Raw genomic sequence first — 115,343 nt, forward strand, 5'->3', positions numbered from 1 at the left:
TCTATGTTCTGTTGATATACAGCCCCGCCATTGTGTATGGTTAGCAACGTTCCTGAACGGCTGAAATACCCGGAATACCGCTTTTTCGTTCTCATAATGGCCGGAAGAAAGCCACAATGGCCATCGTGAAGATGAAAGACCTCCGGTAACTCACCCAGTGCCATGGCACCTTCCAGAGCTGCATATTGCAGCGTCAGATTCATTTCATTGGCATCGAGATGACCTTTTCCATATTGAAAATCAGCTCTTAAACCTTCTTCCCGCATACTGTAGGTATAAACACGATCTTTTGATAGAAAAACAGCTGCTTTTACCAATAAGACCCGTATTCCTTCGACATAGCAGGGATAGAGACTGATCTGCTCATCACCTTTCCGGCCGCGCAGCGGAAAACTGACAAGAGGATCACAATATGATTTATCCTCGAGAAACCGGTACATGGGAAGCACGACAGTCACTTCATGCCCGAGACTGACAAGAGCGCGGGACAATCCGTAGACAACGTCCTTTATGCCCCCAGCTTCCGCGAGGGGACTCATTTCTCTGGAAACCTGCCAGATATTCACAAACCGCTACCTTCTATCAGCACTCATATGCCGAATTCAGATCTTTTCTGAGATGTACCGCCTCTCCAAGGTAAACGGGAACGGGTCTGTGATCATTTTCACATTGATAAGTAACCAGAACCCTGACAACAGCATGAAGAGCTCCTTCATATTCCGGTTCTTTCGTACAGAATAAAGGTACGAAATGATAAGCGCCGGATTTCCTCAAAGCGGCTGCCGGATTGGCGACATTCAAATCTGCCGTCTGGGAGAAAACAATACTGATTATCTCTTCTTCTTTTAAATCATTTTTTCCACTTATTTCATTCATCAGTTCGATAACCGCTTTTTCCATTGACTTGTGATCATTGGAGTCGACAGAAATCGCACCCCGAACAGCTTTAACCATTAAATAACTCCGAAATTCGTTCCGTTCAAATCAGAACCAGGATTTGAGAAAATTTATAAAAATATAAAAGATAAATGTAAAAGTAAAAATCACTCCGGAAAAAATAATTTTAAAAAGAACACTTTTTTTTCTGTAACGGAAGGACATTATATACACCAGAACGGCAAAAAGAGATGCCATTGAGGATAAAACAACAGCATAACTCATAAAATCCAGCAGAAAGAGTTGTGTTGAATCAGTAAACTTCTGAAAACTACCCAGTACATAGAGAAAAAAGGCAAAGAGAGTATTGTATAGAAAGAAAAGTGATGATTTTCTCAATAATGCAGGCAACCACAGCCTGAAATACCGGACTCCTGCTGAATTTCTTCTGATCATTCACCCATATTATCACGGGGGGAGAAGGCCATCAATCCCGTACGAAAAAGGGATAGACCTGAAAGTCCGCAGAGGCGCTTATTCACCAGGACTTATTTCTTGCAGGGTGATGAAAGGTGAACATACAATAGAGATATGAAGGAAATGAATGATAAGAAAAAGAATCTGCACGAACTGATTCAGAATATGACAGCTCCTCTCTCTCCCTTTCCGACAGAACTGCCGTCAAAACTGAAAAAACTGGATAGCATCAAAGCAGTCCTGCTGGATGTCTATGGCACGATTTTAATTTCCGGAACAGGTGATATCGGCATTGCAGAAGAGAAGAATAATGATTTTCCCATATCAGGTATACTTGAAAATGAGGGTCTTGCGTTACTCTGCGACAGGAACTCCATAGATGACCGGTTCTCCGGACTGATCATAGATTATATTAAGGAAGATCATAAAAAGAGCAAATCCGAAGGCATATTGTATCCCGAAGTGGATATTAGAGATATCTGGAATAGAATTCTGAATACGATGCTCAATGAAAACTACATAGACGGCGATATCGATGAGGGAAAAATCGAAAGAGCTTCTGTGGCCTACGAATGCCTGACCAACCCTGTTTGGCCTATGCCCGGAGCAGATTTACTGATTAATCATCTCTATGATTCCCCCCTGAAAGCGGGGATCGTTTCCAATGCCCAGTTTTATACGGAACCGATTCTGGAAACCCTGCTCGATTTTCGCATAGGCGAGGATTTTTTCCCCGAAAGCCTTCTATTTTATTCTTTCGAACAGAAACAGGCCAAACCGTCGGAAGATTTTTTTTCATCTGCTGTTTTAAAAGTGAAAAAGCTGTACAATATAGATGCCCATGAGATACTCTATGTGGGAAACGATATGCTGAATGATGTTTATACAGCTTCGAAATGCGGATGCCGGACAGCTTTATTCGCCGGGGATAAACGGTCGCTCAGGCTTAGAGCTTCCGATGAAAGATGCCGCGATCTCGAACCTGATTTGACGTTAACCAGTTTAAGTCAACTGATCGAAATACTCTAAAGGACTGCGGTACGTTCATGGCTGATACAACTGTTAAAAAGAAGAAAAAAAGCTCACTGGGACCAATATTGTCTTTTTTACTTTTTTTCGGAGCGGCCGGAACTCTGTTCTGGTTCGGGTGGGTCCAATTCGAACTTCCGGAAAACACTTACGCGGTTCTTTTTTCGAAAACAAGCGGTTATGACAGCAAGGTTCTCGAACCGGGCCGTTTCATATGGAAATGGGAGAGGATTCTTCCGACTAACAGCAAGCTTATCAAATTCCTGGTTGAAACTCGAAGTACTGAACTCGAATACATAGGCGAATTGCCTTCCGGTGATTTATACAAGTCCTTTATTCCTGAAAATCCCGATTTTTCCTATCATATGACTTTTCATATTTCATACCGGCTTATTGAGGAGCGTTTACCGGAACTCCTGCAGAAGGGTGATTTAGACAGCGGGGACATGGAAAGCTTTTACAATGAAGCAGAAGCTGAATATCTGAAGATACTGAAAGAGGGAACAGGTGATTATTTTACGGAAAACCTTTCAATAAACAGCAGCTCCTACGGCGAGCTGGAAATAGCTCTCCTCGAAAAACTCAAATCCCGTTACACCTACCTTGAAATCCGGTCTTTTGTTGTAAAATACATTAATTTCCCTGACCTGGAACTCTATCGAACGGCAAAGGACATGTATGCCCAGATCCTCGAAAGACGGAAAAATGCGGAAATCGCCACAGAAAAATGGGCCATAGAATCCAAAGTGAATCTCGATACAAAAATAGAGATTTTAACCAAATATGGGGAATTGTTGAGTAAATACCCGATTCTTGTTGATTATTTTGCCCTTGATCCCGAATCTCAAGTCCTTGATATCAGCAACCTTAAAGATTTCAATTATGTTTCCGGTGAATAGATGGATTATTTCTTCAGTTTCAATAAAATGAAATATTTCAGAGAAAAGAAACCCGATGGATGTATCCTCTGTCTTATATACGAAGGTTCCAAAGAAGTTGAAGATTTAACGGTCTACCGTTCCGGACTCGTCTCGGTTACTGTTAACCTATACCCCTATAATCCGGGACATCTTCTGGTATTCCCGAACCGCCATATTCAGGACGTCCGGGAGATGAGCGAACAGGAAGAAAGGGAGATGAGCCGGGTTACGAAATTGACTCTTGATGTGCTGGATGATCTTTTCTCGCCCACAGCCTATAATATCGGCTTTAATATGGGTCTTGAAGCCGGCGGCTCAATTGATCATCTCCATCAGCATATCATTCCCCGTTACCCGAGAGAAATAGGTATAGCAGAACTGATCGGCGGAAAGAAAATACTTGTGGAAAGTCCCTACGACACAGCCGTTAAACTGACCGAAGCCTTTAATTCTTTTCCATCTCAAGATTCTGTTTCAAAAGGTTGTTGAGGTTAGAGACATCGCTTAAGAGAAGCTTAATCAATTCCCGGAGGGAACGCTCTCTGTTGACTTGAGGATAAACCGAAGACAGCTGAAGGCGGATCAGATCCGCCGGACTAGAAATAACCCGTTCCAGCCCCTTCTGAATATGATTGAGGATATCAAGCCCCGAGAAAATAATGCGCTCGGCTTCCAGATCCTTCTCTGAAATAAATCCTCTGTATTTTCTTTCCAGAGACGGGCTTTTTTTCAATTCGTTTTTTAATAAGGAAAAAGTCTTTCCGTCTTCATGATCGGGCATAAGGGAACGGTCAAAGGCACTTATCTCGCTACTGACTTTTTCCACATCTTTCTGCAGTTCGAGAATCCGCGATTGAAGCTGAGGGTTTTTAACAAGCACAGTTTTGTAAAGGACTTGAAAAACTTCAAGCACATTTCCCTTATAGTACTGGGCATAGAAATTATAGAGCAGCATGAGCGAAGAGATGTGTTTGAAATAAGGCAGGTTCAGAGTCCTGAAATCAAAATCTTTATACTCGCGGTACCCTTGAAGCTGATAAAGAGTGAAACCCAGAAAAATACGCTCGATCGACGAGTTGATATATTTTCGCTGAACTTCGTGGAAAACGGAAGTCAATGCGGAAAGCACTCTCAACTTGAGAGAAGAACTGTAAAATTCAAAAAAATCCGGCTTGGGAATCTTGAAGACCTGCTCGTAATAACTATCCTTTCTAATATATTTGATGATATCTGCCAAAGGAGTTTTCTTCATGAACTCCTCAACACCGAGCTTTAGAGACTGAATGTCTTTTTTTATTATCTGAAGCCTGTCTTCGGAATTATCTCCTTCGTCACTTCTTTTTATCCTAAGATAGGCTCCGCTTACGGCATTAATATGCTCATCTGTCCAGTCTGTCATGGCAAAAAGATTGAGACAATACAAAAGCTGCTCCAGCCTTGAAATGACAAGAGAGAAATCCGTATTCCTGAAATCGGGCGATCTGAATTCGACGAGGTCCGCCATGGAGCATCCGAATGCGGACAAAAGATTTTTAAAAGGGTATACAACGAGAAACTTACCGAAATAAAAGGGCAGAAAATACTCATTAATATCCTCTATGTTTTTCAGAGGAATGGAATTGAGAAATTCATTCATCCGGCTGATGAGTTTTTTTCTAATCTGATTTCTGTCTCCAGTCGAAGCGAATATGGCATCCATTTCTTCCATTGAAACAAAATCATAAATATCGCTTTTTCCGGAATGGATAGATTCCCTTATAAAAGTGGAATAGAGTATTTCGATAAATTCCGTATCAAGCCAGATTTCTTTGAACATTCTCCGTAGCGGAGCAATGAGAACGTAAAGGGCGTAAATTTCTCTGGCCAGCCGTCCTGTCAGCTTAGTCTCTTCACCGGCAAAGTAGGATCCACCTGAAGTATTGTCCAATTTTTTTTTCAGATGCTTCAAGGATCTTCTGAGATAGAACTCCACAGGACTTCTTCCTGTGAAAAAGGAATAAAGACGGATAATAAAACGCTCGAACCATCCGCTTAAATTGATATCTCTTCTGACCTTTTTTTCAACTTCCTCCTGGGAGAACTCTTTTCTTTTAAAGTCTTCCGAGCTCTCATGAAGCTTCAAACTCTTGCTTATCTTTTTCAGAAGAGACTTTCTTTCCTCCACGGGAAGTTCCGCAGCCAGCTGATCAAAAACAGTATTCATACTTTCCATCAGATTTAATTGTCATCCAGGGGGATAATCATTACCAGTTTTCCACTTTTCATATCAATTTTAACAGTCCTTTCGGAAGAGACATTGCTGATTCCCCCGTCTCCAGGATTCCATTCCAGTTCATCAAGCGGCCACTTGAGTCCCGAGCTGGTCATTGAACATAACTGACCTGTAACAGGAAATAGAGAAATAACAGTATTTATTTTAAGATTAATACAAAAACTCCCTTTAACAAGGAAAATCTTTTCATTATCCGTGATCCAGCGGACAGGAGCCCTTTCCCTGAAAAAAAGAGAATAGATAGCAATCAGATGATCGAGACGTCCACCTCCCCCGCCGATGACGACAACAGATGTGCAGCCTTTTTCGTAGAGATGATTAATTGCCAGTTCCGTGTCCGTATAGTCCTTATCTTCCGGATAGAGCAAAATTTTGCTCCTGTGAAATTTTTCCAGAATCTTCCTATTGCTGATCGAATCCATATCTCCGACGATGAGATCCGGTTCATATCCGTATGACAAAAGAGTATCAAGTCCAGAATCGGCAGCAACAATCATGTCTGCGTCATCCAGTTCGTTTTTAATTATTCCCAGAGAAGGAGCTTGCCCTCCCGTTACAACAATTCCCAGCATAAAAACTATTTTACAGTAAAAAAATTCTTTTTTCTATTAAGCATTTTTTTTATCTGTCGAGAATGAAGAGTGTTGGACAAGGATGTCCATGTAATATCCAAGGAGGATTAAATGATTATTAATCACAACATGAGCGCAATGAATGCTCAGAGAAATCTCGGAATCTCAACCGGCAGTATCAGCAGCAACATGGCTAAACTCTCATCGGGAATGAGAATCAACAAAGCCGGAGATGATGCTTCAGGTCTGGCCGTTTCCGAAAAAATGAGATCCCAGATCCGTGGTCTGAATCAGGCTTCGGATAACGCGGCTAACGGCGTTTCTTTTATCCAGGCAACAGAAGGGAGCCTGCAGGAAACTACGGATATCATCCAGAGAATCAGAGAACTGGCCATCCAGGCTTCCAACGGTATCTATTCTTCGGAAGATAGAATGCAGATCCAGGTTGAAGTGTCCCAGCTTGTAGACGAGGTGGACAGAATTGCTTCTCACGCCCAGTTCAACGGTATGAATATGCTGACTGGACGGTTCGCAAGAGATACTGGTGAAAACACTGTTACCGGGTCTATGTGGTTCCATATCGGTGCCAATATGGACCAGAGAGAAAGAGTTTTTATCCAGACAATGACATCCGGTTCTCTCGGTCTCAGACAGGTGGGATCAGGAAACATCATGTCTATCTCTACAGCTGATCAGGCTAATAGAAACATCGGTGTTCTCGACGGAGCCCTCCGCATGGTCAACAAGCAGAGAGCTGACCTTGGAGCCTACCAGAACAGACTGGAAATGGCGATAAAAGGTATTGATGTAAGTGCTGAAAACATGCAGGCTGCCGAGTCAACCATCAGAGATACTGATATGGCTGCCGAAATGGTAGATTTCACAAAGAACCAGATTCTCAGCCAGGCAGGAAATGCCATGTTAGCACAGGCCAACCAGCAGGGACAGATGGTAATGCAGCTTCTCCAGTAGTTTCAGAGATGAATACGCTGAAAAAATGCAGTCTTCGGGCTGCATTTTTTTTATCCCCGCCTGCCCTTGACTATATATAAATATAGACGTAGTTTTTCACAATATGACAATTCGCGTATCTGAAGATTTAAAAAAAATTGCCTCGATTCTCAATGAAAAAGGGTTCAGCTGTTACCTCGTGGGAGGAGCTGTAAGAAATCAGCTTCTCGGTATAGAAGAGAAAGATTACGACCTGGCTACCGATGCCCTGCCTGACGACATTATCAGAATCTTCCGCAAGGTCATTCCCACAGGAATCAAGCACGGGACGGTAACAGTCTTATTTAAAGGCGAAGCCTATGAAGTTACGACATTCAGAGTTGATGGAAAATACACTGACGGCAGACGGCCGGACTCGATAAGCTATACTTCAGATATCAATGAGGATTTAAAAAGACGGGATTTCACAATCAATTCCATAGCTTATGATATTCTCAACGAAAAGCTCATTGACCCTAACAACGGGCTCTCCGATCTTGATAAAAAAACAATAAGAGCTATAGGGAATCCCGATGAGAGGTTTCAGGAAGACGGTCTACGCCCTCTTCGCGCCTGTCGTTTTGCAGCTCAACTGAATTTTGATTTAGAAAATGAAACTTTCAAAGCAATCGGCAGAAATCTGGACAAATTCCGAATCGTATCAAAAGAACGCATTTATGACGAACTGGTGAAAACCATGAAAGCCCGGAAACCATCTACAACATTCCGTCTATTGCTGGAATCCGGATTACTGGAGATTATTTCGCCGGATCTGACAGCCTGTTCCGGCCTGGAGCAAAGAGAAAAGCACAAACTTGATGTTTTCGAGCACCTGATAACGACATGCGACTATTGTCCGCAAAATGACATTGATCTGAGATTTGCCGGATTGTTCCACGATATCGGAAAAAAAGATGCTCTTGTTTTTAATAGCGAGGGAATTCCCACTTTTCACAATCACGAAATCCATTCAGCCCGCAAAGCTGTAAAAATTATGAAAAATCTGAAATTCCCGAACAAATCCATTCAAAGAATTGAGCACCTGATAAGACATCATATGTTCAACTACGAGTCGATATGGACCGATGCGGGAGTTCGTCGGTTTATTGCCAGAGTCGGCCTTGATCAAATTGACGATCTGCTAACACTCCAGAAAGCCGATATGGCTTCCATGTGGACGTCGGATGAGGATTATGATCTGTTAAAAGAATTAAAAAACCGGATCGACAATCTGACAGAAAAAAATCAGGCTTTTACAATTAAAAGCTTGAATATAAATGGTAACGATTTATTTATGGATGGGGGAATTCCCAGAAGTCCGGTAATGGGACAGATTCTGGAAAGCTTATTAGAGCTTGTATTGGAAAATCCCGATTACAATGACAGAGATTTTCTCCTGGCCAGGGCCAGAGAGATTTACGAAAATTATACGGAATCCGTAGAGGAAAGATAGGCAAAAGCTTCTTCAGCTGCCTGCTGTTCAGCTTCTTTTTTATTCTTGCCTTCCCCGGGACCGAATGTTCTTCCGTTTACCGAAACTTCCATCCAGAATGTTTTGTCATGATCGGGACCGGATTTCTTGACTAAAGTGTATTTGGGATAGATATGATATTTCTTCTGAACGTATTCCTGGAGCATAGTTTTGTAATCTTTTTTATGTCTGTTCTCCAGGACTTTATCGATTTGCGGAACGAGAAAGCGCAGAACGAATTTACTGACTTCCCGGTATCCGGTATCGAGGTAGTAGGCGCCGATGATGGCTTCCATACAATCAGCCAGGATAGCTTTCTTCTGCCGTCCTCCTGAGTTTTCCTCACCTTTTCCGATGAGAAGATATTTATCTACATCTATTGAACGGGCAATGCTGTCAAGACTTTCCTCACTGACGACAAATGACTTTACTTTCGCCAGATAACCTTCCACCCTATCGGGTAGTCTGTTAAACAAATAATCAGCTGTGACCATGCCGAGAACAGAATCACCGAGGAATTCAAGTTTTTCATTATTCTCTATTTTTTGAGAGTATTCGTTCGAATAGGAGCGGTGTATAAAAGCAAGGTTCAAAAGATCAACTCTTTTGAACCTTATGCCTGCCTGTTTTTCAAAAAGACGAAGCTCAGCTCGTCTTTTTGATGACACAATAGGTGTCTTAACAGGAATGTTTTTCTTAATTGGATTCACAAGGTAAATTATTTACTTTTTTCAGCCTTGATAAAATCTAATGCATCAGAAACTTTTTCAAACTCTGTTGCTCTCTCATCAGGAACGGAAACGCCCATTTCTGAATCGATAGCATAAAGAAGCTCATATGTGTCGAGACTGTCGGCACCGAGATCTTCTCTGAATCTGGAATCAAGAGTGATTTTCTCCATGTCCACTTCCAGTTTGTCTGCAATAAGACCTTTCAACTGTTCAAATAATTCGTCCATTCAACAACTCCTTGTAGGATTATTAAGCCATCTCGTCAAGCTCGATAACCTGTTTCCCTCTATAAAAACCACATTTGGGGCATACTCTGTGACGCATAATTTTGTTGCCACAGTTTGTGCACGATACAAGAGTGTCAACACCCATTTTCATGTTGATGGATCTTCTTCTCCTGCTTCTGGCTTTCGATGTTTTATATTTAGGTACTGCCATCTCTTACCTCACTTCGCAGTATATCGGAGACTAAAATAACGCATCGGCTATATTTTGTCAATAACCGCCGGTTTTTCTCTTTAAAAGTTTCTCCACGTGAGCGGGAACCATCCCAGAGATATCAGCGTGAAAATTCAGAAGCTCCTTTATCGATGAAGACCGCAATACAAAATACTTGGGATCTGTGGGTAAAAAAATCGTTTCGATTGATGATTTTAACTGTTTATTCATCATGGAAAGTTCAAATTCATAGCCGAAATCCGCCACATTCCGAATACCTCTGAGGATAACTTTGATGTCGTTTTCCACAGCATAATCGACTATGAGCTTATTACACAACGTTACTTTTACACCTGACAGGTCCTTAACTGATTCACTGAGCAGCTCCATTCGCTCCTCAGGCGTCAGCAGCGGCATTTTATTCGTGTTGACAGCTATAACCACATCCAGCGTATCAAAGAGCGCCGCTCCCCTTTTAATAAGATTGATATGCCCTTTAGTCGGGGGATCGAAAGTTCCGGGAAATACTGCTTTTACCATAAAAAGCACTATATTTAAAAAAAAGGAAAGGGTCAAATTGTTTTGACTTTTAAGCAATGAAATTATAGACTTCTCTATGTATATGAAAAAGATAATTTTACTCACAGTGTTTTTACCGGCTCTTTTTTCCTGCAAAACAACAGAACCTCTTCCCGTTGTACCTGAACCGCAGGAAGTTGTAGTCCAGGAGGATTCCGTACCGGTAGCAGAACCGGCGGCGGAAGAAGCGGAAGTTGTCATACCCGAAGAACAGGTGGCAACTGAAAACGATGTAATGGTTGTTTCCGAAGATCTATACAACAGGACTTTTGACGAGATAGAAAACCTCATCGATGAGCTGACAAAACTCATCAGAAAGAAAAATTTTAACGGTTGGAAGAATTTTCTCTCAGAAAAGTACATAGAAAAGGTAGGAAGTGCCGAATATCTAAGAGAGGTCTCAGAAAGTCCCAGCTTAAAAGATATTGTCGAGCTGAAGTCTTTAAGGGATTATTTTCAGTGGGTTGTCGTTCCGAGCAGAGCAAGCGCCAGACTGGATGAAATCATCTTCAAAGATGAAACCCATGTTACAGCCTATATGTACATTGATGAGAATCCGACGATTCTCTTTCAGTTTGAATTAATTGATGGTGAATGGGCCGTAACTGTTTGGTAGCCAGTGTTTGCTAATATTCCTTCTTGGAATTACAATTAATGCATTAAGTAAAGGGGTATTTTATGAACATCAGAAAAAAGGCAGCTGCTTTAGCCGGTGCTTTCCTGTTCCTGACCGTTTTGGGAGCACAGGATAATTCTTCAGAACAGACGATTGAAGACGTTTACCTGAAGAGCACAGTCAAGGCACAGATCATCAGAAGCCAGGCTGAATCTCCCGATCGCGACATGAAGATTATAGCCATACAGGACATCGAAGAGATGATTCAGAATGGGGAAGTCGATGAGAACAGTATAGAAATAATCGATATTTTAAGCGATCTTTCTTCTGAAGGGATCGACAAAAAAGTCGTTGAGGGCGGAAGAGTCGTCAACAATTTTTCAATGGTCAGAAAAGAAGCTGTGCGGATTCTTGGTGAAATCGGCGGTGATACAGCCCGAGACATGATTCTGAATATTTTTAAAAATGAAAACGAGACAATGGTTCTGACTGAAGCCGTTCTGGCTCTATCAAAAACCGGTTTGGATGAAAATGGAGAAGTTCTGGATCTCATAAGCTGGACTATGCATTCACAAACCGCCGTTACGAAAGACAATACTTTTGCAAATGCATCTTTATCGGCTATTCAGAAATTGGCAAATGACAATAATGGCCTCGAAGATGAAAAGGTATTCAGAGAAATCGCTGCTATTGCCGATCCGAGAAACGGTTATATAACAGTCGTTAGAATGAAAGCTCTTCAATTACTTGATGAACTTCAATCTTATTACTGATACTGTCCCCTTTCACTAATGATTAGGATATAAAAAAGCCCCTTTTTTTAAGGGGCTTTTTCAATCTTTCAGGCTGTTCATTACTTCTCGGGTATATCGAGACGCATGTTCATGCGCCAGTCACTTCTTGTTTCAGGATTCTCTTCATAGGGAATTTTTTTGAGAATTTCAAATTTTCTATTATTCAGGATTCTGACAACACCGAAATTGCCACTTCCGAGATATACAATTTTTTCCTGATTGCCCAGAGTTTCTTTTTCTGAAAGCTGTTTAACAATACAATCAAAATGAACGGGATTCTCACCGGAAGGATCATTCATGGCCGCCGAAATGTCTCTGATAGGATTTCCGCACAGAGCACAATCCGGTCCATTCGCCCTTTCCTGTTGAGGTCTGTTTCGCCTGTTTCTCTTTCTTCGGTCATTCCTACGGCGGGATCTGCTTACATCGTTTTCCGATTTACCGGCAGATTCGTCGGGGTTTTTCATGTCTTCTCCTCATTGAAGTTTACGATCTCATGAGTCAGAGTGGCCGCTATCTGTGAAATGGCCAGAGACAAATACTTGTCATCATCGATTTTCTGCTTCAATTCCTTTAGTCGTTTCGGATCAGACTGTTTTGCAATTCTTATCATTGGAGCTCCATCTCCCTAAAAAGCATTGATCAGATGATGTATTTCCCCCGTCCTCCTTGACAGAAAAACTACATCATAGCGTAGTCTGAAATCGCGATATTGCTGATACTTTACCAGAAAATACCGGGATGTATCTACTATTCTTTTTCTCTTAGTACTATTAATTGCATACTCAAGATCTTCAAAATCGTAATAATCCCAGTACTTCACCTCAACAAATGCGATTTCATCATTAGTTCTACATATAATATCGACTTCTCCGGTACGGGACATAAAGTTTCTTTTCAGAATTTTATAGTCTTTTTTTTCCAGGTAAGAAACAGCCAGATCTTCACCTTCCCGCCCTTTTGCGCGGCTGTCCACTAAACAGTCTTTCCGGCGAGAGTCTTGACATCAAGAGCTTTGAGAATGAAGAGATTCGTTTCCTGAAGGAGATCCAGCACGAGACCTGAACCATCCTTGTACTCGGTTCCGTCCGAATCAATGAGAAGCATGAGCTCCGGTCTTAGAGGTGTGTTGCCATGTATGGAAGTAACACGGCCGATGCTTGAGTCACTGAGAAGAACAATACTGCCTATAGGGTATATTCCCATACTGGAAATGAAGGCTTTTACAACTTTGGGATCGAATCTTCGCGAATTATCGCTCAGGATATTTTTCATAGCAAAATATCCGGTCATTGAGTTCCTGTAAGGCCTTTCAGAAACCATAGCCTCAAAAGCATCAGCAACCGAGACTATCCGGGCTTCCAGACCGATTTCCTGTTCCTTCAGACCTTGAGGATATCCGGTTCCATTCCATCTCTCATGGTGCTGCAGAGCGATCTGGGAAACATCTTCCGGATAATAGAGCTCTTTTGCCATGACCTGATATGAATAAAGTGTATGGGTTCTCAGAACCTTCAGTTCCTTATCATCCAGCTGGGAGTCCTTTTCCCTGATCTTTTTCGAGACACGTAGCATTCCGCAATCATGTAATATTGCCCCTATAACCAGATTCTGCAGCTTTGATTCTTCAATTTTCAGATAATCGCCGATTACCGCAGAAAGAATGGCACAGTTCAAACTGCTTTTAGCATAACCACTGCCCGCGCTTGAACATATAATAAGGCTGATAGTCTCATTTCTCTGTTCCAGAACATACTTGATAATCAACTCAGCAAGCGTATCGATTGATGTTGTATTAAATGTTTCTTTTTTGGAAATGCGATCAAATATATCGGAGAGAAAGGAAACGGCGTTTTTATAGAAATTAACAGAATCGCTATTGGCATCGAGGCCGAAAAATTCAAAATCTGCTTTTACGTCAGAAGGTGTTTTATCAATGGGCTTACCTTCGGTAAGAACTTCCTCTACTCCCCACTGAGTCAGCCTGTGCAGGTCTTTTTCCCGAATGGCAACACCTGCCGGAACAAGTAAAACATCATCTTCGACGTAAACCGATGCATCAAATTCCATTCCAACCTGTAAGTCTTCAACTTTTACTATGTTCATTGCCCCATCCTGAATAGCAGTCAATACTGATAATCAATCTTATTATAACTTAAAGATTCTATCTTGACTATCCTATAATTCTAAGGCATAAAAAAACCGGAATCACGCGATTCCGGTTCAATTTTTACTTCTGATCAGCTTTTTTCTTGATAAGCTCTTTAACCTTGGCGGCTTTTCCGACTCTTTCGCGGATGTAATAGAGTTTGGCTCTTCTTACTTTACCTCTTCTGGTTACTTCGATCTTTTCAATTTTAGGAGAATTGATGGGAAAAATTCTTTCAACGCCGACACCATGTGACATTTTTCTAACTGTAACAGTTCTGTTGATTCCAGCATTGTTGAGAGAAAGCGCCAGACCTTCATAAACCTGAACACGTTCTGTTTTTCCTTCAATGATCTTATAGAAAACTTTAATTGTATCGCCAATCTTAAAGTTTTCAGCATTTTCTTTAATCTGATCAGACTCAATTGATTTAATTATATCCATTAGGTCCTTCCTCCTGAATTACCATTTCATTTAACATTTTTTCAGCTTCATCCGACAGCTGACCGCTTTCCAGCAAATCAGGTCTGTTGGCGAGTGTTTTCTCAAGCTGTTTTTTCAACCGCCATTTTTCAATTTTAGCATGATGCCCCGATAAAAGTATATCGGGAACGCCGCGTCCCTGAAAAACTTCCGGTCTGGTGTAATGAGGATATTCGAGAAGAGCGTTCTGAAAACTTTCCTCTTCTAGCGATTCCTTTGTTATTACACCTTCACAAAGCCGGTATACGCTGTCAACCAGAACGAGAGCTGCAACCTCTCCCGACGATATAACATAGTCACCGATAGAAATCTCGTCATCCACATAGAGATCGATGATACGCTGATCAATACCCTCGTATCGACCGCATATGATGACAATCTCTTTCTCGCCTGACAACTCAAGCGAAAGCTTCTGATCGAGCTTCTTACCCGAAGGCGACATATAAACGGTTCTTGTCTGTCCGGCATTAACCGAATCCAGAGCCGCAGCCAGGGGTTCGGCTTTCATAACCATCCCGGCACCGCCGCCGTAAGGCGCATCATCACAGGTCCTGTGCTTATCGAAAGCAAAGTCCCTGATGTTGACAAAATTATATTCCACCAGATTGTTCTTAACAGCTCTCGACATGATTGAACTGTTAAAAAAACCTTCCAGTATTTCAGGAAACAGAGATAAAATTGTAAATTTCATCCCAGAATCCATTTTTCTTTCAGTTCGATGAGCTTTCCATCGATGGAAATATCTCCGATAAACTCATCGCGAAAGGGTATAAGAACTGATTCTCCGGAGTTTAGTTCCACTTCGAACAGCTCTCCGCCTCCCCCTTCGATAATTGATTTCACACGTCCGATAATCTCTCCGTCATAACGCAAGGAACACTGAACCAAATCAGCGTGATAATACTCTCCCTCATTCAAAGGCGCTGCATTATCACGGGGGACCAGGATTTCCATTCCGGCAAGCGTTTTGGCCTTTTCCGGCGAATCGATCCCGGCGATTTTAAGGATGACAGAATCACCTAGAGGCTTCACCTCTTCGATAACCGACTCACGTTCCTGCCTATCCGATTTCAGGATAATTTTTTCCAGATCATAAAAATGATCCGTCTCTCCCGAAAAACTGACAACTTTGACAAATCCTTTGATTCCATGGGAAGTGCGGATCTTACCGATCGCGATCAAATCCATATCAGTCGAGAATCTCCAGAACGCATCTCTTTCCGTCCCTGGTGCTCGAAGCACTGAGGATAGTCCGGACCGCTTTGGCAATTCTGCCGTGCTTTCCGATGACTTTGCCGATATCATCATCGGATACCCGTAATTCCAGAATTGTCGATTTTTCCCCTTCGATCATATTAACCGTAACTTCATCGGGATAATCGACAAGCGATTTAGCAATGTACTCTACCAGATCTCTTTCCACAATAACCTCAGACCCCCTTATTTAAGGGTGATACCTTTTTTGTTGAGAAGTCTCTTAACGGTATCTGTGGGTCTGGCGCCTTTTGCAAACCAGTCTCTGATTTTTTCTTCTTTAAGAACAACCTGTTTGTCTTCAGCTTCGATGGGGTGATAGTAACCGACTTCATCGATTGCTCTTCCGTCTCTTGCTGTTCTTGAATCCATAACAACGATTCTATAGTAAGGTCTCTTTTTAGCGCCTACTCTCTTAAGTCTGATTTTTACACTCACGTATTTACTCCTAGTCTACATTCCGCCCATTTGTGTCATGAGCTGGTTCTGCAGTTTCTTGTTTTTTGCGATTTTCTTCATCGTCAACCGCATCTTGTCGAATTTTTTAATGAGCCGGCTTACTTCTGAAACAGTAGTGCCGCTCCCCGCAGCTATTCTTTTTCTCCGGGGCGGACCGATTATTCTGTGATTTCTCCTCTCCTGAAGAGTCATTGACAAAATAATGGCTTCCTCCCTTTTAATAGCTTTTTCATCGATGTCCCCATCACCTATCTTCCCGGCCATTCCGGGAATCATGGCGACCAGAGACTGGACGCTGCCCATTTTCCGCATTTGCTGGAACTGCTTCAAGTAGTCTTCCAGCGTAAAAGTGGCGGAAATTATCTTCTTCTGAAGTTCTTCCGCCTCTTCCTGCGTGGCAACTCCCTGAGCCTTCTCCACCAGACTGACAACATCGCCCATCCCGAGAATACGGGAGGCTATCCTGTCAGGATAGAAAGGCTCAAGATCTTCAACTTTCTCACCAACACCAATGAATTTTATTGGTTTCCCTGTGATGCTCTTGAGGGAAAGAGCAGCACCGCCGCGGGCATCGGAGTCGAATTTTGTAAGAATAACACCGCTTATCGTAACTTCTTCATCAAAAGCTTTGGCTATTTCAACTGCATTCTGTCCGGTCATGGCGTCAGCGACCAGTAGTGCCTCGTCAGGGTTCACCGCTTCCCTGACGTCTACGATCTCTTTCATCATGTCCTGATCTATCTGCAACCGGCCGGCCGTATCGATAATCAGCGTATCATATTGTTTTTTCTTCGCAAGTTTCAGCGCGTTTTTCGCAACTTTAACCGCGTTTTTTGTTTCTTCTCTGTAGACTTCTACACCGATCTGTTCTCCCAGAACGGAAAGCTGTTCCACAGCAGCAGGCCTTACCAGGTCACAGGCGGCCAGCATGGGGTTTCTCCCCTCTTTCTTCAATCGGGCGGCAAGCTTGGCGGCAGCCGTAGTCTTACCAGCCCCCTGCAGGCCGAGAAGAAGTATAACAGAGACGGTATCAGGTCCTTTTAATTCAAGATCCTGACGGGAGTCACCCAACAGATCGACCATCTTGTCATAAACGATTTTAATGAACATCTGTCCGGGATCAACCGAACGGAGGACATCTTCTCCCGTCGCGTCCTTGATGGTTCTGTTAACAAAGCGTCTGACAACTCTGAGGTTGACATCGGCATCGAGGAGAGCCACCTTTATTTCGTTGACAGCGTCCTCTATATTCTTTTCTGTTATCCGGTTCTTTCCGGTAAACTGCCTGGTAATGTCAGTCAGTTTATCCGTAATTCGGTCTAGCATTCTTTCTATTTAGCCTTAAAAGTTTTAGCTTTTTTATACCGTTAATCCCAGAGCTGTGTCAAGTATGACAGATCAGTAAATCTTCATGAAATGACGTTCCAGGTAGCTTATACGTTCCTCCGACCGATCACTGTACACACTGAGGGGGAAATGATCCCTTACAAGTTTGAAAAGAGTGACCGCTTTTTCAATATCCTGCCCGGTTCCGGGATTTTCAAGAGACTGAGCGGCACGAAACAGCATTTCCGCACTGCTGTTATCATAGGGATATAGTAAAAAAGCATTTTCCGCCAGTTTAACCAGCAGCTGATCGTACCCCCCCTGCTTATCGAGCAATTCAAAGACATCCATCATCAGATCGGTTCCCGGATCAGCCTCGGGGTCCGTAAGCTGATCTATTGACGCGACGACTCCCGGGACATTCTCCTCCATCACAGCAATGCTTATATCATCATCCGCCAATCCGCTCAACTCCTTTTCAGAGAAATCAGTTGAAAGGGCTTCAATTACCACAGGAAGATGGCTCCCGGAATCTTCTGTTGCGGCCTCAAGCTTGTACGACAGTTTTTCATCCTCACCGGTTTCACTGTTCTGAAGAACAAAATAGAGAACTAAAGTCCCTCCTGTCTCCGAAGTAAAAAGAAAACGCGTCATTCCATCTTCAAATTGTCTATTCTTGAGTACAATCCCCTCACTGGAATCTCCGCGGTCAAATATCCATCCCTCACGATCAAGAGAAATCAGAATATCTTCCCCCGGAGTGAATTCTCTGAAATTGTCCGGCATTCCTCCGTCCGCATTAACTGATTCACGAACATCTGGAGAAATTTCATCGGTTCTACTCAACCCGGGTTCAACTGTTACAACAGTCTCTTCGGGAATAATTATATTCTCCGGAGTAAGAGGAGAATCGGCAGCAGGAGGTTTTTCAGAGGTTTCGACTACAGAATCCAGCGCGACAGGTCTCACACTCTCTGCAATGACTGTCTGTCTTTCCTGTTTTTCGGGTTCAGGAGCGGGCTCTTTTGCAATTTCAGGAATCACATACTCGGGAAGGATTATTTCATTATCTCCGCCGAGATCCTCATCAGGAGCGATGGAAAGATAGGGTGCAGAAACAAAGAGAGAGATTTCAGGCAGCACAACTGAACCTTCGAGCCCCTCTGCATCGGAATTCTCCACGGCCTGATTAAATGCATAATACCGGGCTTCACCTGTCGTTACACATGAGGATAAGATTATCAATAATGAAAAAAATAGAGCTATCTGTCTTTTACACATCAGGGGATATCATCCAGGACATTTTCAATAGATTTGCGGTTTTCTTCGCGGATTTTCTCTATTCCCAACTCTTCAGGAGGAATAATATACCGCTCAACCATGGACTCTGGCCACATTTTCATAGGCTCACGATACAAGGTCAGACCTCTTTCTCCCGACTCGAGGGATTCGGGAATTATGAAATCAGTCAAACCGGGCGATTTGAGAATCGCAGAAATATCCTCTTCTGTATAGAGTTCCGGTTCGGAACTGTCACCGCCCGCGTTTACCGACCTGAAAATTGTAACACCGACGACGACAAGCACCGCCAGCATAAGAATGGAAAAGAGAGAGAAGAGATATATTTTAAAAATGTGAGGCTCTACATAATCTGTAAGCTTGAAATTGACCTTCAGCTTAGGAGTTTTCATTTTCAACCTCATCCTCAAGCCTGATGGAAATAATTTTAGACACACCCGACTCCTGCATTGTAACACCGAGAAGGGTGCTTGCACCAGTAACTGTTTTTTTATTGTGAGTGATAACGATAAACTGAGACGTTCTTCCGAACTCGACGAGAACATTGACAAATCTCTGAATATTAGCCTCATCCAGAGCCGCATCGATTTCATCGAGAATACAAAAAGGCGATGGTTTTATAAGATATGTTGCAAAAAGCAGCCCGACACCTGTCAGCGATTTTTCTCCCCCGGAAAGAAGTGAAATATTTTCCAGTTTTTTACCGGGCGGCTGTGCATAAATCTCGATTCCCGACTCGAGAATATTGTCGGGATCAACAAGTTTCAACTCAGCCCGTCCTCCGCCGAATAAACGACGGAACATTTCGTGAAATTCCTTCCGGATTGCCGTGTAGGCCTGCATGAACAGCTTTTCCGATTCCGTTTTTATCTCGCGGGTCACTTCGATCAGATTATCTCTGGCTGATTTTAAATCTTCAAGCTGCCCGTTGAGAAAATCATACCGGTCCTTGACTTCAGAGAATTCCTCAGGTGCCATAAGATTGACCTGTCCGATAGATCTGAGACGAAGCTTAACGGAATCCAGTTTGTCTTTAATGGCGGACACCGGTTCCTCGATTTTTTCGGATCGGGCAGAATATTCGTCCAGTTCTCTTGAATACTTGTCCCTGAAATTGCTGTAGAGGTTCTGTATTTCCGTTTCAAGCTGGGCCAGATCGATATTGAAGCGGGAAATCTCCTCCTGGATAGCATTGACCCTTGATATTTTTTTCTTCAGCTCAACCTGTTCACCTTGAAGTTTTTTATTCTTATCGTTTATCCCCTTCTCCAGATCTTCCAGAGCTTTTTTGGTTTTAACCTTTTCTTCTTCAAGTTTTCTGCCGTCTTCCTCCAGGTCGGCAATCTTGCCTTCGAGAACTGCTTTCTTTTCTATTTCTTTTTTCAGCTCTTCCGTATTGTCTTTGAGATAAGCCTGCTGTTCTTCCATTTCCCTTTCGAGAACCTTAAGGCTATCATTAACGGCATCAACCTGCGTTTTAATCGTAGCGACAGAAACTTTCTGCTCTTCCAGGCTCTGCTTATAGTCATCAATCTTCTGTAGAAGCGCTTTATTTTCATTCTGCAGGTTTTTTATTCTCTCTCGATTGAGCTTTACTTTTTCCAGAACAGCAGATATGCGGTTATCGATATCCCGTTTCCTGGTAATAATTCCTTCCGGAGCGAGGAACTCATCAAGAAAATCGGGGTTCGTATCGGTATACTCTTTAAAGACTTTTTCGAGTTCGGCAAAACTGTCCCTCGAGTCTCCGAGAAGAGTGACACAACTTTCGAGCATTTTCTTGAGATCTTTCCCTCCGCCTACACGAAGGGCATCATTAATAATCTGTATTCGACCGGCAATCTGCACACGGGAAGTCGCTGAAATCTCCCTGACTCTTTCCTCGAGAGATTCCCGGCGGCTCCGGGAAAAGCCTGTTTCACGCAATCCTTTATCGAGCTGGGAGACGATGTCATCGGTGAGAACTCTTAAATCTTCTCCGAGTTTGTCCCTGTCCGACTCCAGACTGATACTTTCGTTATCAAGACCCGAGATCTCTTCTTCATTTTTTTTAATGCTATTGTCGCAACCGGCAATGGTTTCCTCGAGACGCGAAATATTACGGGTTATTTCCTCCAAACGGTCATTGTAGTCCTTCAGAGTCTCGACTTTCTTTTCCCGGTTTGCCCCTATCTGGCCGATTTTGTCATTAATTGCTTTTTCTTTCGCTTTAAAGGAAGATATGGATGTTTCAACTTCACTTATCTGTTCTTTAAAAAGCCGGATCTGATTCTCATGATTTTCCTTTTCCAGCCCCATTCCATAGAGCTTTTTCTGAAATTCGACGAGTTCCGATTCCATGTGGGTCACCTGACCCTGATTTTCCTGAAGAAACCCGTTTATGCCTTCTATCTCACCGCTCAGTCTGGTATACAGCTCCTTTTTTTCCCGGAGCTTTTCTGTTTTATGTGTTCTCGTCTCATTAAGCGAAGAGAGCCTGAGAAGCTGGAGATCGATCTCCAGTTCAAATATACGGCTTTTACACTCACGGTATTCGAGGGTTTTTTCTGATTGCTTTTTCAGGGTATCGTAGCTGCGCCGGACTTCCCGGAGAATATTCTCGACCTGCACCATGTTCTCTTCTGTGCGGGCAAGCTTCCTGTCCGCTTCGCCACCGCGGACTTTAAATTTGGTGATTCCCGCAGCTTCTTCGAAAAGGTAACGCCTTTCCTCCGGCTTGTTAGAGAGAACCTGGTCGATTTTCCCCTGCTCCATAATTGAATAGGCGGATTTTCCGATCCCCGTATCAAAAAAAAGCTCTCTGAGCTCTTTCAGTTTTACCGGAGTGTTGTTGACAAGATATTCACTCTCCCCGTTGCGGAAAAGACGCCTTTTGATTGAGACTTCCGGCACATCGAGATCGAGGATTCCTTCCTCATTGGCGATTGTCAGCGTAACTTCAGCCACATTAAGAGCTTTTCTCGTTTCCGTACCGTTGAAAATGACATCTTCCATTTTCTCGGCACGCATATTCTTGGTGGATTGTTCTCCCAGAACCCATTTAACCGAGTCTACGACATTGCTTTTTCCGCACCCGTTAGGACCGAGAAGAGCTGAAATTCCTTCGGAAAACTCGATTCTGGTACGGTCGGCAAAAGACTTGAAGCCCATGATCTCAACACTTTTTAAAAACAAACAATCCTCCTGACTGACTTCAGAATATTATATAGAGATTGCTATGTTCCGTAAAGCTGAGTTTATCGGACAATCAGCTTGAATGGATACGGATTTCTACACGTCTGTTGAGGTTCTGCTTGTCGGGATCTCTCGTAATGAGGTCCTGGAGTCCCCGTCCTTCGAGAAGAGGTTTTCTGCTGGGTTCCCACCCTTTGGAAAGAAAATAATTATAGACGTTTTCCGCTCTCTCAACTGATATTTCCTGCCGGCCTTTTTCTGTACCGAAAAAAGCGCAATGTCCGGTTATTTCCACATCGAGATTATCTGTCGTGGTTAGGATTTTAACAATATCATCAAGTACGGCTTTGGCATCGACGGTTAAATCTGTTCTGTTGGGATAGAAGTATACTTTAGCCTGATCATCAATAAGAACCGATTGGGGCTTTTCCATGGCTGTCGCTGGTTCTTCTTCTACGGATTGTGAAGCGACAGAGGTAGTAGATCCTGTAGTAGATCCTGTAGTAGATCCTGTAGTAGATCCTGTAGTAGATCCTGTAGTTGATCCTGTAGTTGATCCTGTAGTTGATCCTGTAGTTGATCCTGTAGTTGATCCTGTAGTTGATCCTGTAGTTGATCCTGTAGTAGATCCTGTAGTAGATCCTGTAGTAGATCCTGTAGTAGATCCTGTAGTTGATCCTGTAGTTGATCCTGTAGTTGATCCTGTAGTTGATCCTGTAGTTGATCCTGTAGTTGATCCTGTAGTTGATCCTGTAATTGATCCTGTAGTTGATCCTGTGGTTGATTCTGTAGAACTAACTGCTGAAGAGCTTATAGAGCTGTTCCTTTCGGAATTGGATGCCAGATGGCTTCCTGATGAGAACATATCTCCGCCTGAAAAAAAGAACTTAACAGTAAGGAATGACAGAGCAGCAACTAAAAGAACCGCCGCAGCGGCAAAACCCCAAGGGGGGATCAACATTTTGCGCTTCCTGAATTGACGCATATCCACGACGCTGTTGTGATTGATATAGCCGTTCAGTCGCAAAACGATTTTATAGTAGCGTTTACCATCAAAATAAACAGAGAGGTGCAGTTCAGGAATCCCAGATTTACCGGGACGGATATTATTTACCTGAACGCTTTTCAGCAACTGCTTTTTTTTGTCTTCATTGACATAGAAGATATTAATATAAGCCAGTTCCTGATCCTGGTAAATGGTTGTGAGATCAAGTTCTTTTTCGCATTTGCTGTCAAGATTGATGAGTTTGACGTATTTGTCATTCTTGATCTCTACACAGGTGAAATCCATACATTTTAATTTTCAAACTATTTTGAATATAAATCAAGAGATTTTCACCTGATGCAGAATCAAAGATTTTATTTGCTTTCTATGAAAGCTACAGATTTTTCGAAATTTTCCAGAAATTTTTCCAGATCTTCAGTGAATACTTTAATCGATTCATTCTGAAATGATCCGGAGTAATTTGACCGGCTTTCTCCGATAATGAGATTGAAATCGCCCCGGCTCGATTTTTTTACATGAAAAGTATAGACCCTTTTACCCGAACCGGTACGAAGTTCCTTCATATATTCGCTATCCATTTCCTTCGCTGCAGTAGCGGCCTTTCGGAAATCTGAAACAAAAAGATCCAGATCTTCTTCAAAAACGATAATGGAATATCGGTCAAACCGGCCGTTATCATTCTTAGAGCTTTCAACGATATTCAGAAAATAATCGCCGAACCTGTTTTCTTTCACATTAAAAAAATATGTTTTAGAGCCGTTTTCAGAAAAGAGCTTCTCTGTGAACAGTTCTCCCCGTTTTCCCATGGAGTTCCTTATCCTTATAGTTATAAGATGAACCACAATATACAAAATTCGAAGTTAACATACAAGAGAAGCTCTTTCCATACAATATAATTAGTGATCCTTATCGTTAAAAATAATGGTCGCGCCGTTGATATTTATGACATCTCCCGCTTCCAGAACCCGTGTTTTTACCGGATTATTATTGACCATAACTTCGCTGTCTGATACGACCGTGTAGGCGGATTTTTTTTCATCAAACACAATTGTGGCTTCACTTTGTGCACCGCCTTCGCTATTTACCACTGTCACATCATTACTTTCGCTGCTGCCGATAATCGTTTTCTGGCTGTCGACGCTGAACATCTGTGTGGCGCCGGAAAAATCCGTAACCTCAAGCTCAGCTTTTTCAGCAGGTGCTGATTGTTTTCTCGTTACCAGATACACAATGACAAATGCGACCAGAACCAGAGAAAGGAAAAAGTACCAGCTGAATTTTTCAGAAGGTTTGCCAAAAAGAGTTCCGCTGAAATAAAATGCCGGCTCTGAGGATGTTCCCGTCCCGGGGATTTCCGCTTTTACGTATTTACGTTCGGCATATTCTGTTCCCGAGCGGTATTCCACAAGGTATTCATTCAGTATTCTCTGACGGATTGTTGCGTAAACGGACTCCAGTTCTTCTCTGGTGCCGGCTTCAAAGAGGTACCCTCCCGAACTGATAACAGCTTTTTCGAGATTGCGGTCCCGTGAGGTTCCGAAATTGATACCGTACAGTGTGGTATTGTTTCTCTTCAGTTCCTGAACCATATCATCAGGAGTGTATAATTCCGATCCGAACTGAGGGCTATCCTCCCCTCTGACCGGTTTGTACGGGTAATTCTCCCCATCGGATAAAACAATAATTATCTTTCTGCCTCTTACTTTTGTGAATTTTCCGGCAGCTGTAATGACTGCTGCATTAAGTTCTGTGAAAGACTCGTCCTTTCCCGGCTCCTCGATCATCTGCATAGCTTCTATTACGCTGTTGCGGTTTGAGCCGACGGGGGCCAATTCCTTATAATAGGTATTAAACAGAGCCAGTCCGGTACTATCCCGGCTGCCCTGCATGGATTGAATAAGGGAATTAATGGCTTTAACAGCCGAACTGATACGAGTCTGCTCATAATCTGATGCAGATTTACCGTCCAGCCGATCGTACATAGAACCGGAATTATCGACAAGAAGCAGGAAGCTGATTCCCTTATCGCCGTTAACTCCTTCGGAAAAACCGACAATATCCACAGGAGTATAATTCTCTCCATCTATGGATTCGGAAATGGCAAGATCCTCCGGACTTATATCGGAGACTGTTTCACCGAGATTATCTGTAATATTTAAATAGAGAGAGACTGTTCCATTAAAAAGCAGCTCGGAAGTGTCCACTCCGGAAATGGAGATCTGTTCTCCCGATGCCGTAAATATGTACAGCATCGAGATTGATATCATAAATAGTAATTTTTTCATTCCGCCTCCAGAAGCATCTTCACCGATCCGGCTTTAATAACATCGCCATACTTTAAAGTTGTTTTTTGTGTTGCCTTGTCATTGACGTACAGTTTGTTATCCATCTTCCCGTCAACAATTGTTATCTGCCCATGATCAACCCGGATCTCCACTTCCTTGTCATCCACATCTTCGTAATCATTGAATATGATTGTTCTGTTTCCACTGCCAAGATCCATTTTTTTCTGGTTGATACGATATCTTTTACCCGCCTGACTGCCGTTGAGAACACGGAGAACCCCGAAAGAATACTTTCTATCAAGCAATGAGTAGAAAATGCCTATCATAAGCCCCATGAGAACCAGACCGCCGAGACGAGGCAGAGAGCTGGCAAATGACCGGGACAGTATTTCCAGAAAAAAACCTCCGGCCGCTCCGCCGACAAATCCCCCCAATGCGCCGACTCCCATTTTTCTCGGAGAAAGCGACCTGATTCCGTCGCTCAATCCGATAAATATCCCGACCAGTCCCCAGGCTATTGTTCGCGCCGCTGTTTCAAGAACGTCCCCGCGACCGGGAAACCAGACGAGAATGCGGCTCAGAAGAATCTGTCCGGCCATTCCTCCAAGAAGTCCACCGACAGTTCCCGAGAGGAGACCGATTAAAGCACCTTTTACTGCACGGCTCCAGTTTTTACTGATGACTCCTTCCGCTGCGCCCAGAAAGAGAGCAATGAACAGACCGGGGAGAATTGTCGCTGCGATAAAAAAGAGGAGATATGAAGCGAATGCTCCCTGCTTCCAGAGTACAAATTCCAGAAATGGCCATGAAGCCAGTCCGCCGGCCAGTCCGAGAAGAGCCGTTATTGTATTCTTACCTATTATTTTCATCGGATAATCCTTCTATTGTAATATTTTTTTCATCTTTGTTGAAAAGAACCGTTAAACTCAATTCCGTTGTTCCGGTTACGGTCACAGAGACAGTCTTTTCGATCCCTTTTCCCTTGAAAGTCAGAGAATAATCACCGGGATAGAGCGAAATGGCTTCTCCGTCTTCTGTCAGAGAGACTGTCTTATCAATCCAGGAAGCGGCTTCTCCGGCAATATCCACCTTAAAACCTGTCTCCACAGAGCTGATTGTAATGTTTCCGCTGTCGGGAACGAGATTAACTGTCAAGTCAAGAACAGATTGATAGGTATCGACCCTCATGCTGAATTCTTTAGGCCCATACTGTTCGGCGGTAAACCGGATTTTATAGACTTTCCCGGAAATCATCGGCTCTTTCAATTTTGAAAGCTCTATCCATTTCCCGCCTTCGTTTATCAGCGTCTGAACTGTTTCGCTGATATCCCTGCCCGTGGAATAATCAAAAACCCGCGTTCTCAAAGACATAGGTACAGGCCGGGGGCTTCCGGCGGTAAATGAAATGAGGTTCGTTTTTGAGCCGCCGGTCAGAAGGGCTGAATCCCGTACTGAGTTGATTCCGAATGACCCCCAGAAGAGTTCGCTTTCGCATTTGATTTTTATTCTGTAGTTTCCCGCTGGTTGATAGATCGTGTTTGATTCAAAAATATAGAAAGAGTCGCTTTCCTCTTTTCTGGCAAATCTGATTTTATACTCAATAGAGGGTATCTCATTATCATCGTCAACAAACAGATAAGCCTTCAAGTAGATGTCTTCCGGATCTTTTCCTGCTTTGGGGACTTTTACCTGAACCCTCAAGGCGCCAAATTCGGAACTGTTGAGGATTTCATGATAATATCCGCTTCTGTAAAGAACATAACCGGCACCGCCCAGAAGAATCAGAGCAAGAAGAACCGCAGCCAGTCTCCTGAATACGGGCCTTTTCAAAGGAGGAATTTCAATTTTTTCCCCGGTTATCTTTGCGATTAAGATATTTCTGGCGTTCTGGCGGTTCTTTTTACGGAAATACTTTTCAAGCGTGCTGATGATCTTCCCGAGATCCTTATAGCGCCTGTCCGCTTTTGATTTCATGCATTTGCTTATTATTTTGCCGATGAGAGGAGATATGGACGGATTATGCTTTTTAGGCGAGAGGTATTTACCCTTCTGGATCTTTGCCAGAGTTTCCGGTGAATAATTACCGGGATAAGGTTTTTTCCCTGTAACCATTTCGTAGAGCATAACCCCCATCGAATATATATCTGCCCTGATATCAACTGATTTCGAATTATTGAACTGTTCGGGAGCCATATAAGAAGGGGTTCCCAGTGTCATGCCGTCACGGGTCAGATTTGTCTCATCGTCATCGGTAATGGAAGCGATTCCGAAATCGACCAGTTTAATTTCTCCGGTCTTGGATAGAAGAATATTACCCGGCTTGATATCCCTGTGAACGACATTTTTGTCATGTGCGTATTTCAAAGCCTTGCAGGCTTCAAGAAAGATAAGAAGAGCTGTATCGTTTGGCAGATACCTCTCTTTTTTCAACAATTGATCAAGAGCTATACCATCGACATATTCCAGTACGATGTAGTAAGATCCCCCGGCTTTGAAATGATCATAAACATCAACTATATTGTCATTTTTAAAGTCCATCATTATCCGCGCTTCGCGTTTGAAACGCTCATTGATATGCTCATCTCCGCTGAGCGTCAACTTTTTAAGAATGACTTCTTTATTAAGAGTGGGATGCACACCTTTATAGACAGCACCCATCCCCCCTTCCGCGATTTTATTCGTAATTTCGTATTTTCCGATTTTCGCAGGTATCTTAGCCATTAATTTTCCCCGGTATTTCTATAATATCCTTTTCCAGATCTATGAGCTTCCCCGGTTTCAGAAAGACGATCTGAAACTTCCAGGGATTATGGATCTGTACAAAATCCCCTTCGGCCCTTAGTCTATATTTTTCAGTGATGATCCGATGTCCTCCGAAATAGAGCGAATTTGCCGCAGCATCATCAGAAAGGTAATGATCCAGCATCTGCCGCACACCGCCCACTTCAGCTTCGCCATTGGCTGTCCATGTCAATCCATGCACGGCCTCTCCGTCATAGGATGTAATTTCTTCGTCATCGAAAAACCGTTGAGGCTCGGCATGGGATATCAGGAAATTATCACCGATGGCCAGCAGAGGGAGGGATTTTTCAAATACAGAATATCTCCTGAGAAAATCCTCACCCATAAACTGGAGAACCCAGTTACGCACCATATCGCCTTCGAAGGCAAATTTTCTGAAGGGGTGATTTCCTCCCCCCTCTTCATTACCGATATTTTCATGATTTCCTTTCAGAAAGTGAAAATTCCGGGGAAATGCACACTTAAGTTCCATAATCATTTCCATGAGGCCGAGACTTTCTCTCATTTCCTCATCCATGTGATGATGTTTCTTAAAACCTTTCTCATATTCATGGAAAGCTTTCTGCCATCTGTCCTTTGCATCGAGCTCCCTGTGGAATCCGTCTCCCACACAGAGAACCTGGAGTTTCTCTTCAGACATAAGCTCGAAGAAATCCCCTTCATCGCTTTGAAGATTAACCAGTGAGCCGATAAAATTCATCCGCGCATGCAGATCGGGCACAATGATGGTCGGTATCCCCTTTAATAGATGGACGATTCCTCCCGGACCGCCGTCGCTGCGCCGGGGTCTGACCGGTTCACTCTCTGATTCAAAAACCTCTATGCACTTCTCCACTTTCTGAAGGTATTCGAGAGGATCGGGAACACTTTGTCTCTGCAGTATTGTTGTAATCTGTTCCTTCATAACGACTTCTATAGAACGATTGTTTTATTGACGTCGATAAACTCTTCGGCAATGATAAGAGTGGCTTCAGATATTTTTTCACTCTGATCTTCTATGGCGACTTTATCGGTTATTCGTGCAATCCTGTAGGCTGGTGAGCTCTGTTTGATCGGTCCTACAGAGAATTCAACCGGCTCTCCTTTCCGTATTGTACTTTTTAAAGCGCTTCCTGTTTTCTCTGCTTTTTCCGGGACATCCTTTCTCATTCCGACGCTGACGTAGAGAACCGTACGTCCTTCTTCTGTCAGCGGTCCAGAACCGATAAGCGATCCGGAATAGGTTAAAACCATAAAACCGCAACTTTCATCGATCGCAATTTCTTCAGTTTCCTCCATGTCCATCCGGGATATCTGTTTTGAGAAAGAGCTTTCTTTCTCTTTCCAGGCGGAAGCAAGTGTTTCAAGAGATGATTCATTCTGCTCCATACCGCTGCTCTGAAGGATCAGCTGTAAATGTTCCTGTATATTCTTTTCCAGTGAATCGTATGTACCGGCCATTGGATACTCCTGTAAATTAATTTCGGATTTCTATCAGTATAATCCATTTCTTCGACTAATACACTCTATCTGTATCTGCGGGAAAATTCTTCCCTTCCAAAGGAAATGGTACCAAACGGCATAGAATTCTCATTTCAAAAAAGAAGTGTACCAGATCCTTTATTTTGCATATAATTCTCTTATATGAAAAACATTCTTATCTCCTTTATCCGCAACGAACATCTTGAAAATCAGAAAGTTGACAATTATGAGGATCTGGATATTTCCCGGGTTACGGAAAGGCACAATATCGACCGGATTTTTCTTTTGACAAATCAGGACAGAGAGCAGTCGATATTCTTTAAAAACTGGATTGCAGAAAAACTGGAGAAAGATGTCAAAGCCGTAACCCTCGAAAAGGGATCGGAAAAATATATTCTCGGTAAAATCGAAAGCATTATAAAATACATCCTTCTGGCCGAAGAGGGTCATGCCTCTTTTGTTTATCTGCCGGGAGCCAATACATTACAGATAAATCTCTGGGAAATCGTCGACAAGACAATCCATAAGGGAAGCATTATATATCCTCATATGATAGATTTCGAACCGGATGTTCAGGCTTCGGAGCCCCATGCGGAAATGGAAAGGGTTAAAGATATCCCGAAAAGAAATACGAAGCCTCTTCCCAAACCAACTCCGATAAAAGAAAAGAAGATTTTCACTGTAAATGCAACAGATATTCCGGAAAAGAAAAACACTTCCTTTAAAGTGAAAGCCGCAATAGAAAAGGGAGCAAATCTTCTTGTCTGGGGAGAAGAAGGAACAGGCAAGACTACTCAGATTAAAGAGGCAGTAAAAAATCTGTCGATTTCCTATCATTCTATCAACTTCCGTTCGGTTAATCCCGCAGCTTTTGAAGAAAAGACTTCAGAAATATCAAAACTGATAAACGAAGGTGATACCAGAACATTTCTCTTTCTCAATATTGAAGTGCTGCCTTTTTATATTCAGGAGCAACTTGCGGAATTCAATGGAATTCAGATCATTGCTACCGCCAACATAAGGGAGAAGAGTGATCTGGAAAAAATCAACCGCCGTTTATATTATCTGATAAGCAAAAGCTTAATACTTCTGGAACCATTGCGGGGCAGGAAAGATGAACTTCCAGAATTGATTGCTGGCATATTGAAAAAAAACGGCAGCAGTTCGGTTTTTTCCGATAAAGCTCTGGCGTATCTGGAAAGACATAACTGGCCCGGAAACTTTAACGAATTGAACTCTCTCATATCCAGAGTTTCGGGTGAATCCGTTCCGGTTATTACTGAAGATCTGGTACGGAATTCCCTGGACAGACAGGAGAGCCGCCTCAATCAGTGGAGAGATATTCCTATGGGCGAAAACTTCAATCTGAATGATGTTCTGGGAGAAGTGGCCATGCACTACATTATGGAAGCCCTGGAAATATGTAAGGGGAAAAAGTCCAAAGCCGCCAAAATGCTCGGCTTTTCAAATTATCAGACTTTAAGCAACTGGATGAACAAGTACGGGAAATAATCAGTTAATTTTCAGGTAAAGGCTTTACGGATGAATTTCATAATCTGATCGACAAGCATCTCATCGTTCTCCCAATCGTCTCCGATATAAATTTTCATGCGGTTTCTATAGTACTCCGATGCATAGGAAAACTGCAGGGTGAGAAACAGATTATCGAGACAGAAGGCGAACATTCCCGGATGGATGGATGGATCTATTGAGCCCTCTGCTACGGCTCTCTTAATCAGATCGCGATAACACCTGGCTGATACAGTTTCCAACTGGTGAGACAATTTGTCGGCCAGAGCGGTATTTCCTTCAGTCGTCAATTCATTGTACAGATTTATGATCTGGGGATTTTCCTTTGAATGCTCCTGTATGATTCTCAAGATCTTCTCAATTTTTTCAAAGAACTCCAATCCGCTGTTCATTACATCATCCAGAGTTGACTCCAGGACTTCAACAGAACGGTTTATGACTGTGAGGAAAATATTTTCTTTTGTTGTAAAATACTTATATAGCGAGCCGACACTGACTTCCAGCTTCTCGGCGATAACGTTTACATTGGTGCCGCTGTAGCCGTAACGGGAAAATTCCTCAGTCGCCACGTTGAGAATACGTTCTTTTTTATCAATTGATATGCGATCGAAAATATCGTTATGAAATTTCATGAATCAATATTACAAGTTTAGATGCTTTTTTTGAAGGGAATAATAAAAAAGGAAATTTAATTTACTGGAGGGGGGATTATGTTATCCAGTTCCTTAGGCGATAAATAATTAAGAGAGGTAGCAATTTGTCCGAACAAGCGGGAATCACCGAATTCCTGTCGTAAAAGAACAACATGTACGTTTTTTTCCGTCAGAAATCCTTTATCAACGAGAGCCTGCCCTATTTTTTTCTGTTTCGAATCGGGATCTTCGAACACTTCCTCTCCCTCACAAGAAAAAGATAATAAATGTTTTATTCCGAGGCAAGCTTTTCTATTTTTTCCAGAACCTGCTGCCTTGTCAGTTTGAAAATAATGCTGTTCAGTTTATTCAGATTTCCCCCTCCCCGTCTCGATGAGAAAACAAGAACGAACATATTGGTATTCTTAAATGTCCGGCGAATGAGAAAATTCCCTTCCAGACTGAAAATCTGTTCGCGTATTATGATTTCAATTGTCGTGCTTTTACCGGAAACATCTATATCATCATGGCGGTCGAATGAGCATGACATTCCGGAAGCGCTGATATCGTGAATCACTCCCGTTCTCCAGTTCTGATGAATTTTCATCCTGAAAACTGCAATGCGGCTGTTATGGCTTCCGAAACGTATATAGCTGCGAAGCCCCCAGATATTCAAGTCATCGACAATGGACTTCATCCTATCTTTATCTTCAGACTCTTTCCTGGTGAGAAAAGAGATCTTCCTGTCAAATGGCGGTACTCGCGATTCAGAATCCACTATAAAAATACGGATCAGATGTTCGCCGCAAATATCAATAATTTCCCGGCAGTAAGGTTCGATTTTATAACAGTCAGGAAAAGTCGAATAATCTATAAGAAGAATGCTTTTGTCCTGCTGAAGCAGAATCTTCTTAACAAGTCCGGGTTCTTCCAGGATAAATGATTCGCAAATTTCACGTTCGACGAGCTGGTTGATCCTTATCCGGTCGCTTTCGCCGGGTAGGAGAAAAAATATGCGGGCGTCAATTGTTCTGGTCATGTTTTTATTATAGATGCTGCGGTGCTATCTTTCCTTTAAAAATTCATTTTGGACTGAATGAGTTCGCGAAAATGTTTTGCTTCAGGATAATCGGGTCTTAAGGATAATGCGGAGCGGCAGTCATTCATTGCCGCAGGGTAATCACCAATATGAAAATATACCTGCGCCCTGCTATAAAACACATATGACTGATAGGGATTGATGGAAAGGCTTTTATTAAAATCATTCAGAGCTTTTGTATAATTCTCATTGATACTGTAAACGATTCCTCTGTAATAGTAGGTCTTATCGTTTTCCGGTTCTCTTTTCAACGCTTCGGAAAAGTCTTTTTCCGCCAGATCATACAGGGATTTTCCGAAAAAGGCCATGCCCCGGTGAACAAAGATAACCGGTTTAACATAATCCTGGGGTTTCATATCCAGGATTTGGGTGTAGATGGATATCGCCTGATCGAAATCCCCTTCATTGTGGGCATAAAGAGCTTCGAGAAGCATATTATCAATGTTTCCAGTTTCGATGGGACTTTGCTTTCTGAATTTATTCTTATCGAGATCAGGATATTTTCTGCGGTTTATTTCATTGTAATCGAGTTGCCCGTTGTAGAGTTCTTCCGCTTCGTGCTCCACTCTTCTGTTAAAAGTAAAACGCCTTTTATTCAATTCCGCATGTAGCTGACGCTGATAATCACGGATTTCCTGGAAAATAATATCGGAAAGGCTCAGGTTGGCATTCAATGCAGCCAGTTTTCTTTTAAGCGGTTCGTCATAAGGAGAAAACTCCGCTTTGTAAACCAGCTCATGCTCTACTTCCGCCCAGGCATCCTGAAGAATTGTCCTGATCTGAACTTCGCAGCAGAAACTGTTGTCAACACTGTACTTTGTTCTCAATTGTTCCGGAATCTCTATAAGAAAGTGAATGGATTCATATCCGAATTCCCGGAAAGAGAGGTTTTCCCCTTTCCGCTCCTCTTCAATGACAGTGCAGTAATTCCTGATGAAAGCTTCGACAGTTTTGACATCTTCCATAAAGGGACAGATTATTCTGAGCCCCATAATGTCTGTCAGTGTAAAAAGTGCTTTGTCAAAATCAATATTTTTGGCAAGGACTTTCATATAGACGCTGTCAAAATCCTTGACTCTGTTTTTTAATGTGACATGGAGTGATATTTTCTTTAATTCACTTCTGAAATCATGCTGAAGATCATATAGGAGATGTTCGAATTTATCACGGTATCGGGTGTACTGCTCTTCCAGCTCCTTCCGATCGGGAATGGATATCAGCTCACTTTCGCTCATAGCTCAATTATAGCATATTCACAATAAAAATCAGAAACAAAAGGGCTGAAAATAAAACTATTTCCAGTCCCTCTGATTTTATAATATACAAACAGCCCCTTTCTGTCTGATTTTCAAAGGCGTAACCGATTTTGTCCCGAAAAAATGCTCCATATAATTTCGGAACCTCTCAAACTTGTCTTTTTCTATATAGACCTGGACAGTACCGGCAAAGCCGCCTCCATGGACTCTTACTGCGCCATGGAATCCATCAAATGCTTCTGTAAGCCCTATGGCAAGAGACACTTTCTGTATGGTGTCATACTTAGATGTGAAGACATTCTGCAAGTACTTGAAAGAAGAATCACCTGATGCTTTTACAGAATCCAGATATCCATCGAGTTCATTGCACTTCAGACTGTCCACCATCCGATCCACACGGTCATTTTCCATGAGGAAATGGAGCACTCTCAATACTGCACGATCTCCCAGCCGGGATGAAAGTTCGGGGATTCTTCTGAAAAAATCTTCCTGATTTATTCCGCGGCAGACGTCCTGGCCGAAAGATTCTGCCACGCTTTTCATTTCCTTCGGAATAGCCGCATAATCATCGGTCAGATCAGCATGATCTCCACCGGTATCTATAACCAGCAGCTTGTATCCTTCTTCCTCAAACGAATAATGAAGGGATTCGATAATCGGCCTTCCGGGGTCAGCAAAGTCGATGGCAACGATTCCCCCATATGCACAGGCCACTTGATCCATCAGACCGCATGGCTTATGAAGAAAATCATTTTCCGCTTTCTGCCCGACAATGGCCAGATCAACGGCATTTACCGAATCGTCATTAAAAAGAACGCCGAGAATTTTCCCCAGAAGAACTTCGATGGAAGCCGAAGAACTCAACCCTGAGCCGATAAGGACATCACTGGTAATAAAAGCATCGAACCCTCCGATTTTAAGCCCTTTGCTTTTAAAAACTGATAAAATTCCCCTGATAAGAGAACTTGTCGCCCTTTCCCCTTTCGGCTCTTCTTCGAGAGCATCGATCTCTACAGAAAATGGTCCGGAAAATCCTTCGGACCAGACTGTCACCGTACCGCTGTGATTGGGAGCGACTACGGCCAGAGAATCGAGCTGTATTGAAGCAGCCAGAACTTTTCCGTGATTATGATCGGTGTGATTCCCACCCAGTTCCGTCCGCCCGGGACTGCTGATGATCCGGATATCGTTATGACCGAACCGGGAGGTAAATTTTTCGACCAGACTCATGTATCTTTTTTTCTGGTAGACATAAGCATCCTCACCGTAAAGTTCGTGCAGGATTTCTTTCAGATTATCTTTTTCAAGCTGGGACAGCACGTCTTTATTTTTCATCAGTTCTTCTCTCTATAGTGAACGGAAGGCAGTTCCCGCAGAATGGATGCGCTTGATTCGGCAGTAATATCGCGCTGAGCCATAGCCATCATTTCATATCCAACCATAAATTTCTTCACCTCTGCACTTCTGAGAAGAGGTGGAAAGTAATGCATGTGAAATGTCGCCCAGGGATGGTCTTTACCATCAGTCGGTTTCTGGTGGAGCCCCATGGAATAAGGGAAATCGGTCTGAAAAAGGTTATCATAACGTATACCCAGAGATTTCATTATCTGAGCCAGATCGGCGACTTGTCCAGCAGACAAATCCGAGACCGATTGAATCTGCTTTTTAGGGAGAATCATTGTCTCATAAGGCCAGACTGCCCAGAAGGGCACAAGAACAGCAAAACTGTCGTTCTCAATAACAAGCCTTTCGCGGGATTCCAGTTCAGCATTGAGGTAGTCAATCAGCATGGGAGTACCGTTTTCATCATAATAGCTCTTCTGATTTTCCAGTTCTTTTGCAGGGAGGTCCGGTATGTGCTCATCAGCCCAGATCTGACCATGAGGATGGGGATTGGAGCATCCCATTGCCGCTCCGTGGTTTTCAAAAATCTGTACATGATTGATGAAATCTTCAGAGCCCAGTTCTTTGTATTCCTTCTGCCACAATTGAATGACCTTCACAATGTCCTTCTCTTCCATGCGGGGAAGTGTCAGATCGTGCCTGGGGGAAAAACAGATTACTTTGCATATTCCTCTTTCGCTTTCAGCTTTGAAAAACCGGGAATCTACTGAATTCTGTTCTGTATTCGGCAGTAGAGCAGCAAAATCATTGATAAATGAATAAGTTTCACTGTAGTCGGGAGTCTGCACTCCTCCTGCCCGACTGTTCCCGGGACAGAGATAACAGTTCTCATCATGGCGGGGCCGCTGTTCTCCTGAGGAATTTTCCCGTTGTCCCTGCCAGGGTCTCTTTGTCCTGTGGGGTGAGACCTTAATCCACTCACCGGTTAAGATGTTATATCTTCTATGCGGTTTATCCTGTAAAAACATATTTCCTCCATCCTCACTAATGTACACGCGTACATATTATGTTTAAATTCTTAACCTGTCAACAAAGAGTCTCTGTCTGAATTGGCTTTTTCTCTTTAGTCAGCTAAAATCAATTTTATGAAAAAGAAAGTGGATCGCGATAAAGTTGCCCGTTTGGCCGGCGTCAGTTCAGCTACAGTTTCTCGCGTGTTCAACCACCCGGAAAAAGTCAGTCGGGAAAAACGGGAAACCGTTCTCGAAGCTGCTGAAAAGTTGAATTACAAACCCAATCTCAATGCTGCCATTCTGGCAAAAGGGATCCACGGCAGGATTCTGCTTCTTGATAACAACAAGCTGCTCAAATACGACAGAAGCAACAGTTATTATTATTCCTGGTTATACGTGGATCTTTTAAATCAGATACGCGATGTATTAAAAAACACCATGTACGAACTGATTATTTCAAATCTGGAAGACTTACGTACTCAGGAATCAAAAGATCTGAAAGATTTTGACGGTATTATCTGCTTCGATATCGATACGATGGAGGACCTTGATCCGGTTATCAAATCCGGAGTTCCCTATGTTTTCGGACACCATGTCAGGGATATGCCTCTGGTCGAAAGGATTTATACAGATAACTACTACGGAGGATATCTTCAAGCCCGTTTTTTAAAGGAAACCGGCCATGAAAGAAGTATCTACATTACAGGACTTATGGATCAGTTGAATGCCCATAAAGAACGTTTTGATGGCTTCCGGGAAGTTTATACAGATAAAAATATTCATGTTATCAATGGAATCATAGGGAAAGACGGCGGTTGCGCTAGTGCTTTATCGGCGTTGGATCTTATCAGATCAGGAGAATACCGATCGATTGCCGTTGTCAATGATCTGACGGCAATAGGCGTATATTTTGAACTGATGAACAAAGGGATCAGAATACCGGAAGATGTTTCACTGATAGGTTATGACAATCTGCCTTTTACGAATTTACTGCCAAGACGCCTGTCTACTATCGATATAAAAATTGGACAACTTTACAGACAGGCAGCGGAACAGCTACTGAACATAATAGAAGGCAAAAGATCCGATTTGAACAGAAGTTACAAACCGGATCTTGTACGAGGGAGAACGGTAGCCGACAGAACCTAGCGCTTTTCAAAAACAAGAATCGGCTTCCCGTTTTCCAGAAGATATAAGAGATCATTCCTGATCTCATAGGCATCGATTCTCGATAGTGACTGAAGGAATCGGTGCTCCTGGTCAGTCTCATCGGGACAGGCCATCATTGTAGTCGCAATCATACCGAATGACAGATTATTACTCTCTAAAGAATAATCACCGAAAAAGTTATTGCATGATGCATTTCCGCCGACCTTCAATGACTCAAAGTCCAGTTCGATAAAAGGGTCTTTATCGTTCAACTGAACAATATCCCTATCACCCTCTATTTCAACAAGATACCATCTTGTATTCTCAATTGAATTTTCGGTTGATGCACAACCCGCTGCAATCAAAAGCAGAACAAAAAATGGCAGTAAGAAACGTTTCAAAATTATCCTCCGTCGCACGATATTAGTGAATTATTTGGAATGTTTCAAGGAGATACAAAATATCTGTTCCTTTTACATTTTTAAATACCTGTAGCTCTTTCAATTTCAATAAAAAATAACTTGTAAGAACTTGACTAAAAATTTCATACACGTATAATACTCATGAAACGGGCGGCTAGCTCAGCTGGTTAGAGTACATGCTCGACACGCATGGGGTCGGCGGTTCGAGTCCGCCGTCGCCCAATTTCAAGGAATCTGTTTTCAGATTCCTTTTTTTTTAATTTTTCCACCACAAAAAAAAAGAGATCCGAAGATCTCTTTTTTCAATTATTAATATTCAGAAATTAATTGAGTACACTGACAACTCTTTCCAGAACTTTTTTTCTATCCAGAGGTTTGACGATATAGTTTTTGGCCCCTGCAAGCAAAGCTTTTTTTACAAGGTCCTGTTTTCCGAGAGCACTGACCATAACGACTTTTGCATCTTTGTCAAACTCAACGATTTGTTCGAGCGCTGTAACTCCATCCATTTTCGGCATTGTGATATCCATTGTCACAAGGTCCACATTGGGATAGAGTTCCTTGTATTTTTCAACACCCTCGACACCGTCTGCGGCTGTACCAATGATCTCAAAACCTTCCGAACTGAGGATCTGGCTAATCTGTTTGGTCACGAACATGGAATCATCGACAATCAGAACTCTGTAAGCCTGTCCTGTGCCGCTGAGTCCATCGGGCGAACGCTCGTTAATTGATGGAAAATCACTCGTAGTTTTCATATATCCCCCCCTTATGACCTTTCTCTAATCGCTACATTGATTTCAACTTTTCCCTGAGGAACTTCAAAAGGAACAATCAGAGCTTCAACGTTCATATCGGTTACTTTCATATTCTGTCCGGTAATAATAGCCGGAGGAGTCAAATCGAAACGGAACCCCAAGTCATGCAGCTTGGTCACGGCCTACGCTGTAATCATATTTGCCAGCTCAGTTATTGTGGCTTTAACCAGATCATCTATTTCAGTCAGTTCTTCCGCATTCATTACAGATGAAATTTCAATAGCAGTTTTTTCGTCCATATCGAAGAGAACACGTCCTTCCACATCTCCAGCCAGACCAACGATAGCGGCCACACCCATAACCGGCTGACTGCTCTTTTTCAAGTAAAGATCGCCACGCGTAACTTCGGTATTCAACACCTCTTTCATGATGCTGTAGGCTGATTCAACAAAAGGGTTAATATATTCAACTCTCATTCAATGACTCCTGTATATTTTTCTGAACAATTATTTTTTTCTGTAGGCACTGATACCATTTGCCGAAATATCCTCCCAACCACTCAGGTTCGGCAATCTTTCATTCTGTCCGAGGATCAGAACTCCATTATCTTTAAGATTATCCAGAATAACCTGAATAACTTTATTCTGCAGTTCCACTTTGAGGAACGACAAGACATCTCTTATTATAACCATATCCAATCTTGAAAAAACTTCAAGGTTTTCCAGGTCTCTGAATTCAAACATGATAAGATCTTTCATGGAATTCTGAAACTGAAGCCCCGAATTGCTCTCGACCATGAACTCCTGATAAAAATCGGGCACAGAATTTTTCTGAAAAAGAAGCCCGGGGGCAGAAGCAACACTGATCAGATCCTTGTCAGATCCGTGAATTTTTATATTAAGATCGGATTTATACTTTTTGAGCATGGACAGCACAGAATATGTTTCATAACCTTTTCCGCACCCGGGATTCCAGACATTGAAATTGACTCCCGATGTCTGGGGAATAAAGGCTGTAACGGCATGAATATACTCTTCACTCCAGAGACTCTCGGTATAAGGGGAATAAAAGGATGTGAGATAAGAGTCCGCATCGTCCACACCGGTAAGCTGGATTGACTTGTTGCTGTTATATCTGTCTTCAAACCACTGGCTGTACCGTCTTCTGATCCAGTCATCATTAACAGGGGAAGCGTAAAACTGTTTGAAGGTGATAAGCGTTTCCTTGATAAATCCCAGCTCTCTTTCAGACTGATCAACAGGTTCAGAAGCTTGCTGTACCGATTGAGACTCTGCAGGTGCAGCAGCGAAACGACCGGAAGAACTCTCCATTGCCGGAACCGTATCATCTTCATCGTTTTTAGTTCCGAAAATAGCTTCAACATCAAGAATGACATAAAGCCTGTTGTTATTTTCAGCAACTCCGCTGATATATTTGATATTAATATCGCCGAACAGAGGATGGGGAGGCTGTACGCTCTCGCTGGAAATACCGACGACTTTATCAATCTCGTCGACGATAATACCGATTACATGATCCTCAAGCCGGACTATGATCATGCTTTCCAGTTCGTTTTCACCGGATTGCTTGGCAGGCTGATTAAAAAAGATTCTTAAATCGATGACGGAAATAATATCTCCCCGGAGATTATAGACTCCACGGACATAAGGTGCGGAATTCGGTACGAAAGTGAATTTTCCGGCTTTGGAAATTTCTTTAACCGTCATTATATCGATTCCGTAATCTTTTCCGGCCAATGAGAATGTTACCATTTTAAAATCTATCGAAGACTCTTTTTTGGCTTCCTGCTGTAAAAGATCTATGTCTGTAATTACATTATCCATTAACGTATCTCCAATAAATTCTCTTAATGCACTATTGTGGCGGCTCTTGCCATTCTGTCAGCCTGTTCTTTTTTAACACCCAGATCCAGCAGCTGTGCGACATCGATTATCAGGGAAACGGTACCGTCACCCAGGATAGTTGCGCCGGCAATACCCGGTGAGTTGGTATATTTGTCGAGAAGCGGTTTGATTACGACATCCTCTTCTCCGATCAACGAGTCCACCATGAGTCCCATTTTCTTGTCTCCGCTACCGACGATGACAATAAACTTATATTCGGCATCGGAAGTGGAAGGAATCCGGAATATATTGCCAAGCCTCATAAGAGAAATGACCTCGTCCCGGACGTTGAAAACTTCATATCCGTCAATCATATTGATACTGGACTGTTTGACTCTGTGAGATTCCGCTACCGAGGTTATTGGTATGGCGTAAACTTCCGGTCCCACGCGAACGAGCAGTCCCTGAATAATGGCCAGAGTTAATGGTAAGCGAATGGTAAAAGTAGTTCCCATACCCTTTTCAGACCATACAGTAACCGTTCCGTTCAGCTTTTCAATCTGTTTACGAACGACATCAAGACCGACTCCCCTGCCGGAAATATCGGTAACTGTTTTCGCAGTGGAAAAACCCGGTTCAAATATGAGATTGTAAGCTTCCATATCCGTAAGATTTTTACTCTGATGGATGACTCCGCGACTTATGGCTTTCTGGCGGACTTTATCAACATCAATTCCGGCTCCATCATCGGTAATTTCAATAACAATGAGGTTACCTTCATTTCTGGCAGATAGTAAAATGCGACCCTCTTCGGGTTTACCGGCTTTTTTTCTCACGTCCGGACTCTCGATACCGTGATCCAGAGAATTTCTGACACAGTGCATCAGAGGATCGAGAAGTTCTTCAATAACAGACTTGTCAAGTTCCGTATCCTCTCCCATGATATCGAGTTGGATCTGCTTGCCCAGCTTTTTCGACATATCCCGGACGAGCCTTGGGAAACGGGAGAAAATCTGATTAATCTGAACCATTCTGATCCGGAGAATTCCCTCGTGGAGGTCTCCTGTATTTCTGGCCAGATTAGCCGCGGTCCCTTTGAACTGATTGACTGCGGATTTTATGGAATCATCAAAATCATCGAACAGAGTTGTCAAATCGCCGAAACGCTTGTTGACATCTTTTTTTACAACTTTGAGATTATCTTCATTGCGGTATTCTTCAATGTATTCTGGAATGGATTCAAAAAGATTTTTGACCTTCTCCTTATATTCAGCTTCAACGGACTGAAGTGTATTCAAACACTCAGTAAACTGATTGCTTATCTGATTAAACGTCGCCTTATTAATTACCGCTTCGCTGACCAGATTAAGCAGGTTATCGATTCTCTTGCTGTCTACGCGGAGAATAGATCCAACCACTTTATCTTTAGTTTTGGCTTTGACTTTGGTTTTCTTTGCCGCTTCGGCAAAAGCTTTAGGGGTTTGGATCTCATCAGTTTCACTGCGGTTTTCAGGCTCTTCCTGAACAGGCTGAGCTGAGACTTTCGCAGGTTCCCTGACAGCTGTAGGTGTTGAGACAGGCTCCGGCTGTTTCACTTTGCGGGCCGGTTCAGCGGAAGCTGCAGGCGCATATCCCGGAGCCGAAGGGTTTTCGACCTGGTTAACAACAATTGATGTAGTCACATCAGAAATGGTTGCCCTTGCAATGATATCATCTTCTTCGAGATCAGTGGTCAGATAATAATCCACAACAGGATGATACCTGTCTTCATAAAGCTCTTCAAAATCGGGAACAGTCTTAAGTATGATCCCGGCTGCTTTAAGTGCTGCGTAAACCTGAATTCCTCCAACGGAATTCATGGGGTTGGATTCATCAAAACTGACAGAGACCCTCAGCACATCATTGCCTTTTCCGGCAGCTTCGAAAAGCTCCAGAGTTTCGTACTCGCTCAATCCTGTTTTCTGAACCGCTACAGAAGCCTGAGCCGGCTGAGACTGTGGAGCTGCCGATGCGACGGGGGCGGCTGCGGGTTCCGGCTGCGCCGGTCTGGTTGCAGGAGTTCCGTTTTTATTCTCCAGGGCCGATTGCAGCTGATTTTTAATATCCGAGATATCATCGCTGAAGACGTCCCCTTCCGATCGGGATTCCAGCATGGCTTTGATTACATCAATGGAAGACAACAGACCATCGACAACATCACCCGATACAGCGACGTTTCCGCTCCGGATCTCATCAAGCAGGTCTTCCACTATGTGGGTGAACTCGGCAAGTTCCGTCATCTGAACTGTGGCGGCTCCGCCTTTTAAAGTGTGAGCTGCTCTGAAAATCTCATCTATCGCATCATGATCAGATGGGTCATTCTCAATCGATAATATATTTTGTTCAAGAATTTCAACCTGTAGGTTTGCTTCGATAAAGAAATCTTTTAAAAGCTCTTCGTTGTTGGGATCAAGGTAATCACTCATATAAAACTAAATTTCATATAAAATAACCATATTGTCAAGTTTCAAAAATAAATTATGTGATATATGGAAGATGATCTATGTTCCGTTTATAATTTGATTTAGATAGTTTTACAGGAAAATATCATGAAACAAATCAAGACTGGGATTCTCATGACTTTCGGGCTTCTGTTACTTTTTCCTCTGGCATCTGCCGACATAACGACAGGCTTTACTTTGAGCAATGGCGGTTTTAATACGGATCCTCAATCTGCCGATCTTTCTCTGGTCTGGGGTTTTTCGACCGGAACCGGTTACGACATCAACGATCTGTTATCCGCGTCGGTGGAAGTGTCCCGCGAAGACCTGACGGGAAATTTTATAAACAGCCGGTTGTCCTACACCGGCACTCATGTTCTTATTTCCGCTGGCCCGTCGTTCGCTTTTCTGAATAACGGCGAAAGCAGGATAAAACCAGCCATAAACAGTTCTGCTGCTGTACGCAAAGAGGGGCTTTTCTGTCTATCGGCGTCATACTTTTCCACCATCGGAGGTCTATCCGACAGAGATTCCGACTACACACAAAGCCAGGTTAATGTATCCTTAAGTTTGAATATTCCCGGTGCAATTTGCACATTTTCGTTCGAAAACAGTCAATTCAGCCGATACGGAGATTATTCGAACTATCTCTCACTGACTAAAGATGGCAGGTCGGTTTACCAAATGGAAGCGGATTTATACAGAAAAAACATACCATTCAATCTGCTTATCTCTCTCGGATACAAATCGAACAGACGGGTATTCCCCTCTGATGATGCAGATAGCCGCGATACGGCTGCCTACGGCCATATTTTCGTTGGAGCGGGGACAATAGTCAGAATAGGGAAAAAGTTCGAACTGAAGGCTCTTATGGACTACAGCCTCTACAGTTTCTCATTAAGCGGCGATCTACCCGCTGATATTATTCCCGATTTCCTTTTTAAAGTGGAAACTGAATTTATCTATAAGTTCTAAACAAGTCCTGTTTATAAATACAAAAAAGACCGCCGCGGCGGTCTTTTCTATATAGTAACTTAAGGAGTTACTCAGCTGCAGGTACAGTCGCAGCTTCGTCTGTCGTTGCAGTCGCAGCGCTGGAATCCATCTTTTTGCCTTCAAGATATCTGAGGACCTGAAGATTTCCAAGTCTTTTCAGCTCGGCGTTTCTTCTGGCTTCTTCTCTGTCGGCGAGAATGTTCCAAACAGCTTCATCATCAACATCTTTATCGATATCATCTCTTACAGCGAGGTCATATACGACTTTGATATCTTTGATGTAGGAGATAAAGTCTCCACCTTCCTGCTGTGCGTCTCTTGTGAACAGAATTCCGTCAAGAGTTACAGAGGGAGTGTTTCTCGGGTAGAGAGGGTATGTTGTTAGTTCTCTGTTTCTTACCTGAGTGATGTAATTGGGGTTGTTCCACTGAAGCTCTCTCCATCCATCGAAGTCGAGATAGCTCATAAAGATAGTCTGAACCTGCTCGTTATCATCTCTGAGAAGTATGGAGAGACCCATGGGAAAATTTCTTCCCAATACGTTAACCTTTACGGATTTGAGAACACCAACGTTCTTTACAACTCCGTATCCGTTGAACTGGTCGCCTCTTTTGGCTTCTTCATCAACTGTGCTGGTAGCATAAGCGGGGATTTCAAAGGGGGGTCTTACAACTGCGTTTGAATTGAAAGTTCCCAGTGGGAAATGAATCCTTACACCCATAATCTGCTCACCGGCGAATTTAGCTGCCTCATCACCTGTAGTGACAGCCAATACATAGGACTTGCTATCATTCAGGACAGTTCGTGAAGAGGAACTGAGTCTGACTTCCCAATTCGGAATGTAGAGAGAAGTCTGCATTGCGGCTTTTTCTTCGTCCGTATAACGCGTACCGGCAACGGAACTGAAATCCATCAGTGTCGCTTTGTTCTGTCCCTGATAATCGTCCACCAGTTCGGCGAAGTCGATAAGAACAGATTCTTCAGCAAATACTGATGAAACAAGAAAGAGTGCAACTCCCATCAATGCGAAGAACCGTTTCATTAAGTGCTCCTTCATACTTTGGTTAAGTATAATACTATTGGTCTCTATAAAAAAATTATACAAACAGAAATTGACTTGTCAACTTTTTGTACAATTATTTTACCATATTTATTTATCTGCGCGGCCGGAATAATAGGCGGAACCTGGATTCTGACCGTCTACTGTAATATTAACGGTACGCACATTCTTAAAATTAAACGTAACTGTTTTTTTTATGAGATTTATTGCATCTTCGAAATGGACAGAGCCCGAGTCGTCCGAAACGGCTATATCAATTGAGAAATCCAGATAGAGTTTTCCCTTGTCGAAAATGAGCGTATTCAATTTGGTATCCCGAGGGACGGCCCGGTCGTACAGAAGGTATTCCGGTCCCAGAAGAAGTTCCCGTACCAGCAGCTCGATATTTTCCACATCGGTGCCGTAAACAGGAAGGTAACGGGATTCTCCTCTGACTTTGCGGGTCATGTCATCGGGGAAAAAGAGCACCCTTTTCGCTTCCTGGTTGCCCGCAAACAGAAAAGCAACAAGCGATATTGTAAAAACAGCTGCCAGAAGCGCAGCGGGAATAAGAATCCCTTTGCCGGTTACCCATTTATTTATTTTCTCAGTCAAATCCTTTTTCCTCATAATAGTCGATAAAGCGATTGATGCCATTATAGAGTCCATTGGTCAGCTTCTTCAAGTAGCTTGTCTGCATCATTCTCAGAGCTTCATCTTTATTTGTGATATATCCCAGTTCGACCAGAACAGCCGCCATTCTGGTATTGCGTACAACGAACCACGATTCCTCTTTCAATCCCCGGTTCGGGACTTCCGGTAGCTGTTCATCAAGTCCTTCGAGCATATTCCTGGCCAATCTGATGCTTTCCAGAGCATACCGTTCCTCAAGTATGGAATTCACAACGGGTATAAGGCTCTCATCCCCTTCATAAACATCGCGGTCCACCACTTCCCTGCGGTAATTTCCCGGAAGATGCCAGATTTCATATCCCTCGGCTTTTCTGTTGAGAGAGGCGTTGACATGAACAGAGATATAGATAATTCCCTCTTTGGGACCGACTTCGATACCGTTCGCCATTTTCACACGATCTTCCAGGGTGGGGTAAGAATCGTCTGTCCTGGTGAGAAGAATTTCTTTTTCCGGATACTTTTCCCTGAGCAATTCCGCCAGACGGAGCGAAACGTCGAGATTGATGTTTTTCTCCTCGACCAGCACGGGGATATTATTGACAGTCACAGTCGAGGAAGTACCGGGATCCCTTCCTCCATGGCCGGGATCTATGAGGATGACTCTGACATCATAGGTATTTTCCTCTTCCACCGATTCACCGAAGAACTTCAGAACGGTCTGGGAGGCATCTTCAGAGAATATTAAAACGCCTTTTTCCTTAAGCACTGCTCCGGAGGGCAATATCTCGGAGTAATTTCCGATCATCCATCTGTTATCCAGTGAAAAGGAGATAGACTTCTCCCCTTTCTCAAGCAAACCGATTCTGTGATAAGGTTCCCATTTTAAATGGGCGCCTGTTTTTTTCAGCAGATCTTCTACAGACATGGATTGAGCCGTTATAAATAACGGCAGAAGGATGAGAATCAGGATTGTGAATAAGGTTCTGTCAATTCGAACAGAACCTGTCGAAAAACCAGAGGCCACCCTGTATGCTCCCTTTTATTACGGCGCGCCAGAAATAAGCCTGCGCTCTCCTATCCTCCGACCGGGAGGTTTCCTCCATTCCGGTGATTGCCAGAATTTCCCGGAAGACTTCCTCAAGCGACCGGCTCTGCCAGTCCCGGGATGTCTCGTATGCCAGATCGCTAAGGGGAACCGGCTGAAATGCGGGAAATTTCACATTTTCGAAAGAAAAGTCTATTTCACCAGTCAGATCTTCGTAAGCTGCGGCGGTGTATGTATTATTCAGAGCAAAAGCATCCTGAGGCCAATCCTTTTCTCCGTAGAGAAAAGCAGCCGTGCTGATGTCATTTTCATCAAGACGGACAATTATCCGGGCGGCAGCCTGTTCAGCCGATTGTACAGCTTTTTTCCGGTCTTCGTGGGAACTGATAAAATTCCCGCATTTTTCAACATTATTGACAGGAAAATTGACTTTGTCCCCTTCATCTATTCTCAAAAACAAATCGTTTACATAATCCGTATTATAGGCCTGTTCAAGTTTATCCAAAGATTTGACTGTCCCCGGAATGGAAAGGAAAGCCCTTTCAGCACAGACCTTCTTATAAGATCCATCGTAAAAATCGGGTTTTTGACCGACGGCAATTTTCAGGGCGCCTTTTGTCGATTCCATTCCGCTGGCTAAAGGAAAAGTCCAACCGGACATATATCCTCCGGAAAGACGGGCCGCGATTTCCCCGACCACAGGTCCGCTTTCAGAATATATAATGTCTCCCTTGGCAGCACCATTATCAATTCCCAATGCGGCCACTCCCTTTTTAAAGGTGTCTTCAATCGCCCGTTTCTTTTTATCATCGAGGACGGCAGGCATGGTGTGCCCCATTTCGATAAAGCAGGGAGGGAAGTAAATATGGCGTTCGGCCAGTCCGTGGATCGTTACAACGCCATCGCTTACCAGAGCGTCTATGGAATATTCAGGACCGGCGACAAATTCCTCGACGATGGCACGGCCTGTTCTGGAAAAGGAGATAGCTTTATTTACAGCGTCTTCCAATTCATCGGCAGTGAAAATCTTCCTCACACCGCGGGCTCCCATGTTATCTACCGGCTTCACGACCAGAGGATAAGGCATTTCCTTTGTTTCATGGGTGTAAACCATCTCCTGAGATAACTCTACAAAACGCGGCGAAGGAACCTTATTTTCCCGGAAACAGTTCCGCATGCGGATTTTATCCGTGGCATTGAGAGCTGTCCGGTATTTAAGTCCCGGAAGGCCCAGCCTTTCAGCAATCCATGCAACTGAAGCGGAAAAATCTGTCCCGGCAGTCATGACCCCGTCGAGTCCCTCAGCCAGCTGAAGATTCCGCGCCGCTTCTTCAAGCCCCTCAAGGTCTTTCAGATCGATATGGAGAAATCTATCCGCATCGGAGGCGGCCGGAGCGTTGCGATTTCCGTCAGCGCAGACAACGGTCCAACCCATCTCTTTGGCTATTCTAATAGCCGGAGCCTGCATGACTCCCGCACCCAGTATCATAATGGTCATAAATCTTTCACCTTTCTCGCGTAAATTTCAAATGTATCTCCCAGACCGGCATAATGACTGTAGAGATTGAGAAGTGACCTCCCCGCTCCGCTTCTCGCCAGGATGGAAGGAAAACGTTCGGGATGATGCCCTGTCACTCGTATTTTTTCAATTCTGAATCCGTACCGTTCCAGAAACGATGCTGAAAGTTCCGGTTCCCAGACTGTGTAGTGATCATCGGGAGATAACTTTAAAAAGTCAAGCCTGTCCTTCAATGAGGAAATGCCGCTTCCGCTTGGTGTGGAAAAAGCAAAGATACCTCCTGTTCTGACAAGACGGTTGACTTTTTTCAGGACGGGCTGAAGATCGGGAAAGTGCTCTATGACATACCACATGGTCAGGACATCAAATTCAACGGCATCCCATTCCTCCGGAACATAAAATGATTCAAAAGGAGCCTGCACGACCTTATAGCCCAGAGTTGATGAGACATATTCAACCGCATCGGGAGAAATATCTGTTCCGAAAGGTTTGTAACCGTACTGTTCCGATTTTTTCAAAAAGGGACCGTAGGCGCAACCGCAGTCGAGCAGTCTCTTTCGCTCTCCCGCTGCCAGGCGGCCGATCATTTTCAAGCGGCTGCCAGCAAGTTCGCAGAGATGATCAAAATCATCAATATAGGTTTTCCCGTATTGCTTTTCGTATTGTTCGAAGAAATACTCTTCTCCATAGGACATTTTTTCCGGAGCATAATTTATCATGAACAACATGGAACAGTTTCTGCAGCGGCAATAGGTTTTCTCTTCGAAACGGGCTTCCACATCAAAATCAGCTGATCCGCAAAGAGGACAGCCCCGTCCCGAAGGGTTGAGCGATTCGATAGTTTCAGAGAAAGCCGGTCCGGAAAAATCTTTCCGCACAATCGGAAAATTCCGGGGATTTTTCAGAAAACGCTCGAGCACACTCTTTTTCTCCGGACCAACACCGGTCGAGGCAAATCCTGAAAGGTCAGACAGTTCTTCATGATAGGCTGAAGGATTGATAAGGAGGACCGGCAGAGAAAGAGAAGCTGCTTCATAAGCTGTCAGCCCGTAAGAGCAGATTACAGCGGAGCTTTCTTTCATAACAGCCCGCAATGAGGGAGGATTTCTCAATATATGGAATGCGCGGTCAGGCTCACTGCCCCTGTATTGCGGCCCCAGAACGACTGTTACATTGTCAATAAGTTCTTCACATTCTTCTTCTATAAAACGGCACAGAGCCGTTGTCAGCCCCGCCGGATCTTCGCCCCCGAATGATATGAGAATTTTCTCTCCGGTGGCGGCCGGTTCCGATCGCTCAGGAAGGTCCAGAAATGACAGAGAGCTTATATTCGGTTTTCCGAATCTTTCCGGCAAAGGCAGAATATCGATAAGATAGGGGATTCTCCGGCGGAGAGGTCCTCCTTCATCGATAGCGATGACATTTCCACCCTGAAGATTCTGTAAAAAAAAATCTTCACTTGTAACGCGGCTGTCTACGACAATACGTCCGTATGTTTCAGGTTTTTCCATGGATGAAACGATAAGAGGCCGGATTTCATCGGGAAATGTCGGCAAGACCCTTTCCAGATGACGGGAATCAATATAAATGGAAACGGCCCCTTTGAGTTTAGAGGCCAGGGAGATCATTCTTTTGATATGTCCCGTACCGTTACCTTCAACAGTAGAAGGAATCAGAATTGTTCTGTTTTTCAGATAATTGACCAGCTCATCGATTTCGGTGGGCCTGTTCCGGTAGAGATCGGAAAAGATTTTTCTTATTTTATCCAGATCCTCAGCCGTATCGACTGAAACCTTGGCCGTAAAATAATATTCCGGTGGAACGCGGTGTATATTGAGATGAAATTTTCCGGGATTATTATAAATCCAGGGAGTGACATGTTCATGATCATAGGGTGCGGAACTCTCAGCCAGAGCCCGCTCCAGGGCCGATGTTTCGACAATTTCTATACCTGTGCCCAGTGGAGCATCGGGCCAGTTGCTGTAATCGGCACCGGTTTTCCTGTGCTCAGCCAGAACTTCGTCTGCCATCCTGGCCGATACCAGAGGATTGTCGCCCGTTGCCCGGATAACTGTCCGGATATCATATTTCCGTGCAGCCTGTACGAAGCGGAGAAGCACATCCTCTTTCGGACCGGCAAAGGGGATAAAGTTCCACTTCTCCGCCAGGGGAGCCAGATCATCAAGACACTCTTCTGTTGTCAGTAGGAGCCTCAAGTCCGCATCCACCATGCCGATTGCCCGCATGGCGTGTTCCACTATAGTGAGATCTTCAATTTTAATAAGAGCTTTACCGGGGAGCCGGGAGGAATCGAGCCTGACCTGCAGGCAGACAGCTGTATTCACTCCTCTCCATCCCACAGTTCCGTTATGCTGAGGGCATCGCTTTTGAAACGGTAACGGTTTTCTCTGATCCATTTTCTGGCATGCCCGTATTCCCGCAAAGCGTAAAAAAGGGTTGATCCGGTGCGGAGCCAGTAGGCAAAGAATCCCATCAGAGGCAGATAACCCGCGTCACCGGTATAGCGGACTGATAGTGTTTTCAAAAAGAATAGTTTATAACTCTGATCGACAGTAGTGTCCTCAAAGGGTATTTCGTTCTGATAATTGATTTTAACCGCTGTATTGGCGACAATTTTCTCTCCCCACATATGGCTGCGGAAACCGAAATCCATCTTCTGCCAGAAGGGATTGATCATTCTGCTATCATATCCTCCGGATAGAAGGAATTTCTCACGATCGTAAATACCGCAGTAATCAAAAGGATATATGGCAGCCAGGTCTTTTCGTACAGCGTTGAGAGGAATCACTTCAATTCCTCCTTTATCGGTAAAGGCCGGGGCAAAACAGGATGGAATGGTCTCGTTCCGGCTGTTCTGAAGGAGCGGTACGGTGCAGAGATTTTCCCTTTCGGCTATTTTCTGAAGAACCCGCGAAGAGATCGATGAAGCTTTTATATGCATATCATTCCATAGAACAAAGACATACTGCCCTACCGCTTCTTTGATACCCACATTGACTCTTTCGCCGGCGGTGACATTTTCCGAAAGAAGGACGAAACGGAGTTCCGCATGCTTCCTTGTCAAAAGTTCCAGATCGTAGGAGACCGACGGCGGTTCGATGGAAATGACTTCCAGAGCGCCCAGAGCTGTCAACTCCTCAAAGAGATCCCTGCGAAAAGGACGCCCTCCTCTGTTGAGAAGAACTATGGACAGGCCGCGCTTTTCCTTTCTTTCACGGTCTGGCTTGGAACCGCCTATAACCGTGTAGCTGCTCGATTCAGACTTAAAAGTTGAATGTATAGTATTCATCACACTTCCTGCACATCGGTGAATATTCACCCTTCAGATGATCTTTGTAAGTTTTTTCACCTTCCGCCCAGATAATCTCAAGATCATCTTTGAAAACATTACCCAGGAGAATGCTTCCACTTAAGTCCTCTCGGCAAAGAGGAACATCTCCATTTATCCGGATAAACATATCCCGCTTGTTATGCCAGCAGGGATCGCGGTTCAGCGGAGAGAGATCGGTTATTTTTTTCTGCTCTCTTGTTCCGCAGAACCAGTCGTACTTCTGAATGATGATGTTTTCCGTTTTTTCTTTCCAGTACCGGAAAAAGTCTTCCAGATTCACTTCGTTCTCTTTCATCCGGACAGCCTGAACCCAGCATTTCCCGGGAAAGAGCTCCATCAGTCTGTGGGCTGTCCGCCAGGCTTCGTCATAACCTTTCCCCCTGAGAGTTTCATAGACACTTTTATCGAGGGCGTCGAGGGAAACAATCCACTCGACCCGGTTTCCGTATTTTGCATTGATGCCGGCAATTTTCTGAAGATCATCGTCGGCCCACCCGAGTCCTGATGTTTCGAGAATAAGCTTTAACGACCCTCTTTTCACTGTCTCTTCTATGATTCCTACGATATTTTCGTGGAGAGACGGCTCTCCCCAGGCGGAGAGGGCAATATAGGCATCATCGCTGAACCGGGCTATCCGGTCCAGAAGAGAACCATATTCCTTCAGATCCATAGAAGCCCCGTTGCCGGGTTCCTTTGCTTCTGCGGCGAAGGGACAATAGGAACAGCGCTGGGGACAGCTGTCGGTGATCTGAATCTGATAATAAGCCGGTAGAGTTCGCAGAGCCTCTTTGCAGCCTTCGATTTTTTCCAGTAGAGAATCTCTGTCCTCGATGCCGCATTCGATAAACCTTTTAAGCTGCAGGGAATTCCTTTTTGTATCACAGCTGAGACTGATTCTGTACATTCTGAGATCAACAGGGGAAATTTCCGTTTCAATGTCAAAGGCATTGATGTCTTTCTGCAGGATTTCAAAAACTGTGTCCCTGGAGATTGGTTTGGATGATCCTCTCGAAAGATTGTAAAGCATCTCGATTTCCGAAGACCGCAGAATTTCAGGAGACAGCCCCCGGGGATATCCGTCGGCGAATGTATATCCGGCATAATATTTAAGATGATTTTTATACATTTTTTCTGCGAGAGTTTTATCAAGAAGAGGATAATCGCCCCAGAAATAAAAAATATGGCCGTAGAGACCGGCTAACTCTCTGAAAACATCGAACAGGATTTCTTCCGTCCAGCTCTCTTTTACGATCTGATCGATTGAACTGTCCAGAACCATCGGCTCTTTGAGGAGCACAACCGTCTTCTCCCGATCCGCAAGAGATCCGGCGAAATCGAGAACTCTGTCAAGAACAGTCTCACCTTTAAAAAAGGAGAAATCGAAATACTCATTTTTATTTGTCAAATTGATGATTGCAACATTGCCCATATTCGTACCATCGTCAGTTTTCCGGCTTTGAATTAATTCTTTTTCTGTATATTCTTTTACCATGTTTGAACTGGAAAATCACGTCTATTCCGTTTCGGAAGTGACTGCTGCTATAAAAATGCTTCTCGAATCGCGATTTCCCCAGATTTTTATGGAGGGGGAAATATCCAATTTCCGGCCCTCCAGCGCCGGCCATTGTTATTTTACGCTGAAAGACCCGGGAGCCATGATTCAGGCTGTTCTCTTCAGAGGAGACGCCGCCAGACTGGCTTTTCGGCCGAAAGACGGCATGAAGGTAAAAGCGACAGGCCGCTTATCCGTCTATGCCCAGCGGGGGAACTACCAGATAATCTGCAGCTCCCTTGAAGAACAGGGCAAGGGAAGCATTCTCGAAATGCTCGAGGAGAGAAAGAGGCGTCTCGCTGCGGAAGGGCTCTTCGACAGTCAGTACAAAAAAGAGATACCGCCCTACCCGGAAACAGTCGCGGTTATAACCTCACCCACAGGTGCGGCTCTGAGAGACATACTTCAGGTAACCAGAAGGCGGAATTCATCGCTCAGAATCCGTATTCTTCCCTGCGCGGTCCAGGGAGCCGAAGCGGCGAATCAGATCGTCAGGATGATAGAAACTGCCAACCGGCAGAATCTGGGAGATTTAATCATCCTCAGCCGGGGAGGCGGTTCATTGGAAGATCTTCTGCCCTTTTCAGAAGAATCAGTCGTGAGGGCTGTTTCATCCTCTTACCTGCCGGTTATAACAGGCATAGGCCATGAAATAGATTTCGCTCTGGCAGATTTCGCCGCTGATCTCAGAGCGCCGACTCCATCGGCCGCGGCAGAGCTGGTCTGCAGCAGTTCAATAGAAATATCCGGTGCTATCGAAAACACCAGAAGGGAAATGATATCGGCCCTGCGCTCGCGAATGGTGCTTTACAGGGAGAAACTCAAAGCTTTTTCGCCGGAGGAAATAACCCTTCACTTCAGAAGGTTTCTCGAGCCGCGCGTGTTGAGAATCGATGACCTGAAAGAATCGATGGCAAATGATATTTATAACATTATGGAAAGAAAAAAACATGAGCTGGCTCTACTAAAGAAAGAACTGGAAGGGAATTCCCCCTTATCCATCCTGGAACGAGGCTATTCCATCGTCACCGATAAAGATGGTATGACCCTTAAGAGTTCCGCCCGGATATCGACAGGAGACACTGTCGGGATCAGATTTGCCGAAGGAAAGGCTTCGGCGACCATAAAGGATATAGAATGAAAGAAAAGAAATTTGAAGAAAAATTATCCGAACTGGAAGAGATAAGCAGAAAAATCAAGTCGGGGGAGCTGCCTCTCGATGAAACTGTGGCAAACTTCGAAAGAGGGATGAAACTGGCAGGAGATCTTGAGAAAGAAATTTCTTCCATAGAAAGAAAAGTGGAAATTCTGGTATCCGACCCGGGCGAACAGGCGGAATTCACCGATTTTCCGGAAGAGTGATCCTGTCCCCCGGGGAAATTCCGTTTCTCTCAAACCATCCCTGATTCATTTCGAGAGCATAGAGAACCGATCGCGTCGATCGTACGGGGCTTTCATCGAGAGGATACATATCATAAATCTCTTTTATCTCTCCGTTTTTGGATATATAGGCAATTGACAGGGGAATAAGCGTGTTCTTCATCCAGAAAGACATTTTTTTCTCTTCCTGGAAGACAAAGAGCATACCGTGATCCTCATCCATGGATTTGCGGTTCATAAGCCCTGTGGCGCGGGATTGATCGTTATCGGCAATTTCAACCCTTATGGTTTTATCCCCGACCTGAATTTCCGCTGTCTCCAGAGATGAGGAATCGCAGGACAGAAAAGCCAGAACCGCGAGAATTGTCAATAGTAGATTTTTCTTCATTCGAAACCTGCTCTTATCAGAATGTATCGAGAAAATCTTCCCTCAGGACTTCCCCGTTCGATTTCCTCTTTTGGGATTCCTCCAGGAAACTGTCGAAAACAGTCAGATCGACATATTTAACCGTCAGGGGATATTCCAGAGAGAGCCTGTATTTGTCATTTTCCCATATCATCCCCGTCGGATCAAGAGAATCTGGATCTCCGTATTTTCCCGTAAGCTGCATCTGAAAGCTATAGAAATCGATTTTTTCTCGATTCATGATCAACGATATCTGGTAGAGTTTCTCCTCGTCGAATAGAAAATATCCCCGTTCAATAAATCCGCTGCCCGCCGTATCGATTATGGATCTGTCCGGTTCGAGCATCATGCTGACGTCAGGGTCCCCCCTGTAAGCGAAATGACTGTCGTATTTAAGCTTTTCCTTTACGATTTCCAGAGAATCTCCGAAAACAAAATCGTGAAATCCCCCGGGGACTTCTTCATAACTATTCTGAGAGAAAACACTGAAAAAGCTGAAAACTATTAGAATGGGCGTCAGAAAACCCCTTTTACTCTTTACCATACATTTTTCTATCGGCTGAAACGGCATTGTCTTTGATTTATTTTCCAATGGAAGTAATATAGATGTATGAGCAAACGAATACTTCTTCCCTCTTTTCTTCTGTTTCTTTTTCTTCTGGGGTCGACAGCTGCATCGCAAAGTCTGACAATCAATTTCTACACCTCTTCCGATTACAGAAGATCTGCTTTGTTTGCCGCCCAGGACAGGATATACGATCGAGAAGTCCAGTACAGCCAGGGTCTGGAACTGATCTGCCGGCAGGATAAGGTCAAAGCTGAGATTCAGGGTTTGGGAACCTATTACACCCCTCTGGATCTGAATGATATCCCCCCCGGTGATTATCGGATTCAATTGAGCAAAACCGGTTTTTACCCCTATCAGTTTACCGTTACGATTAAATCCAATGCCAGGAGCTCTGTGGAAGTTGATCTGAAACCCTATCTGACATCTTTGAACATTGATGGACTACCCTCCCGATCCGTCATTTATATCAATAATAATAAAATCGAAGGGCATAAAGCTGATGTGACTCCGGGAGACGTCTCATTGCGGATTAAAACTTTCGGCTACGAGGATTATTTTCAGGTCATAACTGTCGATGCGCAGGAAGAACAGAGTTTTTCTCCGGTTCTCGTCCCCCGCGATTTCAGCCTTTCGGCGATCGAAGTAAACAGAAATACCATATGGCTGGGAGACAGCCCGTCGCAGAAGATTGTCCGCTTCACTGTCTCAGCTACAGCTCCGGGAACAGCGTCATACCGGATTATTCGGGAAAGCGATAATTCTGTTGTACAGGAAGAGATTCTGGACATAGAAACAGAGAAGACAGAGATCATCTTTGATTTGAGGAAATCCGGACCGGCCGAGGCGGGAGTCTATCACCTTGAGATAAAAGGTGAAGGGCTTGAAGATAAAGATTTACAAAGGATAACCCTTATGGTCTCCGAAGGGGGCAAATCGCGATGGAGAAACAGTTTTTCCGGTACAGCCGGTTTTCTCTACTGCCCCGAAGCCAGAACCCTTCCGCAGGGAGTCAGTCAAATTCAGACCGGTTTTAATCCGGCTTTTACAGGACGATCCCTGGATGATCTGTATATTCCGGCTTTCCTCTCTCTCCGGACGGGGATTACCGACAGAATTGAAGTGACAGCCGGAACAACACTGTTTCTTTCTCCCCAAACCGAACACAGCTCTTTTGATTTTCAGGCATCTGGTAAGTTTATGATTCTGGGCCATGATAAAAACAAAGGCTTTGCTCTTTCCGCCTCCCTTTCGGCCAATTATAACGGAATAGCGGGGAATTATGGTTCCGTTCCACCTTTTGATCCCTATGGTGGGGTTACGGGGCTCTCTCTCAGTCTACCGGTCAGTTTCGGTATTGGCTTGTTTTCAGTTGTCATTGCCCCGGAATTCCGTTTCAGCCCTTCCTATCCTATGACTGAGCCCGGCGGCTTTCAAGAGGGCGAGTTATATATCTGGAATTACTTCAAAGGGGCCATGTCAATCGACGTCGGCTCATTTTCCGCGGCGTTCTCTATGGCCCTTCAAACTCCGTCCTATCTGCATGGAGGAAACGAGTGGCCTCTATATCTGGGTCTGGAATCCTCACTGACACCCGGATCGACTGGCTTTACAATCTCCCTTTTCGGAGGTTTGCGCTATCTCTCGGGAGATGACCTTCTGGGTACGGCCGGACTGAGCGCCGGATTTATCTGGTAAAAATTCAAGTTTTAGATTTTCGTAAACAGATAGATGAGATAGACAAGCACAGCAGAGAGAAAAAAAATCGCTGAATAGGCAAACATTCTGGACATGGAGAGGAAACTGTCCTTTTTTTTCTTCTTATCCTGAGGGGTTTTATCATAGCTATCGGCCAGATAACCACAAACCGGACAGCCTCTGAGAAATTCAGCCCCCTTCCCCGTATAGCCGCAGACTGGGCATTTAACTGCCCGAAAGAAGCGGCCGCATCCGGGACAGCGCTCTTCATCGGGGCTGACAGCTTCTCCGCAATTATCGCAGTGGAAGGATTTGGCCATAGGGCTTATTTTTTCCTGATTGCCAGGACCGTGAGGTCGTCGTACTGGGCATTTTCTTTGAGATGGGTGTAGTAAATATATTCAGGCATTTCGGGATGCTCTACCGGATAGCGGAAATACTCTTTATACTGATCAAAGTGATCTCTCAGGAATTCATCGATTTTCCTGTAGATCATGATCCTGTCGCCGGGTCCCGCATTGGGATCGGGAAAGAGCCTGAAGATTTTTTCAACCGCCAGAAGCCCCATGACACCGTCTTCAATGGAATCGTAACATCCGCTGAAATCGAAAGTGAGCTTATCGTCGGGGAAGGGGTTGTGATGCTTGATCAGCTCGTATTTTTCGCCATTGAGAATGGCGTTGGCAATTTCATCTATCCGTTTCAGCCCCAGTTCTTCGACTGTAGAGCCGATAAGGTGGGTATCTGTATCGCGGTTCTCTTTGGCGTCTTTTTCGCCGGCGAATTCACAGCCCTCGCATTCGATTATCTTCAAATCCGAATTCCTGAAACTTCTCTGGGATTCTTCAATTCCGTCAGTAAAGAGAAATACGATATCTCCTGACCGGAACGTATGTGTCTCCTGCTTGAAACCGCCCTGCATATCAACCAGATCGGTGGAGAACGGCCCGGCAGCAGGCGCTTTGTGAAGGGTGAGAGAATCCATGGCCCGTTTCGAAGAATCGAAGAAGTGAACGATATTGTCACCGGCATTGCTCATCCAGGTTTTACCCGTTCTGATATTGATAAGCGCAACCGTAAAGGCGGCAAACTTACCTTTGAATTCAAGCTGTTCGATCAGGTCGTTAACGTCGGCGACCATTTTATTGAGATGGATTCCGTCGCGTTTGAGATTGAGGTTCTTACAGTAACTGTCGAAAACCGTCGCAACGACGACCATGATAAGAGAAGCCGGAATATCCTTACCGGAGATATCGCATTTTATACAGGCATAGTGCTCGTCATCGATTTTCTTGTAGTTGAAATAGTCCCCCGATACACCTTTCGCCCCGACATAATATCCGTAAAACTCGGCATACTCGTCATCGGTATATCCGGAAGGGAGTTTTCTCTCCTCTCCCGAAGGAACGGGATCGAGGCGGACAAATTTCTTCTGGACTTCCTGCCCCAGCATGAGCTGCTGGTTCGCCACGGCGGCTTTTATAAGACCGGAAGTCATCTGATTGACCGATTCCGCCAGATCGTAGAGCTCATCTTTCGATTTGACAATGATATTCTGCGCTTCCAGTTTCGTAATATCCTCAGCGTCGCGGATTCTCTCTACCCCGGCAACCAGTTTTTTGATGGGGTTGATCATAGTGGAAGCGAGAATAAGGGCTCCTACAATCCCCAGAGCCAGTGCGGCCAGGGAGATAAAAATCGTAATCCGGATCAGGCCGGTTATGTTTTCATCGATCGTGTCGAGAAGCGGAGCAATGGTTATCCCCAGCCTGACGGCTCCCCGGTAATAAGAATCCGTATTGGAATCCTGATAGACAATGGGGCGGTAAAATATATATTCCAGCTGATCGCGATTGAGTTCCGCCGGAACGAACCGGGGGTAGATAAAGGATTGATCAGCGATATTGGTTAGCTTATTGTTCAGATCTTCGGAAAGGGCCTGGATATCGCTCTGAATGAGATTGATTTCCTCCCGGGAACCGCCGGTCGTTGCCAGCTGGATTCCTCTTCTTTGCAATTCTTCCAGTTTAGCCGGAATGTCACCAACAATCTCCCGTCCCTGCTCGTTAATAGTCTGTTCGACATTTTTAAGTTCAGTGGAAATGATATCGAAAATCTGCTTTTCTCCCCCGACAGTGTAAGCTCCGGCAAGCCCGGCTTCGGCGAGAATCTTTTGAAAACTGATTCTGTCTTCATCAGAAATATCTTCATTGAGACTATATCCGTTGTCATTCTTCCCGTACAGTCGATTGAACAGCCGAACCCCGGCTTCATCCAGCCCATCCGTCACCTGCTGTCCTTCATTTTCACTTAATGAATCGGAGAGAGCGAATTTGCTGGTTATGTCCGGGTCGTTGTTAGCCCAGATATAGTTATAAACGGTTCTGTCATTGGAGCCCGTACCGGTAATAGTCGTATAAATGGCCTCATCGAGAGCGTTTGTCTGTCTGGGAATCGCCAGCAGTCCCAGACTTCTGTCCAGTCCCGTTTGCTGAAGGGAGTTTTCCGCACCGGACACAATCGTCGCCAGAAGGAGTTCCGCCCGCTGCTTTACGCTGTCTCCCAGGTTTTCTCTCTGCTGATTGATCATATAAAGTCCCAGGGATACGGCAAGCATAAGGATTACCGAAATAACCAGGGCGAGCAGAGCCATGAGGAATTTCATTCTGAGGCCGACGCCTTTTCGCTTCATAGTTTTCAGTTTCTCCTTTCTTAATTCATCGGTCAGCAAGCCCCCTTCGAAAAGAGCTTTGCTGTCATATGTCAGTTCGCGGATTTCTTTGCCTATCTGAACCATCCTGAAAGCCGACAGGGTAATAATGAGCCCGAGCAGCGACATCACTGTTATGGTGAGAATCAGATTACCGGGAACCGTGCGGATCTTGTAAGGAATGAGATTCCAGACAGATTTGTAATCGGTTGTGAAATCGCCGAACTTGACAACGCCGGTCGAATCGAATTGCATCTGGTTCCGCCAGAAAACGAGATCCCTCTCGGGGTGAATCACTCCGATCCTGTAGATGCCTTCTTCAATATCATCTATTAAGGGACCCGATATGGTTCTGTCATCTAAAACTGCGTAATCTCCCTTATCCAGAAAGTACTGCAGGTCCCAGGGCTCTTTCCCGTCCCGATCTATAATCACAGAACCGATTTCACCCTGCGTTTTGAATCCCCTACCTCTTATAGTCAGTTTCACTCTCAGAAGATCATCAGTTGTAGCGGTAACATTGGTTATATATGTGACAGGAATGTATTTATTGAGGCGGAAGACCTGTATGGACGGCTTGCTCCGGTTACCTGCCGTGTCTTCGGCTACAACTGTAATGCCCCAGTAACCGTTATCGTAGTTATTGATCTGCACACGCCTGTCCAGAGGAACCTCTCTGGTCGGAGTCGCATAGGAGAGTCTGTTGTAATCGGAATAAAAAATATCCGATCCGAGGAAATTGATTCTGTAGAGATACCGCTCGATATCCTCATCAGGCGGATCCTCCCAACGGAGGTCGAAGGTATTGGATAAGGCATAACCAAATGGATTTGTAGCGGGTTCGATAAAAACCACTTCCCCGGGGGGTGTGATATCGTAATAAAATGAAAGCTCTGCCGGATCGGACCAGTTGCCGGCATAGTCCTGGGCGATGACTTTAAGATACCAGAGCCCTTCCCCGGTAGCCTGGAATGACATTCTTCTTCTAAGAGGATCACCGCGGAGATCAAGCTTTTGCGGCGGAACCTCTTCTTGGTCCTGGGTCCAGATATAGCTGTACCCTCTGATATAGGAAGAGTCGACCGGTTCTGTCCAGGTGAAGGAAGGGAATTCCTGGGAGGACCGCCTGTTTCTGATAAAGTTGACCGGAGAGATTCGAGGCTTATCCACGGTCTGGTCGGGACTGAGGATTACCGTCCTGTTTCTCGTACCGGACACATTTTCCCAGGCAATGAGAAGCTCTTCCTCTCCGTCTTCCGCTCTGAACGGTACAAAATAACCGTAAGTGGAATCGCCGTTCATGGTACTGACAATGCTATCATCCCAGAACAGACCGACCTTCTGAGCCATAATGACTCTGTATCCATCGCGGTTGTCAAACCAGAGAAGGATTTCCTCCCCTTTAACCGAAGCGATTCTGGGGAATGCCGAAATCCTGTAATCTTCGGTCACGGCTTCCACATCGGAAATTCTGTTGCCATCGCGGTCAAGCTGCATATAATAAATACGGCTGTTCAACCCGAATTCGTTCCTTTCCCAGACCAGGGAGAGATGATCTTCATATGCAGCGAGAAAAGGCCTCTGATTGGAAAAATCGTCAGGCGACAGCTCCGGTGTCGCAGGATCAATAAAATCGGTCAGCAGTATTTCTTCGCTCCAGCCCCCTGTTTCCGAGTTTCGCTTCTTCATGAACAGCTGAAAGTTGACACTGGAAAGGATGGCCTGGAAGATAACATATTCCTCTCCGTTCCATGAAGCGTAAAAGGGAAGAAAGCTTTGAAGGAGATTGTCGTTTTCAACAAAACGACTCAGCTCCGCCCAATCTCCCTCTGCATCGGTTTCCGTAAAATAAACCGATAGCGTTCCGGGAATCCCTTCAATAAACAGATCGGCTTTCTGAGTGACGAACAATATCAGGCTGTCGTCTTCTTTCAGAAATAAACGGGGAGCGACTATTGTGGATTCCGCTTGCACTGCGCCTTCCTCAGAGAAAGTCAGCCCTTTGTCATCGGAACGATAAAAGGTGATTGTATTTTCATCGAGAGCAAAAGCGACATGGATCACGCCCATCCGGTCCACAACAAATGAAAAGAGAGAAACTTTCTGATCCCAGCTGAAGGGAAGCACGCCGGTGATATTAACTTTGGAAGACCAGTTCAATCCGTCTTGCGAGACAGCGCTGTAAAGAGAAATCGTCCCGCCCGAGTCGCCCTTCCCGGTGTATTCCTGCCAGACAGAGACAATAATCCCGTCGCCCCCTTTCGTCTGGGGGAAAAAGCTGTTTTCCGATAAAATACTGGGATCTTCCCAGAAAAAATCGGCAGCCTGTAGCGAGAATACCGTTCCAAGCAGGAACATGAAGACTGATGCGGCTCTTTTTAATATTTTGATTTTAACCTCTCTTCCAACTTCAATAACGGCGGATAATTACGGGCTCTCGAATCTTTTTTCAGTTCTTCTATAATTTGTAGAACTTCGATGTATCTTTCCTGTTCAAAGAGGATCTGAGCTTCCCGGAAACGGTTTTCCAGAGCGGTCGGGAGAACAAGTGTACTTGTACCTCCCGTATCGACCTGTATGCGATCTTTCAGAGAAATGGCAAGATTGTTTTCCGGATTGGCGGCAATAGCCCTATCGAGATAACCTTCGGCTATGGCATAGGAAGTCCGCTGACCCGTTTCAACGATTTCAAGGGCCTGCCTGTAATATCTGTCGCTCTCGGCGAGTTTGGCCGGGTCGGGAGGCCTTCGGCGGGTTTTCAGAATATCGTATTCCGCTATGGCAATCTTTTCCTTGAGCCCGGGATAATTGGGATCGATCTTGCTCAGGTCCAGAAGTTCGCCATACCCTTCCGACCGGGAAGTGCTGGAATCCGACTGAAGCTTATCCCAGGCGGAGTTGACTCTTTCGGCAAAGCTGGCCCGGAACTGGTTAGGATCGATAAGCTGGGCGATCCTCAGACGGAGGAGGCTGGCATCCTCATTTCTGGGCATATAAATCTCAACATTTTCCAGATTCGACAGGGCTTGGTTGAATGCTTCAATAGCCTCGTCTCTGTTCCCTCTGGCCAGAAGATTCACCCCTTTGTTGAAATTGGAATAAGCGAGATTGAGAAACTGGGTCATTTCATCATAAAGCGGCTCGGTCGGATTGATGCTACGGCCCTGGTCAAATTTAAGAGCGATATCGATCAGCGCCATCCAATACTGGATTTCAGGATGATCTTCCGAGTTCGTAGTCAGCCAGCGGTTCTGAGCCCGTTCCATATAAGCTCGGGCCCGGCTGTACTGTCTGTCGATATAAGCCTGTTTACCCAGATTGATATAGTTACGAACATCGGCTACGACGAGGCGGTTTTCAGCATCTATCAGAGCCTGCTGCAATGAGGCCAGATCGGCATCGACCCTTTTGCGGAGCTCCAGATTTTCCTTAAGAGAGAATGACTGGTAAAAGGAATTATTGGCATCCTTCAGGTTTTCTCTCGCCCTGTCGAAGCTCTCTTTCGACGCACGGGAACTGTTGACGATCGTTTTCACTTCGCCCAGCTGTTTGGTTCCCTGATTTTCGAATCCGTCGGCTCTGAAAATATTGTCCCTGGCCTGAGTTTCCAGATTGTCCGTATCCTCGGCAAGCCCTATTATCCGGGGGACTATTTTTTCTGTTTTATCGATAAACTCGGCGATTTTTCCGCTCTCGTCCTGAAGTGTTTCTTCGCTTTTAAATGTGTCGAGGACATCTTCAGTTTCTCCCAGAAGGACATCCAGATTGTCTCTGAGGCTGATCAGGCCGGGAAGGGCTCTATCGGGGAAGGTCGAAAGAATTTCGCTATTGCCCGTATAGGCGATGACCTCATCATCTTTCACACCATCAATAAGTTCACGGTTATCTGAAAAATCTTCTTCATATCCCGAAAGAGCCGTTTCGATCCGGCTGTATTCGCGGTCGGTCAATCTGGTCAGGATGGCAAGGTTTATCCCCTGCATCTCTTTCCGGAGGGAAGCGAGCTCCCGGTTTACATTACTGTAAACGGACCCGGATTTTTCAGGCAGGGCTCCATAGGGATCAAGCCAGTTGAGAGAGGTTCCGATTGTGGCCCACAGGCTCTCCTCTTCATCGATCCGGGGAAGATCAGCCAGTATGGACCGTCTTAAACCGTAGAGCTCTTCAATGGACCGGTTCTGGGCAAGAGAATAGTCGCTGAAGCTCTCTCTGAGACTAATCATAGTCCTGAAAGAATCGGTTACCCTGGCATAAACTCGGGCATCGACAAGCGAACCATAGTATTTCCCCACAATAAATGAACTGTATTCATCCATCTGCAAATCAGGCTGAACCGATATCCTGTTATACAAAAGCTCATAAAGACTGATCGTGGATATTGCGAAATCGAGCGTATTGTCATAAGCGGTTCTCGCCGCGGTCAGGTCTCCATTGCCGTAGGAAAGAGCCGCATTACCGTAACTGGCGGCCATTCTCGCATTGAGCTCGCTTGAAATCGAATCGAAGAGATCCTGCCAGAAAAAATCAGTGGCGCTGATAATTCCTTCGAAGAAATCAGAATCGCTTCTGCCGAAAAGGAGGATCAGTGAAAAATCGAGGAAAAACCTCTCGGGCGCCCTGTCATCGATACCTATAATTCTTTCCAGGCTCTGATTAATTGCGACGCTGCTGTCGATAAAGGCTTTTCTCTGATCAGACATCGAATCCATTTCATCGAGAAGCTCGCTGAGTCCCGCTGCAATCCTCTGGGGAGTTTGCGTTTTGATCGTTTGGCTGAATAAGGCGATTCGATCCGCCAATGCCTGCTCGTCCCGGACGATAGTTAACGCCCCTTCGTAAATAGACTCCCTGATTCGGGGAAGAGACTCCTGTTCAAGTGTGGAAACGATAAGGTCTTCTGTCGCGACCGGTTCTGTGAAGGTTCTGTAACCGCGGATAAAACCTTCGTGATATTTTAAAAGAGCCCCTTCATAATCCCTGTTATCAAGAAGGAGCTTTGCTTCATCCATTATTTTTCTAATCTCTATTTTATCAACAACCAGCTCAACGGCAATTCGGATTTTTCTTATATCCTTTCTGATTTCCTCATTGGGATTCGGTTCGATTTCTTCCAGTTCCTTGATTAACTCGTCAGCCCTAATCGTATTTTCATTCTCGTACAGCTCCGTAATCAATTCCCTGTATTTCTGATTATAGAGATTTCTGATTTCGAGGATTTTATCCATCAGCTTAACAGCCTGATCGAGACGATCCGGATCGTTATCGAGGATCTCTGTCAAAACCCTGATGGCATTGTCATAATCTTTATCATCATAATATGCCTGGGCCTGTTCCATCAAAGCCCGGATTTCCTTATTTGTCAGGTCCTGGGATGAAAGAGAGAAATTTATCACCAGCATAAAAATGAGGAGAATTATACCTTTAGCCTTAATGAGTCCCCGTTTCACTGTTATTCTCTTTCCCGCTCCTCTTATTATCTATACCCAATGTATACCATTATCGGCATTTTTTTTAAGATCCTAGATAAAACCGGGAAGTGTATATATACTGGTATCAGGAAATGAAATACAAGGCCCTGGCTCTCTCATTATTATTATTCTCAGGAGTTTTACTGTACAGTCAGAATTTTGAAGACTATTACAGTTCCTGGTCATCCATGTTCGGAATCGATCCCAATTCGGGTACCAATTCCTTCCTGATCCTCCTCGTACCCTCGGGAGGCAAGCACGAAGGCATGGCCACGGCCTATACCGCCATTGCCATCGATTCGGGTTTTATCGATTCCAATCCCGCCGCCAGCTCCCTTCTCGATGTGACGGAACTCTCTTTTCTCCACAACAACTGGATTAACGATGTTAATATCGAGAGCGTCATATTCACAACAAGACTGGGAAATCTCGGTCTGGGGTTTGCCGGAAAAATGATGTATCTCCCCTTTACCGGCGTCAATGACTGGGGAGACCGTTACTCCAATGACTATTCCGGCGATTATGCAGCCGGTTATTACTGGGAAACAGTCGGCACCGCCAATGTTTCCTATAATATACTGAAAAATTTCTATTTCGACGGAATCAGTTTCGGCGGCAGTTTTAAAGCGGCTTACCGCAACGTTCCCTTTTCCATAGCGCAGAACCAGTCGGCTGTCGCCATTATGGGCGATGCGGGGATAATGACCCGTTTCAACTTTCTCAAACCTTATTATTCAAGGGACAAGAACTTTTCACTCGGCCTGTCCGTGAAAAATGTCGGTGCAGAATTTATAGAGAATCCCGACCCCCTGCCGACCCGGTTCAGCGCCGGTTTGGCTTACAGTCCCTTCCGACCCCTCACAATGGCTTTTGATTTCAACCTTCCCTTCAATATCGACGGAACAGATGCGGAGGCGCCCTATTTCGCTGTCGGAATGGATCTGACTCTGACCAATTTCCTTTCTCTCCAGAGCGGAGTTCTGCTCAAGTCCGGCCTGCCACGCTTTACCATAGGCACGGCGGTGGAAACAGCGAAGGTCGATTTTGTTATCAACTACACACTGGACCTTACAACGCAATTCAGCCAGCCGGACAGAATAAGTCTGGAATTAAGACTCAATATGGGCGACTACGGGCGGAAGGAAAGAGCCGAACAGGCGGAAATTCTCTATGTAGAGGGTCTGAAGATATATGCCGAAGGGAGATATCAGGAAGCCATCAAGAAATGGGAAGCCTGTCTGGAACTGGACCCTCTGTTCAGCCCGGCCAAAGAAATGATTGATACGGCAATGAGTTCTTTCGAGCTTCAGCAGGAAATTCAGAAAAGACAAAGCGCAGAGTAATAATCAGCTTTCTTTACCTTCAAAAATATCGATTATATCCTGGCTTCCCTGCAGTTTGGCATAGGTTACGGCAGACATACCCAGCAGATCTTTTTTATTCATATCGGCACCGGCTTCGAAAAGAGCCCTGACAATATCCGGTTTGTTATGACCGGAGGCAATGGTCAGAGCTGTCTGTCCGTTTTTACTCTCGACTTCCAGATCGGGATCATACTGGAGCAGAAAGACGACGCATTCATAATCATCTTCCGATGCGGCATCAATAAGGGCCGTACAATTTCTGTCATCGCTGACGGCATTGATATCCGCTCCCGCCTTCATGAGCAGTTTGATCATGGGAAGTTTTCTGTTACGAGCTGCCCAGCAGATCAGGGGGACCCCGTTTCTGTCGCGGTCCGATGCGCTGTAACCCGCTTCGAGATATATGCCGGCAAGCATACAATCACCCTCTTTGACAACTTCTACAAAGGCCGTAAGGGTAATATCCCGGTGCTGATCGATCAGCGTTTTTTTAGCGATCCGGACCGTGGCCTTTTCCAGCCACTTATCGTTGTAGTATTTATAATATTCAATCAGATCATCTATAGACTGGCTTATATTAAAAGATTCCGTCCATCGGGGCCTCTCATCCTGAGCCAGATAGAGATGGCAATTGATTTTTTTCCCTTCGGCATAGCCGATAACATAGGGAAGCCATTTTCCATTAATGGAATGGGAAGAGAGAACGATAAGCATATTTTCTGCCTGCGTCACTTTTTCATGAAAATGGATATCGCTTCCCGGTTCCCAATCAGGTTCTATGGCATAGCTGTCATACTCGATAAAATACTCTTCCGATACGGAAGAAAACTGAAAGAGAAAATCTATATCGTTCTTATGGTAAAATACTGTTAATTTCATCTAAACCTTTTTCTCTTTATCGGTTGAAGGTAGGGATTTTTTTAGCACATCATGTTAAAGTCTACTTGTGGAAGATGAAGCTGACAAATTAAAAAGCTATATTAATGAAATTTCACTGCTGGCGGAGAAAGATCCCTTCAACTATCAAGCCCTGAAAAAGTGTTTCGATTCTTTTGAATTATCCAATTCGCATATAGCGAAATTGAATCAAATAGCCTCAAGCCATATAAAGCGTTCCGAAGAACTCCTGAAAAGCGGTAGGATAGAGGAAGCCCTCATGTCCATGGAACGGGCTGTAGAAATCCATCCTCTTTCCGATGAGTTCCGCAACAGGATAGCGCAACTCTATCTGTTGAAAGCCCGCAGAGAAGGAAGTGAAGGAAAAAACCGGCAGCTGGCTTCGAATCACGCATCCTTTTCAAAGTCGGTAACGGACCGGAATCCCATCGCCGACAACATATTGAAGGATATCCGAAATAAAGAAAAAGCTCTCTCCGGTAAAACTCCCTACAAAAAACTTCTCCTGCCATTTGCGGGATTATTGCTTCTTGTCGCTGCCGCTCTTTTTACACAGAACAGATTCTCATTTTCCTTTCTTCAGCAGAAATCGCCTGAGAGCGAAACGTCCATGGCTGTTCCTTCTGTCAAGAAAACAGAAACCTTTACCGATAGAGAGCTGGAAACCGTCATCACCGGTCAGCTGGAGGACTGCGAGATTGAAATTGATCAATCAAGGCTGAGCCTGACCAACGGTTCCATTTCCTACACACTACAGGGTAAACTTATTAATGAATCCAAAGCTATCAAATCCGCCGGATTGAACGTGGCTTTCAGACAATTTGGCGGAGAAACACTTTTCAGCAAAACAATTCCCCTTGTTGAAGAAGAGCAATGGCTCATGCCCGGAGAGCCGGCCCTTATCGATGAGTTTTTTTATGTTCACTATCTGCCGCCTGAAATAGATGAAGTGAGAATTTCCCTCAGGAATATGGTTACGGCAGATGAAATTCCCGAGCAGGAAGAAGCGCAGCCTATTTCTGTTGAATGGACAGCATACCGGCCTGAAGGGGTGAAAATCGATTTTTCCCAGCTTGAATCCAGTTCATTCCAGGGTTACGGAGAAAACTATATTAATATCAAATTGAAAATGATTAATAGCGGAACAATTCCGGTTGAACGCTTTCAAATTGATCTGAAGTGGCGCAATTTCTCAGGCGATGAATTGTTTTCCCTTTCCAGAGATCTTATACAGAGGGAAAATCCGGTTCTGTCCCCTGAAGAGACAAGGATCTTCAGAATTTTTACGAATCTGCCACCTGATCTGCCCGATGAGGGCTTGGAAATGTATATAAATGTAACAAGGATAAATTCATGATAGAAACACATAATGCAACAGATGTAAAGGACATCGACTGGAACGAATGGACCGCTGATAAATTCGCTGTCATCACATATATTTTTTCAGAAGGCAAAGTCCTGCTCATTAATAAAAAGCGGGGACTCGGAGCCGGAAAGGTCAATGCTCCGGGCGGACATATCGAAGAGGGAGAGACTGCCGTTGAAGCGGCAGTACGCGAAACGGAAGAGGAAGTCGGACTGACACCTCTCGATCCCCTGCAATGCGGAAAGCTCTATTTCCAGTTTACTAACGGATTGAAGATGGAGGGAACGGTTTTTATAGCCCGGGAATACAAAGGTGTTGAAAGGGAAACCGATGAAGCGGATCCTTTCTGGGTAGCGATTGATGATATTCCCTACAGCAGGATGTGGGAAGATGATCTTCTGTGGCTTCCTCATGTCATAAAAGGTAAAAGCATCTCAGGCTGCTTTATTTTCGATGATGATGACATGGTCAGTTATCAGTTGGATATTATCTGAAAGTGAATTTATCAGACCTCCTCAATCTGAAAAATGGAAAAGCTGTCATCTCTATAGCAGGGGGCGGCGGGAAAACAGCGACACTCTTTGAGCTGGGAAGGCGCTTATCCGGCCATTCCGTCCTGTTAACAACGACGACCAAGATAATGAAGCCTTCACCTTCCCCCTTATACAGGGTTTTGGATTCCCGGAAGGGAATGACCATACATTGGGACCTCTTATCCGTCGATAAAGACCTCCCTCTCGTATTCGGCTTCGGTTCCGAATCTTATCCCGGGAAACTGACAGGCGTACCTCTGGAACTCCTTGAAGAAGCGTCCGGGCACTTCGAATACCTTGTTGTGGAAGCTGACGGATCGGCCGGCCGCCCTCTGAAAGCTCCCGCAGAACACGAACCGGTTATCTCTCCCCTGACAACCATCTATATCGGCCTGATCGGACTTGATGTGCTGAACTGCCCCGGAGATGATTCAAAGGTTCACAGACCGGAAATCTTTGAACAGATCCGCGGTAAAAAACAATCCTCACCTGTCACGCCGGACGATCTGATTAAATTGATTAATCATAAACAGGGACTCTTTAAATCCGCTCCGCAGGGGAGCCGGAAGGTTATTCTCCTGAACAAAGCGGATCTGATAGACAGAAAGCAAGGTGAATCCTTATGCAGATACATTAAAGACAGCCTTGAATCGGAAGCCCTCGTAGTATTAAACAGCTATCAGGAAAGCGAACCGGTTCTATTCAGCCTCTAATTCAGAAGAAAAAGGGGATAATCGCTTTTCTCTCTTCGGGATAAGAAGAAAATGTCTCACCGTACCATTTGTGAATTTTCATCGCACGGGGTAGAAGGTTGGCAACGGTAAAGAGAAAGAACGCTGTGCCGGGAAGAGACCAGACCATAAGGGCCCAACCGCCCCACTCAAGAATTTCCCCCAGATAATTGGGAGCGCTGATCCATCGGTACAAACCGCCCTCGGGAATAGAATAGCCTCTGTTGCCTTCCCCTCTGAGACTTCGAAGTAAAGCATCTGAATGTTTATTTATAAGATATCCCCCGGCAAAAATCAGGAATCCCGCAATAAATCTCGTACTGGTAAACCAGGAGAAATCATAATGAGTTGCCATATGGAATATAAAATAGAAATTCACATAACTGTTTATCATGTTGAACAAAAATCCCCATGACATGATCAACAGAGAAAAGGGCTTGCCGGGACTGGATATTCTGAAAGGATAGATGACGGCGCGGTGAAAATAATGACTGAGCCAGATAAGGAGGAAAATCAGCCCTCCCGCATTGGGTGAGCTCCGCAATGCCATAAGCACAGGGAGGACCAGCGAAGGTGATTCCATCAGCATCCAGGCCGTACGGGATGAGAGAACCGGCCCCCAGCCTCTTCTGTCAAAACGGCCGTAGGGGGCAGTAATAAAAAACAGGAGTATAAAAACAACCGGGGCCAGAATCAATTCCGCAGCAAGCAGAACCGGATAATAGGGATTTACCATTAAACCTGATCGAGAAGATTCAGCATTTTCCGGAAAGAGGAGTCCTCTTTCTTCAACTCTCTCGAACCTCTGGTAATTTTACAGAGACTCAGACCGAGATCTCTTGAAATCTGTCTTTGTGTTACGCCCTGGTCTATCAATTTGACAAGAGCCCAGCGCGAAGCCACTTCATACACTTCATTATCAGTCAGAAGACTCCTGAGAAAATCTTCTATCAATTCGCTATCATCACAGCGTGACAAAGCGAGAACAAGCTCATGAAAAGCCTGATCTTCATCTTTTTTTTCCATTTTTCTAATATAGGTAAGGGTCATTCATCTGTCAAGAACTTCCTGATTCTGTTCGCAGATACATCCCGAACCGGCTTTACCCGCCCCCCGATCTCATCCTATACTCAATGTATGTCAGAACAGGATATATACGATCTTCAGATAAAGCTCTCCTATCTGGAAGATTTCATAGAGAATCTCAATAGCGTTATAATTGATCAGAATAAAGAAAACAGCCGGATGCAGAGAGAAATCAAAAGCCTTCAGGACAAGCTGTCCCAACTCGAAGAACGGATCGACAGCAAAGAGCAATTCCGCGCCGACGATCCGCCCCCCCATTATTAATGGTTTTTCATTGATAGAATATCATTAGGTGCATCAATGCCGGAGGAATTCCTCTTCCAGTCCGTAATCATGAATTTTCCGGTGCAGAGTTTTCCGTCCTATTCCGAGAATCTCGGCGGCGCGGCTTTTGTTTCCCTTTTCCTGATTCAGCGTATTGCGGATGATTATTTTCTCCGCTTCTGCCAGGCTGACACCCATCTGGATCTTCATATAATTTCCCTCGGGATCGTCAGCCAGAGCGGGAGGAAGATCCTCTAGGGAGATAATGTGCTTCTTGCAGAGAACGACGGCGCTCTCGATGCAATTTCTCAGCTCTCTCACATTTCCCGGCCAGGTGTAATTATACAAGGCCATGGCGGCTTTGGGATCGATTCCTTCGATGGATTTCCCGTTTTCCTCGGAAAACTCGTTGAGGAAAGAGGCAGTAAGAAGCTGAATGTCTTCCTTCCTCTCACGTAGAGGTGGAATGTGGATATTGACGACATTGAGCCGGTAAAAAAGGTCTTCCCGGAAATTTCCCTTTTCGATTTCCTTTTTCAGATCCCGGTTTGTCGCGGCGACGATCCGGACATCTGTATCAATAGTCCGCTCTCCCCCCACTCTCTCGAAAGCCTTTTCCTGAAGCACCCTGAGTATTTTTATCTGCACAGACTGATTGATTTCCCCGATTTCATCGAGAAAAATCGTTCCTTTGTCGGCCAGCTCGAAACGGCCTTTCTTCATACCCACGGCTCCGGTAAAGGCCCCTTTTTCGTGGCCGAATAGTTCGCTTTCCAGAAGAGATTCGGATAGGGCCGCACAATGGACCTTTATAAATGGATGATCGGAACGTCCGGATAACTGATGCAGAGCATCGGCAACCAGTTCTTTGCCGACGCCGCTTTCGCCGGTTATCAGAACGGAAGCTTTCGACGGAGCGACCTGGGCGAGCAATTCGGAAATACGCTGCATCTGGGCGCTCTTGCCGATTATGTTGGAGTAATTTCTCTTGCGCTCGAGTTTTTCAACTTCCTCTTTCAGAGCGCGGTGCTGCAGAACCAGCTCCCTTGAGGAAAGAGCCCTTTTTACAAGAAGCGACAGTCTATCCAGATTGACCGGCTTGGTCATGAAGTCGTAAGCGCCGTCCCTCATGGCGTTTACGGCATTTTCCACGGTACCATGACCCGTCAGGATTATGACAGGAACAGTAGGATAAGAACTGCTGATCTTTTTCAGAAGCTCCTCTCCCGACATGCCCGGCATCCGCAAGTCGGAAATGACCAGGTCGATGTCGGCCTTGAGCATAACCTTCATGGCTTCGTTGCCGTCTTCTGCCAGAAAAATCGAATAGCCATCCATTTCCAGGGATTTGCCAAGGCCGACCCTGATATTCATTTCATCATCTACAACCAGAATATTAAATGTCACTAGTCTCTCCGTCCCATTCGATCATTTTCTGTTCATGCTGGGGAATGGGGAATATAAAAGTAAAATCAGTGCCTCTTCCCAATACCGAGTCGAGACGGATTTCCGCATTGTGCTCTTTCATGATTTTGTAAACAAGGGTCAGTCCCAGCCCGGATCCGGAAACCTTCGTGGTAAAATAGGGCTCGAATATTTTGTTTTTGATATCTTCCGGGATACCGGGTCCCGTGTCTGATATCGTGACAGCCACCGTATCCTGAACGCGATAGGAGGAAATTTTCAACCTTCCCCCTTCTTCGCCCATAGCCGCCTGGGAATTCTTTATGATATTGAGGAAAGCCTGTTTGATCAGCTTTTCATCAAGTTTGAGTTCCGGCAGGTTCTCGTCAAGAGCCACCTCGACTTCGATGGAGTTCTCCTCAAGCTCAAAATGGATAAACTCCATCAGCTCGCTGATAAGAGAATTGATGCAGCTGCACTTAGTGTCGGTTTCCATGGGACGAACGGCAAAAAGATAATTGACGACTATCTGGTTTAACCGTTCAACTTCTTCGCTCACGACATTGAGGTAATCCTGCAGATCATCCTTACAGACATCCTTACCGGAATTGAGACATTTCTCCATAAGCTGTATATGAATGCTCATGGAACCGAGCGGGTTTTTAATTTCGTGAGCCACCCCTGCGGCCATTGTGGTAAGCGATGCCAGGCTTTCAGCCCGGCGGAGCCGCAGAGCGGCTGCCCGTTTCTCCGTCACATCGTCAATTGTTATGAAACTGCCTTTGATCGTCCCCCGATCAACAAGGGGAAGAATGCTGAAAGAGAGGATGCGGACTTTATCGCCCATTTGTATATTAAAGTCTTCGCCTTCAACGCGATCCTGGGAAAGAAGGGTCTTTTCTATAAACTCCGAGATGTCATTATCGTGTATGGCCTCCCAGATTTTCCGTTCCATAAAATCATTCCCGCTCAGCTTTAAAAAGCGCCGGGCCTGAGTGTTGACGAACTGGAGATCATTATTGATATCGGCAACAAGTATTCCCGACGGCAGTGAAGAAAGAACTGTCTCAAGAACCTGATTGCCTTCCACCAGTTCATTGACTATGGCTCTGATCTGTTCGCCGTTCTGTCTTGGAAGAGCTTTAATAGCTCTTTCCGTCAGTTTTCTCAAGGTTTTACCTCTTCATCTCGTAATAAAGGCTTTCAAGCAGAAGCTCGTGGCTCTGGTTGAGGATTTCAAAATTACCGGCATATTCCCGGATCTTGCTGTTCCACCTGGCAATCCTTGTCAAAACAGCAGTATTGACACCATTGCCCTGGGCATCTTTCATGAAACGATTGAGCGCCAGAGTCAATTCCTCAAGAAAAGGGATAAACATCTCCCTTTCAAATTTGCCCGGAACCACATCCCGGAAAGCTGTATTCTTCTCCCGCGAAGACTTGATAAAAAGCTCCGCCAGTTTTTTCAGTTCGCTGTAATCGATGTCGTGATGGGACAGGAAAAATTCCCGGAGAGAATGATAAGGATTCTCATCGACCCGGAATATCCGCTTGATAACCAATTTGCTCTGCTCTTCAGTTCTGCCGGAAAAGCCATAAGCCCGAACCCGTGATTTTATAGTGGGAAGAATAGCCCCGATCCTCGTGGTCAGCAAAATAAAATGCAGATTGGCCGGCGGCTCCTCAAGGATTTTCAAAAGTGCATTCCGCGCTCCTTCCTGCATATAATCGGCATTTTCCAGGATGACGACTTTGCGTTCTCCCGCCCTATGGGCCCAGGCTGAAATTTTCCTTATATGATTGATAGGCGTGGATGCCGGTACTGCGGCTGCCAGTTTCTTGCAGTCCGCCAGAATATCCTTTAACAGTTTCTCCCGTTTTTTTTCAGAAGGAAGATCTCTATCAGGAAGAAACAACTCAATCTTATCCGTTACAGACGTCAGCTGCGGCTGATTTTTTTTAAGTTTTGATGTATCGCCTTCCCATAAAACATTATCGAAACGCCTCAGAAGCTTCCTGACATTTCGAACAAACATAAAGCGGAAGACCTGATCTTCCCGGTTGGCGAGCGGTTGAGCCGAAGCGGCGATTTCCTCATAGAAATAACGGCCGCCTGTCATAATTATAAAGGGATGCTCTAAAAGACGGTGACTGTTGCAGGAATGGCAGCTGCAGTTCCAGGGCGCGCCTTCGGAATGGCAGGTGAGAGCTCTGGCCAGTTCCAGGGCAGCAGTCATTTTCCCCGAATAATCGGGACCGTGAAAAAGAATCGAAGACGGCAGGCTGCCCGTCTGAAGATCATGAGTCAATCTGGAGATAACTGCCGGCTGTTCCAGCAGGTTTTCAAACATATATCAGAACACCTCTATTTTCGGAAATTACCCATCAGAGCCGAACCGGTCGACTCGAGAAAGGGAAAGATTTTTGCGAGAAATGGCACGAAAAAGCTCCCGCCCAACAGTTTATCTGTGTTGAAAAGAGTCTGCGTATCGAGAAAATAAGTGAGAAGAGAGCAGATAATGATCCCCTCGAGCAGTCCGAGGAGAAGACCGAGCCCCTTGTCGACACTGAAGGCAGCTGTTTCCTCCATCATTTTGAGGATGATGTGCTCCACAAATTTCAAAGCGATAAAAATCAGTATGAAAACGATAAAAAAAGCCAGACCCCGGTTCCAGGTATGATCGCCGAACTGATCGGTAAAAAACATGGCGACCTTGCCGTAAAAAGCCATAGCGGCGATAAGACCGACCAATAGGGCTCCAAAGGAAAAAAGTTCTTTTATAAGACCTTTGAATAACCCCCTGACTGCCATAACTCCGGCAATTATCATAAAAATGATATCAATTGTTGTAAAATCCATCAGATCACCTCTTCGATTATTCGGGAGATCAATGCTGCGCCGTCGCTTTTACCAGCTTCTGCCGCTGCGGCTTTCATCCCCGCCAGTTTTTTTTCATTATCCACTATATTCGCTATAGTATCCAGAAAAGTTTCCCCGTCAATCTTTCCCCTCAGCATAAGGGAGCATTCTTTTTCGACGAACACTTCGGCATTGCGGACCTGCTCTCCCCGGGACCCGGATTCGAGGGGGATGAGAAGCGAAGGCAATCCCGCAGCTGCGAACTCCCATAAGGCGCCGGCACCGGCGCGGCTGACGACAAGATCGCTCAAAGCGAAAATGTGCGCCAGCTCCTCATTGAAAAAAGGTACGCCGTAATAGTTTTCTTTTTCCAAAGCCCGGAAGTTTTTCTCACCCGTTTGATGAATGATAAAATACTTTTCCGTAAGCCTGTCGATATTGTCAAAAATAAGCCTGTTTATCTGCTCTGCCCCGAGACTTCCGCCCATGACAAGAATGACAGGTTTGCCTTCTGGCGCGCCTGTCATTGTACGCGCGGTATCCCTGTCTCCGGAAAAAAGAGACTTTCTGACGGGATTTCCCGTTACAATGATTTTATCTCTCAATCGCAGGGGGAAAAACTTTCCCGACTCTTCGGAGGACAGGAGAATTCTGTGAGCGAACCGGGCATTAATTCTTGTAGCCAGCCCCGGAGCTATATCGGAATCATGGGTGAAGACCGGGATCCTGAGAAAATAAGCCGCCATGACCGGTGGGACGGATACAAAACCTCCCTTGGAAAAAAGGATCTGAGGTTTCAGTTTTCTCAGAAGATAGAAAGATCGGAAAAATCCTGCGGCTATGCGGAAAAGATCAGTAAAATTCTTCAGAGAGACATACCGTCTCAGCTTTCCGCTTGGTATTCCGTAGTAGGGAATGTCCGTTTTTTCGAGAATTCCCCTTTCCATTCCCTCAGTGGAACCGATCCAGGCAATATCCCAGTTTTCTTTATTCATTCTCTCAATAACCGCCAGAGCCGGATAGACGTGGCCACCTGTTCCCCCGCCGGTAAAGAGGATTCTGTTTTTCATTGGATATCCTATGTTTTTTCTTTAAGATACCCTAAGAATCACACTGTGACAATGGAGAGAAAAGTTTTCCTTAATTCGGTTTTTTAGTTGTCTAACTCCACTTCCGGAACTATATTTATAACATAAAGAATAAGGGAGGTCTTGATTGATGATTCCACCTAAAACTTTAATCTCCGCGGTCATTGCGGAGAATCCTGATGGACAAAAGGTAGGTGTCTGACACCTTTATATAAAGTGAGACCAGGTGTTGAAACTTTATGATTAAAGAGATCTGCCTGATCCGAAAAGCCGGCTTGTATGGTCGGCTTATTTTATTTGTGATACATTAAACTATGACTCTAAAAGAAACGACAACATGCTATCTGGTTATAAACCCTACCAGATTCCCTCAATACGTTAACATCCTTAAAAAGATTGTCAAGAAATACTCTATTTTTCAAGTAATTGAATCGAAAGATTACAATCATTTCCTCGAATCGATAGATGAGTACTACTTCAGTAAATCTCCCTACCTGCTGATCTGGGGCGGCGACGGCACGGCCCATTCGGCTATCAACCGGTTGACAGAGCTGAGAATACAACATCCGGAAGATAAAAGCGTAAGATCCATAGGATTTCTCAGAGGTGGATCGGGAAACGGCATCCAGGACTCCTACGAAGTCCCCTCAAGCATATTTAAACAACTGAAAACTTATATAAACAGTATGGAAAAGGGGTATTCCATTGATGTCGACCTTATACAAGTCGAATACGATGATAAAATTGAATATACCCAGCTGGCTGGACTCGGTTTCGATGCGAAAGTACTGAAGCTGAGGGACAGCGAAAAAATAAAAGTGGGCAAACAGAAAGGAAGAATCAAACCGGGACTGGGAAATTATCTATCAGCCATTCTTAGAACAGCCTTTGATGATTATCATGGCGAGACGACTCCCTATAATCTGGAAATGCACTACGGCCGCTACATTTTTCAGGGAACCAGGGTCAATGCGGAAATTAAGTTCGAACACTTTGAAAAAGAATACAACCCCATGATCATTGAAATCGGAAACCGTCCCTACTTTGCCGCTCTGTTCAAGATTTGCCCTCACGTGGTCTGTAACAACGGATCCATGAACATCTATATATACCAGAAAATGAGACGGAGAACTCTCCTGAAGAATCTCAGATATTTCTGGACGGGACAGCACAACCGCATAAATGACAGATTTGCCCAGAAAGGCAAACCGATAATCGAAAACTTCGAAGTGAAAAGCAGTGAGATCAGTTCAAAAAGGCCTTTTCATTTTCATCTAGATGGAGATTTGAAACAGGTGGAAAACGCTGTTAACGGTGTATACAGTCTTAAATTCAATATACTGCCGGAATCGATAAGCTTTCTTGTGCCTGAAGATTTCTACCGGAAACTCCATCCCGATTCATTGCAGAGCCTCACATAAAAAAAATCAGGTAAAATTCCGGTCGATCACTCATAATTCAATAATATGAAGGATCAAAAAGAATATGACCTGAATTCTCCCGTCAACATTACGGACAATATCTGGTGGGTCGGCCGGTATCTGAAGGATGATATCTTTCAGTGTCACACATATCTTATAAAATCCGGCCGGAATTCCGTTCTCATTGATCCGGGATCGAAACTCACGATTGAGGAAACTCTTAAAAAAATCGAGAAAGTGATACCTTTTGACAATATCCGCTACTTTATCGTTCACCACCAGGACCCCGATGTTGCGGGAGCACTCAATATCATTGATGAAAAAGTCGTCAGATCCGATGCCGTGATTCTCAGTCACTGGCGCGCCATATCCCTTCTTAAGCACATGGATCTGAAAATGCCCTTTCAATGTGTGGAAAAAATGGAATGGACTCTCAAAGAAGAGGATCTGGATCTGTCCTTCGTTTTTACACCGTACCTCCACTTTCCCGGTGCCTTCTGTACTCTGGATCATAACAGCGGGACTCTATTCACAAGCGATCTCTTCGGGGCTTTTACCGAAGAGTTCTCACTTTTCGCAAAAGATGAATCCTATCTCGAGCAGATGAGACCATTTCATGAGCACTATATGCCTTCAAGAGAAATTCTGGCTTTTTCAATGGAAAAGATCGGCAAGCTCAGGCTTAACTGGATTATGCCTCAACACGGATCCATCATAGGAAAAGAGCTGATACCCTTTTTAGTCGAGAGTATGAAAAACTTTGATTGCGGTCTGTTTCTCATGTCTTTAAGCGATACCAACATTGATAAACTCTCCAGGCTCAACAGGTTTCTCAATAATTTCCTGGAAACGCTCATTTCTGTCAGAAACTTCGATACGGTTATCAGACAGCTTCTGAAGCACATAGTGAGCATTATACCGGCGGAGACGATTTCCTTTCTCTACAAGGAGGAGGACAGGAACTGGAAATATCTCACCGAATCATCGCGATATCAACATATCAATCTTCCTTCGGAATCCTGGCTCATTCAGGTCTGCTCTTCTTATTTTGAAGATGGCAACGAGGAAGTCCGTCTTTTTTTTGAAGATTTGCACAGACTAGCTCTACCTCTCAAAAACAGTGAGACCGGGAACCTTATCGGTTTTGCTCTTGTCGATCTCTCCCGGGAAATCGAAATAGACAAGGAAACGGAAACGACTCTGATTCAGCTGTCCCATCCTCTCAGCATCGCTCTGGAGAGAGAAATCATGCAGCAGCAGCTCGATCAGGAAAAACAGAAATACTATGAGCAATCGATTAAAGACAGTCTGACCGGTTTTTACAATAGAGCCTATATGAACGAAGCCATGCCGAGGATCTGCGCCCATCATGACCGCGGCCTAGTTGAAGAAATTGCTTTGCTTATTTTTGACCTGGATCATTTTAAAAAGGTCAATGATCAGTTCGGACATCCCGTAGGCGATGAAGTCCTGAGACAAACGACAAATGTGATATCTGAAAATCTGAGAGTCGGCGATATCGCTGTAAGGATCGGGGGGGAGGAGTTTGCCCTGTTCCTGATACTGGAGAACAAGGCTGATGCAAAAATCATTGGCGATAGAATCAGAATAAAAGTCGGAGAGATTGATTTCTCTTCTGTTATGGGAGAGAACAAACAAACCATTAGCGGAGGTCTGGTTTACAGAGACAAACAGGAGACTATGGATTCTCTTGTAGCCAGAGCGGACAATTGTCTATACCGGGCAAAATCGGAAGGAAGGAACAGGATTGTATCTTCTGTTTGATACGGTTCTTATATTAAAAGGGATATATTCGGTCGGCGCTCATTTCCGATCAAGTCCCTCAAGGGCAAAAAAAAGACATAGCTTTTAAGCTATGCCTCGTATCTTTATGGGCGATGAGGGACTTCCCTCCATTCACCGACATCCTGTCGGCTCATTCCCGGGCCGCGTCCATTCGCTGTCGGCGCCGTCGTGGCGCCTTTTCCTCCCTAGTCGGTCGGCGCTCATTTCCGATCAAGTCCCTCAAGGGCAAAAAAAAAGACATAGCTTTTAAGCTATGCCTCGTATCTTTATGGGCGATGAGGGACTTGAACCCCCGACATCCTGCTTGTAAGGCAGGCGCTCTCCCAACTGAGCTAATCGCCCTTGCGTGGAAAGCTTGATCTTTATAGTCCCTGCTCTCCATAGGGACTTGATAACAGGCCTGTTTTTAGCGCCACATTCCCAGTGACAAAAACAGGTGATCATCGATATGGGCGATGAGGGACTTGAACCCCCGACATCCTGCTTGTAAGGCAGGCGCTCTCCCAACTGAGCTAATCGCCCTTGCAACGATGCTGAATATATCATGAGATAAATTTATGGTCAATACTTTCACCTAAAAATTATCACTCTGGTATACAAAGTCGTGGGCGACCCACTTTTCCGCCCTGTAACCCTCCAGAACCAATAGCAGAGGCAGTTCTTCTTCCGGAACGGCGAGGGAAATTTCATCGATTCCCTCACCTTCTATTCCCCGTATTCTCGCCTTATGTCCCGGAATTATCTTTAGAACAAGGTTGATGCCTGAATCGGCAGGGGATATTTCCATTGCCTCGATCAGGGAATCGGAAAAAAGGACCACAGCCACGTACTGATCCCCCTTTTTTTTTAGAGACGAACCGATGCGCAGCCAATCGGGGCTGGAAAGAATCCGTTCATGGGATGAACTGTCAAGCCATGCCTGAAACAGACTGTCCGGATCGGGTGATGTTCCGAGAATCTCTCCCGCTTTATTGGCCGTTCCTCCGGTTTTTCTGTAACGGTTGAAAACCCGATCACCGTTCCCGTCCTCATGGCTCAGGATGCCGGTCTCGACCAACTCTTCACAATAGAGTTCCGCCGTTTTTTCAAGAGCTTCTTCCGGCACAAGAACAGAAAGCCCCCGCGAATCCCGGTACTGATTGACTAAATCAGTCAGCACCGGCTCTCCGATGAGGGCTCTGCTAAAAAAGGATAGAAGCCAGGCTGATAATAAAACTCTATTCATATCAGCCCGGAGGCCAGTTCATCTGCCTTTCTCCGAGGATATGGGCATGAAGGTATTCCACTGTCTGCTGCCCGTTTGAACCGCAGTTCATAACGATTCGATAACCATCGCCGGCCAGTCCGAGTTCCACAGCCACTCTGGAAACGCCCTGCAGAAAAATACCCGTTTCTTCCGCCGGCCTGTCTTTAAGATCGTTGAAGCTGGCTACCTTTTGCTTGGGAATAACCAGTACGTGGACGGGAGCCTGAGGGTTTATATCTCTGAAAGCGAGAATATTGTCATCCTCGTACACCACATCGGCGGGAATCTCTTTGTTTATGATTTTGTCGAAAATCGTCTCTTCCATTTTGAACCTCTATTATTCTGTTACCGAATTATACAACAGATCAGGAACATTTGCTCCATCCGCATTCCTGGCATACGACACATCCGTCCCGGAATACCAGCTTGCCGCCGCATTCATCGCAGTGCTTATCTCCCGTAACCACTTCCTCACCGTCAATTAGGTATTTTTTCAGAACCCGGGATATGCTTCTCTCGCAATCGGCGAAGTTTGTATCTTTGCTGAGCTGATCGATCACGAACTGAAGCGGCGTTCCATGACGGAGCGACATGGAGATAAACCGGGCCAGAGATGCCGTGGGAGAATCAAATGTTTTAGTGAAGTTCTTGAGAGTTGTCTCAATAGGTCCATTCTCCATTATAAGGTCATAGCGGCCTTTTCCGGCTTTTCTGATTACACCTGTGGGGAATTTGGACAGATCGAGAATATCTTCGGGATCGTCGATAACAAAGATCTCATAGAGGCTTCCGTTGTATTTACCGACGATTACAATATATTTTTTGCCTTTGACGCGAATCTGATGAATATCTCCGGGAAGATCTTTCGGTCTGGTCGGCGCGATATTGCGATTGATTGTCTCTTTTGCCGCTTTTTCGCTGTATTCGAGGATTCCCTTCATGCTTCCCTCGGGGTTGAAAGTCGTAAAACCCTTAAGCCCTTTCCTGTAGGCGTACATAAAAAGATTTCTGTATTCCTCAAAACTGGTTCCCGGTGCGAGATTGAGGGTTTTGGAAATACTGTGGTCGATATACTTCTGAACTTCCGCCTGAACATCAATGGCCTTGTATGCATCGATTTTCATCGTCGTTGTGAAATATTCAGGCGCTTTTGCCTCATCTCCGAAAGCTTCCTTATAAAGAAGCCAGGCATAATCGTAAACCGTTTCTGAAATCGTGTTGTCATCGACACCGGTTCTGACTGTCCTGTCATACTGGAGAGCAAAGATAGGTTCGATTCCCGAAGAACAATTCTGTCCTACCGAAAGAGATGTCGTACCGGTGGGAGCTACCGTGTTGAGCTGAATGTTTCTCATTCCGTGCTCGGCGATTTTTTTCTGAAGCTCCGGAGAAAGCGTTTTGATAAACTCGGCTTTCACAAGTTTCTTCTTATCACAGGCGGGGAAAGTCCCTTTTTCGATCGCCAGATCGACAGACGCTTCATAAGAGCCGTCGCGAAGGGCTTTGGCAATCTCACCGGCGAAACGTACGGATTCTTCATCTCCGTATGTTATTTTAAGCATAGCCATGGAGTCTCCGAGACCGGTAAACCCGAGGCCGACCCTTCTCCACTGGAGGGAGAAATCCCTGATCTTATCAAGGGGATAATCAGTCGTACTCAGAACATTGTCGAGAAACCGGATTCCTGTTGCAATAACCTTTCTGTATTCTTCGAAATCAAACTCGGCTTCATCGGTAAAAGGCTTTTTAACAAATTTAGAAAGATTGATGGCAGAGAGGCAGCAGAGGGAATAAGGAGGCATAACCAACTCACCGCAGGGATTGACCCTGTCCATTTTAAAGGCCCAGTATCCGTTGTTGTACTTTGATACGGTGTCACTGTTGAAAATGCCCGGCTCATTATGTGTGTAGGCATTCTTCGCCAGAAGATTGTAGAGATACTCGGCTTTTACCGTTTTATAGACTTTGCCGTCGAACTCGAGATTCCAGTCCTCATTATTCTCAACTGCTTTGACGAATTTATCAGTGATTTTTACAGAGATGTTAAACTGGGTGAGCTCGCCGTTGTGTTCTCCCTGTTTGACTGTAATAAATTCTTCAATGTCGGGATGGGAGATATCGAGGAGAGCGATATGGGCCGACCGCCTGTGTCCCCCGGTCATGATTGTTTTGGCGGACTGATCGAAAATTTTCAGAAACGAGATTACACCTGAAGATTCTCCGCCGCCGGAAAGAGCATCGCCTTTAGGGCGGAGACCGGATATATCAAATCCGACACCACCACCCATTTTCGAAATAAGAGCATCCTCTTTGAGAGACTCGTAAATCCCCTCCATGGAGTCTTCAATATCGATGGTAAAACAGTTATTATAATTCTTCATCTCGCTCTCAGGTCTGGCATTGGCCAGGATTCTGCCGGCGGGAATCAGCTTTCCTTCGGAAAGGACAGAGTAAAACTCCTTTTCGACCTGCTTTCTCTTCTCTTCCGGTTCAGCGGAAGCGATCTCTGTACTTATTTTGCGAAATACTTCTTCGGGACCCTCTTCATTGTTGAGCATATATTTTTTTTGAAAGATTTCTCCACTCAACTTCTGCATCCACTTGTAATCTGACATATTTAAATCTCCTAAAAATTCGACTATACCATATATGGTGTATATTCATAAACAGCACACCATATAATGTGCCATTTTAATCAATATCGATATTTTTGCAAGAGAATTTCAGTGATTGTATTGATTTTTTCATATCAAGCTAATAATTATCATTACTATTTACATTGTATTGATGTAAAACCTATAGTCTTCAACTTTACCGGACATTGAATCTGTGCGCTTTTTTTGCTATATTCTCACTTGATTTACAGGAGAATCGACATGTCACAGAAAAATATGAGAAATATAGGGATTATGGCTCACATCGATGCGGGAAAGACGACAACGACCGAGCGAATCCTCTACTATACAGGTAAAAGCCACCGCATCGGAGAAGTGGATAACGGCAACGCCACCATGGACTGGATGGAGCAGGAACAGAACCGTGGCATTACGATCGTTTCCGCAGCCACGACCTGTTACTGGAAAGACCATCAAATCAATATAATCGATACTCCGGGCCATGTGGATTTTACAGCGGAAGTAGAAAGGTCTCTTCGAGTCCTCGACGGAGCTGTTGCGGTTTTCTGCGCTGTCGGCGGAGTCGAGCCTCAGTCCGAAACAGTGTGGCACCAGGCAGACCGATACGAAGTTCCCAGAATCGCTTATATAAATAAAATGGACAGAACCGGAGCCGACTTCTTTGAAGTGATCAAGGAAATTCGGGAAAAACTGGGAGCCGTTCCGGTTCCTCTGGCACTTCCGATCGGAAAAGAGAACGACTATGAAGGAAACATAGATCTTCTTTTAATGAAAGAGATCAGATGGAATCCCGACAATCAGGGAGAAACCTTCACTATCAGTGATATTGCACCGGAAAGACAGGAGCTTGCCGATGAATGGCGGGAATCCATGATCGATGCCCTGTCGGCTTATTCCGATGAGATGACCGAATTGTTTCTCGAAGGGGAAGATGTTCCTCTGGAGCTGATTCAGAAAGTCATCAGGCAGGAGACGATAAACCGCTCCATCGTGCCGATATTTACCGGTTCATCACTCAAGAACAAAGGCGTTCAGCCTGTGCTCGATGCGGTCATCAATTTTCTGCCGGCTCCCGACGATCTTCCTCCCGTACGCTGTCATCACAGCAAAAAAGATGAGGATATGCTTCTGGAAAGGGATGAGAACGGACCCCTTGCCGGTCTGATTTTTAAAATTCAGCAGGACAAGGAAGCCGGCCCTCTCTGTTTCGTCCGCGTTTATTCGGGCGAGTTGAAATCAGGGACGGCTGTAATGAATATCGATAAAAAGAAGCGGGAAAGGGTCAACAGACTTCTTAGAATGCATTCGAACCATCACGAACAGATCAGTTCCGTTCACGCAGGCGACATTGCCGTTGTCATCGGGATGAAAAATGCCCAGACAGGCGATACCATCGGCTCTGAAGGCTATCCCATCATTCTCGAAAAGATGAACTTTCCCGATCCGGTTATTTCCGTCGCCATAGAGCCGAAAACCATCAGCGATCAGGACAAACTGAAGTCCGCTCTCGAATATCTGAAAATGGAAGATCCCACTTTTACGGCCAAAGAAAACGAAGAGACGGGTCAGCTGATTATTTCCGGAATGGGGGAACTTCACCTGGACGTACTGGTTACGCGCATCAAAGACGAATACAAAGTCGCGGCCAATATCGGTAATCCCCAGGTATCCTACAGAGAATCGATTACCCAGGCTGTGACTCACACAGAACTGTTCAGCAAGGTTCTGGGCGGTAAAGAGCATACGGCCGAAATCACTCTCAAAATCGAACCTCTTGAGAGAGGAAGCGGCAACAGATTCACAAGCGAGGTTAAAAAGACCGTTCTACCGGTTGATTTCCAGGAAGCGGTCGAAAGAGGAATCCGCTCCTCCATGACGTCGGGAACTCTTATGGGATATGAGACAATCGATATCGGAGTGACACTGACGGCTGCCGGGTTCAACGAGCTGACAGCCAGCGAACTGGCTTATCAGTCGGCAGCGTCCCTCGGATTCGACAACGCGCTGCGCAAAGCCGCTCCCGTTCTTCTGGAACCGGTTATGAATGTGGATATCATGTGTCCCGCCGAATATGTGGGAGATGTCATCAGTTCACTGACTCAGCGCGGCGGACTGGTGAGCAGCATCGAATCCCGTCCGGCTTTTGAACTGGTGATCGCCCAGGCTCCCCTGGTAAAAATGTTCGGCTACACGACGACTTTGCGGAGCCAGACGCAGGGCCGGGGAACCTTTGCCATGGAGTTCTCCCACTTCGCGGCAAAAGAAGGCTGATCCCTTTCCCGCCTTATCGATCGGGCCCTGTCTTTATGACAGGTCCTGATCGCGAAGGAAATATACATTTTTTTTCTGATAACTGCCCTCCCGACAGTTCGTTTCAGCTAACTCCTTTACCAGCCATAAATAAAACAAAAGTTGCGGATAATACAATATTGTTCAATCCACTGTCAACTGTCTGAGCATTTTTTTTTGTTTGACCTATAAATAATAGGGGTCTAACATTGTTTAAAGATTACCAAATCATTTTTTGAGGGAGGACTACAGGATGGGACAAACCACCAAAGACATCCGAAACATTGCGATCTGCGGCCATGGAGAAACGGGAAAGACGACTTTCTTTGAACAGATTCTCTATAACACCGGTGCTATTAGCAAAGCAGAATCGGTGGATTCGGGCCGCACAGTCAGCGATTTTACAGATGAAGAGATCGAAAGAAAAATTTCAATCCATTCCGCGCTTGCCAGTGTCGAATGGAAGGATACAAAGATCAATTTTTTTGACACGCCGGGATCTTCTGACTTTGTAGGGGAAGTCGTCTCCTCCTTCCGCGTATCAGAAGCCGCCGTTGTACTTATTGGAGCCCGTTCGGGGATCCAGATTGAAACAGTAAAACTGAGAAGAAGACTCGATGACAGAGATATGCCCCGTATCGTTTTCGTCAATAAGATGGAAAAAGAAAGGGCGGATTTTTATAATGTCGTAAAAGAAATTGAAGATATCGGTAGAACCGCTATTCCTATAACAATACCTATGGGACAGGGAGAGGACTTCAAAGGAGTTATTAATCTCCTGACAATGAAAGCCTATCTGAAGCCCGGTGTGGGCAATAAAGAGGAAGAGGCTGTAGAGATACCTGAAGAATATAAAGAAATAGCCGACGAATACCACCTGAAAATGATCGAAATGGCCGCTGAGGGTGATGATGAGCTGACTGAAAGATATTTTGATGAAGGAACTCTTTCTCTCGAAGATGCCATTAAAGGGTTGAGAGAAGGTCTTTTTGATAACAGATTCACGCCTATGTTCTGCGGAAGCGCCGTGGAAAGTTCGGGAATCCGTCCGCTCCTCAACTTTATCGTTAACGATGCTCCGGCACCGGGCCGGGTCGAAGAACCCTGCGTTACCGGAGAAAAAGCGGTAATGATCGATGAAAAAGCCGAATTCTCAGGTATGATTTTCAAGACATCCATTGATAAGTTTTCGGGAAAAATGTCTTTTGTGAAAGTCATAACCGGATGCCTGAATCAGAATATGGAAATCTTCCATGTCAGGGAAGATAAAAAAGACAGAGTCGGAAAACTCTTTATTGCAAAAGGTAAAGAGCTGAAGGAAGTTCAGGAAATCTGCGCAGGAGATATCGGAATCATTACGAAAAAAGATGCATTCCAGACAAATGATACGCTTTGCATGTCTGATAATATAATCCACTTTCAGCCCTTGATGCTCCCCAATCCTGTGCATCATCTGGCGATAACAGCGGAAAACCAGAAAGACGAAGACAAACTGTCTCAGGTTCTCCACAAAGTAGCGGAAGAAGATCTGACATTTAAAATCGTTTACAACGAAGAAACGAAAGAAACAGTTATTTCCGGAATGGGTGAACAGCACATAACCATCATTCTCGATAAAGTACTGAAAAACTACAAGATCAACGTGAACAGAAAAGTACCGAGAGTCCCCTACCGCGAGACAATAACCAAATCGGCTGAAGCTGAGTATACCCACAAGAAGCAGTCCGGCGGTCATGGTCAGTACGGAAGGGTCTGTATCAAAGTAAGACCTCTTGAAAGAGGAGAATATTTTGTTATGGAGAATGAAATAAAGGGAGGCGCTATCAGCAAAGGTTACCTGCCCGGCATTGAAAAGGGACTTCTCGAAGCTATGGAAGAGGGTTTTCTTGCGGGCTACCCCATGGTAGACGTAGGCGTCACAGTTTTCGATGGTAAAGAGCACGATGTCGACTCTTCTGAAATGGCTTTTAAAATCGCCGGAAAAAACGCATTGAAAACCGCATTTGACAAATGCAAGCCCACACTTCTCGAACCCATTATGAATCTGACAGTCTTTGTCAACGATCAGTATATGGGAGACGTGCTTTCCGACCTTTCAACCAAAAGAGGTAGAGTCACAGATCAGGAAAGCATCGGTGGAAGCATTACGGCTATTAAAGCGCAGGTTCCCCAGGGTGAACTGATGAGATATTCAATCGATCTTCGCTCGATCACATCGGGAACAGGAGCTTTTGAAGTGGAATTCAGTCATTATGATCCCGTATCCGGGAAAATTGCGCAGGATATAATCAACGCGTCTAAAGTCGAAGATTAGATTATTCACTATGTATAAAAAAAGCCCGGTTGAAGCCGGGCTTTTTTATTCTCATCGAACCTGTTTAATGGGGATTGACGCTCGAAGAGACATTATCTCTCGGAAAGTTTAATGTATTGTTTACTGGATGTAACGTTCTTGTAGGCAGGTCTGATGATTCGTCCGCCGCTGACGATTTCTTCGATGCGGTGAGCACACCATCCGGCAATCCTCGATACAGCAAAAATCGGCGTATAGAGTTCTGTGGGAATATCCAGCATGGAATAGACAAAGCCGGAATAGAAGTCGACGTTAGCGCATATTTTTTTACCATTCTTTTTGTATTTATCGAAAATATCCTGACTGAGCCTTTCCACCATACAGTACAGATCGAACTCTTTGCTCCTTCCCGCTTCTTTCGAAAGAAGCTCGGCTCTGTTTTTCAACAGAACGGCTCTGGGATCGGATAAAGTGTATACGGCGTGTCCCATACCATAGATCAAACCTTTTTTATCATACTTTTCTTTTCTCAAAGTGGCTTCCAGATAGGCAATGACTTCCGATTCATCGCTCCAGTCGTTCACCTGCTCCATCAGATCTTCCATCATCCCGCGAACCCGGATAGCGGCCCCGCCATGAAGCGGTCCTTTCAGGGATCCGACTGCAGCGGCAATGGCCGAATATGTATCCGTTCCCGAAGAGGAGACGACATGGGTAGAAAAAGCCGAGTTGTTACCTCCTCCATGTTCAGCATGGAGGACAAGAGCCAGATCCAGCACTTCAGCTTCAAGGGGGGTGAATTTCTTATCGGGCCTTATCATGAGAAGAAAATTTTCAGCTGTACTGAGATTCGAAATGGGTGTGTGAATATAGAGGCTTTTCCCGTTGAAATAGTGCTCCATGGCCTGAAAAGCATAAGCGACGATAGTGGGAAACTGGGAAATAAGCTCCATACTCTGTCTTAAGACATTGGGTATGGAATTGTCTTCAGCTTTTTCATCAAAACTGTAAAGAGCCAGAATGCTTCTTGCCAGCTTGTTCATGATATTGCTGCTGGGAGCCTTCAGAATCATATCTTCGGCAAAAGTGTCGGGCAACTGCCTTCTCGCCCCCAGATCGATATTGAAGTCTTCCAGATCCTGGGGCTTGGGAATATTTCCGAAAAGCAGGAGAAAAGCTGTTTCTTCGTATCCATGGCGTCCGCAAATCTGGAATCCCTTTACCAGATCCTCGACATTGTAGCCTCGATACCGCAGACGCCCGGGAACGGGAATCTTATCACCTTCTTCCATGATATAACCGTGAACATCGCCGATTTCCGTCAGTCCGACCAGAACACCGGTTCCGTCGCTGTTTCTCAGGCCGCGCTTGACATTGTATTTCTGATAAAGATCCAGAGGGATCTTGCTGTTATTATCAATCAGACTCAGGTATTCAGTCATATGCTTGATATCAAGTCGGCTTTTCATGGAATGCTCCTGTATTCAGTTATATTTTTTCGAAGAAAACCTCCCTTATGAGATGGTCTTTCTTCAAACCTTTTCTTTCGAATTTAGTCTGGGACCGCCATTCCTGAGGTTCAGCCCAGCCCTCATATTTGTTTTTCAGGCTCTTTTCCCCTGAAAAAACATCGAGGATCTGCTCAGCGTAATCCTCCCAATCGGAAACAGCGTAGAGGTATCCTCCCCTCTTGAGCTTCGCGGCGAGAAGCGACGTGAGCTCAGGCTGAATCAAGCGCCTTTTATTGTGTTTCTTCTTGTGCCATGGATCGGGAAAAAACACATGTATCCCGCTGAGACTGCCGTCGGGGATCATATTTCTGAGAACTTCAACGGCATCATGCTCTATGGCTTTAAGGTTTTTCAGACCTTTTTTCTCTATTTCCGCCAGGAGTTTTCCAACACCCGGTTTATGGACCTCTATTCCGATGTACCCTTTTTGAGGGTTCTCTTCCGCAATGGCATGGGTTACATCTCCCATCCCGAATCCTATCTCAAGAAAAAAATCGTCTAAGTCGGGGAAGATCCTTTTAAAGTCTATCGGTTTTTCGTCGTAAGGAATGCAGTGAACATCCTTCAACTTATCATATGCGGCTTTCTGACCGGTGCTCATCCGGCCTGCGCGAAGCACGTAACTCTTTATTACACGTTTTTCACTCATTTTGCCAATTTTATTTAAATAACCGATAATTTGCAATATTATAAGATAAAAGAGAAAAAAGGAACTACTTTTTTGATATATTTGAAATTGTTTTCAACATTTTCCGTTAGTTTATATATCTATAAGTAGATATTTACTAAAACATGAGAAGATTATTACCATTTTTTGCACTATTTCTGCCAGCCTTACTGTGGAGTCATGATTTTACCGGTTGGAATAGAATATCAACAGAGCACTATACCTTTATCTTTGAAGAATTTGATGAGGAAACAGCCTCCGAACTGGCCGGTTACAGCGAAGAGATATACACTCTGGTAACTGAATTCTTCGATTACCGCCCCGGCCATATTTCCATTTACCTCAACAGCCGTGTCGATCTGCCCAATGGCAATTTTTATCCCCTTCCCGGCTCTATCGTCCTCTATCCCGCTTATCCTCTCAACTGCGAAAATACAACCGGGAGTTCATCGTGGCTCTATGAATTGCTGCTCCATGAGATGGTTCATTATGTTCAGCTTGAGAAACCGGTAGGGATGTTCGGCGGTCTCAGCCGGGTCTTCGGAAAAGATCTGGCGTCAGCGAACGGAGCTTTTCTGCCTGCCTGGATGGTTGAAGGCATAGCCGTTTATCTGGAAAGCCGCTACACGGGAGGAGGAAGAGGAAACAATCTCTACTTTCAGGCTTATACAAAAGCTGCAGCATGGGAAGATAAATATTTCACTCTTGAGCAGCTCGCCTATTCTTCTGATTTCCCGCCGTACAACAGGATATATTCTGGAGGATACATTCTGACCAGGTACATGATAGAGACCTTCGGGGATGATATCATATCCCGGATATACAACCGTTATGCCCGCTTTCCCCTTTTCGGACCCTTTTATGCGGTAAAAAAAGAGACAGGTAAAAGCTTGACAGCGATATTCGAAGATATGAAAGCCTCCGAAAAAGAGAAATACAATTCTACCTTTATGGAAGCTTCCGCATTCCTTTCATGGCCAATCGGGAAGTCAGGGGACTCAGTGGGGGATTATATACACCCCCTGGCTATCAACAGGGGAACCGTCGCCTACAGAAGAGAACAGAGCTCTCCTACGGCTATCATTTTCTTGGACGAAAATGGCAGAGAGGAAGTTCTTGTTGAAACACCCCTTATAGAGGGAAGTTCTTTTTCTACTGACAATGAGGGTCGGAGCCTTGTTTTCGCTTCTCCGGAATATGAGCTGTATCACAGTTACGGCTATTCTCTCATTTCCGATCTCTATCTTTTTGAAAACGGCAAAATCGACCGGCTTACTGAAAATGAATCTCTTTTTCAACCCGCTCTATCGGCAAGCGGTGATAAAATCATTGCCGTTCAGAGAAATGGATCCTATTCAAGGCTTGTTTCGGTCGACAGGATTTCCGGCCATGTTAAAGTCCTGTTTGAAAAAGAACGGACGAATATAATGAACCCTCAGTTCTCACAGAAGGGAGAAGAGCTGGTTTTCACTCTCAACGAAAAGGGTTATCAGGATATCTGGATTCTCGATCTTTCAGATCCGGCTTCAGCCCGTCCTCTTCTGGGGCAGGACAGGTATATGGAGTATCATCCCCGTTTTACCGATGAAGGCAAAATAACATTCATTTCCGACAGAAGCGGCGAGCTTGCGCTCTATCTTTACGACAGGGTAAACAAATCGATACACCTGATATTCAAAGATCCCGTGGGTGTAGCGGATGCCTATGTGAAAAATGGAACGGTTTTTTATCAGACATACAGAACCAATGGATACACACTTATGAAAGGTGTCCCCGTATTCGGAGATAATCTCCTGGAGGAGTTTGATGCCGGGAAGGAAATCCTCTTCTCCGAAAGTCCTGCAGCCGTCATTGCGGAAAAATCTAAACACCTCGATCTGGCTCTTCCCTATCTCTGGCTTCCCCGGCCTTTTGTTGAAAACAGCCGGTCGGAAGGAATGATCTGGGGCGCAGGAGCAGCGGTATTTGCCGGTTCGGTGAGCCAATCAACAGAATGGTTGTTAAACCTCGGCTTCCTGCCCGGACCGAAACAGCTGACAGGGTCTCTGGATTACAACAGAAAAATGGGAAGAGCCACACTGAACTACAGGATTGCCCAGGATTATAAAGAATATATTTCCAGTGATGAATCTATCTGGAACCAGAAAACCGAGCAAACCCTCCTGATATCCTATCCTTTTTTTGAAACCGGATTTGCCGGAAGAAGACAGGTTATGAGTCATTATGTTTATACAAAACACCTGTTTTCCGCATCAGATGCTGCCCCCTTTTCCTTTATTGATGGATTCGCTCTCAATGGTGAGAATTTTCTCTATGGCGGAACGGGGATCAGTTATGATGTATTCAGAATCAATAACGCCCGTTCGGCTCTCTTCGGAGGTACGGGTTTGCACAATCAATTGGATTTTTCCGTCCTGCTTCCGGTTTTCTCAGCCGGCCGGACTTCCCTGCTGATCAGTGAATCGGGAAACATGTCTCTCAGTTTATCGCAAAGGGGAACAAGATGGAAAACGGCCTGGAAAGCGGCCTGGCATAATGGCGGCTATTCATCAGCAGCCGTTCAATCGCGGGGGTGGACCGCCGGTTACACACCATCGGATATTTCCCTCTATTACTCCACCTCACTCCAGGTTCCCCTTGCCCTACTCGACTGGGGACTCCCTCTGGGTTTCAATATCCGGAATCTGGCCTTCGCCGTGAATCTGGAAGGTATCAGCAATTTTCTTCTGGAAGGTCCGGAAGGTCATGAGTTTTACGGCAGCGTCGAATTAATCGGAACCTACGGATACAATTACGGTTCCATACCCTTCGGAGCCGGTATCAGTTTCCGTTTTTTTAATAACGGTTTTTCATTCGATCCCGCCGCCGACCTGGCTCTGTATATCTTCTTTTCCTTCAACAGCCCCTGACCGGAGAATCCCTCGATCAGAGCAGCGCCGATAATTTTTCTCTCAGGAACTCAGATTTCTCCTTGAGACCGATCTTTCCCGTTTCAATCAGAATTCCCGCCTGGCTGTTCGGGTTGAATTTTATCAGACCGCCGCTTTTGCTTGTCAGCCGCATGACTTTGTCGATGGACAGCCGGGCGATTTTGCCGAACTCGACGGCGACGACTCCGTTTCTTTCTTTCATGGAAGAAATCCACAACTTGCCGCAGATAATTCTGATCTCAGCCAGAGAGAGAAGGCTTTGAACTTCATCGGGGAGAGGTCCGAAACGGTCGTGAAGCTCACCGTGCACCCGGTCGAGATCGTCATCGGAGAGAACAGAAGCTATTTTTTTATAGACTTCCATTTTTTCCGTAGGATCATCAATATAGGTATCGGGGATGAATCCCGTGTAGTCCAGTTCAAGGTAGACTTCCGGCGCTTCCTCTTTTTTATCATCTTCCGTACGGAGAGCGACAGCCTCTTCCAGGAGTCTCAGATACATATCGAAGCCGACGGAGACGATCTCTCCCGACTGTTCCCGCCCCAGAAGGTTACCGGCGCCGCGCACTTCCATATCTTTCATGGCTATCTTGAATCCCGACCCCAGTTCCGTAAAGTCGGAAATGGCCTGCAGGCGCTTCATAGCCAGTTCGGATAAGGCTCTCTGTTCGGGATAGAACATGTAGGCGTAAGCCACTTTGCCGGAACGTCCCACCCTTCCGCGAAGCTGATAGAGCTGGGATATACCGTACATATCCGCCCGGTCGATGATAATGGTGTTAACGTTGGGAATATCGATACCGTTTTCGATTATGGTTGTCGCTACCAGAACCTGAAAAGCACCATGGACAAAGCGGTGCATGACATCTTCCAGTTCGCTGGCTGACATTTTACCGTGGGCCGTTTCAATAAAGACTTCCGGCACGAGCTCCTGGAGAAAAAGCTGAACGCTGTCCAGACTTTCCACGCGGTTATGGAGGAAGAAGACCTGTCCGCCCCGCTCCACTTCGCGCCGTATGGCACCGGCAATCGTGTCGGGATTGTACTCCTGTATGAAGGTCTCTATGGGCTGCCTGTTATAAGGAGGGGTTTTGAGAACCGACATATCGCGGATTTTCAACATGGACATATGGAGAGTTCTCGGAATCGGCGTGGCCGACATGGCCAGGCTGTCGATAGAAGCCTTCAGGTTCTTCAGTTTCTCTTTATCTTTGACGCCGAAACGCTGTTCTTCATCAATTATCATAAGTCCGAGATTCTTGAATTTGACATCTTTAGACAGGATCCGGTGCGTTCCGATGACAATATCGCATGTCCCCTCTTCCAATCCCTGCAGGACCTCTTTCTGATCCTTTTTGGCGACAAACCGCGATAGATGTCCGATCGTAATGGGGAATCGCTTGAATCTCTCGGAAAAATTTTCATAATGCTGTTCAGCCAGAATGGTCGTCGGACAGAGGAGCGCCACCTGCTTGCCGCCCATTATTGCTTTGAAAGCGGCCCTCATGGCGACCTCGGTCTTTCCGTACCCCACATCGCCGCAAAGGAGACGGTCCATCGGGTTGGGAGCTTCCATATCCTTTTTGACTTCATCGATACTGATCAGCTGATCCTCCGTTTCCTGATAGGGAAAGGAGGCTTCAAAAGCCACCTGAAAATCATTATCCACCGGGAAGGCGTATCCGAGGGTTTTCTGGCGCCTGGCGTAGAGCTTGACCAGCATATCAGCCAGATCCTCGACGGACTTCCGGACCTTGTTCTTTTTATTATCCCAGGATTTTCCGCCTATTTTATCGAGACGTGCGCCCCGTCCCTCGCTGCCGATATAGCGCTGAACCAGGTTGACCTGCTCAATGGGAACGAAGATGGAGTCCTCTCCGGCGTATTCAATGGAGATATAATCCCTTTCGTTCCCTGCGGCGGTTATCCTTTCGATCCCTTTAAAGCGCCCGATCCCGTAGTTGACATGAACGACCAGATCTCCGGGGTTCAGCTCTACAAAAGAGTCGATAACAGCGCTCTTGACCCTTTTTACTGATGAGGGGACCCTTTTCCGTCTCCCGAATATCTCATTTTCCTGGATAACGATGATTTTGCTGGCGGGAAGGGCAAAGCCGGCGGAAATGCTCTCGGGAACAATATCCAGCTCGAAACCGGTGAGCATGTATTTAATACGCTCCGCCTGGGATTCCGATTCGGCAAAGACATAACACTTGTAGCCCTCTTTCAAAAGAACTGTCAGCTCCTCTTTCAGGTAACTGATATTCCCGAAGAAAGAACGTCCGGGATCGCATTCCATCTCATAAAAAATCTCTTCGCTGCCCCTCTCTTTTTTCAGGGAGTGAAGATTGATCTGTTTGGCCTGGGTAAAAACATCTGGTTCTCCGAGAATAAACCGGGGAGCCGGAACGGCGTATTTATTTCTGAGAGCTTCGATATACAAATCGCCGTATTCCTTGACCAGGACTTCATAAGATGTATCGAGTCTCTCTTTCTGTACCAGAAACAAAGTGGATTTATCGGTAATATAATCGACCAGGGTTGCCGGTTTTTCAAAAGCCAGGGGAAAGTAGAGCTCTTCTCCCCTGATTTCCCTGCTGATCTTCAGCGTTTCGATGATGGGAGCGTATTCAATCCCCTCGAGCTTGTCGCTGGTAACCTCTTCAAGACGCTTTTCAAGGATATCGATTCTATCATCTGTCCATAGAACCTCTTTTACCGGGTATATGGTTATTTCGTTATTGAGAGATGTGCTGCTCTGGATCATGGGGTCGAAGAGTTTGATTTCCTCAATTTCATCGAAATCGAATACAATTCTCACAGCCTCATCCATGCCGGGCATATATATGTCCAGAACTTCTCCGCGAAGTGCGAACTCGCCGTGAACCGAAACACGGGGAACCCGGGAATAACCGAATTTCTGCAGAAGGCTTTCAAGCTTTACCGGATCGAACTCATCGCCTTTTTTCATGGACAATCTGTTCTCCCGGAGATATTCCGGGGGAGGAAGGAGAGAGAGCGCAGCCCGCTGGGAAGCCAGAACGATGTTTTTTTCCGTTCCGATTTCCATGAGCGCCTTGACCCGGGAACCGAAAACAGAAGCCTGGGCGGAAACCCCTTTATAGAGCATGGTTCCCCACCATGGGAACAGAATCGTTTTATCCGTATAGAGCTGAAGATCCGCCTGAAGTTCTTCCGCTTCCTTCTCTGTCGGCGCAATAACCAGCAGCGAATCTTTCGTATACTTGAACAGATCAGCCAGTACCGCCGCCAGATAGGCTCCTTTCGGTCCCGAAAGATTGAGAGGCTTCCCCGAAGATGTGCAATACTGCTGGATGAGATCCTGCCATTGTCTGTTATTTTTTAAGGAGCTTGAAATTTCATTTAAGAATAATGTAATCATTAATAAGTACCGAAGATTAAATAAGTATTACCATAACCGGCCGGAGAGAAAATGTTTTATAGGAACCTTATAGCCATACTATTCATATTTACAACATTTCACATTTATGCGGCAGATTACAACAAGGTTGACTTCAGCATACGCTATTTTGATAAGAAAATCTATTACCCTGGCGACAGTGTTCAGATCAAAGCTTCGATCATCAACAACTCGCCGGATAAGTTCAGTTTTAATCTGTCGGAGAATAAGATTTTCAATGTGAAACTCAATGTCAAAACCATGAGCAACCAATCCCTGAATCCGAGCGAGAACTATATCATAAACAGCAGCCGCAACAGCAATACTTTCTACCGTGAGATAACACTCGATCCCGGTGAAGAATTCAGCTTCATAGTCGATCTGGATGACTATACGGATATAGGCAGCCCGGGAATGTACATAATCGACGGAATGTTTACCACAGATTTGAATAATCCCGATAATTTCCTGTTGATTTCCAACAGGCTCCCCCTCTCTATCAGACCGGGAAGCTCGGAAAGGGAATTTACCGAATATCTCGATTACAGAACCGGGGAGATCCTGAGAGCCGAGCCGATTCCGCCGGACGAAGCGGTCCGCTATATGCTCGAAGCCAGACAGCAGAGCGTATGGCCGCGTTTCTTTCTCTATATTGATCTTCTCGAGCTGATGCTCAATGACAGTAACAAAAAGCGGCAGTATGAGCGATCCACAGAGGAAGAGCAGCAGGTCATGCTCCGCAATTTCAGGGAAGATATGGAAGGAGAAAGGCTCAGGTCCGATCAGTCCATCGTGATAATCCCCTCGGATTTCGAGATTCTTCATACCTCCTACAACGCCGACAGAGCGACGGTTATTGTCCGTGAAGAGTTTCTTCAGACCGGGTACACCGCCGTGAAGAGCTATACCTATTATCTCCACCGAAAAAACGGTATCTGGAAAATCTATAACTATGAAGTGAAGAATATCGGGACCAAGTAATGAAAATACTTCTGATTGCCGACGATGATACGCTTAAAAAGAAAATATCAGAACATTTCAAACCTAAAGGGCACGGCATAATCAACTACACCAACCCTCTTAAGGGTATGAACAACTTCGAAGAGATCGAACCGGAGTTCGTTCTTTTTAATGCGACGGATTTTCCCAGGCATTGGAAAATAGCCAATTATTTTCTGAAGCAGGACATACCTCATGTCAACCCGGTATTCATACTGATGGTTGACGATGAGTTCCCCATGGAGGAAGTCTGCAAAGCTGTCTACCTGGGCGTCGATGCCATCATTTCCGATGATTACGAAGGCGAGGAATACCTGAAGCACCTGGACCAGCTTTTCGCCCGCTTCTATTCTTCCCAGGTGGAGATACAGCAGCCTTTGCTCCTGGAAACCCCTGAAACCAGGATTGATTTTATGTTTATGAATCCGGAAAACTTCCAACTGGCCACGGGTAAACTGACCCAGCTCTCCACAGAAGGCGCCGGATTCAAGCCCGATAAACCAGAAGCCGTATTTCCCCTTGTCAAAGGTACGATTCTTGAAGGTTGTTCATTGAGAACTGAAGAAGGAATTATTACAATTAAAGCAGAGATTCTTAACAACAGTGGAATTATGGATCTTCGCTTTCTCTCTTTTTCAGACAATGGCGAAGAACTTTTAAAGAATTATATCAGAGACAAGGAGCAGAAATGAGTGATTTAAAGTACCTGACAACAAGACAACTGACAGAAATCATCAAGTACAAAGGCTCCGGGGATTACGAAAAGAATTGCGTGCCTATCTCGGGAAATCCCCGGAAGCATCCCTACGACGCCAACAGGCTTATCCTTATAATAGAAAGCCACGACGATAAAACTGTTTTTCATGATTTCAAGCTGAACGATATAGCCCATATCGAAGAACTGCCTAACTTGACGAAAGATGATGTCAGCCTCAGACAGGTTCAGCTATGGGTCAGAAAAGACAGTTGGATCATCAGATCAGAAGCCTACAGATGTGTTCCCAAACGATAAGACTTCTATATTGACTAAGATAGTAGAGATTAGTGTATAATTAATTGCTTATTTGAAATGGAGGACATCTTGAAAGACAGATTAAATTATAAATTCACATCGGAAAGCGTCGGAGAGGGACATCCCGATAAAGTGTGCGACCTCATTTCCGATGCGGTTCTGGACAAAGCTCTGGAACAGGATCCCGAATCGAGAGTGGCCTGTGAGACTTTTGCCTCTACGGGAATGATTCTCGTCGGAGGAGAGATAACGACCCACGGCTATATCGATATTATCCAGACAGCAAAAGAAACTTTGACAGAAATCGGATATACCGATCCCGACTTCGGAATCGATGCCCATTCCTGTGCCGTCATGTCGGTTATCAAACCCCAGTCTCTTGATATTTCCCAGGGTGTCACAGCCGGTGAGGGACTTCACAAGGAACAGGGCGCCGGAGACCAGGGCATGATGTTCGGATTCGCCTGCCGCGATACGAAAGAGCTTATGCCCGCCCCTATTCAGTTCTCCCACTCCATAATGCGTAAAGCGGCTGAAGTGAGAAAAAACAATGTTCTCGACTTCCTGAGACCCGATGGGAAATGCCAGGTGACTGTGGAATACAAAGATGGCAAGCCCGCTCATGTTTCTACGGTTGTTCTGTCTCACCAGCACAGCCCCGAAGCATCCTACGAGTCCATAAGAGAAGGGCTGATTGAAGAAGTCATTAAGAAAAGCCTTCCTGCGGGAATGCTTACAGGAGATACGGTTTACCATATCAACCCGACCGGCCGGTTTGTCATCGGAGGTCCCGAGGGTGATGCCGGTCTGACCGGTAGAAAGATAATAGTCGACACATACGGCGGTGCTGCGGCACATGGCGGTGGGGCTTTCTCCGGCAAAGACCCCTCTAAAGTAGACCGTTCTGCGGCTTATATGGCCCGGTATATCGCGAAAAATATCGTCGCAGCCGATCTTTGCGACACCTGCGAGGTCGAGCTGGCCTATGCTATCGGCGTAGCGGAACCTGTTTCAATTTTTGTTAATACATACGGGACAAACAAAGTTGATGAAGAACTGATAGAAGCTGCCGTAAGCCGTCATTTCGATCTGACTCCGGTGGGTATTATCAGAACTCTTGATCTGAAAAGACCAATTTACAAACCCACTGCCGCATACGGCCATTTCGGACGTGACATCTTCCCCTGGGAGAAAACAGATGTGGCAGCGGCACTGAAGAGTGATCTGCTTTAAGATTTATTGATAAAAAGAAAACCGGATCTATCGGTCCGGTTTTTTTATTGTTTTTTTCTCTGACCGTTGACAGAAAGAAGTGAAAAAGATACATTAACCAACGTTATTATATTCCCCTGTAGCTCAGTTGGTAGAGCGGGTGACTGTTAATCACTAGGTCAGGAGTTCGAGTCTCTTCGGGGGAGCAATGTAAGGTTCAGCTTTCGAGTTGAACCTTTTTTATTTTTATAATTCTCTGCTCTGTTTCACTGTTCCTTCAAAAAAGGCAAAGGTACTTTAATAAAAGCAGCTTTCTTCTCCCCTTCAATTTCATAGGGAATATAAAACCTGATAACCGAACCTTTCAGTTCATCAAGATCATTGGAATTGGAAATGTACTTCTTGATTTTCTCACCGGAAAACAGGAAGGGTCCATCCAGATCGGTCTTAAAAAAAGTCAGTTGATTGCAATTGTATATGACGTAGGCTTCCGGGGGAATGCTGTCACTGGGGGCTCTGGCATAAAGGCTTCTCGCTTCTCCCTCGGGAGATATGACGACAAGCGAATCCGGATCGATATAGACCAGACGTTCTGTGAGGTTGGTGATCTTCAGATAATAAACTGATGATCCGATGCGGTAATCAACCTCAATGTCGCCATTGGAAAAAATCAGCTGATCCGTATCATAAATGACCGGTCTGTTAAGAGAAGCGCATGAGGACAGCAGAAGTATGCCGATAAAAACCCGGAATCCTTTTTTCTTCATATACATATTATAATTATGTATAATGCTTTTTGTGAAAAGTTTTGAGAAATTAAAAGCTACAGCCCGGCATCTGAAAAGAGAAATCACGGCTCTTTATTATGCTTATGGCAGTGAGGAGCTGGGGTTAGCCCCGAAGATTCTAATCGGTTTGACTATTGGATACGCACTCAGTCCGATTGACCTGATTCCCGATTTCATTCCCCTTCTGGGTTATCTCGATGATCTGATAATTCTTCCCTTGCTTATCTGGCTTTCCATAAAGATGATTCCTTCCCGGATAATGGAAGATGCAAGGGTATCAGCCGATAAAAATCCTTTGACTCTCAAAAAGAATGTGCCGGCAGCAGTTATCATCATTTTAATCTGGATCGGGATTATCTTTCTGATCATTTCCAGATTCCTCAACTGAGGAACTGCATCTCCGGTTTAAAATGCTCCCCAGAAATCGAGAATCTCTCCGGCCGTCTGTTCGGGAGGATTCAGTCCCGTATCGAAAAATCGGATATCCAGATCAGACTGTTCGGCCAGTTCTTTCAGTTCTTCCTGCTGTCTTTCGAAATGGTCGATGATCTTTTCATCGCTGTCGCCGAAGCCTTTGATATAATTCATCCACATGGCATCTCTGCCCGAGAGTATTCTATCGGCCAGCTTGTCCCTTTCCGCTGTCAGGACCACCGCCCGGCAATTCAAATCAAGCAGCTTCCCGTCAATTGGTACGACGTCTTTCCAGCTCATGTGATCGTACTGATAGACATGGGTAAAATGAAACCGTTCAAGGATATAGGGAATACGCATTGCAGTCTGATTTTTCCGGCACCATTCCATGGCATCGAGCCGGGATTTCAACCGGCTGATATTTTCGAGGTGTTCTTCCAGAAGTGAGAGATTGTCCCGAACCGACAATCCACCCTCGCGGTCTTTTTTTTCCAGGACCCTCTGGGTCTGATGCTCCGACATAATGTAGGAAGAGAATCCGCTTCTGCTGCGATAGCGTTCCGACTGAAGAATGGCACGGAGGATTTCCGTTTTCCCCGTTCCGCTGATTCCCTCCAGAATCAGCCCCGAGACGTTCCATGTGTCAAAGCTCATTTCAGGATTTCCCTTGCGGCATTTATATTAGGCTCATTTATATGAACTTTTCCCAGATCGCTGTACATAAAATCAATCCTGTCCTGATAGGTTTCGGTAATTTTATACCTGACCATCTTCATGGTTGAGTTGATCATCTTATTCTGTTCACTGAAGGGCTCTGTGATTAATTGAAAAGTCGATGGAGTCCAGAGTGAGGGAAATCTGCTTGAACCGTCGGCCTGCCAGGCATTGAGCTTTTCCCATATTTTTTCCAGGAGCTCTTCGGGGGACGATACTTTGAGAGAACGGACCGTCATGGGATCGACTGTGAGCAGACAGGTCGTGTAATTGCTGTGATCGCAGTAAAGCATGACCTGGGCTACCAGATCCTGGGTGCTGATGATGGTTTCCTCAATCTCTTCGGGAGAGTATTTCTCTCCGTCCCGGGAAATGAGAAGAGCTTTAGCCCGACCGGTAACCTGAAGGAAATCATCTTCATCCATATAGCCCAGATCTCCCGTATAGAGCCATCCGTTCCGGACCGTTTCCCTTGTGGCTTCCTCATTTTTCAGATAGCCCTTCATGACATTCTCACCGCGGATAACGATCTCCCCTTTCTCTCCGACAGAGGCTTCCTGTCCATCACCTTTAATAATTTTCAACTCGATGTTAGGAAGGACATTACCTGATGAACCGAATTTATGGCGATACGCCGCATTTGTGGAGATGATGGGCGTCGCTTCCGATAATCCATAACCCTGGTACACCGGTGCGCCGATAGCATTAAAAAATTCCTGCTGGTTGACATCGAGCAAAGCTCCGCCGCCAATGGAGAAATGAAAATTCTTACCGAACACAGCTCTTAATTTGGGATAGATAAGGATATTGGACAATCTGTAGGCCCACATCCCTTTGACATGGCGCTTTTTCGGTTCAAATCCGTTGCCGTGGTATTCAATTCCCGCTTTCAATCCTTTTTCGAAAAGCGAGGCGATAAAGCCGCCTTTAGCCATAACGCCTGATTTCATTTTTTTCATGAAATTTCCAGTTATGGCTGGAACTGTGAGGATGAAGTATGGATCGGTTTCCTGAAGATTGGCGGGAATGTTTCTGAGGATAGATGAAGCCCCGCCTCTCGCATCGACAAAATAAAGCGTCAGACCTATCAGATATGCGGCGTACAGAGCAACTGTATGGGCAAAGGAGTGATCAATGGGCAGGATAACAAGAGTTGAAATCCTCTCAGGGAGCCTGGCGACATCCAGACCGCCCTGACAGTTCGCCCAGTAATTCAGATGAGTGAGCATGATCCCTTTGGGATTTCCCGTCGTTCCCGAGGTGTAGCAGATGGTGATGACATCATCCTCTGCGGCATCATCCATCAGTTTCTCCAGAGTCCGGATTGTCTCCTCATCGGCATGGCTCCCCTCTTCAAGGAGATCTCTGTAAGTCACGAGATTTTTCCCCCGTTCCAGTCCCTCGACCTCTTCGAGCCGGGAGATTTTATCATCATCATCGTAGTAGACGAAGAGGAGCTCCCCGTCGAAGCTCTCCCTGGCTTCGAGAACTTTGGATAGGGTAATATGTGAAAAGAAAATAACTTTGCTTTCAGAATGATTGACCCTGAAAGGGATCTCCTCGGTCAGGAGTTTGAGCGACAGCGGGACGGAAACCCCGCCGAGCATGATGACGCTCAGCTCGCTTATGACCCACTCGCTTCTTCCTTCGGAAATAATTGAAAAGGCGTCGCCTTTTTCATAGCCTCGGTTCACTAAAGCGCGGGCGATTTTTACAGCCCTGTCCCTTGTTCCGGCAAAACCGATTTTATCCCATCCCTCATCGGTTTTATTGGCCAGATAGGGATAATCACCGTATTTTTCCACAGCTTCATTCATCATTCTCAGTACTGTCTTCTTCATGTTGTCCTCTTGGAACCATGGTAACATAATTTTAAATATTTGCCCTCTGCGTTTTTCTGGCTTAATCTTTAATTAAATTAAACTTAAACGGGAGCAATTATGTTAAATATCGCATTGTTCGGCCCTCCGGGAGCCGGAAAAGGGACGCAATCTGAATTTCTCATTAAAGAGTACAATCTCTTCTATATTTCCACCGGAGATATTCTGAGAAATGAAATAGTCAATGAAACAAAACTCGGTCTCGAAGCAAAAAGCATAATTGCGGCTGGCGGTCTGGTTTCCGATGAAATTATCGTGCAGATAATCGAAAAGACCATTGTCAACAATCCTTTCTCCAACGGGTTTCTTTTCGACGGTTTCCCCAGAACCTATATTCAGGCCTATATTCTCGAAGGTTTGATGATAAAGCTCAACACTTCGCTCAACTGTCTTATCAGCCTTGAAGTTAATGAAGAAGAATCAGTCGCCAGACTGCTGAACAGGGGAAAAACTTCGGGCCGGATGGATGATAATGAAAAAGTTATCCGGAACCGTTTGAAAGAGTATTATGACAAAACTCTTCCGGTTCTGCAGTTCTATAAAGACAGAGGCATTCTGAAGTCGGTAAATGGCAGCCAGGCTATCGAGGCTGTTACGGAAGACATCCGGAATGTCATTCGCGAAGAGTTGAAAAACAGCCTTTATAATGTCGTTCTATTCGGCTATCCCGGTTCGGGACGAGGTACTCAAGGGAAAGCTCTTGCAGAAAGATTCGGACTTGAATACGTCGCCACGGGGAACATGCTCGACGATGAGATAAAAACGGGATCGGAAATCGGCAAGCGGGTCAAAGAGATATATGACAGCGGCAAGCTGGTACCCGATGAAATCATCGTTCAGCTGATAGAGAAAAAGCTGGAGGAATCGAAGGATGTCAAAGGCTTCATTTTCAAGGGATTCCCCCGGACCCTGGTCCAATCCTATATACTCGACGGCCTGCTGAAAAAACACGGCTCCTTCATTTCCCAGGTTATTGAAATAGAAGTCCCGACTCTTCAGCTCATCAGCCGCCTCGACGCGCGTCGGCAGACCAATGACGCCCGCCCCTACGACAGCAATACCTCAAAGATCGTTCAGAGACTCCAGGATCATCAGGAAAAAACCGTTCCCGTTATCGAAAAATACAATGAACAGCATGGCGTTCTGAAAATAAACGGCGAGGGAACCTTTGATGAGGTCTTCGAGAAGATTTCAACTGAAATAGCAAAAGGGTTGGAGAGCATGGGCTGAAAGCCTGTCAGAGGTTTGCTGTTTTCAAGTTGACAGCAAACCTCTGACCCATTATTTGAGGACGTGTTTTGAATAGACCGCGCTGGCGCAGAGCGTCAGAAATTTCGTCATATCGCTGTCGCTTCTCGAAGTGAGAATAACCGGAACTCTGGCTCCGAGCACGACATTGGCCACATCGGATCCCATGGTCATCGCCCAGGCTTTATAGAGGAAGTTGCCTCCGGAAATATGGGGAACAATAAGGATATCCGCTTTCCCCGCAACCGGAAGATCAGTCATCCCCTTATGTTTAACAGACTCTTCGTAGAGCGCCAGGTCGTAGGAGAGGGGGCCGTAAACTGTTGCGTCCTCCCATTCCATTTCCGATAACTGTCTGGCGAATATGCTTGTCGGTATCTTATCGGAAGGTTTCTCGTTTGCATCGAGAATGGCAACGTTGGGTTTATCAACCCCCATACTCCGGGCCACATCTATAGCATTGAGAATGATATCGCGCGAAGCTTCCACATCGGAAGAAGGAGTCAGCGCCGTATTGATACCGGGGTCGGTCAGGAAAACAAGCCTGTCCACTTCCGGGAGTTCGAAGATGCTCACAAGAGAGAGCCTTCTACCAGTTCCAATACCCTTATCCTTATTGAGAATAGCTTTCATGAAAACGGCCGTGTTGATTTTCCCTTTCATAAGCATGTGTCCGTCGCCGCTGTGAATTAATTCGATTCCCCTCTCGGCGGCTACTTTTTCAAAATCTTCCGCAGAAGGATCGATTTCAACGAACTGATAGTATTCAGGATATTTGAGAAGATCGGAATTATAGCTGGAACTGTCGCCTACAAAGAATGCCGTTTTTACAACTTTTTCCTCAATGGCACGGTTCACCGCTTCGATAGCTGTAGAGTTGGGCATGATAACGACGACATTCATCCCGCCTATGACTTTGGCTCCCTGTATGAGGTTCCCCATAAGCGGGCTTCTGGCAAAATTCATCATGGATTTTTCATTGTAGATGGAAGCGAGAATTTTACAGGGTCCGCCGACGGCATTGAGTGCATGGCGGAAGGAAGAGTCAAAGTAAATTGTATCCCCTTCATTGAGGATATGCTCTTTATCATCGACAACGATTTTCAGCGTACCTTTGATAACATAGTGAAATTCTTCTCCCTCATGAGAACTGAATTCCAGATTCCTGTCATCCTGTTCGAAAACTTCAACGAGAAAGGGCTCCATATGACGCCCGCTGTAATCGGGAGCCAGACTTTCATAATTGTGCCGTTTTCTTCTTTCCACAACCTGACGGGTTTCGGGACGGGTGACAGTAATTCCCGCTTCATGGAATTCCTTTCCGTAAATCAGGGCGGAAATATCCGTTCCCAGCGCTGCTGAAATGCGCATCAGTTCCGATACGGCCGCTTCGACATCTTTTTCTTCCAGTTCATGGAGATAATCAGTGGTAAGCCCGGTCATTTCCGCAAGGTTTTCCAGGGACAGGTTTTTCCCGGTTCGTATGGTTTTAATGTTATTTCCGGTATGCATTAAACACCTCTCTTTTATTTTTACATTAGCAGAGAGAGACGTAATAAAAACAAGGTATGTATAGCGTCTCTCGTGATTAGATACGCTGTATTATACTACATCCACAATTATCTTGCGAGAAAAAACCGAAAAACGTAATACTATTTATTCAGAAGGTTTTTTTTCGATAAATATACGGCCGATGCTCATTTTCAGGCTGTCGGCGTCAATATCGATATATCCCCTCTTTGCGAGTTTTATGGCTTGAATGGTACCGAGGGCGGAAGCATAGAATATGGACTTGTCATACTGATAGCCCATCATGCGGTTGATATTCTCCGGCAGGATTTCGGGATTGTCCTGAAGGATACCGAATATATCACCGGCGATTTTTTCCAGTTTCGGGTAGAGCAGTGGTTCATTAATCAGCAGAGATGCCAAATCAATATTTTCCAGGACCGTATCAAAAAGTATGTTGTAAAAATACTCGAACGATCCTTTGCCCTGTCTGCTTTTAATCCCTTCTTTGATTTCCTCAAAAAACTCTGCCCACCCCTCTTCGATAAGGGATGTGAGAAGCTCTTCCTTGTTGGCGAAATAATTATAAACAGTCCCGACAGAGAGTCCTGAATGGGCTACGATATCCTGAATGGATGTCGCAGCGTATCCTTTGGAACTGAAGAGAAATACTGCTGAATCCATAACAGCTTTTCGCTTATTGTCATCTCTGCTCCTGGCCATTACATCACCTTTTCTTTATTTCCAGGGGAATATGGTATTGCGGAGAGTTCTGGGGCCGATTTTTTCATTGTCATCCAGACACAGAGCTCTCCAGGGGATTTTGCGTCCGGCATCGGGATTTTCTTCCAGATAATCGTACTTGTAAACAAGTAGACGCAGATTGTTGTCAAGCCAGAGTAGAATCCCGGCAGGTCCGGGTATAAGAAAAACAGTTAAAACCGAAAGGAGAATCCCGGGAATAATTCCGATAAAAACCGCTATACTCAGAAAAGGATTATCGAGAAAGATAAGAAAGCTCTTTTTTATCATCTTGATAAAGGTACTGTTAAGGCGATTGACAACGGGGAGATAATAAATGGCTGCCAGATTGACCGTTACGAAAACCCAGAAAAGGAACATCGCTCCGATAAGGCCGATCATATTGCCGAGTCCCGAATAGAACCGCATTCCCATGACAGTCAAAGCCAGAACAAACGAAAAAAGAAGTCCTCCGGAAAGAGACGTCTTCCAGGTTTCTTTAATTCCGGTAAAGAAACTTTTGATTTCGGAAGGTCTGAAATCGCTGATTCCCTTGACATATGCCGCCGCGGCACCCAGCAGGATGATAAAAGCCAGATAGATTACTACGAGGGCAATTGTTGCGCCGGCAAGTGAATACTGCGCCAGAAATGTGGTTCCGTAGAGACCGAGAAAAAGCGCCACGAAAATCAGATTAATGGCGAATATACGCCCCATATTATCCCATAAATCCCAAAAGGATTTTTTAATCAGAAAACCAAACATGGGGCTATTATATATAGTTGATCAATCAGATACAACCTCTTTGCGGTGCCAGTAACTGGCTATGTAAATAAAGGGCGTATCAGCGGCAGCCACCACCCATTTGAGCAGATAAGTCGTCCAGAAAATCTGCCAGAACACATTCCAGGGGAAAAGCCCCGTAAAAGCGATAAAGCAGAACACCGTTGTATCGATCAACTGGCTGATCATGGTACTCCCGTTATTTCTGAGCCAGATGAACCTTTCAGCGGGAAACTTCCTTTTGATCAGGTTATACATCCAGATATCGTGGAACTGCGACAGGAGATAGGCTGTCAGGCTGGCCAGAGCAATGCGCGGCATAATCCCGAAAATCGTCTGAAGACTTTCCTGAGCGAAATCATCGGCAGAAGGTATGAATTTAAGGGCGATGTACATGAGACCGGTCATGGATATGAGAGAGAAAAAACCGATTTTTACCGCTTTCGAAGCCTCTTTCCGTCCGTAGTTTTCACTCAGAATATCCGTTACCAGAAAAGAGGTGGCATAGACGATGTTCCCCAGTGTCGCGGTAATCGAAAAGATATCAACAGTTTTGAGAACCTGAACATTCGCGACGATAGTGGCTATGGGAATCCAGATAAACAGACCCAGTTTTCCGAAAAGCCTGTAGGCGATGAGAATAGCGGAAAAATTCACCATCAGCATGGCCACCCAGAGTAATTCATTCATAAATCAATCCTTCATGGAGAGAGAAATGCGTCGTCTCTGAAGATCCACATCCAGAACGGTAACAGAGACCTTCTGCCCCACTTTTACGATATCGTTGGGATCTCTTATAAAAGTATCAGACAGGCAGCTTATGTGCACAAGCCCGTCCTGATGGACCCCTACATCGACAAAGGCGCCGAAAGCCGTCACGTTCGTCACGATACCCGGCAGACGCATACCCGGAGAAAGATCTTCGGGAACCGAAACCGTATCATCAAAACTGAAAAGCTCGAAACTGTCCCGGGGATCGCGTCCCGGCTGGGCCAGCTCATGCATGATATCTTTCAGAGTCGGCAGCCCGATGTCTCCGGAGACATATCTGTTCAGATCGATTTTTTCTCTGAGATCTTTATCTCTCATCAGATCTTCGACGGAGCAGCCCTGATCTTTTGCCATCTGCTTCACCACGCCATAGCTCTCGGGATGGACGGCGCTTCTGTCCAGAACATTTTTACCGTCACTGATTTTCAGGAATCCGGCGGCCTGTTCGAAGACTTTCGGTCCGAGTCCCTTTACTTTTTTCAGATCCACACGGCTTTTAAACGGCCCGTTTTCATTTCTGTGATCCACGATATTGGAAGCGATCCGGCCGTTGCATCCCGATACATAGGAAAGGAGCTGCGGGCTGGCTGTATTGAGCTCGACGCCTACGGCGTTCACACAGCTGCTAACCGTATCATCGAGCGCCGATTTCAGCATTTTCTGATCCACATCGTGCTGATATTGGCCCACCCCGATTGATTTGGGATCGATTTTTACCAGCTCGGCCAGAGGATCCATAAGCCGTCGTCCGATCGAAACCGCACCGCGGACCGTTATATCATAATCGGGAAACTCCTGCCTGGCGATTTCCGATGCGGAGTAGACTGAAGCACCGCTTTCGTTGACCATAATGACGGGAACGGTTTTACCGAAAGAGATTTTCCGGCAGAAAGCTTCCGCCTCGCGGCCTCCTGTACCATTGCCGACGGCTATGGCTTCAAAGCCGTATTTATCATAGAGTTTTTTCAGTATCCGTTCCGCTTCCCCCTCTTTGTTATAGGGAGCCAGGGGGTAGATCACTGTATGCTCCAGAAGCTTGCCCTGCCGGTTCAGGACGACCACCTTGCTTCCCGTCCTCAGTCCGGGGTCAACCGCCAGAAGGGATTTCTGGCCCAGAGGCGGAGCGAGGAGCAGCTCCTTGAGGTTATCGGCAAAGACGGAGACGGCCTTCTCATCGGCTTTGAGTTTCAGTTCATGGCGCAATTCATTTTCCAGCGATGAAGAGAGCAGTCTTTTATAGGAATCCGATAGAGCCCCTTCAACAATTTCATTGGGACTATCTTTTCTATGGAAAAAGCTTTTGCGGATACGATCGAGAGAATCCTCTTCGTCGGGAAGGAAATGAGCCGTGAGAACTCCTTCGTTGACACCGCGGAGCACAGCGAGAATCCGGTGGGAAGGAGCTTTATTCACATTCTCAGTCCAATCGAAATAATCGTTGTACTTGGCCGCTTCCTTCTCTTTTTTCTTAACCAGACGGCTGGTGAACTGACTGTTTCTTTTAAAATGGATTCTCAGATTTTCCCGGACTTCGCTGTTTTCATTAATTATTTCAGCGATGATATCCGAAGCGCCTTTCAGTGCCTCTTCTGACGAACCGACCCCTTTTTCCCTATCGATAAATGCTTCGGAATCCTTAATGGATCTGTACTTGCCATCGAGAAGCATTCGGGCCAAAGGCTCCAACCCCTTCTCTCTCGCTATGGATGCCCTGGTCTTTCTTTTCGGTTTGTAGGGCAGATAGATATCTTCCAGGGCAGCCATCGTCTGTGCAGCGGCAACAGCTTTTCCCAATTCTTCTGTAAATTGATCGGTTTCCTTCAATGACTTGATTATGGCAGCGGCTCTTTTATCCAGTTCTTTCAGCGATGAAAGGCCGTCGCGGATGGCTATGATCTGGACCTCATCGAGCCCTCCGGTTCTCTCTTTTCTGTACCGGGCGATAAAAGGAACTGTAGCATCCTCATCGAGAAGTTCAATTGTATTGGCAACGCCTTTTAATGGGAGATTAAGTTTGGCTGATAGTATTTTTCCGTAGTCTTTTTCCATAATGACGAGTATACAATTGTTAAGGAGAAAGGTCATCATGAAAATTTTTCTGAGATATGCTTATGTTAAAATGGCCTTAAACCATTATCCATCTATTATGTGCGTCTTTTACTCTCATGGAGCGAGACGAGCCTGGTTGCCAGAATGCGGGAGAGCAGAATCCCGTAATAGGGTTTCTTCTTCATGGCGTTGATGAACTCTTCCTTGGTGATTTTCAGTAATTCTCCGGATTTTACGGCCTTTACGGTGGCGGATCTTTTGTTGTTGAGTAAAAAAGACATTTCACCTAGAAAAAGATCAGCGGGAGTCAGGGTGGAGACGGCAATTCCGTTTGCGATAATCTCATATTTCCCGGATACGATATAATAGAGGTAATTGGATTCGTCCCCCTGTGTAAACACCACTTCACCTTCTTTGAAAGAAACCTCATCCCGTCCGGAAAAGAAAGTCGGATACTCATTGCTCTTATGCTCCAGATGCTCCACATGGAAAGTGACTTCATTACCTTTGTCATTAAACTTAAGGTCTTTTAGATAATGCATGGCCATAAGAATTCCTCTGCCATGCTGTTCATCGAGCCCCGCCTCGCCGGTTGTCGAGCGGTAATTCCGCCAATCGAATCCCTTTCCCTCATCGCGGATGGTAAAGGATGAGCCGTCGGGCGTAATGCGGTAATGGACGACCACTTTTCTGTTGCCGATTTCAGGGTCCTGGTTTTTCTGATTTATCAGATCGAAAATATTGCCCTCTTTTTCCAGATAACGGGATTTCTCCTCAAAGGAAATGGAACAGTTGCCATGTTCAATGGCATTCATAAAAAGTTCCATGATAGCGATATAGAAACCTTCTTTCCCTTCCGCATCGACCAGACCGGAATTATAGAGGAAATTGGCAATGAGGTTGGAATAGGTTATTAGATCGAAGGGATCGTTATTCAGAACGAAGTGCCCGGAAATTGATGAGCTGAGCAGAGAGTGAATCTCTCTCTGAAAAAGAACCCAGCGGTTGTTCCCGATGATTCTGAAAACCCTGGGCAGATTGAACTCTAGTTTTGAAAAGGATATGAGCGTAACGATATTAATCCCTTTGAGGTTCTGAATGATTTCCCTCTCGTCGCTGGTGTTGTAAAGGATAATCGTGCCTCCGAAATGAAGCCAGGGATCTTTCCGGATGGATCTGAGAGCTTTGGAAGACTCCGTATCGGGGTCGTCGATGCAGATAATGTTTATGGAAGGCAGCTCATAATTGAGAAATTGAACGAATTTATTGCAGTCATCGAAAAAGTTGCACTTGAAATCATCCATCCAGGTGCGGCAGTGTTCTTCAATAAGAAAATTGATCCTCTGATTACTGCTCAGTATTGCAATGTTACCCATATTTTCATTTTAAGCTATAGAAGTTGGAACCGCTAATAAAAAAGACCCGGCCGAAACCGGGTCTTCTGAAAGAATATAAAGCCTTTATCGTTTTCCGTGTTCGAAGGGCTCTCCCGCGGCTTTGGGAGCCTGGGAAGATTTGGAGAAAAGAATCAGGGCAATAAGAGTTATGACATAGGGGAATACTTTAAGTATGATTCCCGGAATAACCTTGAATGCCGGAATTACCTGGGAAACGTTGGCAAGGGTACTGGCAAAACCGAAAAAGAAGGTTGCTCCCAGTATGCCCAGAGGCTTCCATTGTCCGAAGATCAGTGCTGCAAGAGCCAGGAATCCGAGACCGGCGACAGAACCGTTAAACTCTCCGGAATAGGTAACGATAATGACAGCTCCGCCGAGACCGGCGAAGGCTCCGGAAAACATGACGCCAATATAGCGGATAAAGTAAACGTTTACACCGGCTGCGTCAGCGGCATGGGGATGCTCGCCGCAGGCTCTCAGTCTCAAACCGAATGCTGTTTTATAGATAAGAAACCACGAGCCCAGAAGAATCAGCAATACCAGCCATGTAGAAGCATATGTCTGGGTAAAGAACAGTTTTCCGATGACGGGAATCTTCGAAAGCAGCGGAACATTGAAACGGGTCAGCCCGCTTGTGATATGGATATTGCCGCTTCCCGTAATGGTTCTTGCGATAAATACTGTCAGCGCGCCGGCAATCATATTTATCGCCGTACCGCTTATAACCTGATTGGCATTGAGATTGATACTCGCAAAAGCATGAAGCAGGGAAAAGATTGCTCCGATGATCATGGCCGCCAGAAGTCCAAGCCATATGGCGCCTTCGGGCATGATGGGCTGCAGAACGGAAATTACGTAAGCGCTTGTAAAGGAGCCGACGACCATTAGCCCTTCGAGACCGATATTGACAACACCGCTCCGCTCGCTGAAAAGGCCGCCGAGAGATGTAATGAGCAAAGGAATTGTAGCGGCGACAGCATATGGAAATATTTTAGCTATGAGTTCCCACATATTAATTGCCCTCCTTTTTAAACTTCTTCCTGATTGAGTCGATTGCCTTTTCAATCAGAACGCTGGTTGCGGCAAAATAGATGATTGTCGCAATAATTGTATCGCCGATTTCCGGCGGTATGGAGGTCATGGCATTCATAAATCCCTTACCGGAGTGCAGTATGCCGAAGAAGATGGCGCTGACCAGAACACCATAAGGAGAGTTCGCTCCGAGAAGAGCAACGGCGATTCCGTCGAAACCGTAAGAGGGAAGAACCCCGATTTTCATGGTGTTGGCATAACCGATATAGAATGTCGCCCCGGCCAGACCGGCTAGTGCGCCGGAGATAACCATGGAGAGCACGATATTCCGGTTAACTTTCATCCCGGCGTATTCGGCTGAGAAACGGTTATAACCAGCCGCTTTCAGCTCGAAACCGAGAACCGTACGGTTCAGAATGACAGCTATCAGCACGACTGCCAGAAGAGCCAGGAACAGCCCCAGATTTATCGACGAATCGTTAAAAAGTTCTGTCAGCCAGGGCGCTCTTAAGGAGGCTGCTTTGGAGATTGCTCTCGACTCGGTATCGTATGCCCCTTTAAAGAAAGAGGGGATGGTGTAGTAGATCGTCCAGTAGGCGATCCAGTTCATCATAATGGTGGAAACGACCTCGTGAACATTGAAACGGGCTTTCAGCAGACCAGGAACCAGGGCCCAGAGACCGCCACCGACAAATGCCGCCGCAATAGCGACAAGAAGCACAACCGCTCTGGGAGCGTCAAGAGACAGCCCCACAGCTGTGGCGCAGAGACCTCCGAAAAGCATTTGACCGGAAGCACCGATATTAAAAAGCCCGGTTCTGAAAGCAAAGGCTACAGAAAGACCTGTTAAAATCAATGTGGTGGCAGTAGACAGAGTATCGCCTATCCTACCCACATTCATCAGTCCGCCGCGGAACAGATATGTAAATCCCATAAATGGATTATTACCGGTAAAAGCCATAAGTATGGCGCCGGCAATAAGTCCGAGCAATACGGAAATTAATCCGATCAGTACTTGTTTGTTTATATGTAATTTCAAGGATTCTCTCCTTTTCCGATACCGGCCATCATAAGACCGACTTCATTTTCATTTGTTTCCGAAGCCTTAACCATTCCGACCAGTTCTCCGTGGTTGATAATGGCTATGCGGTCTGAAAGGTCAAGGATCTCATCGAGTTCGAGGGAAACGAGGAGAACTGCTTTTCCGCTGTCTCTCTGTTCCACGAGTCTTTTATGAATATATTCGATTGAACCAACATCGAGACCTCTGGTGGGCTGAACGGCTATGAGGAGATTGGGATTGTGGTCCACTTCCCTGCCGACGATTGCCTTCTGCTGGTTTCCTCCCGACATCGATCTTGTTATTGATACTGCCCCTTCGCCGGATCTGACATCGAAATCCTTGATAATCTTGTCGGCGTGTTTTCGGATCGCATCAAAATTGAGGAAACCGTTTTTCGAGTACGGAACCTTGTTGTAAATCTCCAGAACCATATTCTCTTCCAGAGAATAATCGAGAACCAGACCGTGCTTATGCCTGTCTTCGGGAATGTGCGCCATTCCCGATTCGATTCTTTCTTTGATGGAACTGGAAGTAATATCCACATTATCCAGCTTGACGCTTCCAG

At 45.2% G+C, this 115,343-nt stretch carries 106 protein-coding genes, 4 tRNA genes and 1 pseudogene (2 of these 111 running past the window's edge); 33 read left to right on the top strand and 78 right to left on the bottom strand.

Annotated elements, in window-relative coordinates; translation table 11 throughout:
• Both HNR50_RS22680 and aroH read right to left on the bottom strand, forming a co-directional pair.
• On the bottom strand, positions 1 to 566 hold the 5' portion of the coding sequence (locus tag HNR50_RS22680; protein WP_184743900.1) for a glycogen/starch synthase. Its footprint begins 949 nt before the window's first position; 566 of the gene's 1,515 nt are visible here — the first part of the coding sequence; it begins with the start codon at positions 564 to 566; its stop codon lies off the left edge, out of view.
• Between the two features lie 16 nt (positions 567 to 582).
• A complete protein-coding gene (aroH, locus tag HNR50_RS03745) occupies positions 583 to 954 on the bottom strand; it encodes a chorismate mutase (protein ID WP_184743903.1) in 372 nt (123 codons plus the stop codon).
• Positions 955 to 1,467: 513 nt separating this feature from the next.
• Here aroH and HNR50_RS03750 point away from each other — a divergent pair.
• From HNR50_RS03750 to HNR50_RS03760, 3 genes are read left to right on the top strand one after another with little or no spacing between them, the layout of a single operon-like run.
• Positions 1,468 to 2,382, top strand: coding sequence for an HAD family hydrolase (locus HNR50_RS03750; RefSeq protein ID WP_184743905.1), 915 nt, complete (start codon positions 1,468 to 1,470; stop codon positions 2,380 to 2,382).
• Between the two features lie 17 nt (positions 2,383 to 2,399).
• Complete coding sequence (locus tag HNR50_RS03755) at positions 2,400 to 3,281, top strand: SPFH domain-containing protein (RefSeq protein WP_184743908.1); 882 nt, start codon at positions 2,400 to 2,402, stop codon at positions 3,279 to 3,281.
• Positions 3,282 to 3,308: 27 nt separating this feature from the next.
• On the top strand, positions 3,309 to 3,791 hold the full coding sequence (locus HNR50_RS03760; RefSeq protein WP_246433755.1) for an HIT family protein: 483 nt from the start codon (positions 3,309 to 3,311) through the stop codon (positions 3,789 to 3,791).
• Here the strand turns inward: HNR50_RS03760 and HNR50_RS03765 are convergent.
• Both HNR50_RS03765 and HNR50_RS03770 read right to left on the bottom strand, forming a co-directional pair.
• Positions 3,748 to 5,514, bottom strand: a complete 1,767-nt coding sequence (locus tag HNR50_RS03765) for a DUF5312 family protein (RefSeq protein WP_184743913.1) — start codon at positions 5,512 to 5,514, stop codon at positions 3,748 to 3,750. The genes HNR50_RS03760 and HNR50_RS03765 overlap by 44 nt on opposite strands.
• 5 nt (positions 5,515 to 5,519) lie before the next feature.
• On the bottom strand, positions 5,520 to 6,146 hold the full coding sequence (locus HNR50_RS03770) for a thiamine diphosphokinase (protein ID WP_184743915.1): 627 nt from the start codon (positions 6,144 to 6,146) through the stop codon (positions 5,520 to 5,522).
• Positions 6,147 to 6,257: 111 nt separating this feature from the next.
• Between HNR50_RS03770 and HNR50_RS03775 the strand changes: the two genes are divergently transcribed.
• The gene (locus HNR50_RS03775; protein ID WP_184743918.1) at positions 6,258 to 7,118 is read left to right on the top strand and encodes a flagellin N-terminal helical domain-containing protein; all 861 of its coding nucleotides are present in this window, start codon (positions 6,258 to 6,260) and stop codon (positions 7,116 to 7,118) included.
• Positions 7,119 to 7,221: 103 nt separating this feature from the next.
• Entirely contained in the window at positions 7,222 to 8,589 is a 1,368-nt protein-coding gene (locus HNR50_RS03780; protein ID WP_184743921.1) for a CCA tRNA nucleotidyltransferase, read from the top strand.
• On the opposite strand, the gene rnc is transcribed toward HNR50_RS03780, so the two are convergent.
• The 4 genes from rnc to coaD are packed head-to-tail and all read right to left on the bottom strand — an operon-like array spanning position 8,562 to position 10,316.
• On the bottom strand, positions 8,562 to 9,317 hold the full coding sequence (gene rnc / locus HNR50_RS03785) for a ribonuclease III (RefSeq protein WP_184743923.1): 756 nt from the start codon (positions 9,315 to 9,317) through the stop codon (positions 8,562 to 8,564). The two genes, HNR50_RS03780 and rnc, sit on opposite strands and share 28 nt — an antisense overlap.
• An 8-nt stretch (positions 9,318 to 9,325) precedes the next feature.
• Positions 9,326 to 9,565 carry an acyl carrier protein gene (acpP, locus tag HNR50_RS03790; RefSeq protein ID WP_184743926.1) on the bottom strand — a complete coding sequence of 80 codons (240 nt, stop codon included), beginning with the start codon at positions 9,563 to 9,565 and terminating at the stop codon, positions 9,326 to 9,328.
• A gap of 22 nt (positions 9,566 to 9,587) precedes the next feature.
• Complete coding sequence (gene rpmF, locus HNR50_RS03795; RefSeq protein WP_184743929.1) at positions 9,588 to 9,776, bottom strand: 50S ribosomal protein L32; 189 nt, start codon at positions 9,774 to 9,776, stop codon at positions 9,588 to 9,590.
• 57 nt (positions 9,777 to 9,833) lie between these two features.
• Positions 9,834 to 10,316 (bottom strand): pantetheine-phosphate adenylyltransferase, encoded by a 483-nt coding sequence (gene coaD, locus HNR50_RS03800; RefSeq protein ID WP_184743931.1) that lies wholly within the window; start codon positions 10,314 to 10,316, stop codon positions 9,834 to 9,836.
• Between the two features lie 82 nt (positions 10,317 to 10,398).
• On the opposite strand from coaD, the gene HNR50_RS03805 reads away from it, so the two are divergent.
• Together HNR50_RS03805 and HNR50_RS03810 are read left to right on the top strand one after the other, a co-directional pair.
• Entirely contained in the window at positions 10,399 to 10,971 is a 573-nt protein-coding gene (locus HNR50_RS03805) for a hypothetical protein (RefSeq protein ID WP_184743934.1), read from the top strand.
• Positions 10,972 to 11,033: 62 nt separating this feature from the next.
• A complete protein-coding gene (locus HNR50_RS03810) occupies positions 11,034 to 11,744 on the top strand; it encodes a HEAT repeat domain-containing protein (RefSeq protein WP_184743937.1) in 711 nt (236 codons plus the stop codon).
• An 80-nt stretch (positions 11,745 to 11,824) separates the two neighbouring features.
• On the opposite strand, the gene HNR50_RS03815 is transcribed toward HNR50_RS03810, so the two are convergent.
• The 14 genes from HNR50_RS03815 to HNR50_RS03880 all read right to left on the bottom strand — a co-directional run bounded on the left by HNR50_RS03815 (position 11,825) and on the right by HNR50_RS03880 (position 22,342).
• Positions 11,825 to 12,232, bottom strand: a complete 408-nt coding sequence (locus HNR50_RS03815; RefSeq protein ID WP_184743940.1) for a hypothetical protein — start codon at positions 12,230 to 12,232, stop codon at positions 11,825 to 11,827.
• Positions 12,229 to 12,378, bottom strand: coding sequence for a hypothetical protein (locus HNR50_RS03820; RefSeq protein WP_184743943.1), 150 nt, complete (start codon positions 12,376 to 12,378; stop codon positions 12,229 to 12,231). Before HNR50_RS03820 ends, HNR50_RS03815 begins: the two co-directional genes overlap by 4 nt.
• A 15-nt stretch (positions 12,379 to 12,393) precedes the next feature.
• Positions 12,394 to 12,741, bottom strand: coding sequence for a YraN family protein (locus tag HNR50_RS03825; RefSeq protein WP_184743946.1), 348 nt, complete (start codon positions 12,739 to 12,741; stop codon positions 12,394 to 12,396).
• Complete coding sequence (locus HNR50_RS03830; protein ID WP_184743949.1) at positions 12,741 to 13,871, bottom strand: HD-GYP domain-containing protein; 1,131 nt, start codon at positions 13,869 to 13,871, stop codon at positions 12,741 to 12,743. Before HNR50_RS03830 ends, HNR50_RS03825 begins: the two co-directional genes overlap by 1 nt.
• A gap of 124 nt (positions 13,872 to 13,995) precedes the next feature.
• Positions 13,996 to 14,358: a 50S ribosomal protein L19 gene (rplS, locus tag HNR50_RS03835; RefSeq protein WP_184743952.1), complete on the bottom strand. Its 363-nt coding sequence runs from the start codon at positions 14,356 to 14,358 to the stop codon at positions 13,996 to 13,998.
• Positions 14,345 to 15,088, bottom strand: a complete 744-nt coding sequence (trmD, locus tag HNR50_RS03840) for a tRNA (guanosine(37)-N1)-methyltransferase TrmD (RefSeq protein WP_184743955.1) — start codon at positions 15,086 to 15,088, stop codon at positions 14,345 to 14,347. Before trmD ends, rplS begins: the two co-directional genes overlap by 14 nt.
• Positions 15,085 to 15,585: a ribosome maturation factor RimM gene (rimM, locus tag HNR50_RS03845; RefSeq protein ID WP_184743958.1), complete on the bottom strand. Its 501-nt coding sequence runs from the start codon at positions 15,583 to 15,585 to the stop codon at positions 15,085 to 15,087. Before rimM ends, trmD begins: the two co-directional genes overlap by 4 nt.
• 1 nt (position 15,586) lies before the next feature.
• Positions 15,587 to 15,820 (bottom strand): KH domain-containing protein, encoded by a 234-nt coding sequence (locus tag HNR50_RS03850; RefSeq protein WP_184743961.1) that lies wholly within the window; start codon positions 15,818 to 15,820, stop codon positions 15,587 to 15,589.
• 17 nt (positions 15,821 to 15,837) lie between these two features.
• A complete protein-coding gene (gene rpsP, locus HNR50_RS03855) occupies positions 15,838 to 16,089 on the bottom strand; it encodes a 30S ribosomal protein S16 (RefSeq protein ID WP_184743964.1) in 252 nt (83 codons plus the stop codon).
• Between the two features lie 15 nt (positions 16,090 to 16,104).
• Entirely contained in the window at positions 16,105 to 17,436 is a 1,332-nt protein-coding gene (gene ffh / locus HNR50_RS03860; protein ID WP_184743967.1) for a signal recognition particle protein, read from the bottom strand.
• Between the two features lie 72 nt (positions 17,437 to 17,508).
• Positions 17,509 to 18,681 (bottom strand): tetratricopeptide repeat protein, encoded by a 1,173-nt coding sequence (locus HNR50_RS03865; protein ID WP_184743970.1) that lies wholly within the window; start codon positions 18,679 to 18,681, stop codon positions 17,509 to 17,511.
• Positions 18,682 to 18,716: 35 nt separating this feature from the next.
• On the bottom strand, positions 18,717 to 19,127 hold the full coding sequence (locus HNR50_RS03870; RefSeq protein ID WP_184743973.1) for a hypothetical protein: 411 nt from the start codon (positions 19,125 to 19,127) through the stop codon (positions 18,717 to 18,719).
• Positions 19,114 to 21,909, bottom strand: coding sequence for a chromosome segregation SMC family protein (locus tag HNR50_RS03875; RefSeq protein ID WP_184743974.1), 2,796 nt, complete (start codon positions 21,907 to 21,909; stop codon positions 19,114 to 19,116). The genes HNR50_RS03870 and HNR50_RS03875 overlap by 14 nt, the downstream gene beginning before the upstream one ends.
• A 73-nt stretch (positions 21,910 to 21,982) precedes the next feature.
• A complete protein-coding gene (locus HNR50_RS03880) occupies positions 21,983 to 22,342 on the bottom strand; it encodes an OmpA family protein (RefSeq protein WP_184743979.1) in 360 nt (119 codons plus the stop codon).
• Here HNR50_RS03880 and HNR50_RS03885 point away from each other — a divergent pair.
• On the top strand, positions 22,341 to 22,889 hold the full coding sequence (locus HNR50_RS03885) for a hypothetical protein (RefSeq protein ID WP_184743982.1): 549 nt from the start codon (positions 22,341 to 22,343) through the stop codon (positions 22,887 to 22,889). The two genes, HNR50_RS03880 and HNR50_RS03885, sit on opposite strands and share 2 nt — an antisense overlap.
• A gap of 20 nt (positions 22,890 to 22,909) precedes the next feature.
• A complete protein-coding gene (locus HNR50_RS03890) occupies positions 22,910 to 23,209 on the top strand; it encodes a hypothetical protein (protein WP_184743985.1) in 300 nt (99 codons plus the stop codon).
• A 59-nt stretch (positions 23,210 to 23,268) separates the two neighbouring features.
• Here HNR50_RS03890 and HNR50_RS22545 read toward each other — a convergent pair whose 3' ends face one another.
• The 6 genes from HNR50_RS22545 to HNR50_RS03920 all read right to left on the bottom strand — a co-directional run bounded on the left by HNR50_RS22545 (position 23,269) and on the right by HNR50_RS03920 (position 29,442).
• A complete protein-coding gene (locus HNR50_RS22545; RefSeq protein WP_184743988.1) occupies positions 23,269 to 23,721 on the bottom strand; it encodes a DUF3276 family protein in 453 nt (150 codons plus the stop codon).
• A 90-nt stretch (positions 23,722 to 23,811) separates the two neighbouring features.
• Entirely contained in the window at positions 23,812 to 25,200 is a 1,389-nt protein-coding gene (locus HNR50_RS03900) for a VWA domain-containing protein (protein ID WP_184743991.1), read from the bottom strand.
• A complete protein-coding gene (locus HNR50_RS03905) occupies positions 25,197 to 26,069 on the bottom strand; it encodes an FHA domain-containing protein (RefSeq protein WP_184743994.1) in 873 nt (290 codons plus the stop codon). The genes HNR50_RS03900 and HNR50_RS03905 overlap by 4 nt, the downstream gene beginning before the upstream one ends.
• Positions 26,053 to 27,921: a serine/threonine-protein kinase gene (locus HNR50_RS03910; protein WP_184743997.1), complete on the bottom strand. Its 1,869-nt coding sequence runs from the start codon at positions 27,919 to 27,921 to the stop codon at positions 26,053 to 26,055. Before HNR50_RS03910 ends, HNR50_RS03905 begins: the two co-directional genes overlap by 17 nt.
• Positions 27,914 to 28,906 carry a metallophosphoesterase family protein gene (locus HNR50_RS03915; protein WP_184744000.1) on the bottom strand — a complete coding sequence of 331 codons (993 nt, stop codon included), beginning with the start codon at positions 28,904 to 28,906 and terminating at the stop codon, positions 27,914 to 27,916. The genes HNR50_RS03910 and HNR50_RS03915 overlap by 8 nt, the downstream gene beginning before the upstream one ends.
• 8 nt (positions 28,907 to 28,914) lie before the next feature.
• Positions 28,915 to 29,442, bottom strand: coding sequence for a hypothetical protein (locus tag HNR50_RS03920; RefSeq protein WP_184744003.1), 528 nt, complete (start codon positions 29,440 to 29,442; stop codon positions 28,915 to 28,917).
• 183 nt (positions 29,443 to 29,625) lie between these two features.
• On the opposite strand from HNR50_RS03920, the gene HNR50_RS03925 reads away from it, so the two are divergent.
• Positions 29,626 to 30,975 (top strand): AAA-type ATPase lid domain-containing protein, encoded by a 1,350-nt coding sequence (locus tag HNR50_RS03925; RefSeq protein ID WP_184744473.1) that lies wholly within the window; start codon positions 29,626 to 29,628, stop codon positions 30,973 to 30,975.
• 11 nt (positions 30,976 to 30,986) lie between these two features.
• On the opposite strand, the gene HNR50_RS03930 is transcribed toward HNR50_RS03925, so the two are convergent.
• The 5 genes from HNR50_RS03930 to HNR50_RS03950 form a co-directional block, all read right to left on the bottom strand.
• On the bottom strand, positions 30,987 to 31,625 hold the full coding sequence (locus tag HNR50_RS03930) for a TetR/AcrR family transcriptional regulator (protein ID WP_184744007.1): 639 nt from the start codon (positions 31,623 to 31,625) through the stop codon (positions 30,987 to 30,989).
• Positions 31,626 to 31,917: 292 nt separating this feature from the next.
• On the bottom strand, positions 31,918 to 32,664 hold the full coding sequence (locus HNR50_RS03935) for a hypothetical protein (RefSeq protein ID WP_184744010.1): 747 nt from the start codon (positions 32,662 to 32,664) through the stop codon (positions 31,918 to 31,920).
• A 35-nt stretch (positions 32,665 to 32,699) separates the two neighbouring features.
• Complete coding sequence (locus HNR50_RS03940) at positions 32,700 to 33,959, bottom strand: RelA/SpoT domain-containing protein (protein WP_184744013.1); 1,260 nt, start codon at positions 33,957 to 33,959, stop codon at positions 32,700 to 32,702.
• A gap of 78 nt (positions 33,960 to 34,037) precedes the next feature.
• Positions 34,038 to 35,315, bottom strand: coding sequence for a galactokinase (locus tag HNR50_RS03945; RefSeq protein ID WP_184744016.1), 1,278 nt, complete (start codon positions 35,313 to 35,315; stop codon positions 34,038 to 34,040).
• Positions 35,315 to 36,352, bottom strand: a complete 1,038-nt coding sequence (locus HNR50_RS03950) for a UDP-glucose--hexose-1-phosphate uridylyltransferase (protein WP_184744019.1) — start codon at positions 36,350 to 36,352, stop codon at positions 35,315 to 35,317. The genes HNR50_RS03945 and HNR50_RS03950 overlap by 1 nt, the downstream gene beginning before the upstream one ends.
• Positions 36,353 to 36,469: 117 nt before the next feature.
• Here HNR50_RS03950 and HNR50_RS03955 point away from each other — a divergent pair, with 117 nt between their 5' ends.
• Entirely contained in the window at positions 36,470 to 37,486 is a 1,017-nt protein-coding gene (locus tag HNR50_RS03955) for a LacI family DNA-binding transcriptional regulator (RefSeq protein ID WP_184744022.1), read from the top strand.
• Here HNR50_RS03955 and HNR50_RS03960 read toward each other — a convergent pair.
• Entirely contained in the window at positions 37,483 to 37,887 is a 405-nt protein-coding gene (locus tag HNR50_RS03960) for an META domain-containing protein (RefSeq protein WP_184744025.1), read from the bottom strand. The genes HNR50_RS03955 and HNR50_RS03960 overlap by 4 nt on opposite strands.
• A 169-nt stretch (positions 37,888 to 38,056) precedes the next feature.
• Here HNR50_RS03960 and HNR50_RS03965 point away from each other — a divergent pair.
• Positions 38,057 to 38,130, top strand: a tRNA-Val gene (locus HNR50_RS03965).
• Positions 38,131 to 38,231: 101 nt separating this feature from the next.
• On the opposite strand, the gene HNR50_RS03970 is transcribed toward HNR50_RS03965, so the two are convergent.
• The 4 genes and pseudogenes from HNR50_RS03970 to HNR50_RS03985 form a co-directional block, all read right to left on the bottom strand.
• Positions 38,232 to 38,666 (bottom strand): response regulator, encoded by a 435-nt coding sequence (locus HNR50_RS03970; RefSeq protein ID WP_184744028.1) that lies wholly within the window; start codon positions 38,664 to 38,666, stop codon positions 38,232 to 38,234.
• A gap of 11 nt (positions 38,667 to 38,677) precedes the next feature.
• Positions 38,678 to 39,142, bottom strand: a pseudogene (locus HNR50_RS03975) (chemotaxis protein CheX).
• A gap of 30 nt (positions 39,143 to 39,172) precedes the next feature.
• Positions 39,173 to 40,510 carry a chemotaxis protein CheW gene (locus HNR50_RS03980; protein ID WP_184744031.1) on the bottom strand — a complete coding sequence of 446 codons (1,338 nt, stop codon included), beginning with the start codon at positions 40,508 to 40,510 and terminating at the stop codon, positions 39,173 to 39,175.
• A 23-nt stretch (positions 40,511 to 40,533) separates the two neighbouring features.
• Positions 40,534 to 42,975 (bottom strand): chemotaxis protein CheA, encoded by a 2,442-nt coding sequence (locus HNR50_RS03985; RefSeq protein ID WP_184744034.1) that lies wholly within the window; start codon positions 42,973 to 42,975, stop codon positions 40,534 to 40,536.
• A 123-nt stretch (positions 42,976 to 43,098) separates the two neighbouring features.
• Here HNR50_RS03985 and HNR50_RS03990 point away from each other — a divergent pair, with 123 nt between their 5' ends.
• Positions 43,099 to 43,965, top strand: a complete 867-nt coding sequence (locus tag HNR50_RS03990) for a hypothetical protein (RefSeq protein ID WP_184744037.1) — start codon at positions 43,099 to 43,101, stop codon at positions 43,963 to 43,965.
• A 67-nt stretch (positions 43,966 to 44,032) separates the two neighbouring features.
• Here HNR50_RS03990 and HNR50_RS03995 read toward each other — a convergent pair whose 3' ends face one another.
• The 7 genes from HNR50_RS03995 to HNR50_RS04025 form a co-directional block, all read right to left on the bottom strand.
• Positions 44,033 to 45,028, bottom strand: a complete 996-nt coding sequence (locus HNR50_RS03995) for a flagellar filament outer layer protein FlaA (RefSeq protein WP_184744039.1) — start codon at positions 45,026 to 45,028, stop codon at positions 44,033 to 44,035.
• 108 nt (positions 45,029 to 45,136) lie between these two features.
• Positions 45,137 to 45,640, bottom strand: a complete 504-nt coding sequence (locus HNR50_RS04000; protein WP_184744043.1) for a GerMN domain-containing protein — start codon at positions 45,638 to 45,640, stop codon at positions 45,137 to 45,139.
• On the bottom strand, positions 45,633 to 46,682 hold the full coding sequence (locus HNR50_RS04005; RefSeq protein ID WP_184744047.1) for an N-acetylmuramoyl-L-alanine amidase: 1,050 nt from the start codon (positions 46,680 to 46,682) through the stop codon (positions 45,633 to 45,635). Before HNR50_RS04005 ends, HNR50_RS04000 begins: the two co-directional genes overlap by 8 nt.
• Complete coding sequence (locus tag HNR50_RS04010) at positions 46,645 to 48,201, bottom strand: ATP-grasp domain-containing protein (RefSeq protein ID WP_246433758.1); 1,557 nt, start codon at positions 48,199 to 48,201, stop codon at positions 46,645 to 46,647. Before HNR50_RS04010 ends, HNR50_RS04005 begins: the two co-directional genes overlap by 38 nt.
• Positions 48,198 to 50,567 carry a cytidylyltransferase domain-containing protein gene (locus tag HNR50_RS04015; protein ID WP_184744049.1) on the bottom strand — a complete coding sequence of 790 codons (2,370 nt, stop codon included), beginning with the start codon at positions 50,565 to 50,567 and terminating at the stop codon, positions 48,198 to 48,200. Before HNR50_RS04015 ends, HNR50_RS04010 begins: the two co-directional genes overlap by 4 nt.
• Complete coding sequence (locus HNR50_RS04020; protein WP_184744052.1) at positions 50,564 to 51,532, bottom strand: hypothetical protein; 969 nt, start codon at positions 51,530 to 51,532, stop codon at positions 50,564 to 50,566. Before HNR50_RS04020 ends, HNR50_RS04015 begins: the two co-directional genes overlap by 4 nt.
• A complete protein-coding gene (locus tag HNR50_RS04025; RefSeq protein ID WP_184744056.1) occupies positions 51,507 to 53,066 on the bottom strand; it encodes a spiro-SPASM protein in 1,560 nt (519 codons plus the stop codon). Before HNR50_RS04025 ends, HNR50_RS04020 begins: the two co-directional genes overlap by 26 nt.
• Here HNR50_RS04025 and xseA point away from each other — a divergent pair.
• Both xseA and xseB read left to right on the top strand, forming a co-directional pair.
• On the top strand, positions 53,065 to 54,267 hold the full coding sequence (gene xseA, locus HNR50_RS04030; RefSeq protein ID WP_184744059.1) for an exodeoxyribonuclease VII large subunit: 1,203 nt from the start codon (positions 53,065 to 53,067) through the stop codon (positions 54,265 to 54,267). The genes HNR50_RS04025 and xseA overlap by 2 nt on opposite strands.
• The gene (xseB, locus tag HNR50_RS04035; RefSeq protein WP_184744061.1) at positions 54,264 to 54,488 is read left to right on the top strand and encodes an exodeoxyribonuclease VII small subunit; all 225 of its coding nucleotides are present in this window, start codon (positions 54,264 to 54,266) and stop codon (positions 54,486 to 54,488) included. The genes xseA and xseB overlap by 4 nt, the downstream gene beginning before the upstream one ends.
• On the opposite strand, the gene HNR50_RS04040 is transcribed toward xseB, so the two are convergent.
• Both HNR50_RS04040 and HNR50_RS04045 read right to left on the bottom strand, forming a co-directional pair.
• Positions 54,466 to 54,894 (bottom strand): DUF192 domain-containing protein, encoded by a 429-nt coding sequence (locus tag HNR50_RS04040; RefSeq protein WP_184744064.1) that lies wholly within the window; start codon positions 54,892 to 54,894, stop codon positions 54,466 to 54,468. The genes xseB and HNR50_RS04040 overlap by 23 nt on opposite strands.
• A gap of 16 nt (positions 54,895 to 54,910) precedes the next feature.
• The gene (locus HNR50_RS04045) at positions 54,911 to 55,456 is read right to left on the bottom strand and encodes a hypothetical protein (RefSeq protein WP_184744067.1); all 546 of its coding nucleotides are present in this window, start codon (positions 55,454 to 55,456) and stop codon (positions 54,911 to 54,913) included.
• Between the two features lie 66 nt (positions 55,457 to 55,522).
• On the opposite strand from HNR50_RS04045, the gene HNR50_RS04050 reads away from it, so the two are divergent.
• On the top strand, positions 55,523 to 57,175 hold the full coding sequence (locus tag HNR50_RS04050; RefSeq protein ID WP_184744070.1) for a PEGA domain-containing protein: 1,653 nt from the start codon (positions 55,523 to 55,525) through the stop codon (positions 57,173 to 57,175).
• Positions 57,176 to 57,186: 11 nt separating this feature from the next.
• Here the strand turns inward: HNR50_RS04050 and HNR50_RS04055 are convergent, their stop codons facing one another.
• Genes HNR50_RS04055 through HNR50_RS04065 form a run of 3 tightly spaced genes read right to left on the bottom strand, consistent with a single transcriptional unit; the run spans position 57,187 to position 65,284 of the window.
• Positions 57,187 to 57,495: a rubredoxin-like domain-containing protein gene (locus tag HNR50_RS04055; protein ID WP_184744073.1), complete on the bottom strand. Its 309-nt coding sequence runs from the start codon at positions 57,493 to 57,495 to the stop codon at positions 57,187 to 57,189.
• 5 nt (positions 57,496 to 57,500) lie between these two features.
• A complete protein-coding gene (locus tag HNR50_RS04060; RefSeq protein ID WP_184744075.1) occupies positions 57,501 to 62,243 on the bottom strand; it encodes a SpoIIE family protein phosphatase in 4,743 nt (1,580 codons plus the stop codon).
• Positions 62,244 to 62,263: 20 nt separating this feature from the next.
• Positions 62,264 to 65,284 (bottom strand): tetratricopeptide repeat protein, encoded by a 3,021-nt coding sequence (locus HNR50_RS04065; RefSeq protein ID WP_184744078.1) that lies wholly within the window; start codon positions 65,282 to 65,284, stop codon positions 62,264 to 62,266.
• A gap of 161 nt (positions 65,285 to 65,445) precedes the next feature.
• Between HNR50_RS04065 and HNR50_RS04070 the strand changes: the two genes are divergently transcribed.
• Positions 65,446 to 66,696: a UPF0164 family protein gene (locus HNR50_RS04070; protein WP_184744081.1), complete on the top strand. Its 1,251-nt coding sequence runs from the start codon at positions 65,446 to 65,448 to the stop codon at positions 66,694 to 66,696.
• Between the two features lie 3 nt (positions 66,697 to 66,699).
• Here HNR50_RS04070 and HNR50_RS04075 read toward each other — a convergent pair whose 3' ends face one another.
• A complete protein-coding gene (locus HNR50_RS04075; RefSeq protein WP_184744084.1) occupies positions 66,700 to 67,596 on the bottom strand; it encodes an ankyrin repeat domain-containing protein in 897 nt (298 codons plus the stop codon).
• 67 nt (positions 67,597 to 67,663) lie between these two features.
• Between HNR50_RS04075 and HNR50_RS04080 the strand changes: the two genes are divergently transcribed.
• From HNR50_RS04080 to yqeC, 3 genes are read left to right on the top strand one after another with little or no spacing between them, the layout of a single operon-like run.
• Complete coding sequence (locus HNR50_RS04080; protein ID WP_184744087.1) at positions 67,664 to 68,971, top strand: tetratricopeptide repeat protein; 1,308 nt, start codon at positions 67,664 to 67,666, stop codon at positions 68,969 to 68,971.
• Positions 68,968 to 69,474 (top strand): 8-oxo-dGTP diphosphatase, encoded by a 507-nt coding sequence (locus HNR50_RS04085; protein WP_184744090.1) that lies wholly within the window; start codon positions 68,968 to 68,970, stop codon positions 69,472 to 69,474. The genes HNR50_RS04080 and HNR50_RS04085 overlap by 4 nt, the downstream gene beginning before the upstream one ends.
• 2 nt (positions 69,475 to 69,476) lie before the next feature.
• The gene (gene yqeC / locus HNR50_RS04090) at positions 69,477 to 70,226 is read left to right on the top strand and encodes a selenium cofactor biosynthesis protein YqeC (protein ID WP_184744093.1); all 750 of its coding nucleotides are present in this window, start codon (positions 69,477 to 69,479) and stop codon (positions 70,224 to 70,226) included.
• Between the two features lies 1 nt (position 70,227).
• Here yqeC and HNR50_RS04095 read toward each other — a convergent pair whose 3' ends face one another.
• Together HNR50_RS04095 and HNR50_RS04100 are read right to left on the bottom strand one after the other, a co-directional pair.
• The gene (locus HNR50_RS04095; RefSeq protein ID WP_184744096.1) at positions 70,228 to 70,980 is read right to left on the bottom strand and encodes a DUF1295 domain-containing protein; all 753 of its coding nucleotides are present in this window, start codon (positions 70,978 to 70,980) and stop codon (positions 70,228 to 70,230) included.
• Entirely contained in the window at positions 70,980 to 71,270 is a 291-nt protein-coding gene (locus tag HNR50_RS04100) for a Trp family transcriptional regulator (protein ID WP_184744099.1), read from the bottom strand. Before HNR50_RS04100 ends, HNR50_RS04095 begins: the two co-directional genes overlap by 1 nt.
• A gap of 111 nt (positions 71,271 to 71,381) precedes the next feature.
• Here HNR50_RS04100 and HNR50_RS04105 point away from each other — a divergent pair, with 111 nt between their 5' ends.
• A complete protein-coding gene (locus HNR50_RS04105; protein WP_184744102.1) occupies positions 71,382 to 71,594 on the top strand; it encodes a SlyX family protein in 213 nt (70 codons plus the stop codon).
• A gap of 33 nt (positions 71,595 to 71,627) precedes the next feature.
• Here the strand turns inward: HNR50_RS04105 and HNR50_RS04110 are convergent, their stop codons facing one another.
• Genes HNR50_RS04110 through murG form a run of 5 tightly spaced genes read right to left on the bottom strand, consistent with a single transcriptional unit; the run spans position 71,628 to position 76,928 of the window.
• Entirely contained in the window at positions 71,628 to 73,001 is a 1,374-nt protein-coding gene (locus tag HNR50_RS04110; protein WP_184744105.1) for a sigma 54-interacting transcriptional regulator, read from the bottom strand.
• Entirely contained in the window at positions 72,991 to 74,169 is a 1,179-nt protein-coding gene (locus HNR50_RS04115) for a two-component system sensor histidine kinase NtrB (RefSeq protein WP_184744107.1), read from the bottom strand. Before HNR50_RS04115 ends, HNR50_RS04110 begins: the two co-directional genes overlap by 11 nt.
• A 4-nt stretch (positions 74,170 to 74,173) precedes the next feature.
• A complete protein-coding gene (locus tag HNR50_RS04120; protein WP_184744110.1) occupies positions 74,174 to 75,349 on the bottom strand; it encodes a hypothetical protein in 1,176 nt (391 codons plus the stop codon).
• A gap of 14 nt (positions 75,350 to 75,363) precedes the next feature.
• Entirely contained in the window at positions 75,364 to 75,858 is a 495-nt protein-coding gene (locus tag HNR50_RS04125) for a CvpA family protein (RefSeq protein ID WP_184744114.1), read from the bottom strand.
• Entirely contained in the window at positions 75,858 to 76,928 is a 1,071-nt protein-coding gene (gene murG, locus HNR50_RS04130) for an undecaprenyldiphospho-muramoylpentapeptide beta-N-acetylglucosaminyltransferase (protein ID WP_184744117.1), read from the bottom strand. The genes HNR50_RS04125 and murG overlap by 1 nt, the downstream gene beginning before the upstream one ends.
• A 332-nt stretch (positions 76,929 to 77,260) precedes the next feature.
• Here murG and HNR50_RS04135 point away from each other — a divergent pair, with 332 nt between their 5' ends.
• A complete protein-coding gene (locus HNR50_RS04135; RefSeq protein WP_184744120.1) occupies positions 77,261 to 78,367 on the top strand; it encodes a diacylglycerol/lipid kinase family protein in 1,107 nt (368 codons plus the stop codon).
• Between the two features lie 45 nt (positions 78,368 to 78,412).
• On the top strand, positions 78,413 to 80,152 hold the full coding sequence (locus tag HNR50_RS04140; protein WP_184744124.1) for an oxygen-binding di-iron domain-containing protein: 1,740 nt from the start codon (positions 78,413 to 78,415) through the stop codon (positions 80,150 to 80,152).
• Between the two features lie 290 nt (positions 80,153 to 80,442).
• On the opposite strand, the gene HNR50_RS04145 is transcribed toward HNR50_RS04140, so the two are convergent.
• The 5 genes from HNR50_RS04145 to HNR50_RS04165 form a co-directional block, all read right to left on the bottom strand.
• Positions 80,443 to 80,515: transfer RNA gene (locus tag HNR50_RS04145), tRNA-Val, on the bottom strand.
• Positions 80,516 to 80,622: 107 nt separating this feature from the next.
• A tRNA-Val gene (locus HNR50_RS04150) sits at positions 80,623 to 80,695 on the bottom strand.
• 52 nt (positions 80,696 to 80,747) lie between these two features.
• Entirely contained in the window at positions 80,748 to 81,332 is a 585-nt protein-coding gene (locus tag HNR50_RS04155) for a CAP domain-containing protein (protein ID WP_184744127.1), read from the bottom strand.
• 67 nt (positions 81,333 to 81,399) lie between these two features.
• Positions 81,400 to 81,744: a histidine triad nucleotide-binding protein gene (locus HNR50_RS04160; RefSeq protein WP_184744130.1), complete on the bottom strand. Its 345-nt coding sequence runs from the start codon at positions 81,742 to 81,744 to the stop codon at positions 81,400 to 81,402.
• A gap of 40 nt (positions 81,745 to 81,784) precedes the next feature.
• On the bottom strand, positions 81,785 to 84,034 hold the full coding sequence (locus HNR50_RS04165; protein WP_184744133.1) for an adenosylcobalamin-dependent ribonucleoside-diphosphate reductase: 2,250 nt from the start codon (positions 84,032 to 84,034) through the stop codon (positions 81,785 to 81,787).
• 261 nt (positions 84,035 to 84,295) lie between these two features.
• Between HNR50_RS04165 and fusA (HNR50_RS04170) the strand changes: the two genes are divergently transcribed.
• Both fusA (HNR50_RS04170) and fusA (HNR50_RS04175) read left to right on the top strand, forming a co-directional pair.
• Positions 84,296 to 86,326, top strand: coding sequence for an elongation factor G (gene fusA / locus HNR50_RS04170; RefSeq protein WP_184744136.1), 2,031 nt, complete (start codon positions 84,296 to 84,298; stop codon positions 86,324 to 86,326).
• Between the two features lie 271 nt (positions 86,327 to 86,597).
• A complete protein-coding gene (gene fusA, locus HNR50_RS04175) occupies positions 86,598 to 88,658 on the top strand; it encodes an elongation factor G (protein WP_184744139.1) in 2,061 nt (686 codons plus the stop codon).
• A gap of 92 nt (positions 88,659 to 88,750) precedes the next feature.
• On the opposite strand, the gene HNR50_RS04180 is transcribed toward fusA (HNR50_RS04175), so the two are convergent.
• Both HNR50_RS04180 and trmB read right to left on the bottom strand, forming a co-directional pair.
• A complete protein-coding gene (locus tag HNR50_RS04180) occupies positions 88,751 to 90,106 on the bottom strand; it encodes a citrate/2-methylcitrate synthase (RefSeq protein ID WP_184744141.1) in 1,356 nt (451 codons plus the stop codon).
• A 19-nt stretch (positions 90,107 to 90,125) separates the two neighbouring features.
• A complete protein-coding gene (gene trmB / locus HNR50_RS04185; RefSeq protein ID WP_184744143.1) occupies positions 90,126 to 90,797 on the bottom strand; it encodes a tRNA (guanosine(46)-N7)-methyltransferase TrmB in 672 nt (223 codons plus the stop codon).
• A 143-nt stretch (positions 90,798 to 90,940) separates the two neighbouring features.
• On the opposite strand from trmB, the gene HNR50_RS04190 reads away from it, so the two are divergent.
• The gene (locus HNR50_RS04190) at positions 90,941 to 93,724 is read left to right on the top strand and encodes a collagenase (RefSeq protein WP_184744145.1); all 2,784 of its coding nucleotides are present in this window, start codon (positions 90,941 to 90,943) and stop codon (positions 93,722 to 93,724) included.
• 16 nt (positions 93,725 to 93,740) lie between these two features.
• Here HNR50_RS04190 and mfd read toward each other — a convergent pair whose 3' ends face one another.
• On the bottom strand, positions 93,741 to 97,148 hold the full coding sequence (gene mfd, locus HNR50_RS04195; protein ID WP_184744147.1) for a transcription-repair coupling factor: 3,408 nt from the start codon (positions 97,146 to 97,148) through the stop codon (positions 93,741 to 93,743).
• A 51-nt stretch (positions 97,149 to 97,199) separates the two neighbouring features.
• Between mfd and HNR50_RS04200 the strand changes: the two genes are divergently transcribed.
• From HNR50_RS04200 to HNR50_RS04220, 5 genes are all read left to right on the top strand, one after another.
• Positions 97,200 to 98,147, top strand: a complete 948-nt coding sequence (locus tag HNR50_RS04200; protein WP_184744148.1) for a hypothetical protein — start codon at positions 97,200 to 97,202, stop codon at positions 98,145 to 98,147.
• The gene (locus HNR50_RS04205; RefSeq protein WP_184744151.1) at positions 98,147 to 98,857 is read left to right on the top strand and encodes a hypothetical protein; all 711 of its coding nucleotides are present in this window, start codon (positions 98,147 to 98,149) and stop codon (positions 98,855 to 98,857) included. The genes HNR50_RS04200 and HNR50_RS04205 overlap by 1 nt, the downstream gene beginning before the upstream one ends.
• Positions 98,854 to 99,177, top strand: a complete 324-nt coding sequence (locus HNR50_RS04210) for a hypothetical protein (protein ID WP_184744153.1) — start codon at positions 98,854 to 98,856, stop codon at positions 99,175 to 99,177. The genes HNR50_RS04205 and HNR50_RS04210 overlap by 4 nt, the downstream gene beginning before the upstream one ends.
• A gap of 69 nt (positions 99,178 to 99,246) precedes the next feature.
• On the top strand, positions 99,247 to 100,410 hold the full coding sequence (gene metK / locus HNR50_RS04215) for a methionine adenosyltransferase (protein ID WP_246433761.1): 1,164 nt from the start codon (positions 99,247 to 99,249) through the stop codon (positions 100,408 to 100,410).
• A 112-nt stretch (positions 100,411 to 100,522) separates the two neighbouring features.
• Positions 100,523 to 100,595, top strand: a tRNA-Asn gene (locus tag HNR50_RS04220).
• 60 nt (positions 100,596 to 100,655) lie between these two features.
• Here the strand turns inward: HNR50_RS04220 and HNR50_RS04225 are convergent.
• On the bottom strand, positions 100,656 to 101,156 hold the full coding sequence (locus HNR50_RS04225; RefSeq protein WP_184744157.1) for a hypothetical protein: 501 nt from the start codon (positions 101,154 to 101,156) through the stop codon (positions 100,656 to 100,658).
• Positions 101,157 to 101,187: 31 nt separating this feature from the next.
• Between HNR50_RS04225 and HNR50_RS04230 the strand changes: the two genes are divergently transcribed.
• Entirely contained in the window at positions 101,188 to 101,565 is a 378-nt protein-coding gene (locus tag HNR50_RS04230; protein WP_343060086.1) for a YkvA family protein, read from the top strand.
• A 17-nt stretch (positions 101,566 to 101,582) separates the two neighbouring features.
• On the opposite strand, the gene HNR50_RS04235 is transcribed toward HNR50_RS04230, so the two are convergent.
• Together HNR50_RS04235 and HNR50_RS04240 are read right to left on the bottom strand one after the other, a co-directional pair.
• Positions 101,583 to 102,245, bottom strand: coding sequence for a hypothetical protein (locus HNR50_RS04235; RefSeq protein WP_184744161.1), 663 nt, complete (start codon positions 102,243 to 102,245; stop codon positions 101,583 to 101,585).
• Entirely contained in the window at positions 102,242 to 104,146 is a 1,905-nt protein-coding gene (locus tag HNR50_RS04240; protein WP_184744162.1) for an AMP-dependent synthetase/ligase, read from the bottom strand. Before HNR50_RS04240 ends, HNR50_RS04235 begins: the two co-directional genes overlap by 4 nt.
• A gap of 99 nt (positions 104,147 to 104,245) precedes the next feature.
• Between HNR50_RS04240 and HNR50_RS04245 the strand changes: the two genes are divergently transcribed.
• On the top strand, positions 104,246 to 105,415 hold the full coding sequence (locus HNR50_RS04245) for an adenylate kinase (RefSeq protein ID WP_184744165.1): 1,170 nt from the start codon (positions 104,246 to 104,248) through the stop codon (positions 105,413 to 105,415).
• 51 nt (positions 105,416 to 105,466) lie between these two features.
• On the opposite strand, the gene HNR50_RS04250 is transcribed toward HNR50_RS04245, so the two are convergent.
• The 9 genes from HNR50_RS04250 to HNR50_RS04290 all read right to left on the bottom strand — a co-directional run.
• Positions 105,467 to 106,945, bottom strand: coding sequence for a phosphate acyltransferase (locus tag HNR50_RS04250; RefSeq protein WP_184744167.1), 1,479 nt, complete (start codon positions 106,943 to 106,945; stop codon positions 105,467 to 105,469).
• Between the two features lie 144 nt (positions 106,946 to 107,089).
• Entirely contained in the window at positions 107,090 to 107,665 is a 576-nt protein-coding gene (locus HNR50_RS04255; protein ID WP_184744169.1) for a TetR/AcrR family transcriptional regulator, read from the bottom strand.
• Positions 107,666 to 107,680: 15 nt separating this feature from the next.
• Positions 107,681 to 108,448, bottom strand: coding sequence for a YesL family protein (locus tag HNR50_RS04260; protein WP_184744171.1), 768 nt, complete (start codon positions 108,446 to 108,448; stop codon positions 107,681 to 107,683).
• A gap of 21 nt (positions 108,449 to 108,469) precedes the next feature.
• Positions 108,470 to 109,156: a queuosine precursor transporter gene (locus HNR50_RS04265; RefSeq protein ID WP_184744173.1), complete on the bottom strand. Its 687-nt coding sequence runs from the start codon at positions 109,154 to 109,156 to the stop codon at positions 108,470 to 108,472.
• Positions 109,157 to 109,159: 3 nt separating this feature from the next.
• Positions 109,160 to 111,286: a Tex family protein gene (locus HNR50_RS04270; RefSeq protein ID WP_184744174.1), complete on the bottom strand. Its 2,127-nt coding sequence runs from the start codon at positions 111,284 to 111,286 to the stop codon at positions 109,160 to 109,162.
• 95 nt (positions 111,287 to 111,381) lie between these two features.
• Positions 111,382 to 112,662: a cyclic nucleotide-binding domain-containing protein gene (locus HNR50_RS04275; RefSeq protein WP_184744175.1), complete on the bottom strand. Its 1,281-nt coding sequence runs from the start codon at positions 112,660 to 112,662 to the stop codon at positions 111,382 to 111,384.
• Between the two features lie 84 nt (positions 112,663 to 112,746).
• Positions 112,747 to 113,694: an ABC transporter permease gene (locus HNR50_RS04280; RefSeq protein WP_184744176.1), complete on the bottom strand. Its 948-nt coding sequence runs from the start codon at positions 113,692 to 113,694 to the stop codon at positions 112,747 to 112,749.
• 1 nt (position 113,695) lies between these two features.
• Positions 113,696 to 114,754 (bottom strand): ABC transporter permease, encoded by a 1,059-nt coding sequence (locus HNR50_RS04285; RefSeq protein ID WP_246433763.1) that lies wholly within the window; start codon positions 114,752 to 114,754, stop codon positions 113,696 to 113,698.
• Positions 114,751 to 115,343 carry the 3' portion of an ABC transporter ATP-binding protein gene (locus tag HNR50_RS04290; RefSeq protein ID WP_221439799.1) on the bottom strand. Its footprint extends 913 nt past the window's final position, so only the last 593 of its 1,506 coding nucleotides appear in the window; its start codon lies beyond the right edge, outside the window; it ends in the stop codon at positions 114,751 to 114,753. Before HNR50_RS04290 ends, HNR50_RS04285 begins: the two co-directional genes overlap by 4 nt.

This window comes from Spirochaeta isovalerica (genome assembly GCF_014207565.1).
Classification (GTDB): domain Bacteria; phylum Spirochaetota; class Spirochaetia; order DSM-2461; family DSM-2461; genus Spirochaeta_F; species Spirochaeta_F isovalerica.

What these genes read in the sequence shown, in the direction of transcription:
- aroH (WP_184743903.1), bottom strand. Translation starts at nt 954, where the DNA reads ATGGTTAAAGCTGTTCGGGGTGCGATTTCTGTCGACTCCAATGATCAC.
- HNR50_RS03750 (WP_184743905.1), top strand. Translation starts at nt 1,468, where the DNA reads ATGAAGGAAATGAATGATAAGAAAAAGAATCTGCACGAACTGATTCAG.
- HNR50_RS03755 (WP_184743908.1), top strand. Translation starts at nt 2,400, where the DNA reads ATGGCTGATACAACTGTTAAAAAGAAGAAAAAAAGCTCACTGGGACCA.
- HNR50_RS03760 (WP_246433755.1), top strand. Translation starts at nt 3,309, where the DNA reads ATGAAATATTTCAGAGAAAAGAAACCCGATGGATGTATCCTCTGTCTT.
- HNR50_RS03765 (WP_184743913.1), bottom strand. Translation starts at nt 5,514, where the DNA reads ATGGAAAGTATGAATACTGTTTTTGATCAGCTGGCTGCGGAACTTCCC.
- HNR50_RS03770 (WP_184743915.1), bottom strand. Translation starts at nt 6,146, where the DNA reads ATGCTGGGAATTGTTGTAACGGGAGGGCAAGCTCCTTCTCTGGGAATA.
- HNR50_RS03775 (WP_184743918.1), top strand. Translation starts at nt 6,258, where the DNA reads ATGATTATTAATCACAACATGAGCGCAATGAATGCTCAGAGAAATCTC.
- HNR50_RS03780 (WP_184743921.1), top strand. Translation starts at nt 7,222, where the DNA reads ATGACAATTCGCGTATCTGAAGATTTAAAAAAAATTGCCTCGATTCTC.
- acpP (WP_184743926.1), bottom strand. Translation starts at nt 9,565, where the DNA reads ATGGACGAATTATTTGAACAGTTGAAAGGTCTTATTGCAGACAAACTG.
- rpmF (WP_184743929.1), bottom strand. Translation starts at nt 9,776, where the DNA reads ATGGCAGTACCTAAATATAAAACATCGAAAGCCAGAAGCAGGAGAAGA.
- coaD (WP_184743931.1), bottom strand. Translation starts at nt 10,316, where the DNA reads ATGGTAAAAGCAGTATTTCCCGGAACTTTCGATCCCCCGACTAAAGGG.
- HNR50_RS03805 (WP_184743934.1), top strand. Translation starts at nt 10,399, where the DNA reads ATGAAAAAGATAATTTTACTCACAGTGTTTTTACCGGCTCTTTTTTCC.
- HNR50_RS03810 (WP_184743937.1), top strand. Translation starts at nt 11,034, where the DNA reads ATGAACATCAGAAAAAAGGCAGCTGCTTTAGCCGGTGCTTTCCTGTTC.
- HNR50_RS03815 (WP_184743940.1), bottom strand. Translation starts at nt 12,232, where the DNA reads ATGAAAAACCCCGACGAATCTGCCGGTAAATCGGAAAACGATGTAAGC.
- HNR50_RS03820 (WP_184743943.1), bottom strand. Translation starts at nt 12,378, where the DNA reads ATGATAAGAATTGCAAAACAGTCTGATCCGAAACGACTAAAGGAATTG.
- HNR50_RS03830 (WP_184743949.1), bottom strand. Translation starts at nt 13,871, where the DNA reads ATGAACATAGTAAAAGTTGAAGACTTACAGGTTGGAATGGAATTTGAT.
- rplS (WP_184743952.1), bottom strand. Translation starts at nt 14,358, where the DNA reads ATGGATATAATTAAATCAATTGAGTCTGATCAGATTAAAGAAAATGCT.
- trmD (WP_184743955.1), bottom strand. Translation starts at nt 15,088, where the DNA reads ATGAAATTTACAATTTTATCTCTGTTTCCTGAAATACTGGAAGGTTTT.
- rimM (WP_184743958.1), bottom strand. Translation starts at nt 15,585, where the DNA reads ATGGATTTGATCGCGATCGGTAAGATCCGCACTTCCCATGGAATCAAA.
- ffh (WP_184743967.1), bottom strand. Translation starts at nt 17,436, where the DNA reads ATGCTAGACCGAATTACGGATAAACTGACTGACATTACCAGGCAGTTT.
- HNR50_RS03870 (WP_184743973.1), bottom strand. Translation starts at nt 19,127, where the DNA reads ATGAAAACTCCTAAGCTGAAGGTCAATTTCAAGCTTACAGATTATGTA.
- HNR50_RS03885 (WP_184743982.1), top strand. Translation starts at nt 22,341, where the DNA reads ATGGCTGTCGCTGGTTCTTCTTCTACGGATTGTGAAGCGACAGAGGTA.
- HNR50_RS03880 (WP_184743979.1), bottom strand. Translation starts at nt 22,342, where the DNA reads ATGGAAAAGCCCCAATCGGTTCTTATTGATGATCAGGCTAAAGTATAC.
- HNR50_RS22545 (WP_184743988.1), bottom strand. Translation starts at nt 23,721, where the DNA reads ATGGGAAAACGGGGAGAACTGTTCACAGAGAAGCTCTTTTCTGAAAAC.
- HNR50_RS03900 (WP_184743991.1), bottom strand. Translation starts at nt 25,200, where the DNA reads ATGAAAAAATTACTATTTATGATATCAATCTCGATGCTGTACATATTT.
- HNR50_RS03905 (WP_184743994.1), bottom strand. Translation starts at nt 26,069, where the DNA reads ATGAAAATAATAGGTAAGAATACAATAACGGCTCTTCTCGGACTGGCC.
- HNR50_RS03910 (WP_184743997.1), bottom strand. Translation starts at nt 27,921, where the DNA reads ATGGCTAAGATACCTGCGAAAATCGGAAAATACGAAATTACGAATAAA.
- HNR50_RS03915 (WP_184744000.1), bottom strand. Translation starts at nt 28,906, where the DNA reads ATGAAGGAACAGATTACAACAATACTGCAGAGACAAAGTGTTCCCGAT.
- HNR50_RS03920 (WP_184744003.1), bottom strand. Translation starts at nt 29,442, where the DNA reads ATGGCCGGTACATACGATTCACTGGAAAAGAATATACAGGAACATTTA.
- HNR50_RS03925 (WP_184744473.1), top strand. Translation starts at nt 29,626, where the DNA reads ATGAAAAACATTCTTATCTCCTTTATCCGCAACGAACATCTTGAAAAT.
- HNR50_RS03930 (WP_184744007.1), bottom strand. Translation starts at nt 31,625, where the DNA reads ATGAAATTTCATAACGATATTTTCGATCGCATATCAATTGATAAAAAA.
- HNR50_RS03935 (WP_184744010.1), bottom strand. Translation starts at nt 32,664, where the DNA reads ATGACCAGAACAATTGACGCCCGCATATTTTTTCTCCTACCCGGCGAA.
- HNR50_RS03940 (WP_184744013.1), bottom strand. Translation starts at nt 33,959, where the DNA reads ATGAGCGAAAGTGAGCTGATATCCATTCCCGATCGGAAGGAGCTGGAA.
- HNR50_RS03945 (WP_184744016.1), bottom strand. Translation starts at nt 35,315, where the DNA reads ATGAAAAATAAAGACGTGCTGTCCCAGCTTGAAAAAGATAATCTGAAA.
- HNR50_RS03950 (WP_184744019.1), bottom strand. Translation starts at nt 36,352, where the DNA reads ATGTTTTTACAGGATAAACCGCATAGAAGATATAACATCTTAACCGGT.
- HNR50_RS03955 (WP_184744022.1), top strand. Translation starts at nt 36,470, where the DNA reads ATGAAAAAGAAAGTGGATCGCGATAAAGTTGCCCGTTTGGCCGGCGTC.
- HNR50_RS03970 (WP_184744028.1), bottom strand. Translation starts at nt 38,666, where the DNA reads ATGAAAACTACGAGTGATTTTCCATCAATTAACGAGCGTTCGCCCGAT.
- HNR50_RS03980 (WP_184744031.1), bottom strand. Translation starts at nt 40,510, where the DNA reads ATGGATAATGTAATTACAGACATAGATCTTTTACAGCAGGAAGCCAAA.
- HNR50_RS03985 (WP_184744034.1), bottom strand. Translation starts at nt 42,975, where the DNA reads ATGAGTGATTACCTTGATCCCAACAACGAAGAGCTTTTAAAAGATTTC.
- HNR50_RS03990 (WP_184744037.1), top strand. Translation starts at nt 43,099, where the DNA reads ATGAAACAAATCAAGACTGGGATTCTCATGACTTTCGGGCTTCTGTTA.
- HNR50_RS03995 (WP_184744039.1), bottom strand. Translation starts at nt 45,028, where the DNA reads ATGAAACGGTTCTTCGCATTGATGGGAGTTGCACTCTTTCTTGTTTCA.
- HNR50_RS04010 (WP_246433758.1), bottom strand. Translation starts at nt 48,201, where the DNA reads ATGACCATTATGATACTGGGTGCGGGAGTCATGCAGGCTCCGGCTATT.
- HNR50_RS04020 (WP_184744052.1), bottom strand. Translation starts at nt 51,532, where the DNA reads ATGAATACTATACATTCAACTTTTAAGTCTGAATCGAGCAGCTACACG.
- xseA (WP_184744059.1), top strand. Translation starts at nt 53,065, where the DNA reads ATGTTTGAACTGGAAAATCACGTCTATTCCGTTTCGGAAGTGACTGCT.
- HNR50_RS04025 (WP_184744056.1), bottom strand. Translation starts at nt 53,066, where the DNA reads ATGGTAAAAGAATATACAGAAAAAGAATTAATTCAAAGCCGGAAAACT.
- xseB (WP_184744061.1), top strand. Translation starts at nt 54,264, where the DNA reads ATGAAAGAAAAGAAATTTGAAGAAAAATTATCCGAACTGGAAGAGATA.
- HNR50_RS04040 (WP_184744064.1), bottom strand. Translation starts at nt 54,894, where the DNA reads ATGAAGAAAAATCTACTATTGACAATTCTCGCGGTTCTGGCTTTTCTG.
- HNR50_RS04045 (WP_184744067.1), bottom strand. Translation starts at nt 55,456, where the DNA reads ATGGTAAAGAGTAAAAGGGGTTTTCTGACGCCCATTCTAATAGTTTTC.
- HNR50_RS04050 (WP_184744070.1), top strand. Translation starts at nt 55,523, where the DNA reads ATGAGCAAACGAATACTTCTTCCCTCTTTTCTTCTGTTTCTTTTTCTT.
- HNR50_RS04055 (WP_184744073.1), bottom strand. Translation starts at nt 57,495, where the DNA reads ATGGCCAAATCCTTCCACTGCGATAATTGCGGAGAAGCTGTCAGCCCC.
- HNR50_RS04060 (WP_184744075.1), bottom strand. Translation starts at nt 62,243, where the DNA reads ATGTTCCTGCTTGGAACGGTATTCTCGCTACAGGCTGCCGATTTTTTC.
- HNR50_RS04065 (WP_184744078.1), bottom strand. Translation starts at nt 65,284, where the DNA reads ATGCTGGTGATAAATTTCTCTCTTTCATCCCAGGACCTGACAAATAAG.
- HNR50_RS04070 (WP_184744081.1), top strand. Translation starts at nt 65,446, where the DNA reads ATGAAATACAAGGCCCTGGCTCTCTCATTATTATTATTCTCAGGAGTT.
- HNR50_RS04075 (WP_184744084.1), bottom strand. Translation starts at nt 67,596, where the DNA reads ATGAAATTAACAGTATTTTACCATAAGAACGATATAGATTTTCTCTTT.
- HNR50_RS04085 (WP_184744090.1), top strand. Translation starts at nt 68,968, where the DNA reads ATGATAGAAACACATAATGCAACAGATGTAAAGGACATCGACTGGAAC.
- HNR50_RS04095 (WP_184744096.1), bottom strand. Translation starts at nt 70,980, where the DNA reads ATGGTAAATCCCTATTATCCGGTTCTGCTTGCTGCGGAATTGATTCTG.
- HNR50_RS04100 (WP_184744099.1), bottom strand. Translation starts at nt 71,270, where the DNA reads ATGGAAAAAAAAGATGAAGATCAGGCTTTTCATGAGCTTGTTCTCGCT.
- HNR50_RS04105 (WP_184744102.1), top strand. Translation starts at nt 71,382, where the DNA reads ATGTCAGAACAGGATATATACGATCTTCAGATAAAGCTCTCCTATCTG.
- HNR50_RS04120 (WP_184744110.1), bottom strand. Translation starts at nt 75,349, where the DNA reads ATGTTTGAAAACCTGCTGGAACAGCCGGCAGTTATCTCCAGATTGACT.
- HNR50_RS04125 (WP_184744114.1), bottom strand. Translation starts at nt 75,858, where the DNA reads ATGGATTTTACAACAATTGATATCATTTTTATGATAATTGCCGGAGTT.
- murG (WP_184744117.1), bottom strand. Translation starts at nt 76,928, where the DNA reads ATGAAAAACAGAATCCTCTTTACCGGCGGGGGAACAGGTGGCCACGTC.
- HNR50_RS04135 (WP_184744120.1), top strand. Translation starts at nt 77,261, where the DNA reads ATGACTCTAAAAGAAACGACAACATGCTATCTGGTTATAAACCCTACC.
- HNR50_RS04140 (WP_184744124.1), top strand. Translation starts at nt 78,413, where the DNA reads ATGAAGGATCAAAAAGAATATGACCTGAATTCTCCCGTCAACATTACG.
- HNR50_RS04160 (WP_184744130.1), bottom strand. Translation starts at nt 81,744, where the DNA reads ATGGAAGAGACGATTTTCGACAAAATCATAAACAAAGAGATTCCCGCC.
- HNR50_RS04165 (WP_184744133.1), bottom strand. Translation starts at nt 84,034, where the DNA reads ATGTCAGATTACAAGTGGATGCAGAAGTTGAGTGGAGAAATCTTTCAA.
- fusA (WP_184744136.1), top strand. Translation starts at nt 84,296, where the DNA reads ATGTCACAGAAAAATATGAGAAATATAGGGATTATGGCTCACATCGAT.
- fusA (WP_184744139.1), top strand. Translation starts at nt 86,598, where the DNA reads ATGGGACAAACCACCAAAGACATCCGAAACATTGCGATCTGCGGCCAT.
- HNR50_RS04180 (WP_184744141.1), bottom strand. Translation starts at nt 90,106, where the DNA reads ATGAAAAGCCGACTTGATATCAAGCATATGACTGAATACCTGAGTCTG.
- trmB (WP_184744143.1), bottom strand. Translation starts at nt 90,797, where the DNA reads ATGAGTGAAAAACGTGTAATAAAGAGTTACGTGCTTCGCGCAGGCCGG.
- HNR50_RS04190 (WP_184744145.1), top strand. Translation starts at nt 90,941, where the DNA reads ATGAGAAGATTATTACCATTTTTTGCACTATTTCTGCCAGCCTTACTG.
- mfd (WP_184744147.1), bottom strand. Translation starts at nt 97,148, where the DNA reads ATGATTACATTATTCTTAAATGAAATTTCAAGCTCCTTAAAAAATAAC.
- HNR50_RS04200 (WP_184744148.1), top strand. Translation starts at nt 97,200, where the DNA reads ATGTTTTATAGGAACCTTATAGCCATACTATTCATATTTACAACATTT.
- HNR50_RS04205 (WP_184744151.1), top strand. Translation starts at nt 98,147, where the DNA reads ATGAAAATACTTCTGATTGCCGACGATGATACGCTTAAAAAGAAAATA.
- HNR50_RS04210 (WP_184744153.1), top strand. Translation starts at nt 98,854, where the DNA reads ATGAGTGATTTAAAGTACCTGACAACAAGACAACTGACAGAAATCATC.
- HNR50_RS04225 (WP_184744157.1), bottom strand. Translation starts at nt 101,156, where the DNA reads ATGAAGAAAAAAGGATTCCGGGTTTTTATCGGCATACTTCTGCTGTCC.
- HNR50_RS04235 (WP_184744161.1), bottom strand. Translation starts at nt 102,245, where the DNA reads ATGAGCTTTGACACATGGAACGTCTCGGGGCTGATTCTGGAGGGAATC.
- HNR50_RS04240 (WP_184744162.1), bottom strand. Translation starts at nt 104,146, where the DNA reads ATGAAGAAGACAGTACTGAGAATGATGAATGAAGCTGTGGAAAAATAC.
- HNR50_RS04245 (WP_184744165.1), top strand. Translation starts at nt 104,246, where the DNA reads ATGTTAAATATCGCATTGTTCGGCCCTCCGGGAGCCGGAAAAGGGACG.
- HNR50_RS04250 (WP_184744167.1), bottom strand. Translation starts at nt 106,945, where the DNA reads ATGCATACCGGAAATAACATTAAAACCATACGAACCGGGAAAAACCTG.
- HNR50_RS04255 (WP_184744169.1), bottom strand. Translation starts at nt 107,665, where the DNA reads ATGGCCAGGAGCAGAGATGACAATAAGCGAAAAGCTGTTATGGATTCA.
- HNR50_RS04260 (WP_184744171.1), bottom strand. Translation starts at nt 108,448, where the DNA reads ATGTTTGGTTTTCTGATTAAAAAATCCTTTTGGGATTTATGGGATAAT.
- HNR50_RS04265 (WP_184744173.1), bottom strand. Translation starts at nt 109,156, where the DNA reads ATGAATGAATTACTCTGGGTGGCCATGCTGATGGTGAATTTTTCCGCT.
- HNR50_RS04270 (WP_184744174.1), bottom strand. Translation starts at nt 111,286, where the DNA reads ATGGAAAAAGACTACGGAAAAATACTATCAGCCAAACTTAATCTCCCA.
- HNR50_RS04275 (WP_184744175.1), bottom strand. Translation starts at nt 112,662, where the DNA reads ATGGGTAACATTGCAATACTGAGCAGTAATCAGAGGATCAATTTTCTT.
- HNR50_RS04280 (WP_184744176.1), bottom strand. Translation starts at nt 113,694, where the DNA reads ATGTGGGAACTCATAGCTAAAATATTTCCATATGCTGTCGCCGCTACA.